The organism is Streptomyces hundungensis, assembly GCF_003627815.1.
GTDB lineage: Bacteria > Actinomycetota > Actinomycetes > Streptomycetales > Streptomycetaceae > Streptomyces > Streptomyces hundungensis_A.
Genome location: NZ_CP032698.1, coordinates 860,068 through 973,975, shown reverse-complemented (window position 1 = coordinate 973,975; position 113,908 = coordinate 860,068). Strand labels below are relative to the sequence as shown.

The following is a 113,908-nucleotide window of genomic DNA, read 5'->3' as shown; positions in this document are numbered from 1 at the left end:
GCCGTTTGACAACAGTGACGGGAGGCCGCACTCTGGACCCGGCTCACGGTCGGACGTGCGCATCAGCCGGTGTGGAGGACTGACGACTGTGATGTGTTGTTGCCCCCGCCTGCGGGAGGTCGGCCTCAGGCCGTGTCCGCCACCGTGCCGCGCACCGAAGCGGCATCGCCCGCGCCGCGCAGCACCGCCGACCGGAAGAAGGCCAGCCCCCGCGCGAAAGCGGCCTGTTCCTCGGGCGCCATAGTGGCGACCACCTCGGCCAGCGCCGCCTCCCGGCGCGTCCTGAGATCGCTGAGGTAGCGGGTGCCCGCGCCCGTCAGGCGCAGTTCGACTTCCCGCCTGCTGGCCGAGCTGGGGGTCCTCTCGACGAAGCCGATCGCGTGAAGACGGTCGCACATACGGCTCACCGACGAGGGAGTCGAACCCAGTTCGTTACCCAGGGCGCGCAGGTTGATCCCGTCGTTGTCCGCGAGGATGTACAGAACCCTCAGCTGAGAGGTCGACACTGGAGCGATGGGTGCCAAATCTCCACCCTTGCTCCACAGGATCTCAAGCACTTCGATAGCCTCGCGGGCCGCTAGCGCGGCGGCTCTCCGGCCGTCGGTGGCAGCACCGTCGGAGTGCCCGCTTTCAACAGTCACGGTGTTCAACCGCCTTGGCAGTCGCTGCGGCACAAAAAGCCCCTCCCGCGCCTCTTTGTCTTCATCTTCCCGAACAGGCGGTAACCGAACAGTGGACAGATTCACGGCGGCAGAACGCGCACTGCGCCAGGCGGCGCCGCACGCTCTGCTGCAAGCGGTGCAGGACGCTCTGACCCAGCACTACGGGGCCGTCTCCGTTGACCTGCTCATGGCCGACTACGCGATGACCATACTGCAACCGGTCAGCGCGCTCCCCTACACCGGCGAACCGATTTCTGTCTACCAGAGCTCTCCGGGGCGAGCCTTCGGTGCGCAGCAACCCTACGTCGAGAACGACGATCGCACAGGACAGCTGACGGCCCACCTGCCCATCAGCGTGCGGGGAGACCGCATCGGCGTCCTCACCGTGACCCTGCCCCAAGACCTCTACGACGCCCGGGCGCAGCAAGAACTCCAGGATGTCGCCGAAGTGCTCGGACACGAGATCGTCGTGGGCGAACGCGACACCGATGTGTACCTCCAGGCCCGGCGCGCCAACCGTCTGACGCTCGCCGCCGAAATGCAGTGGCAGCTCCTGCCCGGCCGGTCCTGCTCCCGCCCCGAGTACGAGATCGGGGCCCAGCTGGAGCCCGCGTACGCGATCTACGGCGACAACTTCGACTGGTCGGCCTCCGCCAGCCACCTCACCCTCGTCGTCACCAACGGCATGGGCGAGGGGATCGAAGCCGCTCTCCTCACCAACCTGGCCGTCAACGCCCTGCGCAACGCCCGCCGCGCCGGCCTGTCCCTCGCCGACCAGGCCTGCCTCGCCGACCAGGCCGTATACGGCCACTACCACGGCCAGGCCTACCTCTCCACGCTGCTGCTGCGCTTCGACGTCGCCACCGGTGAGACGCAGATCGTCGACGCCGGCTCGCCCCGCATGTGGCGCCTCAGGCAGGGCAAGGCCGAGCAGATCCAGCTGGAAGCCCAGCTTCCGCTCGGCATGTTCGAGGACACCCTCTACACGGCCGAGCCCTTCCAGGTCGAACCGGGCGACCGCCTGGTCTTCGTCAGTGACGGCGTCTACAACGTGGCCTCTCCCGCGGGCGAGCCCTACAGCGAGAAGGCACTGATGCGCGCCCTCACCAGCACACGACTGCTGCCGGCCTCCCAGGTCCCCCGCGCGGTCCTCCAGGAGCTGGCCGGACACCGCGGCCCGATCGACGCCGACGACGACGCGATGGTCGTCTGTCTCGACTGGCGGGGCCGTCAGGACACGGACTGACCCGGGCCGGGCGGGTTCGGCCCGGACGAAAGTGGACTGTTCTCCCACGGGGAGAGAGATGAGAGTACGGTCGGCAGAGGCCGGCGGGGGCTGGAGCCGCCGCTCATCCAAGGTCGCCGCCCGAGGTGGTGCGGAAAGAAGGCCATGAACAAGGATTCGTCAACCTGGCTGGGTGTGGCCGAGAGCGCCCTGAGGGCGGCGCCGCCGACGGCGCTCGTCTCCACGGCCAGCGCGCTGCTCGCCAAGCACGCCCAGGCCGCCCAGGTGCACCTCCTGTTGGCGGATTACGGGCTCACCGTGCTCCAGCCGGTGACGCACCTGCCCTGCACCGGTGACGCGACGGACGTGCGCGACGGAGGAGCCGCAGGCCGCGCCTTCACCGCCGAGGCACCCGTCATCGAGGTCACCGGTGACCCCGGGATGGTCGTCGTCCACCTGCCCGTCAGCGTGCGGGGGGACCGGCTCGGCATCCTCTCGGTCCACCTGCCGGAGCACGCCACCCGGGGCGCGTCGGGCGTGCTGGAACTCGCGGCCTTCGCCACCGCGCTGGGCCATGAACTGCTCGTCGCCGAGCGCGACACCGACCTGTACCTCCAGGCCCGGCGCCGCAAGAGACTCACGCTCGCCGCGGAGATGCAGTGGCAGCTCCTGCCCGGCCGAGGCTTCAGCCGCGAGGAATTCACCCTCGGCGCCCATCTGGAACCCGCTTACGCCGTGGGCGGTGACAACTTCGACTGGACCGTCACTGACGACTCGCTGACCATCACCGTCACCGACGGACAGGGCCACGGCATCCAGGCCGCCCTCTTGACCAACCTCACCGTGAACGCGCTGCGCAACGCGCGCAGGGCGGGCATCTCCCTGGAAGACCAGGCATGCCTCGCCGACCAGGCGGTCTACGGGGAGTACGGCGGCAAACTGTCCGCCCCGACGCTGCTGCTGAGCATCGACCTGGCGTCCGGCCTCACGCACGTCGTGGACGCCGGTTCTCCCCAGCTCTTCCGCCTTCGCGACAGCACGGCCCAGCAGGTCCCGCTCGACGCCCAGCTGCCCCTGGGCATGTTCGAGGAGACCGAGTACCGGGCGGAACAGTTCGCTCTCGAACCGGGCGACCGGCTCGTCATCGTGAGCAGCGGCGTTCACGCCGCTCAGCGGGCCGACACCAGCGCCTTCGGCGAACGAGCCCTTCGCGAGACCATCGCCGCCACCCGTAGCGCGTCCACGCACGAAACGGCGCGCTCTCTCGTCGACGGGCTGGTGCAGTACCACGGCGGGGGAGACCTGCCCTCCGATGCGGCCGTCGTCTGCTTGCACTGGCGAGGCCGTCCCTAGCTTCCGTCAGGCGACCGTGCCGCCCGCGCCGCGGATCAGCTGCTGGAGCACCTTAAGCGTGGTGACGTAGGGGCGCGGCGGGGGTGCCTCAGAGGCTGGGGCCGCCGTCGTTCAACGGTTCCGCGGCTTCGGAGAAGGCCCGCAGGCCCGCGAGGAGCGCTTCACGCTGGGCGGCCGGGACCTGCTGGAGCACTCGGCGGACAGCCAGGAAACGGCGCTCGGCCAGGGCGGCCAGTATGTCGTGCCCCTGGGCGGTCAGGGTGAGCCCGATTTCCCGGCGACTGGTCGTGGCACGCCGGCGGACCAGGAGCCCCGCCGCCTCCAGCCGGTCGCAGAGCCTGCTGACCGTGGGAGGCGCGGCCCCCACCCGTTCCGCCATCCCGGTGAGATTGATCCCCGGCGTCCGATAGGTGATCAACAGGGCTTGGAGCTGCAAACCGGACAGGCGGGGCACTGCTGTCCGCTCGACCTCGTTCCACGCCGCCACCAGGGCTTCTGCCTGTTCAGACACCTGCCGGGCAAAGGCATCGAGGGAATCGTCACCGGATTCCGTACGGTCCATGTGGCCGTCACTCCCATTGAACGGGTGCACATCCCCCTAGAGGCTGGCGTCACCCCGGGCCGCCGCGTCCTGGACGGTCACCATGCAATGTGCCCTGTCTGACGAAGTTATGCCTGTTGACGACATCTTTCGGTTACGAATGTTTCCTCCGGGCTCCCAGGTGCGCGGGAGCCCGGGGTGCCGGGGGCCCCGGGGGGCTACTCGTCACGCCGTCCGCCGAAGAACCCCGCGAGGGAGGACGCCAGCGCTTCCGGGGCCTCCTTCGCCACGTGGTGCCCGGCGTCGATCCCGTGGCCGCGTACGTCCGGTGCCCAGGCGCGCCATATCTTCAGCGGGTCCCCGTACAGGTCTTCGAGGTCGTCCCGGAGCGACCAGAGGATCTGGGTCGGGCACTGGATCCCTGTTCCGGCGGCGCGATCCTCCTCCTCGTGCCGTCGGTCGATGGTGAGGCCGGCCCTGTAGTCCTCCAGCATCGCCCGCACCACATCGGGACGCAGCGCGACACAGCCCCCGCGGTCGTGCCCGACGAGCGCGAAGCGGGTGTGGCCGAGGGAGCGCATCACCTCCACCACGTCTCCGGCGACGGCCCGCTTGGAGTGTCCGGAGTGGTCCGCGGTGGGCGCCGGACTGGTGGACCGGCCGTACCCCCGCAGGTCGGGACAGACCACGGTGAATCCGCGTCCGACCAGGAGCGGGGCGACGCGGTGCCAGGTCGCGGAGGTCCGGGGGTGGCCGTGCAGCAGCACCACGGGCGGCCCCTCTCCGCCATGACGAACGAAGATCGACGCCTCTTCGACCTGGACCCGCCTGGTCTCAAAGCCCTCGAACACGGCTCACCTTCCGTCCTCGGCGTCGTCGGCCCGACGGGCTCCGAACCGGCTGTACGGTCATGCGTGCTCCTGCCCCCGACCCGAACGTCACACACAACTGCCTTGATCCGCAAAGGCGTTACGCGACGGTAGGAGCCAGGAGCCAGGAGCCAGGAGCCAGGAGCCAGGAGCCGGGACCGGGAGCCGGGAGCCGGAGGGCTGTGCGACGTGGGCTTGCCTGAGGCGTCCCGCTACTTCTCCACCGTGTAGCGCAGCTGCGCGAAGCCGCCGCCGACATCGGCGACCGAGTCCAGGCGCAGCGGGACGTCCTGGAGCAGCTCGCCGAAGAGCCGGTGGCCGGCGCCGATCAGGACCGGGGCGACGCTGATGATGAACCGGTCCACGCGTCCGGCGCGGACGAAGCTCTGGATGAGGCGTCCGCCATCGGGATAGACGTGCTTCGTCCCGCGTTCGTCCAGGTCCGCGAGAAGGCTGTCCATGTCGCGGTAAACAGTGACGCGCGGGTCGACGTCCTCGGGGAGCGTGGTGCTGAGGACGCCGATGTGGCGGTCTCCGTAGGGCCAGCTCTCCGTGCCGAAGCCGACGACCTTCTCGTAGGTGTTGCGTCCCATGATGACGGCGTCCACGGAGTCGAGGAACGCGGAGAAGCCCATCTCGCCGGCCTGTTCGCCGCGCGAGGTCAGCCATTCGATGTCGTCGTCGGGACGGGCGATGAAGCCGTCGAGGCTGGTGCCGATGAACACGGTCGCGGTGAAGGTCATGGGGTCCTCCCGAGCAGGTGGTCGAGGTCGTCATGGAGGAGGGCGGCGGGATCGCCGTCGCCGGTGAGCGCCCAGCGCAGAAGGGAGCCGTCGGTGGTGATCTGGACCGCGCGGGCCAGGCGCGGCACGTCCGTGCCCGGGGGGAGTTCACCGTGCGCGACGGCGTCGGTGAGCAGCTCCCTCAGGGCCTCGTTGACGGCGCGGATGTGTGCGGCGGCATGGGCGCGGAACTCGACGTCGCACAGGTCGAGTTGGAGCATGCCGAGGTGGTTGGCCATCTCCTCGGGGGTGGACATGACGCCGGCGAACGCGTCGGCGACGGCGTGCAGGGCCGCCAGCGGTGAGTCATGTGCGGCCCGCGCCCTGCGGTAGGGCTCGGCGGCCCTGTCGGCGGCGTCCGCGGCGAACGCAAGCAGCAGCCCCCGCTTCGACCCGAACCGCTGGGACAACGTCGCCGGCGATACGCCCGCCTCCGCGGCGACGTGCGCCAGGGTGAGCGTGCCGGGGCCGTGGGCGCCGATGGCGCGCGCGGCGGCGGCGAGGATCTCGGTGTCACTGGTGACGCGTGGTCGTGGCATCAGTGCCTCCCTTCGACACCGGACCCTACACGTTAATAAATGGCGGCTCAATTATTAATGAGCTCCACGACGGCAGGAACAGGAAGGGGTAGGAGGCGCCAACAAGATCCGCCGTCCTCGACATGGAGGGCGTGAAGGTCGCGGATCGTCCGATCAGTACCGAGGGCGCCCGACGGGAACGTCAGGCGCCGAGGTGCACCACGGACGCCCAGGTGCTGGGCCGGTACGGCGATGCGTTCCGCATGTCGCGTACGGCCCGATGGAGGGCGGGCGCCGTGTCACGCGCGTCGAGGGGCTCGTGCTGGAAGAGGTCGCTGTACATCCGCTCCGTCAGGTCACTCGCCGCGTCGTCGTCGATCGCCCACATCGTGCCGATGACATGGCGGAATCCGGCGTACTGGAAGGCCGCCGCGGGTGTCAGGACCTCATCCGGGACGGCGGCTCCTCCGGAAGCCGACTTGCAGGCGGCGAGGAACGCCAGCACGCTGTCCGGGTGCCGGGCCCGTACGAGATCCGCCACGGTGAGCCTGCCGTCGTGCAGGATCAGTCCGCCGGTGGACGGGTCCGTGATGCTCTGGTCGCCGTGGCAGCTGAAGTGCACCCAAGTGTGGTGCGCCAAGGCTTCTTTGACGGCCTGAACGGTCGCTTGTGACCCGTGGAGACTCGTCAGGCGGGCCCCGGACACCCACGTGGACAGGGCTCGCGCCTCGCGCCCGGTAGCGCGCGCTGGTCCGGAGGCTCTGGTGCGACGGAGAGCAGGCGTGGTTCGGTGTGCCGCACGGGTGTCGTGAGCGCCGTCGCGAGCGCTCGAAGGGTCGGTGTGTACGAGGAGACGACACGGTCCATGACACTGTCGCGGGCCGGTTCGTCGGATGCGCCGTGGGCCGCACCGAGGGATTCGTGCTCGCCCGCCGCGTGCAGGGGAAGGTGGGTCAGCATGCTCGTGGGACACCACCACACACGCGGCCAGGGCTGCCCCTGAGCCGGTGGGCCGGTGTGGCCGAGGGCGTCGAGCACCGGTCGTGCGATGTGTTCCCAGAGCCAGGCGAGTGTCTCGGTGAGGGAATGTTCGCGGACGAGGGCTGCCGCCGGCGCGGTGGCTTTGAACGACGTCTCGTACGCGTGCTGGGACTGCATGACGAGATGGCTCACGGCGACGTCGGCGATCTCGCGCGCCGATACCCGGAGCGGCACGACGCGCACGTCGTGGTCGGTGATCAGCAGGGCGTCGCACCTGTACCGGCTGACGTTGACGATGACCGCCGCGCTGCTCTCCGGCAGTTCGAGAACGGGGGAGGGCCGGTCGCGCAGAAAGGCGGCGAGGCCGGGAAGCCGGCGTGCCGCATCCACCGCCTCGTCCCATCGGCGTCCCAGCGCCATCCTGGCGTCGGCGTTCGCGCCGGCTCCGCGCACGGCGTCCAGCAGCCTGCTGGCGGACTCGTCGACCAACTGGCCGCCGAGCTGTTCGCGGATGTCGGTGAGTTGGTCCGCGAGATCCGGGGCGATCGCTCGGAGGGCCGCCACGTCGGCTGTCCACTGCCATTCGCCGGTGAAGAGAACGGCGCGGGCCTGTTCGAGGACCTCGACCGCCCGGTCCGGGCGTCCGGCGAAGAGGGCACTCGCGGCGGCGTCGGAGGCGAGACCACTCGCCTTCGCCAGAAGGCGTTGCTGGTCGGTCCGCCCGAGGCCGATCCAGGCCAGCTGTGGGAGGAGCCCGACCGCCGTGGTGTAGGCGTCGAGGGCTTGCTCCCAGTTGTCCCGGGCGGCCGCCTCGGCACCCCAGTCCAGTGCCACCCGCAGGCGCATGGTCGGGTGCGCCGTGAGCGAAGCGGCCCGACGCCAGACCTCCATCGCCTCGTCCGGAGCCGCCGACGAACGCCCGTCCCGAAAACCGAGGAGCGTGGCCAGGTTGTGGAGCAAGCGAGGAAAGTCGGAGTGGTGTTCCGGGGTGGCGTCGATCGCCGTGCGCAGACAGTCGATGGCTTCGTGGAGGTCACCCGCCGCGGGGCGCACCGCATGGCGCTCGGCGAGAGCACCGGCCAGATGGGACAGGAAGGTGGACCGGTCGGGGGCGGACGGGCCCACGAGGGCCAGTGCTTGGCGGGCCGTCGCGACCGCTTCGTCGAGATCCGCGATGTCGTGGTGCAAACGGTGGCGGGTGAGCAGCGCGGCGGCGTGATTCGAGTGATATCCGGCTCTGCGCGGCCCGGGCAGACGTTCGTTTCGTATGACGCCACGGCCCACCTCGATCGCCTCGGCGAGGTCCTCGGCCCGGTGCGTCTCGTCGTACCGCATCGCGAGGTGAAGGGCGAGGCTCCCCTGGACAGCGGGTGAATCCGCGATGGCGCTCTCGGCGTCGGTGGTGCGGCACAGGGCGATGGCTTCGTCCAGGTCGGCCAGATTCCCATGGAGGCGGAAGCGTTCGCTGAGCGCCTTGGCGAGGTTGACGATCGCGGCTGGATCGGGTTCGAGGGACAGGGCGACGGCCTTCCGCCCGTAGGCGACGGCCGCGTGCACATCGTCGAGCGAGCCCGTTGCGTACGCCCTGTCGGCCAGCAGGTTGCACAGATTGGAGGCGACCGTGGCGCCGTCGGGGTGGTCGGGCGGAAAGGCGTCCAGGGTCCATTCCGCGAGCGTCACCGCGCGGTCCAACCGGGCCTGTTCTCCGGTGAGTTGATACAGCTCCCACTCGCAGGTGCTGAGCGCGGAGGCGTGTTCGGGGAAGTCCTCGGCCTGGTGGCCGATCACGGCGATCAGACGCTCGATCTCGGCGGCGGCCTCCTCCCAGCCGGCGGCGCTACCGCTCCGCGAGGCCCGGTTCGTGAGCAGGAGTCCCAACAGGATCCGGTCGTCGGGGTTCGATACGGCATCGGAGCCGTCGCCCACCTTCTTCCGTTGCCGTGTGAGCGCCGATTCCACGTCGTCCAGCGTGCCGCGGCTCAACTGGACGCGTACAAGGCGCTCTTCCAGCCGTGGGCGGTCGGCTTGATCCGCGGGCAGGTGGGCGAGGGCGGAGCGCAGGGCCGCTTCGGCCGCCGCGCCATCGGCGTCGTCGTCGGTGGCGGCATACCGATCCTGGTACACCACGCCGAGGTTGGAGTGGAGCGTCCCCCAAGCGGGATGACCGGGGCCGATGTGTTCCAGGCCGTACTGGAGCCAGTCGATCGCCTCGTCGAGTAGGGGGACCAAGCGACTGTGGCGATGGCAGGCCCGTAGTGAGGCGGTCAGATAGGGAAGTTGCTCGATGAGGAGGTCGGGTGTGGCAGCGGCGAGGTCGACATTCAGTCGGGCAGAGATCGCCAGTTCCGACGCGTCCTCGAGGTCGTCCGTCAATGAGAGGCGCGACATCAGGGCGGATTCCATCCTTCGCAGGACGGCCAAGTGGTCGGCGCTGCCCCGCTGGCAGACCTCGGCTGCGTTGAGGAGTAGGGCGAGAGCGTGGTCGAGAACAACCAGGTCACCGGTGGTGCTCGCATGGCGCAGGGCTTCGCCGGCCGGCTGAGCCCACTGCCAACCAGGTGGACGCGCCTGGGCGACAGCCTCCCACTCCGTCGGCGTCATGTGCTCGCGTACGGAGATCAACAGCGGGTCAGCCGCCCCCTTCCAGTGCAGCAGGAGCGCGCAGGCAAGAACGAACTCATCCCCCAAGTGGGGCGGGACGGCGCGCTGAACGGAGGGCTGGCGGGAGGGCTGCCCGGAGAGCCGACCCAGTGGTTCCAGGGCCACCGACTCCAACTGACGGGCGTCGCGCCATCGAAGCACCGCCTCGCTGAGATCCTCCAGGGCGCCCCGGAGAGAGAACCGCAGTCGGAGCGCTGTCCCGAGGTTGACCAGGCACGCCGCGCGGGTACGCTCGTCGTCCTGCTGTGGATCTTCGAGGGGAGACCTCATGCGGTCGATGGCCTCGTCCAGGTCGGTCGCAACGCCGGTCATGCGAAAGCGGCGCATGAGCGCGGTGCCGACGCGCGCGGCGACGATCGACGCCATCGCATGGCCCGGCCCCAGCATCAGCACCGCGATGCAGTAGAGACGTATCGCTTCGTCGACCTCGCGCAGGTCCGGTGGTACGCCGTCGACGCCTTGCAGGAGTGCCGTCGCCCGGTCGTTCCAGATGTGGGCGGCCGAGTTGCGCGCACGGCGCGGCAGCGCGTCCGCCCTGTCCGGGATGTGGCTGAAAATCTCAAGGGTGAGCAAGGCGTCGTCCGTGCGCGTTTCGGGGTTCGTCTCGCACCGATGGAAGAGGAAGACACCTAGGACGCAAGCCACTTCGGGCGTAAGGCCGTTGGCGGACATCGCTTCAAGCACGGCATCCACATCTGCCTGGGCGTCCTGTGTGCGCAGGACGGAGGCGTCGCCTTCCGCTGTGTAGCGGGCGGTACGTTCTTCCAACCGGCGGACGGCTTCTTCGAGCATGGCCCCCCCTGTGATGGGCTGTTCGGCGAGTTGGTCCGGTCGTCGTGCCGATGTCGGTGCCGGGTCGGCTCAGGGTCCGGGTCCGGGCCCCGGCCCGGCCGGAGGGTGCACATAGATCTGGCCCAGGTCTCGGCCCTGCCTCCAGAAGTCGCACAACTGCGCATTGACCGCGCGCTCTTCGTCCCGGGTCGCGGGGAGTTCGACGCGCAGCGCTCCGTACAGCTCGAACCGGTGGAGATCGAACGCCGCCCTCAGCGACTCGCCGTACGCGATGGCGGCCGCGACCGCCGTGCCGTACGCGAGGCGGGCGATGACCAGGGGCGCGGCCGACAGCAGGACCCACCAGCCGGTCGGAGCCAGCAGCAGCACGGAGGCCAGCCCACAGAGCAGACCGGTCACGGACAGCCGTACGGTCGCGTCGAGGACGTCGCGGCGGTTGTCCACCATGGCGCGCACCGGATCACCCAGCAAGGGGTACAGCCGAGGCCATGCGACCGGGGCGTCCCAGCCGTAGGAGCGGCCCGCTCGGTCCTCGGCCGCGGCCAAGGCGTTGCCCAGACGGGTCGGCCGTGTGAGAGCGACCTCGGAGGGAAACGTTTGGCGCAACGCGACCAGTGCCAGACCGGCCCGACGGACTTCGTCCGGCGTCGGCGCGGTCCCCCCTGCGAGGGCGGTGTTCGCGGACACCCGCGCCCGGTGGCGGTTCTGTCGCCGCACACCGTACGCCGTGATGGCCGAGACGCGGACGGGCCAATAGCCCTCAAGCAGCCTGACGAGGGGCAGTTGTAGGGGATGGAGCAGGATGGCCACGACCAACATCAGCAGAAACAGCGCGAGGATCTCTCCGGCCCCCAGTGTGTTGGCGGTATGCCAAGCGCGGTGAAATGCCAGTGGTGTATGAGGTGCCCCTGCCCATAGCAGGGTGAGGAGATAGAGAGCCCCGGCACATGTGGGCACATACCCGACCAGCAGAAACCGGCCAGAGATCAGCGACGCGGGCGAGCCTGCCAGAGCGTCGAGTTTCATGCTCCGTCCGCCATGGGGCCGTGCCCCTCCGGGCACACCGGAGGCGGCTCGTCACCGGCCACCCGGAAGACGATCTGGGGGCAGCTGCCGCAGGTCAACCTGATGAGGGTGAAGCAGGTCGGGGCCCCGGGCAGGGTCGCACCGTCTCCCGCGCCGATCTCGACACCTCGGTGCGCCCCATGCGACGTATCGGTGATCGCCTCGAAGCGAGCCCGGCCCACCACGCCCAACCGTTCACCACCGACACACAGGGCGATGTCTCCGGTGTGTGGGTCTGCTTGAAAGATGGCCAGGAGAAACGTGGTCACCTGTGAGAGGTCCGCCGTCTCCTCGATGTCCAAACTGGTGACGGCATGCGACGTGGCGAGTCTGCTGTCGAACAACGGGCTGAAAGGCGACTTCATGAACGTATCCCCCCCCGCTTATCCCCCTGTTGCCGTCCCCGAACGACGCGGATCAGCCTACCCACATGCCCTCCTGCGGGCACCCGAATCCGCTATCGGGACTGTGCACCACGCCCTGGTGTACGGGGTGGTGAAGTTGGAGGTGGCGGAGCGGCGGCTCGGTGGGCTCAGATCGCTCTGAGGGCCGCGAGGAAGTCGAGTCTGGTCTCCAGTCGGGACAGATCCCTGCCCGTGATCTGCTCGATACGGGCGACGCGCTGGCGCAACGAGTTGACGTGCAGGCGAAGTTGGGCGGCACACATCGTCCAGGACGCGTCGCAGTCGAGGAAGGCCTCCAGTGTGGGCAGGAGCTCCGTCCGGTGACGGCTGTCGTGATCGCGCAGGGGGCCGAGGAGACGGGTGGCGAAGGCGTGCCTGGTGCGGGCGGGGATGAGGGGGAGCAGCGTCAGGATGTGGGAGGTGAGGTCGTCGGGTCCGCGCACCCGCACCTTTCCCGGGCTGCCCGCGGCGACCCGCATCGCCGTGCGGGCGTCGTCGAGTGCTCGCGGCGCGTTCTCCGGCCCTGCCACGGGCGAGCTGATGCCGACCGAGACGCTGTCACCCGGGCCGAGCCAGCGCGCGAGTACCGTGCCGAGCCGCTGCTCCAAGGCGGCGCAGTCCAGGACGAGTTGGGGTGGGCCGTCCGTGGGCTCGGGGACCAGTACGAACAGGACGGCCTGCCCGTTGTCGACGGTGGCCGCGATGTGTTCCGCCGGGACCGGCCCCGGCCCTTCCGCGTCGACCAGGGCCTCCTCCAGGAGTTCGCGCAGCGCGACGGCCGGGATGGGCCCGGCGCCGTGCAACTGCCCCTGCGCGACCACGACTTGGCAGAGCAACCAGTCCTCGGTCCCGGTGAGGACGCCGTACGCGGTCCCGCGGAGCCGGACGGGTATCTCGTCGAACGGGACGCGGCTGCGCAGCAGGTCCAGAATCCAGCGGGCCAGGTCATTGCGCACGGCCTTGCCCCGGTCGTGTTCGGCTCGCGCGTCCGCCGCCAACTCGGCTATACGGTCCAGGAGTTCGTGGTCCGTCGCGGGCCACGACGACGTGTCGGCCTCCACGACGAGTAGCCAGTCGCCGAGCTCAGCGCCGTGTCCCGCCGTATCCGGCAGGGGTGTTGGGGGAGCGTCGGCATTGCGTACCGGCAGGAGCGAGTAGGGCCGATTCCCGAGGGTGACCCGGTGGGGAGCCGCCTCTTGGGCGCGGCGCGCGGCGAGATACCTGGCCGCCAGTGCCACCGCCGTCCGGGCGCGCGGGGGAGGTTGGGCGCCGGCGATCTGGCGTCCGGTCGAGGACAGGACGCGTACGTCCAGGCCGAGGCTGTGCTGCAAGAGCTCCAGTACGGGGTCGGAGTCGGACTGGTCGTCGGACAGGAGACGCCGATGGCGTTCGACCATGGCGGCGAGTCCGCTCCCGTCCCTGCGGTGCAGACGGTGCAGGACGTGTTCGGTGATCGCGGCGAACGACGTTTCCGGTCGCACGGCGAAGAGCGGCAGGCCGTGCCGCCGGCAGGCGCGTACGAGGTCGTCCGGGACGTGTCCGTGTTCCACCTCCCCGGCGGCGAGCGCCGCGACCCCGCCCCGGTCGAGGATGCGTACGAAAGAGTCCGCGTCTCCGTCCCGCTGCCACCAGGCGAGCCCCGTGAGGACGAGTTCGCCGCCCGTCAGGAAGCGGCCGGGATCGGCGCGGTCGATGGTCGGGACAGCGCGGACGGCGCGATCGAGTGCGGTGCCGTCGGGGTCGCCCACGAGCAGACGCAGTCCCAGCTTGTCGATGTCGAGGAGTTCCCGGAGCAGCACGATCGTCACTCTCTCATGCGATCGGTAGCTGGGGCAGGGGGGTTGTCCCAGTTCAGCGCGGTGAGGCCGGGTGAACGCACGGTCGTCCACAAGGGACGGCGGGGCCGGTTCTGAGCGATCGGTGACTGCCCCGTCGCCTGGGTCGCCCTGTCTACTTCACGGCGTACGGCCGACGGCGATTTCGAGCCCCTGACGCGAAACGACTGACCGCGACGACGGACCCCGCCACGACGGAACCCGCGAGGACTGATCCGCAACGACTGCCTCGGGCGAGCGCCTCGGACGAACGAACTCAGGAATGTCAGGAACATCGGGAAGAGGCGACCAGATCATGGCAGGCACCACCACGGGCATCCCCGCCAACGTCACCCAGAACCACACCAAGGGCGGCATCGGGGAGTCCACCCTCCGCCCGGACGGCACCCTCAAGGTGACCGGTGAGTTCGCGTACTCCTCGGACATGTGGCACGAAGACATGTTGTGGGGCCACACCCTGCGCAGTACGGTCGCGCACGCCGAGATCGTGTCCATCGACACCTCCGAGGCGCTCGCCATGGACGGCGTTTTCGCCGTCATGACGCACGAGGACCTGCCGGCCGCGAAGAATTACGGCATGGAGTTCCAGGACACACCGGTACTCGCCTACGGCAAGGTCCGGCACCACGGTGAGCCCGTGGCCCTGGTGGCCGCCGACCACCCGGAGACCGCGCGCCGCGCCGCCGCGAAGATCAGGATCGAGTACCGGGAGCTGCCCCTCATCACGGACGAGGCCTCGGCGACCGCGCCGGACGCGATCCTCGTCCACGAGAACCGCGAGGACCACCACGCGGGTCACGTCCCGCACCCCAACATCGTGCACCGCCAGCCGATCATCCGCGGCAACGTGGAGGAGGCCCGCAAGCGCGCCGACGTGATCGTCAAGGGCGAGTACACCTTCGGCATGCAGGACCAGGCCTTCCTCGGCCCGGAGTCCGGTCTCGCCGTGCCGTGTGAGGACGGCGGCGTCGATCTGTACGTCGCCACGCAGTGGCTGCACTCCGACCTCCAGCAGATCGCGCCGTGTCTCGGCCTGCCGCCGGAGATGGTGCGCATGACGATGGCCGGTGTCGGCGGCGCGTTCGGCGGGCGCGAGGACATCTCGATGCAGATCCTGGCCAGCGTGCTCGCGCTGCGCACGGGCAAGCCGGTGAAGATGGTCTACAACCGGTACGAGTCCTTCTTCGGGCACGTGCACCGCCACCCCGCGAAGCTGTCCTACGAGCACGGCGCCACCAAGGACGGCAAGCTCACCCACATGAAGTGCAAGATCGTGCTCGACGGCGGCGCCTACGCGTCGTCCACCGCATCGGTCGTGGGCAACGCCTCGTCCCTGTCGGCCGGGCCGTACGTCATCAACGACGTCGACATCGAGGCGATCGGGCTCTACACCAACAACCCGCCGTGTGGCGCGATGCGCGGCTTCGGCGCGGTCCAGGCCTGCTTCGCCTACGAGGCCCAGATGGACAAGCTCGCGGCCCAACTAGGCTTGGATCCGGTGGAGTTCCGCCAGCTCAACGCCATGGAGCAGGGCACCATCATGCCCACGGGGCAGCCGGTCGACTCGCCCGCACCGGTCGCCGAACTGCTGCGCCTGGTCAAGGAGCGTCCGCTGCCGCCCGAGCGCCAGTGGGAGACCGCCGACGGCGAGTCCGACGTCCGTGCGCTGCCGGGCGGCCTGTCCAACACCACGCACGGCGAGGGTGTCGTACGCGGTGTCGGTTACGCGGTCGGCATCAAGAACGTCGGCTTCTCCGAGGGCTTCGACGACTACTCGACCGCCCGGGTGCGTCTCGAGGTCATCAACGGCGAGGCCGTCGCGATGGTCCACACCGCCATGGCGGAGGTCGGCCAGGGCGGCGTCACCATCCATGCCCAGATCGCCCGGACCGAACTCGGCGTCCGGCAGGTCACCATCCACCCCGCCAACACCCAGGTGGGATCGGCCGGTTCGACCTCCGCGGGGCGTCAGACGTACATGACCGGCGGCTCCATCAAGAACTCCTGTGGACTGGTCCGCGAGAAGGTCATGGAGATCGGCCGGCGCAAGTTCGGCTCGTCCCATCCGGCGTGGACGAGCGCCCAACTCCGCCTGGAGGGCGGCAAGGTCGTCACCGAGGACGGCGAGACCCTCCGCGCCCTCGTGGACGTCCTGGAGGAGGAGGTCGTGGAGGTCGAGGCGGAGTGGCGACACCGCCCTACCGAGCCCTTCGACCTGAAGACCGGCCAGGGCAACGGCCACGTCCAGTACTCCTTCGCGGCGCACCGCGCGGTGGTGGAGGTCGACACGGAGCTCGGCCTGGTCAAGGTCGTCGAGCTGGCCTGTGCCCAGGACGTGGGCAAGGCGCTCAACCCGCTCTCCGTCGTCGGCCAGATCCAGGGCGGCACCGTCCAGGGTCTGGGCGTCGCGGTGATGGAGGAGATCATCGTGGACCCGAAGACCGCGAAGGTGCGCAACCCCTCCTTCACGGACTATCTCCTGCCGACGATCCTCGACACCCCCACGATCCCCGTCGACTACCTCGAACTGGCGGACCCGAACGCGCCGTACGGTGTGCGCGGCATCGGCGAGGCCCCGACCCTGTCGTCCACCCCGGCGGTCCTCGCGGCGATCCGGGCGGCGACCGGTCTGGAACTCACCAAGACGCCGGTCCGCCCGGAGCACCTCACCGGCGTCTGACCGGCGTCTGATCGGCCTTGCTCTGCGGCCTCGCCCCGGGCGGCGCGTGGTGCCGAGACGCCGGACCGCCGCCCGGGTGCGCGGGCCGTGCGCGAGCCCCTCGTGTCCGGCCCGGGCTTGTCGTGGCTCGTCAGTGTCGAAGCCCCGCTCGCCGGAGCGTCAGGGTCGACAATTCGGCGATGACGTCAGGGTCCCCGCGCCGCCAGGCGTCGGCCAGACCGCCCGGCGGAGTCGGGATCGCGGCCAACTGCCGCTGCGGCCCGGTGAGCGCCCGCAGGGCGAGGAGGTCGGCGCCGCCGGGGGAGTCGAGGAGGCGCCGGGTGGTGGCGGTGCGCCGGATCCACCGCATCCGCGGAATGAGCCACACCACGAGGATGAACACGGTCGGCAGGAGGATCAGGACGACCGCGGTCAGGGTGGCGACGTGGCCCACGGTGTCCTGGAGCGACCGTCCGGCCTCGGAGAGGCCGGTCCCGGCGTCGGCGGCGGACTGGAGCGGCTTCTTCAATGAGTCGCCCACGAAGGGGACTTTGGAGGCCGCGTTGCCGGCGTCGTGCAGACCGGACGCCAGGCTGTCGCCCGCGCTCTGGGCCTTGCGTCCCGGCTCGGCCAGCGTCAGGATCGCGTCACGGACGACCAGGGCGAACTTCACCGCGATCGCGATCAGGAGCAGCGCGACGAGGTCCGCGAAGAGCTGACGACTCCGGCGCGCCGGGGTCTGGGCGTAGAGACGCATGAACGTGCTCCTGTTCCGACGATGACACCGATGAAAACTGCCGGGGCGCCCTTTGACAGGCCCACCCAGGACTCAACGGGGTTGCTCTGCTTGCGAGTTGCCCGATCATTGACGCAAAAACGCGACGGTGACGGCGAGTTGGTCCGGCGCGGCTTTCAGGTGCGGCACGCCCGGTGGGCCGCGCGCGCGGGTCACGCCGGCGACGGGGCCGCCGCCGGATAGCGCACGAACAGGACAGCCTCGACGTCTTCCGAGGGCGCTCCGTACACATGGGGGACGTCGGCGGCCCAGTGTGCCTGCTCGCCCGGGCGGACCAGTTGAGGCGAATCGGCGGGGCCCACCTGAGCCGTTCCCGTCAGGACGACGATGCGTTCCTCGGTGCCGGGGGCGTGGGCGGCCGACCGCTGGTGCGCATGGGCCCGGATCCGTATGCGGAACACCTCGGTGACCGCCTCGGCGTTCTCGAACTTCTCGGTGAGATACGCGTCCACGGCCTCGCCCGACACCCTGACCGGCTCGTCGACGTTCAAAACGCTGCTGAGGGGAACGTCCAGGGCGCGGGTGAGCGCGTACAGGGTTTCCAAGGTCGGGTTGCGCCGGCCGGTCTCCAGCTCCGAAAGGGTGCCCTTGCCGATCGCGGAGCGCCGCGCCAACTCGGACAGGGAGAGCCCCCGGCCGGTTCGGAGCTCCTTCAAACGGCTCCCCACCTGGTCCGCCAGTCCCACGACTCTTCTCCGTTCATCTGTCGGGCGCTTCATCTGTCGGGCGTTGACTGCGACGACGCCCTCGGCCTAACGTTTCGCGAGCATGGCGTTCTGTATATGGAACGCAGGATACGTCTAGGAGCAGTATGTCCTCCCCCCAGCATGATGCCCTTCCCACCCGGAGCCGACAGGTGGCCGCCTGCCTCGCCGAGGCGGGCGTACCGGGACAGGTGCGCGAGCTCGCCGAGTCCACCCGCACCGCCGCCGAGGCCGCCGCCGCGCTCGGCTGCGACGTCGGCGCGATCGCCAACAGCCTGGTGTTCCTCTCCGACAACGAGCCCGTCCTGGTGCTGACCAGCGGCCGCCACAAGGTCGACACGGACGCGCTCGCGGCGCGCTGGGGGCGCGGCCGGCTTCGGCGCGCCTCGGCGGAACAGGTCCGCGAGGCCACCGGGCAGGCCATCGGGGGAGTCGCCCCGGTCGGCCACCCCGGGCAGCTGCCGACGGTCGTCGACGAGGCGCTCACCGACTATCCCCAGATCTGGGCCGCCGCCGGCACACCGCGCACCGTCTTCCCGACGACCGCGTCGGAACTCCTGCGACTGACCAACGGAACACTGCTCGCGGTCACTTCGTGAGGGCGCGCGCAACGCCCGGGCCGCCGAGCGGCAGGGCGGCCGACAGCACGCCGCGACGCGATCGGATCGTGCACGGCGACCTTCCCGAGGAACAGCGCCCAAGAGAGTGGGAGTGGTGAGCGTGACCGAGCGAAAGATACGCCGCGTCGCGCCGGCGTCCGCCGTCACGGCGGGTCTCATCGCGGTACTGGTCGGAGTCACCAGCTCCGCCGCGATCGTCTTCACCGCCGCCCAGGCCGCCGGCGCCGGGCCCGGAGAACTCACCTCCTGGATGCTGGCGCTCGGCGTCGGCATGGGGACCACCTGCATCGGGCTCTCCCTGCGCTACCGAGCGCCGGTCGTGACGGCCTGGTCCACCCCGGGCGCCGCGCTCCTGGTATCGGGGCTCGGCGGCGTGACGATGGCCCAGGCGATCGGCGCCTTCCTCGTCTCGGCCGCGCTGATCGTGCTCAGCGGTCTGACGGGCTGGTTCGAGCGGGTCATGAGCCGGATCCCGGTCCCCATCGCGGCGGGGCTGCTGGCCGGGGTGCTCGTGCAGTTCGGCACCGGCCTGTTCGCCCGTATGCACGGCCATTTCGCGCTCGTCTTCTCGATGTTCGCGGTCTACCTCGTGGGGCGGCGGCTCGCGCCCCGATTCGCCATCATCGGAGCGCTCGCGGTGGGTGTGGCGGTCGCCGCCGCGCAGGGCTCGCTGCGACCGGCCGGTGTGCGCTTCGACATCGCCCAACCGGTGTTCACCGCACCGGAGTTCTCCTTGCAGGTGATCATCAGCGTCGCGCTGCCGCTGTACGTCGTGACGATGGCCTCGCAGAACCTGCCGGGCGTCGCGGTGCTGCGCGGCGCAGGGTACGAGCGTGTGCCGATATCGCCGTTGATCAGCTGGACCGGTGCGGTCAACCTGCTCCTCGCGCCCTTCGGTTGCTTCGGTCTGAACCTCGCGGCCATCACGGCCGCCATCTGCACCGGGCGCGAGGCACACGAGGATCCCGACCGGCGCTATCTGGCCGGGGTGTGGGCCGGTGTGTTCTACCTCTTCGTCGGAGTGTTCGGCGGCGCCGTGGGTGCGCTCCTCACCGCGCTGCCCAGCGCCCTCGTCCTCGGCATCGCAGGGCTCGGACTGCTCGGCACCATCGGCAACTCGCTGGCCTCGGCGCTGGCCGACGACGGTTCACGGGAGGCCGCCGTCATCACCTTCCTGGCGACCGCCTCCGGTGTGACGCTGCTCGGGATCGGATCGGCGTTCTGGGGTCTGCTGGCGGGGGCGCTGACGCTGGTGGTGATGCGCGTCCGTCTGCCGCGCCGTCCACCACCGCCGGGCAAGGACCCCACTGTTCCTGCCGCCCGCACTCCCGCCCCGGCGGTCGGTCCGGTCCGCTCAACCACCGGCACCCGTACGGAAGATGACGCCTAAACGCGTCCGCCACCACACCCTCCGGCGGGGGGTGGGGCACCTTTGGGGCGCGGTGAGGCTGCTGCGGGCCGCCTCTCGCGATGCCAACTGCCCTACGCGGCGAGGGTTCGGCCCGTATGGGTGCGTTGCCAACTGCCGTATGCGCGGCGAGGGTTCGGCCCGTCTCGGCGCGTTGCCCACTGCCGTATGCGCGGCGAGGGTTCGGCCCGTCTCGGCGCGTTGCCCACTGCCGTACGCACGCCGAGGGTTCGGCCCGCCTCCGCGCGGTGCCAACTGCCCGGCGTGCGCCGAGAGTTCGGCGCGCCGTGAACACCTGCCCGCCAGCCCGGCGGGTGATCATGGTCACACCGCGGCGGCGCCCGCCCGCGCCTTCGCCATGGGTCCGGGCGCCGCGCCGTAAGACGTCCACTCCTTGGACACCCCTGACGCCTTGTCATAACCGCCCTGACCTGCGCAGATGACCTTTTCAACTCCTGTGTGGGAATTAGAACTTGATCTCTACGGCGGGGGATGCGAATGTGATTGAGCGGCCTGGATCGAAGCCACAAACCTCGTTCCGGTCCGCGGATTGCTGCGGCTTACCCGGCCCAAAGGCGAAGGTGCGGAACCCCGCGCTGATGTTGAGCACGGCTTGTTCACCGGGGGATGCTGATGCGGGACACCGACGTATTAACACCAGGTAGCACCCACCTTTTCCTTTCGGGTACCCGAACGACGCGTTTCGGGCACCGTCACAGCGCCGCCGTACACCCTGTTTCAAGAAGGCGGGTACGCGCGTTCACCTCGAACTCGGACGCCCCATCCGAGGCCATGGGCAGGCGCCCGTGCGCCGATCGCCGGGCATGTCCGCGCGGCCCGAGAGTATGCCCATCGCCCGGCAGAGCTGGGCCACCCCCGTCCGATTGACGGCCGGCTGGCTGACGACCGGCTGAGGGCCGCGTGATGTCCGGCTGACGGCCGACTCCAGGACGGCGTCCGGCGGTGTGCCCCCGGCTTCACACTCGTGCGCGCCTGTGCGCCGCCCCATCGTCACCTCCCCCTCACCCGCGCATATCCCTCATCGCGAACCGAGGCTTGCGTTCTCGTATCACGTGTAACCGCGATGCGTCGGACCCGGTCTGCGCCCCCGCCCGGAAGCCGTGGTGGCAGACCGCTGCCGCCGTTCCTCACGCGGACAGAAGGACCGGCAAGAGAGCCAGGATTCTTATTGACCTCGGCGAAATCGACGTGATGGACTCGCTTTCACCGGGTGAATGTTCCCCGCGGGCTCATTTGAGCCTTTTGCGTCAGGCGGAGTGGCTCGACGAGTTGTTTTCCTGCGACTCCGGCCAGATTCCCCATGCGTGCTCCTGCTTGCCTGCCTGCTTGCGCATGGCCCCCCACACAAGAAAGTGGAGATATGAACCAGATAACCGATACCAAGAAGTTCTCCCTCAGCGCGGAGGAGCTCGAGAAGTTCCAGCGCGACGGATACATCGGTCCTTTCGACCTGTACGAGAAGGACGAGATGGAGGCCAACTTGCAGGCCCTCCGTCCGAAGCTGCTGAATACCAAGAAGGCCATTTACGGCGGCGGCCGCGCGGTGTCCGGCAACACCAACCTCGCGAATTACGACCGGCATCTGGACATCGACTTCCTCGCGGACCACATCACGCGGCCCGAGATCGTCGACCGGGTCTCCAGCATCCTGGGCCCGGACACCCTGTGCTGGCGCTCGGAGTTCTTCCCCAAGTACCCGGGTGACGAAGGCACCGACTGGCACCAGGCCGACAACTTCTCCAACGTCGCCGGGTCCAAGCACCCCCAGATCGTCTGGCCCGAGGACGCCGACTTCGGCGGCACCATCACCGTCTGGACCGCGTTCACGGACGCCAGCGTCGAGAACGGTTGCCTCCAGTTCATCCCGGGGTCCCACAAGACGATGAACTACGACGAGTCCAAGACGATGGACTACAACCCGGACGCCATCAACGCCACCGAGAAGAACGGCATCCGCCGCGGCTTCTTCGGTCACGACTACCGCCAGCTCCAGAAGGACCCCAACTGGAGCCCGGACGAGTCCAAGGCCGTCTCCCAGGTCATGCGCCAGGGCCAGTTCATCGTCTTCTGGTCGACGCTGATGCACGCGTCCCACCCGCACAGCGGCCTCACCGACCAGATGCGCCTGGGCTTCGCGGGCCGCTACCTGCCGACGTCGGTGAAGGTGTACCCGTACTCCACCGAGCTGGAGGAGTTCGGCGGCCAGGCCAGCCTCGACCGGTTCGGCAACGTCCTCACCTCGGGCACCGACACCTACGGCCACAACCGCTTCGTCGACAGCACGGTCAACGGTCACCCGTTCCGGACCAACCAGTAAACGAAAGGATCACCACGGTGTCGAACAGCGTGCAGACCCAGACTTCCACTCAGGAAGAACTGGAGCAGTGGGTCCTCACCACCTGCCGAGACCTCGGTCTCACGGTGGAGACCGCTGCCGACGACTTCTTCGAGGCGGGCGGCACCTCGCTCACCGCCATCCGGCTGATCGCCCAGGCCGAGGAGACCTACGGCGAGGACGCCCTGACCCCGGACGACCTGTTCGCCCGGAGCGCCGTGCGGGACATCGCCGCCTCCATTCTCCAGAACGACCGGGACTGAGGAGGACGGCCGTGCGGTCCGACAGCGATCGATGGGCGCCGGTCCTGCGGCGCGCGGCGGGCCCCCGCCGCATCCGGCTGATCTGCTTCCCCTACGCGGGAGGCGGCCCCGACCTCTTCAGGAGCTGGGCCGAGGGCCTGGACGCCGGGGTCGAACTGGTCGCTGTCAGGCTGCCCGGCCGGGGCCCCCGGCTGCGCGAGACGATGTACGAGAACTGGGACTCCTTGCTCGCGGAGACCTTCGACGCGCTCTCCGCGGCCGGGTTGCTCGACTCGCCCCACGCCTTCTACGGACACAGCTTCGGCGCCCGACTGGCTTACGAAATGGCTCACTTGGCCGCGTCGGCACACCCCGGCGCCACCCGGCGCCTGTTCGTGTCCGGCAGCCGCAGCCCCAACGCGCCGCAGGCCCGCCCGTACCTCCACGAACTGCCGGGGGACCGCTACCTCGACGCGGTGCGCGCCATGGGCGGCACACCCGCCGAGATCCTGGACAGCCCGATGATGATGCGGCTGTTCCTGCCGACGATGCGCGCCGACATGAGGCTCGCCGAGCTGTGGGACGACCGCCACGGCGCGCCGGGTGTTGACGTTCCCCTCACCGCCCTCTACGGGCGCGAGGACCCGGTCGACGGGTACGCCGCCATGCGCGACTGGAAGCTCTACACCAGCGGCGACTGTGAGGTGGTGGAGCTGCCCGGAGGCCACTTCTTCCTCGACACCCACCGGGACCGACTGCTGGAAACGATCAACGCGCGGCTGGAGGGATCCCGATGACCGCACCGCACCACCCGACGCCGACACCCACGGCACTGGCAGCCCACCGGGCGCTCAACCACGGTACGGCCACCGCCTTTCCGGAGCTCGGCGTCAAGGAACTGTTCGAGCAACAGGCGGCCCGCCGACCCGCGGCCACCGCGCTCGTTCACCCCGGCGGCCGGCTCGACTACCGCACCCTGGACGGACTGGCCAACGACCTCGCGACACGTATGCGGGAGGCAGGCGTCCGCCCCGGCGACACCGTCACCGTGCTCATCACCCGCTCCGCGGAGCTCATCATCGCCCTGCTGGCCACCGTCAAATGCGGAGCCGCCTACCTCCCCGCCGACGCGTCCTGGCCCGACGGACGGCTGCGCGCCCTGCTGGAGCGCACCGACGGCCGCCATGTCCTGACCCGGGCCTCCGAGGCCGACAGGATCGCCGTCCGGCTGCCGGGACGACACATGATCCCGGTCGACCTGACATCGCTGACAATCCGTCAAGAAACGCCCCCGTACCGCGGATCCCCGGACGACATCGCCTACATCAACTTCACCTCCGGCTCCACCGGCGCTCCCAAAGGCGTACCGATCAGACACCGGAGCATCGTCCGGCTCGTCCACGGCGCCCGCTACGCGCGACTGGACCACGACACCGTCCTGCTCCAGCTGGCACCCGCCTCGTTCGACGCGGCCACCTTCGAGATCTGGGGCGCCCTGTTGAACGGCGGCACCTGTGTGCTGTACCCGGAGCACTTCGTCCGCCTCAGCCGGCTGGGCAAGGTGCTGGCCGAGCACCGGGTGAACGTCCTCTTCCTCACCACCGCCCTGTTCAACACGGTCGTGGACGAGGCCCCGGACATCCTGGCCGGCGTCACCACGGTCCTGACCGGCGGCGAGGCACACTCCCTGACCCATATGGCCGCCGCCCTGCGACGGTACGGACCCGACCGGATCGTCAGCGTCTACGGACCCACCGAGTGCACCACCTTCGCCACCTACCACCCCGTCCGCACGCTCCCCCCGGACGAGACCAGCCTCCCCATCGGCCGACCCATCCAGAACACCCGCGCCTATGTGGTCCACGACGGGCGCCTGTGCGAGCCCGGCGAGACCGGCGAGGTCCTGCTCGCCGGACCCGGCCTCACCCCCGGCTACCTCGGGGCGTCCGAGACCAGCGCCCGCCACTTCACCGAACTCGACCTCGACGGCGAACCGCGGCGCCTGTACCGCACCGGCGACCGCGCGTTCCTGTCCGAGCGGGGCCACCTGGTGTTCCAGGGCCGCCTCGACGACCAGGTCAAGGTCCACGGCTACCGCATCGAACTGGGCGAGATCTCCTACCACTTGGACGCCCACCACGCCGTACGCCAGAGCTTCGTGACCACCCGGCCCAACGCACAGGGCGGCCAGGAACTCATCGCCTTCGTCGTGCCGGACACGGACGAGCGCGAACCCGAAGCATTTCGGGCGCACTTGAGGGCTCTCCTGCCTCCCTACATGGTCCCGGCCGATCTGCGGCTGTGCGCGCAACTCCCGCTGACCGCCACCGGCAAGGTCGACCGGCACGCCCTGCTCGCCACCCTGGACAACCGTCCCGTCGCCGCGGGAGCGGCGTCATGAGCACCTCCCTTCCCGACCGGGACCTGGCGAGTGAATTCCCCTTCCTCACCGCCGAACACGACGCCTTCCGCCTCCAGGTGCGGGAGCGGCTCGCCGAGTGCGTGCTGCCCCACGCCGACGCGTGGGAGGAGCGGCGCCGGGTGGGAGCCGAGGGCTGGAAGGCGCTCGGCGCGGCAGGTCTGCTGGAGATCGGGCACACGGGCGAGGACTTCCTGCGCAGCGCCGTCCTCCTGGAAGAGCTGGGAGGGAGCGGCTACGCGGGTATTCGGGCCGCCGTAGGAGTCCATGCCTACATGGCGCTCTCCTACCTCCTCATGTTCGGCTCGGCCGAGCAGCGAGCGGCCCATCTGCCGCCCGCCTACCGGGGCGAGCGCGTGACCGCGCTGGCCATCAGCGAACCCGACGCGGGCTCCGACCTCCGTGACCTGCGCACCTACGCCGCCCCCAGGGGCGACGGCGAGAACGCGGGGTTCTTACTCGACGGCCACAAGAGCTATGTCGCCAACGGCACCGGCGCCGGCCTGCTCGTCGTGCTCGCCCGCACCCGTCTGCCCGCCCCCGGCTCCGGCCCCGAACGAGGGCTGACCGGAGCGAGCATGCTGCTCGTCGACGCCGAAAGCCCGGGCATCACCCGGCGCCCCCAGCCGATGCTCGGCTGGCGCTCCGCCGACCTGGCCACGATCACCTTCGAGGGCGTCGAACTGCCCGCGGACGCGGTCCTCGGCCGACGCGACCGGGCCCTCACCCAGCTGATGCGCGCCCTCGACTTCGAACGTCTGGTGGCGGGCCTGCTGGCGGTCGGCGGCGCGCGCCACACCCTGCGCCTGGTCGACGCCCATGTCCGCTCCCGCCGCATCAAGGGCGTGCCCCTGGGGACACACCAGTCCGTGCGGCACCGACTGGGCGAGCTGTACGGCGAGTTCGACATGGTGCGCCGCTACGCCTACCACGCGGCATGGCTGCACACCCGGGGGCGGCTCGACACGCGTACGGCGTCGGTGCTGAAACTGCGCGCCACCGAACTGGCCCTCTCCGCGGCCCAGGCCTGCTCCCAACTCCACGGCGCGCAGGGCTACTTGGAGGATTCAGCGGCGGCGCGCGTGCACCGCGACGCGACGGCGGGAACGATCGCGGCCGGAGCCAGCGAGCTGATGCGCGACATGATCTACGAGGCGCACTGACATGGCCCACGAACCCACCACCGCCCCGCTGTCGTCCGCGCCCCCGGGATCCGACCTCGGCCATGGCCGCAACGACCGCCGAGGCGAAGTGGCCCCCGCGTCGACGCCCAGGCATCGCCAGGGGACGGCGATCACCGTGACCGCCGTCCTGCCGCTCCTCCTCATCGCCGGCAGCGCCCTGGCCATGCCCGGCACGGACGTGGCCGCCGCTGCCGCCTCGGGGCCGAAGCTCGGCGCGGCCGGGCACTCCCTGCTCGCCGTCGCCGTCGTGCTGACCGCCGCCCACCTCGGGGGCGCGCTCGCCCGCCGCCTCGGCCAGCCCCCGGTGGTAGGCGAGATCTGCGCGGGCCTAGCCCTCGGGCCCTCCCTCCTGGGCAACCTGGCACCCGGCGCCATGGGCTGGCTCTTCCCGCGCGGCACGCTCGGACCCCTCGACGGACTGGCCCAACTCGGCCTGATCCTCTTCATGTTCGGGGTGGGCCAGGAGCTCGCCGGAATGCGGCTGCGCGGCGCGGCGACCCGGGCCCTCCTGGTCAGCCAGTCCTCCGTCCTCGTCCCGTTCGCCCTCGGAGCGCTCGTCGCCGTGCCCCTGGCGGCGCGTTACGCGGGTCCCCGCGGGCACGGCGTCGCCTTCGTCCTGTTCGTCGGCTGCGCACTGAGCATCACCGCGTTCCCCGTCCTCGCCCGGCTCCTGTCCGACCTCGGCATCTCCCGTACCGAACCGGGACGCCTGAGTCTGTTCGCGGCGGCGATCGGTGACGGGGCGGGGTGGCTGGTCCTCGCGGGGATCCTGGCCACCGCCCACGGCTCCGACCCCACCATGGTGCTGGTCAACGCCGCCGCCACGATGGCGGTGGTGGCCCTGTTCCTCGGACCGGTCAAGCGGCTGCTGGCCCGGTGGGCCTCCCGGAAGGGGGGCGGGGCCGACTCGGGCATCGTCCTTGTGGTCGGGGTCGCCTCGGCGGCGGCGCTCACGGCCGTGCTCGGCGTGCACCAGCTGATCGGGGCGCTCCTGGTCGGGCTCGTCTGGCCGAAGAACCGGACCGGGCCCGTCGTGGAAGGCCTGACCGGCACCGCGAAGACAGTGCTGCTGCCGTTCTTCTTCTTCGGCTTCGGCCTCACCGCCGACCTCAGCGCCCTGACCTGGGACGGCACGACGGTCCTGGTCTTCCTCGGGCTGCTGGCCCTGGCCACGGTCGGCAAGGTCGCGGGCCCCGGCCTGTGCGCATGGCTCACCGGTATGCCGCGGCGCCCGGCGCTGGTCCTCGGCGTCCTGCTCAACGCCCGCGGCCTGACCGAACTCATCGTCATCCAGATCGGTTACGACGCCGGGATCATCGACGCCCGGATGCTCGCCATCCTCACCCTCGTCGCCCTCGGCACCACCATCATGACCAGCCCGCTCCTGCGCCTGCTCAAAGCCGCGGGCACCGGGGAGCGGGGCGCTGCTTCGCCGCTCGCCACGGCAGAAGCACGGCCCAAGGAGTACGCGTCCCGAGATTGACGCCCCCCGGGCCGCCGCCGTCACGTGGGCCGTGCCGACCGAACGGCTCTCCCCGAAGACGTCGAAACGGGCCGGAGAAGAACGGGCCAGTTTTCACCCGCACTTGACCGTTTCGATTTCAAAACAGCGGCTAAACGGACCTCATGTCGGAAACAGCGAAGAAGAACGAGGCGACGGAAAGCACTGCGGCCAAGAACACGGCGCGCTCTGCGAGGAGCGGAGTTCGGTCGGCCACGACCAAGGCCGCGTCGGCTGCGAGCGACACCAAGTCGGCGGCGTCCGAGGCCAAGGACACGACGGGCAGCAAGGTGCTGGCGTTGCGTTCCAAGGCCAAGTCCGGCGGCGAGATGCTGGCCACGGTGCCCGGAAAGTCGGTTCACATGGCATCGACCGCATGGACGGTGGTGCGGAACCGCAAGCAGATCGCGGCCGGTGTGGGAGGAGGCGTACTGGCGGCCCTGGCGGGCGCCTACAGTCTCGGCCGAGTATCCGTACGACGCGGACACGGCCCCCTCACTCGTGCCACGGGCGGTCGCTTCTGACGAAGCGGTAGAAGGATGGGGGATGTGAGGGGCACAGACGCCGCTCACATCCCCCACCCGCGTGTGCGCCCCGACGGACGAGGCCGCTCACGCACCACACGAAGGGCCCTCGACTCTTCGGCCGGTACTGTCTTCGCCGGCCCGGATGGCGTGGCACGCGCCACGGCGGGTACGCACACTTCGCCCGACACCACATGAAGAGAGAGCCCCGTGCCCGACCCCTCCCCGCGCCCCAGCACAAGACGCGCCCGCGCCACCGCCATGGTGAAGCGACTCCGTGGTGAGCTGCGTGCGACAGGGGTGGCGCTGTGGGACGACAACGTGTCCGACTTCGCAGCCGCACTGACCTACTACGCCGTCCTGGCCCTGGTTCCCGCCCTCCTGGTCACGGTCTCAATCATCGGGCTGGCCGCCCCGCGGGCGACGGACCGTCTGATCGACGAGCTCACGTCGTACGCCCCCGCGCAGTCCGCGAGCGCCCTGCGCGGCGCGCTGCGCGAGATGACCACCGCGCAATCCGGGGTGTGGGTGCTGGTGGTGACCGGGACGGCGAGCGCCCTGTGGTCGGCGGCGAGCTACCTGGCGGTCTTCCGCCGGGCGCTGCACGCCATGCATCGCCTCCCGGACAGCAGGCCGGCCCTGCGCACCGCACACACCATCGTGGCCACCGCACTCCTCCTGCTCGCCCTCCTCCTCACCGGCTCGGCCGCGATCGTGCTGTCGGGACCGCTCGACCACCGGGCGGCAGCCCTGCTCGGTCTGGACAGCCTGGGAACGTGGTCCATGCTGCGCTGGCCGATCGTGCTGGGGGTCGTCACGGTCCTGCTCCTCGTGCTGTTCCGCACAGGCCCGCGCGAGGCACGCGGCATACGCCGAGGACTGCCGGGAGGCGTCGTCGCGGTAGTGCTGTGGTGCGCGGCATCCGCCGGATTCACGCTCTACGCCGACCACTTCGCCTCGTACACCCGCCTGTACGGTTCACTGGCCGGCATCGTGGTGTTCCTCATCTGGCTGTGGTTCACCAACCTGTCGCTGCTCGCGGGAGCCCAGTTCAACGCCGTACGCTGCCGCGATCGCACGTGTTGAGGTGGGGGACGGGCACACATGCCCCAGCCACCGCGGCCGTGGACATGGGGCGGGCGCACATGTCCCGGAAGCCGCTGTCGCCGCCATGGGGTGGTCGCACATGTGTGGGCAACCAAGAGTGACCCGCACGCGTCGGACACCACATGGAACGCGAATGGCTCTTCTTGCTCATACCCGTGCTGATCGGCGTGAGCTTTCTCTGCGTCGGTGTGTACGGACTGCGCCGCGCCGGCTCGCTCCGTCGTACGGGCATCACCACGGTGGGGCACATAGTGCGGCACGACACCCGGCGGGACGACGAGGGGTCCCGGTACCACCACCCGGTCGTGTGCTGGACGACCCGCGACGGGCGCGCGTGCACGCACCCCTCCCTGTTCGGCCGGAGCACGGTCACTCGGGGCTTCGGCGTCGGTGCCTCCGTCACGGTCGTCTATGACGAGCGGAACCCCGGCCGATTCGCGCTGCCCGGCTGGGACTCGAAGTCGTTCTTCGTGATGTTCACCGCGGTGGGAGCGGCGCTCACCGCAGGCGCGTCGGTGGCCTTCCTCATCCTGCTGATGACTCAATGAGCGCGGCTCGGCAACTGACGCCATATGCGGCCGAGTTGCGGAGGCTGGGCGAACGCGCGCGGGAAGAACTGGCGCCGACGCGTCGTTGTCACGGAACATGACACCATTCGGCGGCTTCGACTCCGTCACCACCAGCCTGCTCGACGACAAGAACTTCGCCACCCTCGCCACGGTCAACCCCGATGGCGGGCCGCAGACTTCGGTGGTCTGGTACGTACGCGAAGGTGACACGGTACTCATCTCCGTGACCGCCAACCGCAAGAAGGCCCGGAACATCGAGCGCGACCCACGCGTGAGCCTCGCCGTCTTCGACCTGAGCAACCCGTACCGCTCGGCCGAGATCCGGGGCACCGCGGAGCTGTTGCCCGACCCGGACAAGGTGTTGCCGAAGCGGCTCTCGCAGCGCTACCTGGGCGAGGACCCGCCGCCGGAGACCGCGAGCCGGCTGATCGTCCGCATCACCCCGGAACGCGTCAACGGCTTCACGGTCTAGCTCCGGCCTCCTCTTACGAGCTCGTGCGCACCTGCGCTACCGGGTGGCAGGCTGAGGGCCCGGTGGCGGTCTTCGCCTGCCATCCGTCAGGAGCAGGTCGCGCCGTTCAGGGTGAAGTGCGTCGGCGTCGCGTTCGTACCCGAGTACCCGGCCTGGAACCCCAGGCTCGTGCTGCCGCCGGGCGCCAGCGTGCCGTTCCATCCGGCGTCCCTGGCCGTCACGGCGGCGCCGGACTGGGTCACCGTGGCGTTCCAGGCGCTGCTGATCCGCTGGTCGCCCGCGAAGCTCCAGCCCAGGGCCCAGCCCGAGATCGCCGAGGTCCCGGTGTTCTTCACGGTCACCGTCGCGGTGAAGCCGTCGTTCCACGCGCTGTCGATCCGGTACGCCACGGAACAGGCCGCCCCTGATGTCGCGTCGTCGTCCGCTTCCGTCGCCGTGAACGTCGCCGCCCGCACCGCCGGCCCGCCCGCCATGAAGGTGGCGCTGCCCGACACCGCGTCCGCGTCCTGCGCGGCAGACAGCGAAACCTGTTGCGGCACAGCCCAGTTGGCGGGAGTGAAGGTCAGGCTCGCCCCCGCCGCCACCGTCAGGTCCTGGTCACCGGAGCTTCGGGCGACCGTCACGGTGACGTTCTGCGCGGGCGCCGCCGAGAGCCGTACGCCCACCGTCGCCGTCCCGCCCTCCGGGACGACGGCCGTCGCCGGTGTCACCTGCACCGCGGGCAGCGCCGGGGCTCCGTGCCGCTCCGCCGCGAACGCCGCCAGCCAGGCCAGCGAGGCGTTCCAGTTGATCGCCACTTCGTTGGTGGAGTACGAGCCGATGTCGTCCACATAGCATGCCGCCGGCGCGCAGCCCTGGAGCTTGGCCTTGGCCACGGGGTCGTCCAGGCCCGCGTCGGGGCCGCCGGCGAAGGAGCCGTTGGGCGGGTGCGGCAGCGAGGCGTCGTTCTGGTGCGCCCAGAAACGGTGGTGCTGGTTCTCGGAGAAGCGCTCGCCGTAGCCGGTCACGTAGGAGAGGTCGAGCGCATTGCGGCCGAGCAGATAGTCCAGGGACTCCAACGCGCCCGCGCGATACCGCTGTTGTCCGGTCAGCTCGTACGCGACGGCCAGCATCATCGCGTTGTTGGTGACGGCGCTGTTGGAGCCCCACACATAACCGGTGGCGGGCAGCGGCACCCGGTAGCCCTGTCCGGACATGGTGGACAGGTGCGCGTCGGCGGCCGTGGTCAGTACCCCGCGCAGCCGGGCCGTGTCATCGGCGGGCAGGGCCACACCGGGGACGGTGGCGAGAGTGATCCGGCCGAGTGTCGCGGTGCCGCCCCACCAGAAGTCATCGGCCGGCTTGGTGTGGTGCGGCGAGGAGGTGACGCTGTCCCGGAACTGCGACTCGCCGGTGGTGGCGAGGAGTTCGGCCGCCGCCCAGTAGAACTCGTCGGAGACATCGGCGTCCTCGTACGCGCCGCCACCCGTGTTGTCGGTCGCCGGGGCGAGGACATCGGGGTGGGCCTTGGCGGCCGCCCAGGCGCGGCGGGCCGCGTCCAGACAGCGGGCGGCGAACGCGGCGTCATAGGGCGCGTACACCCGGGCACACTGCGCTGCCGTGGCGGCCAGGTTCAACGTGGCGGCCGTCGACGGAGCGTGCAACTCGCGCTGTACGTCGTCCAGTTCGGGCCGCGTGGGCAGCGCGGTCCACTGGGCGTCATGCACCTTGTGGAAGGCCATCCCGGCCATCGGCTTACCCGCGGGAACCTGCATCCGCAGCAGGAACTCCAGCTCCCAGCGGGCCTCGTCCAGCACGTCCGGGATGCCGTTGCCGCGCTCCGGAACGCGCAGCGTCCCATCGCCGAGTGCCGCCTCGCCCCCCGAACGCTTGGCCCGTTCAAAGGAGTTGACCAACTCCCAAGTGGCGATGGAGCCGTTCACGACGTACTTGCCCTGGTCACCGGCGTCGTACCAGCCGCCGCGTACGTCACGTTGGTAGTCACACACGCCGGCCTGGCAGGGAACGCTGGTGTCGCCCTTGTTCGGGGCGACGCCCAGGTGTCCGGCGGGGCGGGCGTAGGCGCTGCCGGCGAGGGCCGCGTCGATCGCGATGCCGCTGCGCTGCTGGTGGAAGAACGACATGCTGTCGGCGCGCAGCCCGTCGTACAGCGACGCGGAGATGTCGAACGGGTGGCTGGACCGGTCACCGACGACCAGCGTGAAGCCGGTACCGCCCCCGGTGTACGCGCCGAAGTCCACCAAGTGCGTGGACTGGCCCGACGCCTGGTCGGCGCCGTGCACCACGGTCGCGCCCGAGGCGACCACCGCGCCGGAGGCGTCACGCAGTTGCCAGGTCAGTGGCCCGCTCGCGGCACTGACCACGACGGCCCGCTTGGGCCCGTCGGGCAGGTAGCCGAGTTGGTTGACTCGTACGGGGGAGTCGGCGGGCAGGGCGGTGGCGACCGCGTCGGCCGAGTGCGCCGGAAGCGCGGTGGCGGTCAGGCCGCCGACGGCCAGGGCGAACCCGGCGAGTACGGTGGCCGCACGACGTGACGCGCCGCGCGCGAAGGGGGCAGGAGGCACGGGAAGGGGCCTTCCTCGGGGGAGTGGGGGACGGAGAATGGTGCGTGGGAGCGCTCCCAGTTCATGAAGTCAGGTTGGCGGTGGCACGTCAAGGTGCGTGTAGGCAAAGGGAATTGACGGAACGTCATGAGAACCCAATGCCGTCCGGACATGACCGTGCCGGTCACAGTCCTCGATGCGAGGCTGTGACCGGCACGGTCACGCTTTCAGCACACGTTCCGCTACGGCCGGCGGACCGCGGCCAACCGCTAGCGGCTGAGCGACGTGAGCGCCGCCGCGTCGTACGGCTTCAGCTCGTCGAAGCGGTTGGCGAGGACCTTCGCCGCCCACTGCGGGTCCTGGAGCAGCGCCCGCCCGATGGCGACCATGTCGAACTCGTCGCGCTCCATGCGGTCCAGGAGGTTGTCGATGTCGCCCAGCGCGGCCCCCTCGCCGGCGAACGAGCGGAGGAAGTCGCCGTCGAGGCCGACCGAGCCGACGGTGATGGTCGGACGGCCGGTGAGCTTCTTGGTCCAGCCCGCCAGGTTGAGGTCCGAACCCTCGAACTCCGGGACCCAGTAGCGCCGGGTGGAGGCGTGGAAGGCGTCGACGCCGGCCGCCGCCAGCGGGGCCAGGATCGCCTCCAGCTCCTGCGGGGTCTGGGCGAGCCGGGCGTCGTAGGCCTCCTGCTTCCACTGCGAGTAGCGGAAGATCACCGGGAAGTCGGCCGGAACGCGCTCGCGGACGGCCGCCACGATCTCCGCGGCGAACTTGGTACGGGCCACCGCGTCGCCGCCGTACTCGTCGGTGCGGCGGTTGGTGCGCTCCCACAGGAACTGGTCGAGCAAGTAGCCGTGGGCGCCGTGCAGTTCGACGCCGTCGAAGCCGATGCGCGCGGCCTCCGCGGCGGCGTCGGCGAACGCGCCGATGACGTCGTCGAGGTCGGCGCGGGTCATCGCGTTGCCCGTGCCCTCGGTGCCGTCGACACGGATGCCGGAGGGGCCGACGGCGGGGGCGTCGGGGTACGGCGCCTCGCCCTGCTTGCGGACCATGCCTATGTGCCACAGCTGGGGCACGATCGTGCCGCCCGCCTCGTGCACGGCCGCCGCGACCTTCGACCATCCCGCGAGCTGGTCCTCGCCGTGGAACCGCGGCACGCGGTCGCTCTGTCCGGCGGAGTCGTGACCGACATAGGTGCCCTCGGTGACGATGAGACCCACACCCGCGGCGGCCCGGCTCGCGTAGTACTCCTGCACGTCCTCGCCGGGCACGCCGCCCGGGGAGAACATCCGCGTCATCGGAGCCATAGCGATGCGGTTGGGGACGGTCAGCCCGTTCAGCGTGACGGGCCGGGAGAGGATCTCGGCCGCGCGGGATGCGGTGGGCGTGGTGTCGGACATGCGGATCCTCCGGGTTGAGGCGGTACCTCATCGGGATGACAACAGAAGTGCATAGTACACATCTTATGTATCATGCATATTGCGGTCCCTGGGCATCCTGGCGAGCCGTACCCGGGCCCCTCGAGGGGCTCGCCGGTCGAGGGGCCCGCGATAATGGGGCGCCGGGAGGGGCAGAGCGGAAGGAGCGGGAGGCGCGGTGCTGGAGAAACTGGAGCGGGAGCTCATGCTGCTGTCGCGGCACCAGGTGCTGGCCCGCCGCGAGCGCGACCCCGAACGTCTCGACCGGTCGGCGTATCTGCTGCTCTGCCGGATCGACACCCAAGGTCCCATGTCCATCGGGCAGTTGGCGGATGCCTTCGGGCTCGACACCTCCACCGTGAACCGTCAGACGGCCGCGCTGCTGCGCTGCGGACTGGCCGAGCGCGTCATGGATCCGGACGGCGGCACGGCCCGCAAGCTGCGCATCACCGACGAGGGCGGGCGCCGGCTGAGAGCCGATCGTGAGATCAATCGGTCCTGCCTGGCCGAGGTGGTGGCCGACTGGTCCCCCGAGGAGGTGCGTCAGCTGGAGGACGCCTTGGCCCGCCTCAACCGCAGCGCCGAAGCGGTCGAAGGGCGGCACTGGCCGCGCACGGAGGAAGAGGGCGCGTGCGGAAGCCAAGGCGGCTCGCACCCTGGGCAGCGCTCTGAGTGAAGAGTCTTCAGGGGCCGAAGGCTCTGAGGGTCACATCGACGAGCGAGTCGGCGTATGCGGTGGTCAAGGGCCCGCTGCGGTGCAGCCAGCGTTGGAAGAGCGGGGCGTAGAGCACTTCGAGGACCAGATCGAGGTCGGCTTCGGCGTCGAGCCGGCCGGCCCTTTGGGCGCTGCGCAAGCGTGCCTTCTTCGCCGCGGCCATCGGCTCGGCCAGCTTCTCGCGGTACTCGGCCGCCAGCGCGGCATCCTGGGCGATCTCGGTGGTGAGGGCCCGGATCAGCCGGTCGAAGGCCGGGTCGGCGAACTCCTTCACCGAGGCGCGCATGACGAGCTTGAGGTCCGCCTCGAGGTCCCCCGTGTCGGGCAGCGTGATCGACTGCCCGTCCGCATCCTCACTCAGGTCCAGGAGTGCGGCGAAGACGACCGCGCTCTTCGACGGCCAGCGCCGATAGATCGTCTGCTTGCCGACGCCCGCACGGGCGGCGATGGCCTCGACCGTGACCTTCTCGTACGCCTCCTCCGCGACGAGCGCGCGGGTCGCCGCGAGGATCGCCTGCCGGGACCGTTCCTTGCGCCGGGAGTGGCCCGGCCCCATCTCGTCGGACATGTGGGCAGCGTACCCCCATGATGAAACGAGACGGTTCGTATTGCCTCTTGAGGGGGGATGCCCTAGCCTCACACCATGAGCCGAAACGAACCGAGACGGCTCGTCTCTTTTACTTGGGGTGAGGTGCTATGACGCAGCATGCGCGAGTCTGGTTGATAACCGGTGCGTCCCGTGGTCTGGGCAGGGCTTTCGCCGAGGCGGCCCTGGCGGCCGGGGACCGGGTGGTGGCGGCCGCCCGAAACACCGCTCCCTTGGCCGAGTTGGCGGAGAAGTACCCCGACCACCTGGTCCCGCTCTCGTTGGACGTCGCCGATCGACAGGCCGTGTTCGACGGGGTCGGGCGGGCGGTGTCCGCGTTCGGCAGGTTGGACGTGGTCGTGAACAACGCCGGCGGAATGCTCTACGGCATGGTGGAGGAAGCCACGGAGGAGCAGATCCGGGCCCATATGGACGTGAACTTCTTCGGCGCTCTGTGGGTGACCCAGGCGGTCCTCCCTCACTTGCGTGCCCAAGGAGGAGGACGACTCCTTCAGGTCACCTCCATGGGGACCGGCGGCGGTATGGCGACCGTCGGCTTCTACGGAGCGGGCAAGTCCGCGCTGGATTCGGTCAGCGAGGCGCTGGCGAGGGAGGTCGAGGGCTTCGGCATCAAGGTCACCGTCGTGCAGATGGGCGGCTACAACACCGGCCTGTTCACCGCCGGCACCACGGCCACCGAGCCCCTGTCGCAGTATCAGCCCGTGCGTACCGAAATGGAGGCGATGTGGGGTGACGCCGTCTCACCGGAGCCGGAAACCGCCGCCCCGGTCATCATGGAGCTGGCCGCACTGCCGGACCCGCCGCGACGGCTGATCGTCGGCAGCCAGTCCTTCGACCACGTCATGGAGATGGGCCGGGCCCGAACGGAGCTGTACCGATCCTGGGAGAGCCTCAGCCGCCTCGCCCCGGGCTGAGCGGGGCCCGGCGGCCTGCGGTCCGTGTCCGGCGGTCCGTGTCCCGCGGTCCATGTCTGGCGGTCCGTGTCTCGCGGTGCGCGGCGTCCGGCGGGCGTACTGTCGAAGCCCGCCATCAGGGAGGACCGCCGTGCGCCGCGTCACCTATTCGATGAGCGTCTCGCTCGACGGCTACATCGTCGGGCCGGACGGACGTTTCGACTGGACGGCTCCCGACGAGGAGGTCTTCCGGCTGGCGACCGACGAGGTGCGAGAGCTCGGCGCCCATCTGCTGGGACGACGGCTGTACGAGACGATGCTGTACTGGGAGACCGCCGACCAGAACCCGTCCCTCGACTTCTCGACGCGCGAGTTCGCCGCGCTCTGGAAGCGGCTCCCCAAGGTGGTGTTCTCCACCACGCTGTCGGCGGTGGAGGGGAACGCGCGCCTGGCCTCCGGCACCCTGTCCGAGGAGGTCGAACGGTTGCGAGCCGAGCCGGGGGAGGGCGACATCGCCATCGGCGGCGCCGCCCTCGCCGCCGAGGCGGCCGCGTCGGATCTGATCGACGAATACCGGCCCCGGGTCTACCCCGTGTTGCTCGGCGGTGGCGTTCCGTTCTTCCCCCAGCGCGAGCGCCGGGTGGACCTCGAACTCGTCGAGAGCCGCACGCTCAGCTCAGGCGTCGTCTACCTCCGCCACCGCGTGGCGCGCTGAGGGACTCATGCTCGTCGAGACGGGCCCCACGGCTCCGGAGAGCCACACCAACACCCCATGGCCTACGCCCCTTTGAGCCCCGCGTCGATGATGTGCTCGGCGAGTTCGCGGGAGGCGGCGGGCGCGAGGTCGGAGCGGGTCGCGCCGGCGGCGAGCAGGCCGTCGACGAGGAGCAGCAGTTGCTGCGCGGCGAACTCCGGGCGGCTGTGCCCGAGGGCGACGAACTCGTCCGCGAACAGCCCCTGAAGGGTGCGCCGATAGGCCCGGGTGACCTCGTGCCCGGGGTGCTCCGGCTGCGTCAGGGCGAGGTCGGCGGCGAGATAGCGGCAGCCGTGGAAGTCGGGTGCGGCGGCGATGAGGTTGAGCCGGTCGACGACGGCGAGCAACCGGGCGCGGGGGTCGTCTCCGGCCTTTTCCATGGTGGACCGGTACTGATCGAGATCCTCGGCGGAGCTGCGGCGCAGTACCTCCGCGACGAGACCGTCCTTGCCCCCGAAGTGCTCGTACAGCGAACGCCGGGCTACCCCGGCCGCCTTGAGCAGAGCGTCCACGCCCACTCCGACGCCCTGGGTGTAGGTCAACTCCTGGGCGGCGGACAGGAGTCGCTCGCGGGGGCCCGGCTTGGCGGAAGTGCTCATCGCGTGATTGTGCCAGCCCTTGACACGGTAGATCAACCGGTCTATCTCTTAGGTCGTAGACCGAATGGTCTACTCGGCCCGGGTCGTCCGGAACGGGATCAGCCAGCAGCAACTACCCAGCACGTGCTGGGCACTTGAGGAGATGTCATGCCCGTACGCAGCACCGTCGAGGTCATCGATCGCTTCAACCGCGCCTTCACCGACCGGGAAGCGGACCTCCTGCTGGACCTGATCGCCGAGGACTGCGTCATGGAGAGCGTCCAGCCCGCGCCGAGAGGTGAGCGGGTCGTGGGTCGCGAGGCATGCACCCGGTGGTGGGCGACGCTCGTCGACGACCGGTCCACGCAGTTCACCCCGCAGGAGGTGATCGTGGCCGACGACCGCGCGACGATCGTGTGGAGCTACCGCTTCGGGGCGGGGCCCGAGGAGTGGGTGAGCGGTGTCAACGTCATGCGTGTGGCCAACGGCCAGATCGTGGAGGCGCTCGGTTTCAGCAAGACGGCGGGCGAGGTCCCGCTGGCTACCGAGTCCGTAACCGGGTCCGAGGACGCTTAGGCGTCACACCGATCAAGGGTTGTCGCACGACGCGCCTCGACCAGCGCGGCGGCTCGCTGGACGGCATGCTCACCGATTTCGCCCTGGTCGACGCGGCCTCGCTCGTGGCGATACCCGAGCACCTGACGTACGCGGAGGCGGCGACGCTGCCCCGGCGTGCGTCGGCCGCCGCCGGGAACGGAAGCCGGGCCTCGCGTGTACGCGGGGCCCGGTTGCGTTGCCGAGGAGGACCTAGTTGGGGCTGGGCACGTACGTCCAGCAGTAGTTGCGGTAGCCGCCGGCGTTGTCGAGGATGCTCTTGCCGGTCTGCGGGCCGACCTTGCCGTCGTTGTTGAGACCGGACGCCACCTGGAACTTGACGACCCAGGCCTTGGTCCCGGCGCCGAACACGCCGTCCTCCCCGAGGGGGCGACCGTGTCCGGTGCGCTCCGCCCAGTTGTTGACGGCCTTCTGCACACACCAGACGCCGTGGGTGCTCTTGGAACCGACCGAGATCGTCGGCACGCCCGGCGCGGCGCTCGCGGGCGCAGCCAAGGCCCCGCCGAGGGTGGCGGCGGCGAGCGTGGCGACGGCTGCGGCCTTGAGAGCCGTGGGGTTGAAGCGCATGGCTGTTCTCCGATTCTTGAGGGGACTTCGGGGTGAGAGGGGTCAGAGGGTGAGAGGGGGGAGTCGTGGTGGCGGCGCCGTATCGGGTGCCTGTGCCAGGACGCGGCTCAGGCGCTGGCGGCCGCGGTGCAGGACGTGTTGCCACCGCAGTACGTGATGTCCCAGTGCGAGCCTTCGTTGGCGTAGACGTTGCCCGCCGAGGAGCGCCAGCGGGTGGCGCCGTCACCGCGCGTGGAGATGTGGGTGAAGCTGCGGGTGACATAGCCGTCGATGCAGGAGTTGCGGGCGGTGTCGGCCTTGTAGCCGTTGTAGTGGCTGTACGTCCCCGACGCGTGGCCGACCTCGGTGCCGCCGGTGACGTTGATGGCGCATCCACTCGCCGACTTGAGGGTTTTGAGGCCGTCCACGGTGGCCTTGTTGATCTGGTCGTAGGAGGTGCAGTGGGCGTTGGAGCGCGTGGTGCAGCCACCTGAGGAGCTGTGGGTCACGCCGGCCGCGGCGAGCTGGGAGGCGGCGACGGACTGACTGAGCTTCGCGACGGCGGCGTCCGCGGTGCCCGACAAGGCGAGGGTCGCGGATGCGGCGAGCATCCCGGACAGGAGGAGAGGGCGGCGTCGGATGTACACGAGGGTCCCTTCGAAGTGGGTGGGTGGGAGTGTGGATGGGTGGGTGGTCGGTGGAGGCGGATGCGGATCAGTACCAGTGCGGCGAGCGTGACTGCCAGGCGCTCAAGGCGCCGCAGGGTGTGTGGTAGCGGCCGTCGATGTACGTCAGACCCCACTTGATCTGGGTTGCGGGGTTGTTCTGCCAGTCGGAGCCGGCGGTGGCCATCTTGGAGCCGGGCAGGGCCTGGGGTATGCCGTAGGCGCCGCTGGAGGGATTGGTGGCGTACACCTTCCAGTTGCTCTCGCCGTCCCACAGGCGCTGGAGGCAGGAGAACTGGGCGGAGACACTCCAGCCGTGGGCGGCGAACATGCGCTGGGCGGTCAGCTCGACCGTACGCCCGAGGGCGAGCGCGTTCATCGTCGCCGGACCGGCGGTACCGTCCGCCGACAGGCCGTGGTTCCTCTGCCAGTTGGCCACGGCGGAGCGGGTCCCGGCGCCGTACTGTCCGTCGGCAGCCGCCCCCACCTTGCTCTGGACGGCTTGCACTTGACGGTGCAGAGCCAGTTCGCTGCGGGCGCCGTACACACCGTCCTCGTCCAGGCCGTTGTCGCGTTGAAAGGCCTTGAGGGCGGCATGAGTTCGTGGTCCGTCGGCCCCGTCGATCTCCCCGGAGGCCAGGTACCCCAGGCCCGCGAGGTTGGTCTGCCGCCAGGTGACCGTGTCGGCGGCCAGGGCGCGAGTGCTGGTGAACGCGCCCTGGGCCGTACCCACCAGGAGGACCAGCACGGTGAACAGGACTGCACGCAGGACAGGTTGAGATCGCAAGCGAGGACTCCAATGGGACGGGCCAGGCATCGGACGTGTCCGGCAGAACAACCCCTGTACGGCGCCTACTTGAGGCGCTGGTGCTTCGGCAGTGCTCCGAAAGTGCTTCGGCAGCGCTTCGGGTGGGGCGATGTGACCGACCTTAGGAGGGGCGACGAGCCGCGTCAGTAAACCCCTGTCCGAACTTCTCACCCCGCCTGCAACCGCGGTTGTACTCCGGGCGTATGCCTCAGGTTGATCGCGGGGGCCGCACTCGGTGCCCTACGATGCGCCGATGCATGGGACCACGTACCGGACCCCGCCCTTGGTCGACGTCGCCCTTGCCGTGGCGCTGGCCGTCAGCGCCTGCCTGGCCGGGAGGTACTACCACCCGGCGCCGTGGCCGGAGTTCGATGCCCGGGCCCATGTGTTGAGCGTGGCGACCGCGTTGCCGCTGGCCGCCCGTCGGTTGTACCCGTTGGGCGCGCTGGCCGCCTGCTGTGGCGGGCTGTGCACCTATCTCGCGTGCGGCTACCAGCCGTCGTTGAACTACTGGGTGCCGGTGCTGGCGCTGATCAGCCTGGCGGGGAGGCGCCCCTCCCGAGCCACCGTAATCCCGGCGCTCCTGGTGGCGGGCGCTATTGCTTACAGTGGCATTGCCGCCGTTCTGCATCCGGTCGTCACCGTCGTGCAATCCCTCATCACACCCGCGGCGGCCCTGGCAATCGGCTTCGCGCATCGACGAGTTGCCGCGCAGAACGCCGAACTGCTGCGCCTGACAACGCTGTTGGCGCGATACGAAAAGGAAGAGGCTCGGCGCGCTGTCACCGACGAACGCCTGCGCATCGCCCGCGAGCTCCACGACGCCATCTCCCAGCACATGACCGCCGTCACGGTGCAGTCGGGCCTCGCCGAGTTCGTGTTCACCAGTGACCCGCAAACGGCCCGTGAAGCCCTGAAAGCCACCGCCGGAGCGGGCAGGGAGGCCATGGAAGAACTGCGCCGGCTCTTGACGGTGCTACGAGTCGCGGACTCCGGGGACGGAACAACCTGCGACGACGACACGTCATTTGCGACCATCGGCAGGATCCCGGAGGTGGCCGAACGGATCACTGCCGCTGGCCTCCCTGTCGCCGTCCATCTGGAAGGCCGGATACGTCCCCTCAACGGCGGCCTGGAACTCTGCGTCTACCGAGTCGTCCAAGAGGCGCTGACCAACGCCCTCAAGCACTCGGGCGCCGCCGACGCGCAGGTAACCGTCACCTACGGCGCGACGGAACTGCACGTTCTCGTGGAGGACGACGGGCGGGGGACGGGGGCGATATCCGGCCCGGGTTCCGGACTCGGGTTGATAGGGATGGCCGAGCGCGCCAAAATCTGGTCCGGCTCACTGACCACGGGCCATCGTCCAGGGGGAGGCTACGCAGTGCGGCTCGTCCTGCCCATTCCCCGCGGCCGACCACCCTGGGCGGCACCACAGCCATGATCAGCGACACGGGGGGACAACCATGTCAGGTGTTCTGGTAGTCGACGACCAGCACCTCATACGTACCGGCATCGCCACACTCCTTGGCACCCGGCAGGACGAACTCGGCCCCATTCACGAGGCGGCCGACGGGCAGGCGGCGATCGCCGCGGTGACCGCGGAGCAGCCCGGCCTCGTCCTGATGGACATCCGCATGCCCGGCCTCAACGGGATAGACGCCGCCAGAACCATTCTGCGGCTTCCCGTGGCCGAGCCTCCGCGCGTGGTCATTCTGACCACCTACGACCAGGACGCCTTGCTCTACGCCGCCTTACGCGCGGGATGCAGCGGATTCCTCCTCAAGGACATGCCGCCGGGGCAACTGCTGAGCGCCGTCATCGCCCTGTCCCAGTCCGACGTGCTCGTCGCACCCGCTCGGCTGCGCACGCTTGTTGAGTACCACGCCGTTCCCGAGGCCCCTTCAGTGCCGGGGCCGCTGTCGCAGCCGCAGCCGCAGCCGCCCGAGCGGCTTCCCGCCCAGCTCACGCAGAGGGAACTACAGGTTCTCCAGTTCGTCGCTCAGGGATTGGACAACGAGGACATCGCCCAGCGCATCTGCGTCTCGGTGGGAACCGTGAAATCCCATGTACACCGCATGATGACCAAGCTGGAATTGCGCAGCCGCGCGCAGGCCGTGGTGTTCGCCTACGAGCACGGAATCGCCACCGCCCGTGCCTCAGGCACCTCAGGAATGCGCCCGGCAACGGCCTTCTGAGGCAACGGTTGCAATCCGCGGCCCTACGCGCCGTGCGTACGGCGGTGCGGTGGCGGCGGGGTGGTGGCTGCGCCGGTCATGTGGCGTGAGCCGGTGCTGCCATGAACGCACCTACTGCGCGGCAGGTCGTCCGCCCGGTGAGTGGAGGTGGGCGAACTCCTCAGCGAGCAAGCCCATGATGACGAGATCGTGGTGCCGGCCACCGGAGAAGACTTGGTCGCGGAGGCGACCTTCTTCAATGAACCCGAGCCGGCGCTGAAGTGCCGCGCGGTCGACGGCAAGTCTTGGACCGGGCGCATGCGCACCGCGGCGCTCCGGCGGGGCTGGTCCGGCCTGCCGAGTTCTCCACGTGGGTCGGTGCTCGCCGGTATCACGAGCGGCACGGCCGGTACCGCCGAGTGCTCGAGAAACTGCGGGCCTCGATCCCCAAGGACGGGATCCGGGAACCGCTCCTGCTGGGCGTCCGCGCAGCCGACCGGCTCGTCTACGTCTTCGAGGGACACCACCGGGCTGCCACCGCCCTCGAACTGGGCGTGCAATCCTTCCCCTTCCGGTGGTTCTGGGACCCGGACGTCCAGGCCGTCGAGCACGAGCCGTACTCGCACCACACGCTGGGGCCGGACGGGCAGGCGTGGCTGTGCCACCAGGAGGCGCGCTCATGACCGCCCGAGTCCGCAGATACGGACACGGCAGCGGACCGATGAACCCCGGCGACAAGAAGGCCGTCGCGCCGGCTCCTCACCCACGCCTTCGCGGGGCGGGACTGGCCGCCCGACACCAGCATGAGTGCCTGACACCTCAGAGGTCCCCGCCGCCGCGGATCCGGTCCGGGCGACGGGGACCTTTCTGTGTTTCAGCGCTCATGCATAAAGGTGTTGCAGGGCCTCATAGGGCGGGGTGAGGCCTGTGCATCACGTCGCCACGAAGGCCCTCATCCCGGCTCCCGGTCCGGCGACTGATGCCTGAGCGGAAGGACATACGGATCCAGACTCATTCTTACTTCCGCGTCCGACACGTCTCGATTCCCCCCTACGCCTCTCCACCCCTCGAGCTGCCTGATCGCCGAGATCGGAACGCTCAGGCCGTGAAAGAAGCAGCTGACGAAAGCGAAGAAGGTGGCCCCACTTCCGAGCTCCTCCTTTACCCACAGTGCAATATTCAGCGTGTCATCGCCGCGTACTGCTCGTTCGCGGAGGCCAATCGCGACCAGCTTCGGATCTTTCATCGGTGAAACACCACCTCAACCTTGGTGTACTCCCCAGGAGTACCTTCGAGTTTGATGAATTCGACTCTCCCGTTGAATCCATATTTCGAAGCCATCTTACCTGTGAAAGTCCGTCGCGCTGCTTCCTCAGGGGTCAACATGAGGCTCTGAATGCCAGCATTGAAGCTGTCCAAATTATCCTTCATCTCGCCGCCGCCCAGCCAGGTTCCGCCCATTCCTTCTGCTCCGCTGTAGTCGATTTTCCCCATGAGTTCATCGATCATCGCGGCGCCGCCCGGCGTCTTCCCCTCTTCGGCGAGAACGATGAGATCGATGACACCCTTTCCGTTGATGTTACCCATGATTCCATGGGACCCGGTTCCGTAATCGTTTGCGTATTCCGTGCACGGGGAGTCACCGGCCTGGGCGATCTTCGCGCTCGTCCGGAGGAGGCCTTTAGCGGTGGGCACCTTCCCCTTCGTGCAGAACTCTCGCAAATTCTTGAAAGATTTGCTCGTAAGTCCGGCCAGGGCCTCTTCGGACAGCGGGAGAGATCGAAGGGCCCGCCATGCGTCCGTGAAACCTATGCCGGTCTTGATGGATGCGTCGACGGCCGTAATGGCACGGGCAAGCGGGGCGAGAGCGCCATCAAGGGGGACCCATATGGCGATGCTCAGAGCGCACGCTTTCGCACTGCCGTGCCAGCAGTCCATCAAGTCTTCGGCGAAGAAAGAGAAGAGGACCGCTCCGGGTACGTCCCCAAAGATGTTCTGCCATCCGGCACGGACGATGTCCTTGCCGGAGAAGTGGTGTGTCCAGCCGTCGATCCTGACGTTCTCAAGTGTCGCTCGCTGGATGAACTCCCACGCAGTTTTCGGGCACCCACTGGGCGTGGCTTGGGCCTGAGCATCGGTGCACACATAGACGTCGGCCTGATAGGTGACGACCAGGTCATACGTCGCATCGCAGCCCTGGAATGCCGCTTCCGGCATGCCTGGACACTTACCGATCTGCCTGGAGCTGACGATTTTCACCGTCGACTCATCCGGGACAGCGAACACGCCTGGGATTCCAGTTCCAGATCCCTGGGCTACTTCCTTATTGGCGTTCGTCTGGGAAGTATGGTCGGCGGCGTCCTGGGCTTCCTTGGCGAACTTGTCGGCATCCTTCGCCGCCTGTTCGGCTTGGGTTGCCGCGGTGTTGGCGCGGTCGGCTGCGGCGCGTGCGTCCTTGGCGTCCTGGGTGGCCTTGTCCGCTGCCGCATGGGCGGCAGTGGCGTCGAGTGCGGCTTGATCGGCTGCGGTGCGGGCTTCCTTGGCATAGCTCTCGGCGGTGCCAGCAGCGGTGTTGGCGGCTGCCGCGTCTTCCGTCGCCTGGCGGTCGTATTCGACGGTGCGGGCCAGTGAGTTGGCAGCTTTGGACGCCGCGGTCGCGGCGTCGGAGGCGTAGCCGAGGGCTTCGGTGGCGTAGCCGCGGGCGTCGGCGGCGTAGCGGGCGGCGTTGGCAGCGTGCTGGTAGGCCTCCTTGGTGTCGGCCTGGGCCTGGTCGGCGAGGGCTTGAGCCGCGGCGGCCTCTTCCTTGGCGTTTTTGGCGTGGGCGTCGGCGACGGCCTTTTGCTGCTCGGCGATCGTCTTGGACGCCTGACCGGTGAGGACCACAAGGCCGGCTGCCGAGTCGGTGGTCACGTAGGGAGAGCCGAGCTGGATGGCGTCGTTGGCGGGCTTGGCAACCTGAGCAGCCGCGTTGCCGGCGTCCTCGGCGGCCTGCGCGGTGACGTGGGCGAAGCCGGCTGCTTTGGCTGCCGCCTCGACAGCCTTGGGGACTTCCTTGCTCGCTGCGTCGGCTTCCGACTTAGCGGTCTTCGCCTTCTCTTCGGCGTCATCGGCGAGAGCGACTGCCGCGCTGGCCTCGGCGGAAGCGTGTTGCGACGCTGCGACGGCATCGGCCTCGGCGCTGGTCGCGGTAGTCACAGCGGCATCGGCTACGAGCTTGGCGGCCTGGGCGCCATCCGCGTCGGAGCGGGCACGCTTGGCTGCTGCCTCGGCACGAGTGGCTGCCGCATCGGCGTCCGCTGCCGCCTGGCTTGCTGCGTCCGCTTCCGACCTGGCGTTGCTTGCGGCGGTTTCGGCGGCATCTGCTTGCCTGGCCGCTTCATCTGCCGCAGCTCTGGACGCCTTGGCCTGGTCATCGGATTCGTGCGCGTGGGCGTACGCATCCTTCGCGTCTGCCTTGGCTCGGGCCGCGTCGGACTTCTGTTGGGCGTCCCAGGCGTCGTCTCGCTTGGCCTTGGCATTGTCGCGTGCGGTGACGGCGCTGTTCTTCTTCTCGACTGCGGTGGATTCGGCGGCTTCTGCCTTGTCCTTGGCGTCCTTGGCCTTGCCCGCCTCGGTCTGGGCGTTCTGCCGGTGCTGGGCGGCATCGGCTTGCTTGGCGATGGCTGTTTCCTTCTCCGCCTTCGCTGTCGCCGACTCGGCCTCGGCGGCCAGCCGCTTCGCGTGCGCGTCGGCGGCGGCCGCCTTGGCCTTGGCCTCCGCTTTCACCGTGTCGGCGAGCTTTGCCTCCGCCGTCTCTTTGTCCTTCTTGGCGTTGTCGCGGTGGATCTTCGCCGCATCCGCTGCGGCCTTGGCCTGCAACTCGGCCGTCTCCGCGGCCTTCTTGCGGAACTCGGTCTGCACCTGCGCAGCCTGCGCCAGCGCGCGCTGCGCAATGGTCTGACTGTCCCCCGCAGACGCCCGGGTGGCGGCCTCGGCCGTTTCACCGGCCTTCACCATCGCCTGGAGAGCGGCCAGCGTGCCCTTGGTGACCTGATCCTTCTGCTGACCCACCAACAGACCACGGCCACGCGGAGCACCTGAGGCATCCGCAATGGTGTAGGAAGTCTGCATCGCCGCGTCCGAGGACGCGGCAGCCTTCTGCGCTACGGCGAGCTGCCCCCTAAGGATGTCGAGCTGCTGCTTCGCCCCCGTCTGGGCAGTCGCGGTGAGCTTCTTGGCTGTGTCGAAGTCGGCCTTGACTGGCTGGTCACGGAAGTCCAGCTGGGTAGCCTTGACGTCGAACTGCTGTGACGCGGTGCCGTTGCACCGCCACAGCCACGAGTCCTTGCCGTTGTCGAAGGTGTTCAGGTCCAGGCACTTGCCCGAGCCGACATTCTTCAGCGGCGTGGTGGCCCGCAGGTTCATCTCCCATTTCTGGGCGGGCGTGCCGTTACACGTATAGAGCTGGATTGCTGTGCGGTCGTCCGTCTTGCCACCCGCCACATCAAGGCACTTGGCCGCGAGATTGGTGCCGGGGCCGCTGGCATTGCGCAGCTCGAGCTGTGAGCCGTCGGCGGTGATCCTCCAGTTCTGAGCGGAGGATCCGTTGCACGGCCAGAGTTGGACGGAAGCTCCGTTGGCCGAACTGCCCCCTTCGACGTCCAGGCACTTGCCTTGCGCCGCGTGCACCTGGATCACGGTGGTGGAGTCCTTGAGCCACCCCGCACCGCCCGGCGCCCAGTAGTCCTGCCAACGGGCCATGTGGTCGGCGACCTCGGAATGGCCGAGCAGCGTCCCCAACGCCTTGGAGCCGGAGATCAGTGCCGTGCTTGCGTCCTTGCTCGCGTTCAGGATCTGGTTGCGCTGCGGGGCCTCGGCAGCGATCTCCTGCTGCCACTCCGAAGCGGCTGTACCCGTGATGCCGGTGAGTACCTGATTCGGATCCAGCGGGTTCCGCCACGCGCATGATGCGAAACGGGACTTCACGTCCTCAACAGCTATGCGGTACTCCGGGCTACCCGGCTGGGGCGCCGTGCGCGGGAATCCTCCCGAGGCAAGGAAGATCCGCCCGTCGTCCGCTCCGAAATCGCCGTTGAACTTCGAGACCGAACCCATCCAGTAAAACGCTTTGCGCTCGTCGTAGTTCCCGTCACCATCCGTGCTCCACATCGTGTACCGCGGCCCGCCCAGAGCCTCGACAGCCTGACGTGTCGGCACATCCATCGTGGGGGTGGGGTCGTTGTAAAAGTCGAACTCACTCCTCCACCACTGGTCGTTGATCCACTTCGTCAGACCGAGCTGGTCATAGAAGCTCAGGTGGTCGTCACCGATGTCGTGGGTTCCGGGTGGGTTCAGGAGCCCGCCGAAGTGGAACTGCTGCTCTGCGGTGTGGAGATCCTTTAGTTGCTGGTCCCCTGCCTCACGGTCCTTCTGATACGCAGTTGCGAGGGGTGTCTGCTGCCAGAACTGTCGGTCGGCGAGGACGTGCAGCTTGTCGGCCGGCAGGTTGAGACCGTCCTGGGCGGTCTGAGCCATCGCCGGGCCGCCCAACCGCAGCACATCCGCCATCAGGCACTGGTCCATCCGAAGCTGTCCAGCGCTGCCGCTGTCTGCCCATGGATCGGCGTCGACGACGGGTTTGGTCTTCGCGCCGAGGTCCAGGGCCTGCGGCAGAATCGCCAACCCGGCTGCAACTGCCAGCGCGGTAACCGAGGTTACGACCGAGGTCAGAGCAGGGGATCTTCGCGTTCCAGGCATACGGAACCAAGGACTGGAGTGCTTCAAGGCATCCTTCTTCGTCGTCGTTCACACGGGTGGGACAGACGACCGGGAACCGACCAAGGCTTCTGGATCGACGCCTTGACCGCGCATCACAGACGCGCCACGCGAACGGGATCGTAGAAAAAGACGCGGCACGTGGACGGTGACACGGCACTCCCCCATGGGTGGGCCCCCGGCCACCGAGTACACGGACACGGTTGGGTGAAGAACCTGTGTGCGCGAGGTGTCCACCTTAGACATAAGAATGCTGTAAGTGGCAAGGGTCTTCCGGGGACTGTCTGGGACAAGCCAAGGCGGATACCGCACCCGGAGGCGACTGCTGCATACGCCACCTCGAAAGCCCGTGGTGTGAGCATGGAGAGAACAGGGGAGGGGGCGAATCACCGGCGCGCCAAAATGGCTCGATCGCGAGCGCCCGGCCACGTGGAGCGCGCGCACCCAGGCCCGGTAACGACCACGGCCCGGACGTGATCACCGTGGCCCTGGTCCACCCCGTCAGCCCGCACGCGGGCGCCTACTACCTCCACGGCCGCCAAATCGGCTACACCGACCCGCGGCTGGCTGCGCTGCGAGACCACCGCGATCCTCGGCTTCTGGCAGCCCGGCTACACGATGCTCACCCACGCCGCCGCCAGCCTGCCCCTGCCGACGACGTCGGCATGGAACTCGCGCACTACTCCCTCTACATCGAGGCCCGCCACTGTAAAGATGGCATCCTCGACGGCGGCTACACCCTGCTGCGCCTCGGCCCGTACACCCAGACCCGGCACGCCCAGTGCGACTACGATCGGCTCACCGCCGCGCTGGACGGACACGAGACCACCCTCGTGCCCGGCCACCGCGTCTGCGTGCGGTTCGGGCCGTTCGACGTGAGCGACCACCAGCTGTTCACGGACCCGTACGAGGCCGACGCCGTCGCGCTCCTGGACGCCGCCGTCGCGAGGTGAGCGCATGACCACTCCGGCCCTGTACGAGATCGAGACCAGCGAGAGCGACGAGACGGCACATGCACCCCGCCGAACAGCTCTGGACGCCCTGTGCCGAAGGTATTGCCGACCACGTGTTCACCGCCCACCAGTGCCTGTACGTCACCGGAATCAACGACGCCACCGACGATCACCTCTATCCGGTCGCGTTCGTCGTCCTCGGACACCGAGGTCACCAGATGAGGACACCGCCATCTACGCTCTGCGCGCGGCGCGCGGCGTCCTCGATGTTCGCCAACCGGCAAGAGACTACGTGCCGGTGTTCCTCCAGGGTCCGTGTCCGCACGGTGCTAGTGACGACGGTCTCCAGGTGTTCTCGGAGCAGAGCACACTCCTGGAGAAATGCAGGCACCTCGCCGGGCTCAACCTTCAGATCGTCGTCGGCCAGCACGGGGAAGAATCGTGCGCCCAGTGAACGGACGACGTCCGAGCCCCACACCGCCGTACGCCAACGCTCGAAGCCAGCTAGGTCGCAGGACCCTTCCGGGACGTCCAGGACGTGCAACTCGCCATCCGTTTCGACCACGAAGACATCTACCGCCAGACTCATGGGCGCAGTGGAACACGACTGCCAACCAGCGGTCCACGCGCGCCTCCATCCTCTGTCACGTATCCCGTCGGTCGGGCGGCTGACTTCCGCAGTGTGCGGCGCAACGTCGGTCAAGGGCGGGACGGTACGGAGAAGCGCGTCTACGCCGACAATCGAGGTAACCGCGGCTTCGGACGCATAGCCTTTTCGCCGGTGCACAGCGCCCATCGTGACGCCGTACTCGAACCAACCAGCACGGGGATCAGCGTCGTGCGATCCGACAGCGCCGACTACGGCGGAACGTGGCGGATTCAGCAGGTCGCCCAAGCCCTCCTCGTCCTCGGCGAAGCGCCTGAACGCGCTCCAGTCGTCGGGTTCGATGGCGCGCAGGCGGACCCGTTTGCCGGTCCAGAACGATGTCATCCCCAACTTGATCACGTAGCAGCGCACGAGGTCCAGGCATTGAGGAACCCATCGGCGCACGCTCATGGCGTCGCGAACAAGGGGGTGACGGGACGGGTGGTGGGGGAGAGTCAGCCGGCCTCGGGCTGCTGTCGCGTCGAGCGAGGCTTGAGCAGATCCCGGACGAGGGTGTCCGCCAACTCTCGGGGCAGGGGTGCCCCCGTCAGGGCGCGATAGACGATCGGGCCGACGAGGGCGTCCATCGCGGTGTCGGGGTCGAGGGCGGGGGACACCTCGCCGGCGCTGACGGCGCGGGCGAGCAACTCGCGTTCCTGGGCGCGGCGCGGGTCGAGATAGCGCTTGTGGAGACGTTCCGCGGTATCGGCGTGGTGCTGGGCCTCGGCGATCAGCGCGAGCAGGATCTTGCCCGCGGGGTCGGTGGCGAGGAAGTTCGCGAAGGCGTACAGGTAGTCACGGATGCTCGCGGCCGTGGGCTCCGCCGTCGGTACCGGGAACCGTTTGTCGCTGTCCTCGACGAGTGCGTCGAGCAGGATCTCGACCTTCGAGGGCCACCAACGGTAGATCGTCTGCTTGGCGACGCCGGCACGACGCGCGATGGCTTCGATGGTCAGTCCGCCGAAGCCGTGCTCGGCGAGCAGATCGTCCGCGGCGTGCAGCACCGCCAGGCGCGCAGCCTCGTCGCGCCGGTTGCCGGAGCGCTGCCGACGGGGTTGAGAGCTGGTAGCGGGCATGCCAGACACCATACCGGCCGACAGGACGCCCTCCGTTGTCTAGACGCCACGTTGCGTCTAACGTGAGTTCCACGCTGAGAATGGAGTGAAGGTGTCATCAACTACCCACCGCCAGGCCCTTGTTGTCGGAGCGTCTCGGGGGTTAGGTCTCGTGCTCACCCGCGAGCTCACGCGACGCGGCTGGCGGGTCATCGCCACGGCACGGCAAGAAGACGGCGAACTGCGAGCGATGCAGAGCGCCTCGACCGGACAGCTGGAGATCGAGTCATTGGAGATGACCGATCTCGATCAACTGGGCGGCCTGCGCGAGCGCTTGGAAGAGCGGTGGCTCGTCGCAGGCCAAGGGCTCGATCTGCTCTTCGTCAACGCCGCGATCGACCGCGGCGAAGTGCCCATCGACCAAGTCCCGACCGACATGTTCACGGAGGTGATGGTCACCAACGCGTTGAGTCCGCTGCGCGTCCTGGAGGTACTGCGCACACTCGTCGCGCCGGGCGGAACCGTCGCGGTGATGTCATCCGAGCAGGGCAGCATCACGCGCAACATGGAGGACGGGTATGACCTCTACAAGGCCAGCAAGGCAGCGCTCAACCAACTGATGCGCAGCTACGCCACCCGGCATGCCGATGACGGACACACCAAGCTGCTCATGGACCCCGGCCACAACCGAACCCGCCTCGGCGGACCGGACGCCCCCCTTAGCCCGGAAGACAGCATCCCGGAGGTCGCCGACGTCCTCGAGAAGCAGGCCGGGGCGCGTGGCCTGCAATTCCTGGATCGCCATGGTGAGACCGTCCCTTGGTGAGGCCGCGAGCCGGTCGGCGCGCCAACCATACGTCCGGTATGGGATGGGTCGGTCTGTGGAGTGAGCTGCCCGGTTCCTGTCGACGTCGAGCCGGTCGAGCCGGTGCAGGCGGTCGACGCGCTCGCCCCGTGCGGCCGTCGGCGCATGGGGCTGCCCGGGATGGCTCGGTCGCGCGGTGTCTTAGCCGAAAGCGGCGATGTTGCGGGCGACCCAGTCGGTGAAGGGGTGGGGGGTGCGGCCGAGCACTCGTTCCACATCGGGGCTGATCCGCAGTTCGGCGGGGTTCGGGGCGGCGATGATGTCCAGGGTGTCGTCGGCGAGCTCCGCCGGGACGAACCGGGTCATCGTGGCCCTGGCCTCATCGCGGGTGAGTTCGTGGAACCGTACCGGTGAGCCGAGCGCGGCGGCGATGGCCGCCGTCTGCTGACGCGGGGTGATCACCTGCGGCCCGGTCAGTTCGAAGACCCCGCCGCTGTGCCGGTCGTCCAGCAGGCAGGCGGCCGCGACCTCGGCGATGTCCTGCGGGTCGACGATCGGTACCCCGACGTCACCGAAGGGCGCGGCGACCGTCCCTTGCGTACGGACGGACTCCGCCCAGGCCAGGGCGTTGGAGGCGAAGCCGCCCGGGCGCAGGGTCGCCCAGTCCAGGCCGGACCCTCGCAACGCGTCCTCCACCGCGCGCATCGCGACCCGTGAAGGGCCGAGCGGCCTGGTCGCCACGCCCTGCGAAGACAGCAGGACGACCCGGCGGACCCCGCTGGACGCGGCCAGGTCGATGATGTCGACCGGCCGCGCGTCGGCGGCGTGGAAGTCGCCGGAGAGCAGGAGGAAGAGCGCCTTCGCTCCGTCCAACACGAGCTTGAGGGAGGCCGGTTCGGCCAAATCGGCCGCCACATGGCGGACTCCGTCCGGCATCCCCGCCGCGCGCCTCGACACCGCCGTCACCTGCTCGCCCGCCTCGGCCAGCGCCTGCGTCAAAGGTCGGCCCACGTTTCCGGTGGCCCCGGTCACCACGATCATGTTCAGCTCCTGGTTCGTTGTGCGACAAGGGAGTTGACGCTAGGAGCCAGGCCTTACTTTCCGTAAGGACATACCCAGAGGTAAGCTCCGGACATGGGGGAAGGCGCGCAGCTCACACAGGCCGAGTCGGGCGCGGAGTATGAGGTGTTTCACACCGACTGCCCCGCGCGTGACGTGGTCGACCATGTGACCAGCAAGTGGGGTGTCTGGGTCCTGATCTCCTTGCGGAGCAACGACCTTCGGTTTCACGCGCTGCGCGACAGCATCCAGGGCATCAGCGAGAAGATGCTCGCCCAGACGCTGCGCGCGCTGGTCCAGGACGGCCTGGTCTGGCGGGAGGTCGAGCCGACCACTCCGCCCCAAGTGACCTATGGGCTCAGCGAGTTCGGGCAGGACGTCGCCGAGCCACTGACGGACTTGTTCGACCGGATAACGCGGCGGCTACCGGCGCGCAGCGCCGTGTAGACCCACCGTGGCCCGGCCTCCCGGCCCGCTGCCATCCCTGCCGCTTCTGTCGCACCCCGCCGGCCCCCGGGCCACATGGCCGGGGGCCGAGCCGCGCGGGTTCACGCCTACCCATCAGCGGTGGGCGAGGCCCGGTTCGTAAACGTCCACCGGCTGTCGATCAGCGGGCGTGACGGCGAATGGTGCGCTGGCCCGGGACGTGGGACAAGCGCCGGTGAGCCGGGCGGCGGCCGGGGCGGGGTGACGGGTTGCGCCTGGCGGGCGCCGAGGGCGCGACCGCGAGCAGGAGCACAAGAGCGAGAACCGCGACGAGGATGAACACCGTAGCGAGCGTCATGTTGCTTCCTTCCGTCGGTTGATGACGGCCTGTCACTACAGCTTGTAGCCGGAAAGCGGGATGTCAAACACGGTGCGTGTCCGGTCGCCCCGGAAGCGGGCCCCCGCACGCCGCCACGAAGGCCACGAGTTCGGCCCGGGGTGTGCGTGTGCACAGGCGTGGGGCCCTGCCGTCACCACCGCACACGAAATCACTCGCTCCGGGTGTCGCCCACGGTCACAATGGCCTCCATGGTGACCACGGGGGACGACGAAGAAGAGCCGCGTCGCGCGGCCGAAACGACGGCGGTCGAAACGACGGCGGCCGACGGCCCGCTGGCCTGGTGTCTGGTGGCCAATGTGGCCCGGGAGACCAGCCATGGCGTAGGCGGTCTGGAGATCCGGTCCGGGCTGCGCCACTTCAGCCCCGGCGCGCTGGTCTGGCTGACGCCGCCGCTCTGGGGCGACGGCGGCGAGAGGATGCGGGTGACGGGACGCCGGCGCAACAATCGGTGGCATTACGTCTCGGTCGTCATCCGCACCTGGCACCTGGAGAACTACCGGGTCAAGGGCATCTACGCCCCGTCGCTGCTCAGTGCCGTGCTGGGGGCCGACAGTCGGCGGCCCGACGTCGACGAACACCCGCTGTGGGCCTCGCGTGAGCAGGCACAGCAGTGGGCCGACCGCGCCAACAGGGGTCCCTGCCGGTGCACTTCAGGGATGTGGACTACGAGACGTACGGTTTCGTCCACCGCCCCCCGGTCAACGACCCCCCTCCGCTGGAGGTGGGGGTGAAGGGGCGAGTTTTCCACCTCGCGCACTTCAACGCCCGGCGTGCGGTGTACAGCCCGCTTCCGCCGCCCGTGGAGCCGGCGCTGGGGCGGGAGTCGGACTGAGCGGGCTCGGGGGCTCGGGGGCTCGGGGGTACGGGGGCTCGGGGGTACGGGGGTACGGGGGCTCGGCCGGAGCCGCCGGGCCGCCGGAGCCGCCAGGACCGCCGGAACCGCCGACACCGGGACCGCCGGAGCCGCCGGACCGCCGGAGCCGCCGGGATCGCCGGAACCGCCGGAACCGCCAGCACCGGGGGTCCACCGGGTCGGTTCACCGGGTCAGGTCGGCCACCCTGCCGCCGCGGCGACCATGCCGAGCGCGGCCGCCACGAGCAGGGTGCTCACTACGCCGCGTCGCGGGGCGACGAGCCACATCGCGGCCCCGCCCAGCACCGCGAACTGCCAGGCGTGCTGGAGGGCGAGCGCCAGTGGGATCGCCGAGCCCGCGATGGCGCCGATCACCGCAGGGCCGGCGCCCCTGAAGAAGCCCTGTACCCGGTCGTTCGCGCGGATCTTGTCGAAGTGCGGTCCGCCGAAGATCACGAACAGGAACGAGGGGGCGAACGCGACGGCTGCGGCCACTAGGCCACCGGGGATCCCGCCGGCGGCATAGCCGACGACGGCGACCGTTTGGACCACAGGGCCCGGGGTGATCTGGCCGAGGGCGACCGCGTTGAGGAACTGGCCGTCGGTCATCCAGTGATGCTGGTCCACGGCATCGGCCTGCATGAGCGGGATGATGACGAAACCGCCCCCGTAGGACAGGGCCCCGACCTTGAACGCGACCCAGGCCAACGCGAGCAGACCCCCGGCGGCGGCCGGGCCGGTGGCCAGGACGAGTGGCAGTGGCCAGGCCCTCACCGTGGCGCCGTCCGGCTCGGCCGCGGAACGAGTACGGATGGCGCTCTCGACGCACCCCGCGGCGATCAGTGCGAGCACCAGCCACGGCCCGGCGAGTGCGGCCACGGCCCCGCCGCAGACGTAGACGAGCCAGCGGGCCCGGGCCGAGGCCACACCGGCGCGCTGCCAACTGGCGGGGACCAGCGCGACGGCGGCCCGCACGGCGACCGCGGCCACCGCCGCTCCGGCTCCGGCGGCGGCGCCGCGCACCCACAACGGCGGGCTGCCGGCGAGGAAGAGCGCCGCCAGGACGAGGATGAGGACGAGGCCGGGGACGATGAAGCAGAACCCGCCCACCAAGGCGCCGACCGGGCCACGCAACCGCCGGGCCGTGAAGATCGCCAACTGCGTCGAAGCCGGGCCGGGCAGCAGGTTGGTGACGGCGACGGCATCCTCGAACTCGGCGGCGGCTATCCAGCCGCGCCGCTCGACACACAGCTGTCGTAGCAGAGCAATGTGAGTGGGCGGGCCGCCGAAGCCGACGCATCCGATCCTGCCCCACTCGCGGGCGATCGTGACCAGCCCGACCTTCACCGTCAGCCGGTGCTGCTCCTGCTCCTGTTGCTCCTGCCTCTGCTCCTGTCCCTGCTGCTCCGGCCCGTCACCCATTTAAGGCTTCCCCCTCTGCCCGTCCCACAGCCACAGCCGTAGAGCCGTGGCCGCAGCGGGTGAGAGTAGCGGCAGTGTGTGAACGCGCGATGGCCAAGGGGCGGGATGGGGGAGGCGGGACAGCCCTTCCGTACGGGATCCACGCCAGTCGACATCAGTTCGACAAGGGCACCTGATCAGGGGGTCACGGACTTACCGGGTGAGGTGGGCGAATCCCGGGGAATGAGAGGCGACAGGTGATGGGAGGTTGCCATGGGTGGTAGAGATCTGGAACTCGGCGAGCTTCTGGCGGCTGCGGAGTCCGCGCCGCCCGGGGAGTCGGTCGGAGTCGTCGCCCACGACCTGCGCAAGCGCTTCGGCGCGGAATGCGTGTCTTTCCTGTTCGTGGATCTCGTGGGGCGACGGCTGCTGCGCCTGCGTGCGCCCGCCGAGGGGGAGTGGGCGGACGCGGCGGAGCAACTCGACTTGCAGGGAAGCGTCTACGAGACCGTCCTGCGTCGTCAGCGCCAGCACGTGGAACCGGACGGGCAGGGCGGACGGCGCGTGATCTCGCCCGTGACCAACCGCGGCGACTGCATCGGTGTGCTGGAGGTGACCTTGCAGTACGCCGACGACACCGTGCTGGGGCAGATCAGCGAGGCGGCGCACGCGCTGGCGTACATCATCGTGACGGACCGTCGATTCACCGACCTCTATCACGTGGGCCGGCGCACCACCCGGACCAGTCTGGCCGCCGAGATCCAGCATCAGCTGCTCCCGTCGGCCTCCTGCTGCGAAGCCCCGCAGTTCACTCTGGCCGCGGGGCTGGTCCCGGCCGACGACATCGGTGGCGACACGTACGACTACACGCTCGACCGGGACACGCTGCACCTGTCCATCACCGATGCCATGGGGCACGACACGGACTCCGCCCTCCTGGCCACGCTGGTCACAGCCGCGTTGCGCGGATCCCGCCGGACCGGCTGCGATGCCCTGCATCAGGCGCAGCGCGCCCATGAGGCGCTGCTGGCCAGTGGGAAGGGCCTGGCCACCGGACAACTCCTCTGTGTCCGTCTCCACACGGGCGTGTGTGAACTGGTCAACGCGGGACACCCCTGGCCCCTGCGCATGAGGGCCGGTGCTTCCGAGGTCGAGGAGGTCGAGCTCGCCGTCAACCTGCCGTTCGGCGTCGCGGCGCCCACCTCGTACCGGCTCCAGGAGCTCCAACTGCGCCCGGGCGACCGTCTGGTGCTGCTCACCGACGGCATGCAGGAGCGCGGCGCCGCGGCCGTCGATCTCGCCTCCCTGGTCCGCGACACCCGGTCCGCGCACCCGCGGGAGGCCGTGCGTGTCCTGACGACAGCGGTACTGGAGGCCTGCCGGGGCAACCTCAAGGACGACGCCACGGTGGTCCTCCTTGACTGGCACGGCAGCGGCGGGCGCACGGATGGCTGGGCCCGCCGGGGGCGCACGGATGGCTAGGTCCGCTGGGGGCGGGCGCCGAATGGCTAGGTCCGCTGGGGTCGGCCGAAGAGGAGGTCGTACCCGGCGGGCAGTTGGAGCAGGATCTGCTGCATGAGCGCATCGCCCGCCGCGTCCGCGGCCGTGCTGAGCACGGCGCTGACGTCCCACGCGGCGGTCGCTTCGGTGGCCCCCTCGATCCAGGCGGCGGTGGCCCGTACGAAGCGCTCGGGCGAGAGCGGTTCGGCGCTCTGGAGCGGGTTGAGGAGGATCAGGGAGAAGGCTTCCGGCAGACGCGCCGCCAGCTCCGCACGCACACCGCCGACCAGGTGGGCACCGAGCAGGGCGAGCACGACACGGGCCGCGCGGTCCGCCTCCTGGACGTCCTTGTAGTCGCCGCGCTCCTTGACCTGGTCGAGGAACGCCTCCCGTCGCAGGGTCATAGCGGCCACCGCCTCTCTGGGCCCGAGACTCTCTTGGTCTGAAGGGTGCGGGACGGGCTGGGTGGCGATCAGGTGTCCGTCCCGAGCCCTCATGTGGCCCCGGCGTTCTCCGGCGCTCTCCTGGGGGCGCCGGCGCCGGGCTCAGCCGGAGATTTCCTTGCGGGCGGACTGCGCGTCGATGGAGATCTTGCGCGGCTTGGCACGCTCGGCGATCGGGATGCGTAGGGTGAGGACGCCCGCGTCGTAGTCGGCCTTGATCCGCTCCGTGTCCAGCGTGTCGGCGAGCACGAGCTGCCGGGAGAACACGCCCAGGGGCCGTTCGGTGAGCTCCATCTGGGCGTCGTCGGCCTTCGTCACGGGGCGGCGTTCGGCCTTGACGGTCAGCATGTTCCGCTCGACGTCGATGTCGATCGCGTCCGCGCTGACACCGGGGAGGTCGAAAGCCACGATGTACTCGTCGCCCGCGCGGTAGGCGTCCATCGCCATTACCGAGGGCCGTGTCCAGGTGCCCGTGCCGGCCAACTGCTGGGCGAGACGGTCGAGTTCACGGAAGGGGTCGGTGCGCATCAGCATCGCGAAACACCTCCAGAGGGCTTGGGTTGGACCCGCTCCTGCGCTTCACTGCGACCGTTGTAGCACGTCATCTAATGGATGACAAACCCCTTTGTCGTCCAAACGATGACGTTCGGCCAGAGGGGGGCCGGAGGCCGGCCATGCGCGGGCAGCGCGAGCACACGGGTCGGGCGCGGGGTGGGCGCGGGTTGGGCGTGCGTGTGGCGGGGCAGACGTGCAAGGTGCGGCGGGACGCCGCGTCCTCGGCTGCGGGCCGTGGTTGCTTCTCGCGCAGTTCCCCGCGCCCCCAGCGGGGTCGGCGCCGGCCAGCACAGGCATACCCATGCCGCCGATGACTTCACGACGTGCTGAAGCTCAAGGGCGGTCGGCACACAGGTGGGCTCCCCGCCCATACCGCTCCGGCGGGGAGCCCACATGTGTACGTGTCCGGTGTCTACCAGCGATACCAGCGTGCATTGCCTGACTTCGGGCGGGCGATGAACCCGACCAGCCAGACGACGAGCACGATGACGGCGATCCACCACAGTGCCTTCAGCGCGAAGCCCGCGCCGAAGAGGATCAGTGCCAGAAGAAGAACGAGAAGCAGGGGAACCATAGTTATCAACCTCCGAGGCACCGAATGCCCCGCCGCGCCCTGCCCACACAGCTACGACCTGCCTGTTTACGAAAATCTTGTCGGGGCATGTGGTGGGGCCCCACATTGCGAGGACTCACCGGTGTGGCCCCATATGGTCAAGGCCCATGGGTGTTTCATGTGCACCGCGCGGGGAGCTCATAGCGGCTGAACCCCGAGGTCCGCCATTGCCGGCCGTCGGGCAGGAGGGCGAAGGCCTCGTAGCCGGGCAGGGACTCCAGCCAGTCCCGCGCGCCGTGGCCTCGGGCGAAGGCGGCCGTGGCGTAGGTGTCGGTCATCGTCAGGCGCGGGCCGACGACGGTGAGGGAGGCGAACGCGGTGGCGGGGATGCCGCGGTGCGGATCGAGTATGTGCGCGCCGCGCTCGGCCGTGCCGGAGGTGGCGATGGCCAGGTCGTCGTGGGCGGTGATCACGGTGGCGAGCCGCCCGGGACGGACGGGGTCGGTGATGCCGATGCGCCACGGGGTGGACTCGCTTGCCCCGCCCCGGAGTTGGAGGTCGCCGCCGCCGTTCACGCAGGTGTGGCGGGCACCGGCCTCATGGAGGAGTTGGGACGCGGCCTCGGTGGCCCAGCCTTTGACGAGTCCGGAGGGGTCGAGGGTGCCGGAAGGGGTCGCGCTGAAGTAGCCGTCGCTGTCGCGGGCCGCTCCTGCGCACAGGGTGAGGACCTCATGGACTTCGGGCGGGCAGTCGTCCAGGCGGATCTCCCCGCGGCCGAGCCGGCTGATGGGGCTGTCCGGCCGGTAGGTGGAGAAGACGGCGTCGACCCTGTGGAGGTGGCGCACGGCCCGGGCGAGGGCGCGGTGGATGGCGGGGGTGGGCTTGTCGCGTATGTCGAAGGAGAAGACGGTGCCCATGACGTGTTCGGTGTGGCGCAGCCCCATGGTCTGGCCCGCGGCAGGGGGCTGCCGAGTCGCGTCGACCGGTTCACGCACCGGCTCTGTCCAAGGCGCTCTGCAAGGACTGGATGTAGCCCTCGCTGGTGTAGCTCGCGCCCGACACGGCGTCGATCTCGGCGTTCTGGGCGCCGAGCGCCTCCTCGGTCAGGCGGGGCACTGCCCGTGCGGCGATCTCCTGGTCTCGCCCGCTCTCGGAGGGGACCTGGAGGACGTGGACGGCGGTGAGACGCCCCTTGTCGAGGGTCACCGACACCTGCACCGGCCCAAAACGTGTGTCGATGACATCACCGGTGAAGTCGCCCGTACGCGCCCCGGCGGCCGCCTGACCGGGCGAGGAGGCGGCGGGCCTGGGCGCGGAGACGGCGGGTGGGTGGCTCTGGTGGGGTTTGAGGGAGAGCAGCAGGACCACACCTGCGGCGGTCGACAGTGTGGTGACGGCGACTCGGCGCACGGCGGGTCTCCTCTGGCTTCGGGTCGCGCTCAGAACGCGAAGGACTCGTGGTGAATGCGGTGGCGGGGTACGCCCGCGTCGCGCAGGGCTCCCCGCGCCGCGTCGGTCATGCCGGGCGGCCCGCACAGGTACACGTCCCGCTCCCGCAGGTCGGGCACGTACCGGAGCAGCGCCGCGGCCGTCAGCGGCATGTGGTGCGCGGCCGGTTCGTCGACCGAGTAGAGGATCCGGGCGCCACGGGCCGCCGCGATGGTGTCGAGTTCGCCGCGCAGCGCCAGGTCCTCGGGGCGGCGGGCCCGGTAAAGGAGGGTGATGTCGCCGGGCAGGGTCTCCAGCAGGGCACGCAGCGGGGTGATGCCGACGCCGCCCCCCAGGAGCAGGGTCTTGGTCGTGGTGCGGCGTGCCGCGGTGAAGCCGCCGTAGGGGCCTTCCGCCCACACACGGGTGCCGGGAGTCAGTCCGGCCAGGGCGGCGCTGTGCGCGCCGACGGCCTTCACGGTGATGCGCAGGAAGCGGGGGTGGGCGGGGGCGGAGAGCGAGTACGGGTTGGCCGCCCACCACAGGCCGGGAGTCAGGAAGCGCCAGCGGAAGAACTGCCCTGATTCGGCGCCGAGTTCATCCAGGTGCTCGCCCGTGACGTACACGGACACGACACCGGGCGATTCGCCGCGGACCTCGGCCACCCGAAGACGGTGGCGCAGTCCGCGCCGGAGGGGCACGACGAACCGGAACCACACGAGCAGCGCGGCCACACCGAGGTACATGGCGTACCAGGCGAGCTGCGCGGAACGGTTGCCGACGAAATCGGCGCCGTTGGAGAGCTGGTGCCCGAAGACCAGGAAGACCGCCACATACGTGGCGAAATGGAGGTAGTGCCAGGTCTCGTAGCGGAGCCTGCGCCGGGCGGCGCGCGCGGAGACGAGGGCGGTTCCCATTAGGAGCAGGAATCCGGCGGTGCCCTTCAGTAGGTCCGGGTAGTGGAGTACGAGGGTGGTGGTCTGGTCCACCACGTTCGCATGCGAGGTGAGGGCGTAGCCCCAGATGATCAGCAGAGTGTGGGCGAGGGCGAGTGAGAGGGTGTAGCGGCCGCCCATGGCGTGCCAGCGAGCCAGCCGGTCGCTGCCCACACTCCGGTCGAGTACGGGGATGCGCGCCATGAGGGCGAGCAGCACCGCGCACGCGTACCCGGCCAGGAGGCCGGTGATCCGGCCGCCGTCGGTCAGCCAGCCCTCCATACCGACGACCGAAGTGGTGTCGCTCCACCACAGGCCGATCACCCCGACGGCTCCGCTCCCTATGAGGATCTGGGCTGCGACGGGTATCCAGGCGGTGCGCCGGGGGGCGGTGTGGGGGACGCGCGTCACGGAACGGCTGTCGTAGGTGCCGGCGGCCATGTGGTCCCTCTCCATGTGGTGGGTTCATACGTGCGCCGCCACCATGTGGGGGCGGACGGGGGACAGCCTCACACCCGTACCTCTGAGTTCCCTATGAAAGAGGGGGGCGGGGGGCGGATCCACAGGCGATTCAGAGGAAACTCAGAGCTCCGCCGAACCTCCTGAGCGACTGGTCCGGGGGATGCTGGATCCATCATGGAGAACCCCCCACCTGCCGCGCTCCGCAGGCCCGACGGCAGCCCCGTCCGGATCCTCGTCGTCGACGACGAGCCCGATCTGACCGAGGTGCTGTCCGGCGCCCTGCGCTCCGAGGGCTGGGACGTGCGCTCGGCCGACGACGGTACGAGCGCACTCGACATGGCGTCCGCGTTCCAGCCCGACGCCGTGATCCTGGACTGGATGCTGCCCGACCTGGACGGGCTCGCCGTCCTGCGCCGGATGCGGGCCGACCTGCCGCACGTCTGCGTCCTGTTCCTCACCGCCCGCGACTCCGTCGAGGACCGCATCGCCGGCATCACCGCGGGCGGCGACGACTACGTCACCAAGCCCTTCAGCCTGGAGGAGGTACTGGCCCGGCTGCGCGGTCTGCTGCGCCGGGCGGGCATGGCACGCGAGCCGGGCGGGAACCGGCTGGTCGTCGGAGATCTGGTGATGGACGAGGACGCGATGGAGGTCAGCCGGGCCGGCCACCTCGTGGATCTGTCGCGGACCGAGTTCGAGCTTCTGCGTTTCCTCATGCGCAATCCGCGCCGGGTGCTGTCCAAGGACCAGATCCTGGACCGGGTCTGGTCGTACGACTTCGGTGGCCGGGCGCACATCGTCGAGCTGTACATCAGCTATCTGCGCAAGAAGATCGACGCGGACCGCGCGCCGCTGATCCACACGGTGCGCGGCGCCGGCTACGTCCTCAAGCCCGACCCGTCATGAGGCGGTCGGGCTTGTTCCGTGCGCTGCGCACCCGCCTGAAAGCCGGCCCCGCCGTCAAGAGGCTCGGCCTGCCCCGCACCTTGCGCACCCGCCTCACCGCCGGTCTCGTCCTCCTGCTGGCCCTGGCGTGTCTCGCGGTCGGTGTGAGCACCGTGCTGGCGCTCCAAGGGTTCCTCGTCAACCGCCTGGACCAGCAACTCGGCGCTTCCGGCGGCCGGTTCGCGGCCAGCCTCGAACACGACGAGAAGCCCGACGCCGACAACCGGCCCGACACCCGCGGCCAGGCGAACGGCACGTTCGGCGCCCGGCTGCTGCACGGCGAGACGACGCAGGCGGCAGTGGTCCACGCCCAGGCCGACGCCGCCGTCCCCCTCACCGCCCGCGACCGCACGGCCCTGGCCGCGGTGCCGGTGGATGGGCGGGGCCACGACATCCGCCTTTCCACGTTGCGCCGGTACCGGGTCGTGGCCGTCGCGGGTGACGACGGCGACGTACTGATCACGGGACTGCCTCTTGAGCCGGTCGAAGAGACCCTGCACCGGCTGGAGTTGGTCGAGGCGATCGTGTTCGGCGCGACCCTCGCGGCCACCGGAATCGCCGGGGCTCTGTGGGTCCGTCTCTCGCTGCGTCCGCTGCAACGGGTGGCGGCCACGGCGACCGAGGTGACTCAACTCCCGCTGGCCAGCGGGGAGATCGCGATGCCGGGCCCCGTCCCCGACACGGATCCGCGTACCGAGGTCGGTCAAGTGGGCGCCGCGCTGAACCACATGCTGCACCACGTCGGGGACGCCCTCGCCCGGCGGCAGGAAGGGGAGGAGAGGCTACGGCACTTCGCCGCCGACGCCAGTCATGAACTGCGCACGCCGGTCGCCACGGTGCGCGCCCACGCCGAACTGGCCCTGCGCCACGGCGGACCCGTGCCTGCGGAGGTGCGCCACTCACTGGAGCGGATCCAGTCCGAGACCCGGCGGATGACGGGCCTGGTCGACGACCTGCTGCTGCTCGCCCGGCTGGACGCGGGCCGACCCCTCGCCCGTGAACCGGTCGACCTGACCCGGCTGGCGCTAGACGCGATCAGCGACGCCCAGGCCGCGGCTCCCGGCCACCGGTGGCTCCTCGACCTGCCGGAGGAACCCGTCGTGGTGACCGGCGACGAACACCGCCTCCACCAGGTCATCGCGAACCTGCTCGCCAACGCCCGTACCCACACCCCGTCCGGCACCGAAGTCACCCTCAGCATTGATGAAATGCCCTGCGGGACAAGGGAGTTGAGCGTGACCGACTCCGGCCCCGGCATCCCCGAGGATCTCGTGCCCGAGGTATTCCAGCGCTTCACCCGCGCCGATCACCACCGCTCGCGGGCGGCGGGCGGGACCGGGCTTGGCCTCGCCATCGTCCTGGCGGTGGTGCAGGCCCACGGAGGAGACGTCGAGGTCACCAGCGGCCCCGGCCGCACGTCGTTCCACGTCACCCTGCCGGAGTGAGCCGGAGTGAGTGTGACGGGGGGCCGCCCCGGGCGCGCGTTGATCGCTGATGCGGCCGCTCACTAGGTTGGCGGGCATGACGCACTCCAGAGCACTCCCCTGGCCACCTGCCCCGATCGCGACAGAACGCCTGATACTTCGCGCGTCCGAGGCCCGGGACCGTGCGGCGGTCATCGAGCTCAACTCCTCGCCGGAGGTGGGCACTTACCTCGGTGGCCCTCGACCACGCGCCGAACTCGACCGCACGGTGCCCGAGGTGCCGGGGAGGCGCCCCGGCTTCTTCGTGGTCGAGCGCGACGGATCGGCCATCGGCACGATCCAGCTCGACCCGCAGGACCGCGAGCGTCCCAAGCACCGTCTGGAAGCAGGGGAGACCGAGCTCGGCTATCTGTTCCTACCGGCGACATGGGGACGCGGTTACGCCGGAGAAGCATGCGCCGCGGCACTCGACTGGTTCGCCCGTGCGCTTCCCGCCGAGCCGGTGGTGCTCTACACCCAGACCGCCAACATCCGCTCGATGCGCCTCGCGGCGAGACTCGGGTTCACCGAGGTGGAGCGATTCGAGGCGTATGGCGCCGAGCAGTGGTTCGGCGTGCTCGCCCCCGTTCGCTCTCGCGGGTCGAGGCTCACGGGGCGAGCCGCTCCGTCCTCGTGAAGCGGCATGTGCGGAGGGGACGGAACTCCCCCGGGAGGTGAGCTCAGAGCCAGGCGGTCGGCTCACACCTGAGCTGTCCCGTCGCCGTCGACCTCGCTCGTGCTCCTTGTCGTAGGGAGCCGCAAGGAGCACGATGGAAACGGAGGCAGGACATCCGCATGAGGCGGACGTGACTGCCGTATCGCCGTATCGCCATGGGAGCCGGGCGCGGCCACGGCTCTCCCCACCGAGCCCACCCTCGCCCATTTCAGGGATGATCCTGCTGGGCGGCGGCGGGGGCGGTTTCCCTCCCGCTGGGCACGCTGTCGGCGGACGACGGAGCCAGTGATGGAGAACAAGGTCCGCCATACGACATCCGTCGGCGCCGGTGTGCGTCCACCCCTCGTGTGAGGGGCGGCCGCTTGCCTTAGCGAGGCCTCGGCCGGGCTCGCGGGGCCGCGATGCGCCGGCCGACCAATGAGCGGAGGACTCGATGTCCCTCACCGTCATCATCATCATTGTCGCCGTCGCGGTGGTGCTCATCGCATGCGCGGTGGCAGCGCGCGGGGCGATGATGCGCCGCCGCAGATTGCAGGAGCGGTTCGGCCCCGAGTACGAGCGCACCGTAGAGGCGCAGGACAGCCGTCGGGCCGGCGAGCACGAGCTGCGCGAGCGCCAGGAGCGGCACGACGCACTGGACATCAGGCCCCTGCCCGCCGCCGTCCGCGACCGCTACTCCCTTGACTGGGCCCGTGTGCAGGAACAGTTCGTCGACCGGCCGGACGACGCCGTCCATGACGCGGACCGGCTCGTCACGACCCTCATGAGCGAGCGGGGCTACCCGACCGAAGGGTACGAGCAGCAGCTCAAGGACCTGTCGGTCGAGCACGGCCGGACGCTGGAGCACTACCGGGCCGCCCACGACGTCAACGAGCGCAGCAGCAGTCATCAAGCGACCACGGAGGAGCTCCGCGGCGCGATGGTGCACTATCGCGCGCTCTTCGAGGAGCTGCTCCACAACGGCGACCAGCCGGGCAGAAGCGCGGCATGAGCTCGCCGACGACGGCAGCGGCATGTGTGTGCGGCGGGGGACATGCGGTGGACAGCGGGGGGCGGCGGTGGACACCGACCGTGACGCCTGGCCGAGTACATGGCGGCCCGCTGCGGGACCGACAGACATACGGATGGATGTGGAGAGATGCGCAACGCCGAGACACCTCGACCCGATGACGGCGGCCCTCTGTCGACGGAGGACCTGGCCGGTGGCGGGCGACAGGACATCGACAGCGAACCGTCGGAATTCGCCGACACCCCACCGGCCTACCCCGGCGAGGCCACCAGCGGCGCGGAAGAACGAGAGGACGGTGCCCGGCAGGAACCGGCCGACGAGCCCGGCGCAAGCGAAGCGGCTTACGACCCGGGCGGCAGGGGAGTGGCCGACGAGTACGGGGACAGGGAAGCGGCTGACGACTCCGGCGGCATGGAAGCGGGCGACGACCCCGGCGGCACGCACACGGCCGGCGACAACGAACCGTTGCTGGGCGCGGAGCAAGAAGAGTTCCGGGCCAGGTGGCAGCAGATCCAGAGCCGATTCGTCGACGACCCGAAGGATTCCGTCAACGCGGCCGACCAATTGGTCGCCGAGACCATGCAGGCCCTGGCCACGACGTTCTCGTCCCACAAGCGGGATCTCGAAGGCCAATGGCACCGGGGCGAGAAGGTCCCCACCGAGGATCTTCGCCTCGCACTCCAGCAGTACCGCTCGTTCTTCAACCGGCTGCTCAGCACCTGAGCGCCGCTCCGGGCGCAGGCCCGGCCCTTCACGCTTCAGGTCTTTCCGACGGCCCGGAGTGCGCTGCGGGCCGGCCGGAGGAACAAGGCGGCCCACGGTCGGGTGGGCCGCCGGCCTTGGAGGCCGATGGACATCGCGGCGACGGCCGAGGCCAGACCGCCGACCGCCAGCCCGGCACGCGGGTGCACGGCGGTGGAGATCCAGCCGATCAGCGGGGCCGTGAGCGGTGTGGTGCCGAGTGAGGCGAGGGTGTACAGGCTCATGATGCGGCCGCGTATGGCGTCGTGTGTGCCGAGCTGAAGCGCGGACTTCGCGGCCGTCATGAACAGGATCAGTACGACGCCGGTGGGCACCAGCATGACCAGAAAGGCCGCGTGGCTGGGCATCGTGCTCGTGATGAGCTCCAGGACACCGAAGCCGAGCGCGGTGCTCACGAGGTAACCCGGAGCGCACGTGCCCCGGCGCGCCGCCAGTACGGAGCCGGTGACCGCGCCGACCGCGAACGCGGTGGATCCGAGGCCGAAAGCGGCGGGCGACGTGTGGAAGACGTCGCTCGCCATCAGGGCGGTGGTGATCTGGAAGTTCATTCCGAACCCGGCCACCACCCCCACCAGAACAAGAGGTGCCCCCAGGTCGGCCCGCCCCCGCACATAGCGCAGCAACTCGCGTACCTGGCCCTTGGGGCGCCGGGTGGCGACGGAGGTCGGGGCGGGATCCTGCTGCCTCGGGCGCATCCTGAGGAGGGCGGCGACCACGACCAGGTAGGAAAGGGAGTTGAGGAAGAACGCGGGCGCGACGCCGAAGAGCCCGATCACCGGGCCGGTCAGGGCGGGGCCTGCGATCCGGGCGAGATTGAAGACCGCGGTGTCCAGGGCCAGCGCGTTGGGAAGGTCGGCGGTCGGCACGGTCTGGGCGATGAACGATTGCAGCGCGGGCTTCTCGGCGACCAGTGTCAGCCCCATCGCCAGCGCCAGGGAGTAGACGGCGGCCAGACTCACCGAGCGGGTGAGGGTCAGAATTCCCGGCAGCAGGGAGATCAGACACAACAACGACTGCGTGATGAGCAGGATCCGCCGCAGCGAACACCGGTCCGCGAGGACCCCGCCCCAAGGACCGAAGAGCAGCAGCGGCAGGAACTGGAGCGCCGTGGTGATGCCGAGTGCCGTGCCGTCACCGTGGGACAGGTCGAGCACCAGCCATGCCTGCGCCACCTTCTGTATCCACGTCCCGGTGTGGGAGGCGAGTTGGCCGACGGTGAGCAGCCTGAACTCGCGGTGCCGCAGCGATTTGAGCATCCGCCGGTTGGTGCCGCCGTCCGCCGGGGCGCGTCGGCCGGGGCTCTCGACGGTGGGGGTCACGCGCCGGCGCGCAGCCGCGCATCGCAGGCTTCGGCGATGGCCGGCACGATCTGGTGCAGGTGTTCGCGCCATCCGACGTTGGCGTTCACCTCGCAGATCGTGAAGCTGCCGTCCGGCTCGAAGAGCAGGTCCACCCCGGCGACTCCGAGCCCCAGTACCTTTGCCGCCGCGACGGCCAGTGCCTCCCCGGCCGGGTGCAGTCCGGTGCAGGGCGTGGAGGTTCCGCCCAGGGCGAGGTTCGACTTGAGCCCGCCGTCGGACGCCACCCGGACCTGTGCCGCGACGGCCCGACCGTCGACGACGACGACCCGCAGGTCCCGCCCATGGGAATAGCGCACGTACTCCTGGAACAGGTAGGGCGCGTCATTGTTGAGGCTTCCCTGGATGTCATGCAGCATCGCCGTGTCGCGGGCCAGAAAGACGCGACTTCCACGATGGCCTCGTACGGACTTCACGACACAGGGCTCCGGCACCCCCGCCCGCAGTACGTCCGTCATGGACGCGTCGACGTAGCTGCGGGTGTCGGGGACCGGGAGTCCGGCGACCGCGAGCTGTTGTAGATGCCAGAACTTGTTGACGCAGGCGAGCACGGCATCGATCGGGTTGAGCAGGACCGTGCCCATGGCCTCCAGGTGCCGCAGCAAAGTGATCTCGCGGTCGGTGGAGAGCCGGGGAGTGGACAGGCGCGCATAGGCGAGTTCCGGAGCAGCCAGTGGCGTTCCCCGCAGGTCATGCAGTGTCAGACGTCCGTCGGATACGCCCAGTACGAGCTCACTGGTATGGACCACCGCACTGCGGTCGCCCAGAACACGCTCGAAGCCGTCCACGAGTTCGGCGGTGATCCGGTCCTGATCGAGCCCGCCCCCCAGGAGCAGCCAGGAAGGGGCGGCGGCTCGACACTCGGGAAAGTCCTTGGCAAGGGCTTCGGTTACGGTCATCAAGGCGCTCCTCAAGACATCGTTGACCCGCCTTGTCCGGGTGGCCCTTGGGGGTACCGCGTCGCGCGGCACCCGCAACAGGCCGCCGGACATCTGTCGTCGACAGGTGGACCACAGTGCCATCCGGTAATCGGAAAACCTGCCAATTCGCCCAAATGTGGCCGTGTTTCCGTGACCGTGTCCCGCGCCGCGATGGGCGGGCAGCGGGGGTGCCACCCTCGTTCACAGGCTCCGGGCGATGATGTCGCCGTAAGAGGTGGTCGCGTGGACGTGCAACTCGGCGGCTGCGCCCACGGTGTTGCTGAGGGCGTTGTCGACCCGGCCGTAGGTGGTGCCGGCGTTCAGGGTGGCGGAGGCCCCGCGGGCGGCGCCGACCGAGATGGTGCCGGCCTCCGTGCGCAGGGTGACGTTGCCGTGCACGGCCTCGGCGATGCGGATGTCGCCCTTGGCGACGGTGATCTCGCTGTCCCCGGCCAGTCGACAGACCGAGACGTCTCCGGCGTGGACGTTCAGGCGCAGACGCGCCACCTCGTCGACTTCGACCGTGCCGTGCGCGCCGTCGAAGGTGACGTCGCCGAGGGGCCCGATGGCGTGGAACTCGGCGGCGCCCGACTTCGCCTCGATACGGGATCCCGCGGGCAGCTGAACCGTCACATCGAGGGAGCCGGAGGAGCCGAAGTACTGGTTCTTCATCGGGGTCTCGATCCGCAGGACGCCGTCGCCGTGGACGACCGTGGTCTGCTTCGCGGCCCGCACATCGCGGCTCTTGGCGGCGTCCATGGGCTGGACGTCGACCGTGATGGCCGCTTCGTCGGCGGCGACGATCCGAACGCGTCCGGCGGGGATGGTGAGGACGGTGGTGATCGGGGCGGTGGTGTCGAACTTCTGCATGGTGTGCTCCCGCGACTGGTGGTCTCTGCCTCTTGTGCGGCTGGTCGTCGCCGCGTTGGTGGACAGAGAATGCGCGGGGTGGGTTTCAGCGGGGCATCAACCGGGTTTCAACGCGCTTCAGCGGCCGGCCCCGCTCACCAGTCCTTGGGCACACCCAGATCAGTGGCCGCCCCTCGGCGGTTCGCAGCCGGTGCCGTCGGGGTAGCCGGCGAAGGCCTCCGCCGTGGTCGAGGCGCTGGTCATGGTGCCCTCCACACACCAGGGGGAGGCACCGATGTCGATGAGGAAGCCCACCGCGCTGGGTCCGGCCTCGTGCGTCTGGACACGACCGGAGGCGTAGCCGAGGCGCGTGAGCGCGTCACGGGCGCTCTCGGGGGTGAAGTCGCCGTGGCGGCGCAGCGGTTCGAGTGCGGCCCGGGCGCGTCCGGCGGCGCTGAGCCCGTCGCAGCGGCTCTGGCCGTGGAGCGGGATGGCCACTCTGAAGCCGTGGTTCTCGGCGTAATGGTCGGTCGGCGGCACCGTCGAGCTGGGAGAGGCGGCAGGCGCGGGCGCCTTCGACTTCGGGCTCTCCCCGGGGCAGGGGAAGTCCGTCGGCGTCTTGGGCGTCGTCACGCCGGACGGCGTGGGATGCGAAGGCCCGGGCGAGCCGGCGGCGTCCCCCGCCCGTTGCGTACCGCATCCGGCCACCGCCAACGCGACGGCCACCAGCAAGGGCAGCGTTATGAGCGTGGTTCGCGTGTTACCCATGGTCGTCATCCTCCGGATCCTTCCCCACGGCGCGGCGGGTCGGCATGAGTGCCGCTACTCATCTTCGCCCAAGCCGCTGACAGCCCCTGGTCAGCTTCGTCGCCGCCCCATCCGGGCGAGCTCCCCGGTGACCGGACCGATGCCCGGCGGGAGTTCAGCGCCCATCGCGACGGTGGGCAGCGGCAGTTCGTCGAGAGGCCCGTGCCCCGACCCAGGGCACGCACTCCGCCCCTGAGCCGGTACGGGTGCCTCGGCCCGTACGGCACGAAGGGTTGAGCAACTCCCGTCCGTACAGCGGAAGTTGAGGTTCCGCAACCACAACCACGGGACGGACCCCGCCGCCTCACGCCATGTCCGCGCCGCGCAGCAGTAGCAGCGCCACGGCGATCGTGCTTCCGATGATCGCCGCGCGGAACGGCCATCGGCTCCCGCTCGCCGTGGGCAGTGCCGTGCCCAAGACCGTGACGGCCGTCGCTGCCGCGCCCAGCACCCAGTCGGCGAGCCGCACTCCACCGGGCGGCCCCGCGATCAGCACGCCCAGCGCCGCGAGCGTGACGATCGGGGCCAGCACGCGGCAGGCCGGGCGGCCAAGGCGTTGGGGGAGGCCGCGTACCCCGGACGCGAGGTCGTCATCGATGTCGGGCAGGACGTTGGCCAGGTGGGCCGCCACCCCCAGGAGGGCCCCCGCGGCCATCGCCCACCAGGCCGGCCACACCGAGGGGTGCAGGCCCAGCGTCACGAAGGCCGGCAGCGAACCGAAGCCCACGGCGTACGGGATCGGCGAGAGCACCGTGCGCTTGAGCAGCAGGTTGTAGGCCCAACCGGCCGCCACCCCCATCCCATGAATTCCTCCCGCGGTGGCGCCGCTCAGCAGCGACAGCGGAACGCACAGCGCCAGAGCCCCCCGGTGGCCACGGGCTTGTCGCGGCGACCGCAGGCCGTGTCCCGGTGGGCGTCGACCGCGTCGTTGCACCAGCCCACCGACAGCTGGCCGGTGAGCACGGCCGCGGCCACGGCCACCGAGCCCGCCAACCCGCGGCCGGCCATCACCGCCAGCGCGGTCACGAGCACGGTCACGGCGACCGCCGGTTCCGGATGGCAGGCGCGCAGGAGGAGCGGGAGATGGCGTGGCGCGGGCGAGAGGGCACCGAGCGGGTGGAGAGACACGAAGGGACGTTAATGGAGCATGCGGTACGAGGAAGGCATGTCGACATGCGTGTCCCTGTGGTCGTCAACGAGATTCCCGCCCCCTCCACCGCGCCGTGCCATCCCGCTCCACCGGGCACGACGACGATCGCCGCGGTCCGCACGGCCCTGCCTGCCCACCGGTACGCCCAGGACGACCTCACCGAGCCGATCGGTGACCTGTGCCTCGCACCGGGTGCCGAGCGTGCCGTACTGCGCCGTCTGCACGCGTCGGCCGGAGTGCGTACGCGCCATCTGGCGCTGCCGATCGAGCGGTACGCCGACCTGGGCGACTTCGGGCGCAGCAATGACGCCTGGGTGGCCGTGGGTCTCGACCTCGGTGAGGAAGCCGTCACCGGCGCGCTGCGGGAGGCCGGGCTCCAGCTGGCCGACGTAGATCTGCTGGTGTGCACCTCCATCACCGGCATCGCCGCCCCCTCGCTCGACGCCCGGCTGGCCGGACGGCTGGGACTACGGCCCGACGTCAAGCGGCTGCCCGTGTTCGGTCTGGGGTGTGTGGCGGGCGCGGCCGGGCTCGCCCGGGTGCACGACTATCTGCGCGGGCATCCCGACGACACGGCCGTACTGCTCAGCGTCGAACTGTGCTCGCTGACGCTCCAGCAGCGCGACGGCTCCCGCGCCAACCTGGTGGCCGGCGCCCTGTTCGGTGACGGCGCGGCGGCGCTGGTCGCACGCGGCAGTGGCAGTGGCGGCACCGCGGGCGCGGCCGGACCGACGGTGGTCGCCACCCGCAGCCATCTGTACCCGGGCACCGAGCGGCTCCTGGGGTGGGACATCGGCTCCAGCGGGTTCCGCGTGGTGATCGACGCCGGTGTACCGGCGATCGTGCGGGACCACTTCGGCCGACATGTGCGGGCCTTCCTCGCCGAACACGGGCTCAGCCCCGACGACATCGGGACTTGGCTGTGCCACCCGGGAGGACCCAAGGTGCTGTCCGCCGTCGCCGACTCCCTCGGCCTGCCCGGCGACGCCCTGGACGCCTCCCGCCACTCCCTCGCCACGGTGGGGAACATGTCCTCCGCGTCCGTCCTGCACATCCTTCAGTCGACGTGGGAGGACCACCAACCGCCGCCCGGCACCTGGGGGTTGCTCGCCGCGATGGGCCCCGGGTTCTGTTCCGAACTCGTTCTGCTGCGGTGGTGAGGGACCACATGCTCTGGTACGCCTTGCTCGTTCTCGCCGTCGCCGCCGAACGCGTCGCCGAGCTGGTCGTCGCACGCCGCAACGCGACCTGGACGCTCGCCCGCGCCGGTGTGGAACACGGCCGGGGCCACTACCCGGTCATGGTCGTCCTGCACACGGGTCTGCTCGTCTGCTGTCTCGCCGAACCCGCCCTCGCCGACCGGCCGTTCGTGCCCGCCCTGGGATGGCCCATGCTGGCCCTTGCCCTCCTCGCGCAGGCCCTGCGCTGGTGGTGCATCACCACGCTCGGCCCGTACTGGAACACCCGGGTCATCGTCATCCCGGACACCCGCCTGGTCGCCACCGGCCCGTACCGCTTCCTGCGCCACCCCAACTACGTCGCCGTCGTCGTGGAGATCTTCGCCCTGCCGCTCGTCCACACCGCCTGGCTGACCGCGGCGACGTTCACCGCCGCCAACGCCCTGCTGCTCGCGGTACGCATCCGGTGTGAGAACAGCGCCCTGTCCGCGGCCGTGCCGGCGTGAACCGCTGCCACGACCTGCTCATCGCCGGAGGCGGCCCGGCCGGACTCGCGACCGCGCTGTACGCGGCCCGCGCCGGGCTCGACGTCGTGGTGGCCGAACCCCGCCCCGCACCCGTCGACAAGGCGTGCGGAGAGGGCCTGATGCCCGGCGCCGTACGCGCACTCGACGCCCTGGGCCTGAAGGTGCCGGGCCTGCCGATCACCGGAATCCGCTATGTACAAGGGCGACTTCGGGCCCAGGCGGAATTCCGGCAGGGGCCCGGCCTCGGCGCTCGCCGCACCGGACTGCACGGCGCCCTGCACCAGGCCGTCGTGGACGCCGGGGTCCCCGTACTGCCCCTGCGCATCGGGGAGGTGGAGCAGGACGGCATGAGCGTTGCCGTGCCCGGCACCGGGCTGCGCGCCAAGTGGCTGGTCGCCGCGGACGGACTTCACTCGCCGCTCCGGCGTTCGCTCGACCTGAACGTCAAGAGCGCCGCCGCGCCCCGCTACGGGCTGCGCCGCCATTACGCGGTGGCGCCCTGGTCCTCGTACGTCGAGGTGCACTGGGGGCCGCAGGGGGAGGCCTACGTCACCCCGCTCGGCCCGCAGCTCGTCGGCGTGGCACTGCTGACGTCCCGGCGGGCCCCCTACGCTGCCCAGCTCGCCGCCTTCCCCGAGCTGACGGCCCGTCTTCCCGAATCGGCGGCGGTCACCTCGGTACGCGGGGCGGGCCCGTTGCGCCAGCGGTCCCGCACCCGCTGCCACGGGCGGGTGCTGCTCGTCGGCGACGCCGCGGGGTATGTCGACGCGCTGACCGGCGAAGGCGTCTCCCTTGCCCTCGGCGCCGCCGAAGCCCTGGTCCGCAACGTCCACCGAGGCACCCCCGGCCGGTACGAGGACGACTGGAGCCGTGTCACCCGCCGCCACCGCCTCCTGACGGAACTACTGGTCAGGACCCGCCACCACGCCACCCTCGCCCCGCTCATCGTGCCCGCCGCCACCCGGCTGCCCCGCGTCTTCGCGGCAGCGGTGAACGCGCTGGCGTGAGGCCCGGTCACCTTCGCCCCGACAACGGCGGGTGCGGCGCGCCGAGTCGTGCGGGTCGCGGCCGGGGCGCTGGAAGGTGTCCCCCTATGATCGGCGACCGTGGCGCACACCTTCGAGGAACTCGTCCAGATGCAACGTACGGTCGATGCCGCGCACGCCCAGGCGGAGAGCCTGCGGGAGCAGTACGGGCCACCGGGAACCCGTCCGTGGTCGGCGCGTCAGTCACAGACGTACGAGACGGCGTGGCGGGCCTGGCGGGATCTCGCCCGGGACGTGCAGGCAGCCGTCACCACCTATGCGACCGACCACGGTGAGGGACGGCAGGACGTCGAAGCCCGCGTGAAGAGGGCGGCAGGCCAGACGGAGTAGGGGCCCGGGGGACTGCCTGCTTGCGCCGACGCGTAATCCCGCAGGGCCAGGGACTCTTTACGCGGCGAGACTCGCTCGGTCCCTGGCCACGGCCGCGGGGCTCTGGCAGCTGCTCGCCGCGAGGAGAAGGTCGGCCGCGGCGATGGCCTCCTCCACGCAGGCCGTCGAGGTCGCCGCGCACAGCGCGTGGACGACGTCGTCGATTTCCTTGGACGCGGCCACTGATTTGGTGTGCGCATGGGTGATGCGGGCCTCGGCGTAGCGCGCAAGGAGAATCCGTAGAGTCTTCGGATGGGGTTCAAGCACCGCGGCACGCCCTCTCGTCACAACTGTTGATTACCGGATTCCCACTCGCTCGGTCTGTATGCATGAGAAGGCCGCCGGTGACGGCCCCTCGGATCGACGGCAGCGCGGCGTCGACGACCGGAGCGTCGAGCGGCACAGCCGGACGTCACACGTCGTGTGGTGCGCGTACGCGTGTGGCGAGCCTGGTGAGCTCGGGGAGGTAGCCGTGCTCCTGGCCGTCGGGGGTGGGGTGATAGGACTCGCTCACCGGGAAAGTGATGGAGTGGATCCACGGGGTGGTGGAGCAGACCCCGTGGTCCGCGAAGCGCTGGGTGACGTCGCCGAAAGTGAAGCCGTGCTTGACGGCCCGCTGGGACATCACACGGTTGATCACATCGACGGCGGCGTTGAGCGTGGCCCGCTTCGGCTCGCTCAGGCCGCGTGCGCAAGGGCGTCGCGGGGCGAAGAGGTGCGGGTAGCCGAGGACGACGACACGGGCGTTGGGCGACTTCTTCCTGATGGCGCCATACGTCGTGTCCAGCGCGGCGGGCAGCGTGTGCTCGATGTACGTACGGGCCTGGGCCACCCTGTTCTGACAGGCGTCGTCGCTGTTCAGGAAGCAGACCGTCATCACATCCGTGAAACCGGCGTCGGTGGCCCCGGCGGTGATGCTGACGAGGTCGGTCCCCGCGTTCAACGGCGCCAGCTGGCCGTTGAGGACATCCCGGGTCGTCGCTCCGGAACAGGCCGTGAAGTCGAACCGCGTCGCGGGATGGGCGGCGGCCCACAGCTGGGCGTAGGAGCGGGCACTGCGCCGGCAGGACCCGCCGTCCCGGTACTCCCCGGCGCCCAGACCGGAGGAGTAGGAGTCGCCGAGAGCGACGTAGCCGCCCTGGGAGGGTGCCTCGGCCTGCGCGGCCGTTACGCCGCTTCCGGTGAACAGCAGCGCCGACAGGAGCACGGTGAGCCGCAGCGAGCGGCGGGGGATACGCGTCATGGTCCGCACAACGAGGCGGAGGCGGCGTGGGATGCGCGGCCTCGCCCATTCCGGTGCACCGGGCCGGGGACAGGGCGATGGCCGCGGTGCCCCGGGCGTCAGGCCGGAAAGGGCAGATGGGGAAAGGCCGGCTCCAGTTCGTCGAACCATCGGGCGGTGGGCGACCAGGCGGCGAAGAACGGGCGTCCCACCTGCTCCGGGTCACGAGCCTGGAGGAAGGAGCAGACGAACACCTTTTTGCCGCCGACGTCGCTCTCCCCGTGCAGGACGACCTTGCCCGGCGTGGCGGACATGACAGGGCCTCGCGCCGTCCTGGCCGAGTATCCGACGGGCGGTCGGACCGCCCACGGGTTTAGCCGCCGTTCGAGTGACCGGCGCGGGGGTGCGCCTCGTCCTGTCGCGAGGACGGACCCGAGCCGCCGAGCCACCCTGCGGGCCGGTGGTTGGGGGCGCGGGGAGCTTCGCGACCAGCCACGCACGGCCCGCGGCCGAACGTTCAGCGCGAGGCACCCCCGAGGCACACGACATCCCCTGTACGGCCGCGCGCCCCGAGGGTTACATCGAAGCGCCTGGTCAATCAGCCGGTGACGGACATGCGCCACTGGCCACGCCACCGCGCTTCCCCGTGCGGCCGCGGCCGTGGGCGATCACGCCTGACCAGCCGAAGGCGCGTCACGACCGGACACCGCCGGGTTTCCCCCGGACGCCCCTGATGCCTCCCCGGCATGCCACCGGAGCCCATGACGCGCTGCCCCGCTCCGACCGAGAGGCATCCCATGCTCGACAGACTCGCCGCGCTGGTGACGGCCCGGCGCACACTCGTGCTCGTACTGAGCCTGCTCTTCTGCGTCATGGCAGGCGGCCTCGGCGCCACCCTCACGACAAGGCTCTCCGCGGGAGGCTTCGACGTGCCGGACGCCGAATCCACGCGCGCGACCCGCGCCCTCAGCACCCACTTCGACAGCGGAGAACCCAACCTGGTGCTGCGCGTCGAAGCGGTGGGAGGAGTCGACGGCGCTGAAGCCGTACGCGAGGGCGAGGCACTCACCCGACGCCTCGCCGCCGAGCCCGGCGTCCAGCAGGCGGTCTCCTACTGGACCCTCGCCAAGGACCCCGCACTGCGGAGCCGAAGCGCGGACTCCGCCCTGGTCCTCGCCCACCTCGAAGGCGACGAGGACCAGGTCGGCAGATACCTCGACACGCTCAGGCCACGCTACGAAAACCCCGGGCACGGCCTCACGGTGGAGTTCGGTGGCCGCGCCGAAGTCGACCGGGAACTCAACGAGCAGATACAGAAGGACCTCATGCTCGCGGAGGCACTGGTCCTGCCCCTCACCCTCATCCTCCTCGTGTTCGTCTTCCGGGGGGTGATCGCGGCTCTCCTGCCCCTGGCCCTCGGCGTCGTGGCCATCCTGGGCGCCTTCGCGGCGCTCCGGCTGCTGACGGAGGTCACGGACGTCTCGGTGTTCGCGATCAACCTGACCACCGGCCTCGGCCTCGGCCTCGGAATCGACTACAGCCTGTTCATCGTCAACCGGTACCGGGAGGAGCTCGCCGCCGGAGCAACGGTGGGTGACGCCATCGCCACCAGCGTCCGCACCGCCGGGCGCACGGTCCTGTACTCGGCCGTCACGGTCGCCCTGTCCCTGTCGGCGCTCCTGCTGTTCCCGATGTACTTCCTGCGCTCGTTCGCCTACGCGGGCATCGCCGTCGTCGCCTTCGCCGCGCTCTCCGCCCTAGTGCTGCTGCCCGCCCTGCTCGCCGTCCTGGGAACCCGCGTCAACACATGGTCCTGGACCAAGCGCGCGAAAAAGCCCCCCGCACGCGGCTTCTGGTCCCGGCTCGCCGGTCTCGTCGTACGCCGACCGGTGCCCTTGGCCACGGCCGCGATCGTCGTCCTGCTGCTGCTCGGGTCCCCGTTCCTGGGCGTCACACTCAACCTCGCCGACGAGCGGTCGCTGCCGCCGGGCGCCGAAGCGCACCGGGTCGGCACCGCCCTGCTCCACGACTATCCGGCGCGCGAGACGGACCCCGTCCTGGTCGTCGCAGACGACTCCGGACCACCGGCCGGCCGCTCCGGGGACATCGACGCGTACGCCAAGCGCCTCTCCGCGCTCGACCACGTCTCGCGGGTGGACGGCTGGACGGGCACCTACGCCGGAGGCCGTCGGATCGCCCCGCCCACCGAAGCCGGCGGGCGCTACGCGGCGGCGAACGGGACGTGGCTGTCGGTGGTGAGTTCGGTCGATCCCTACGGCGACGCCGGGCAGAAGCTGGTGCGTGACATCCGGACGGCGAAGGCTCCGTTCGACGTCACCACCGCGGGGACCGCCTCGGCCTTCCGTGACACGATGGACGCCCTGACCGGCCGCATGCCCTACTGCCTGCTGCTCATCGCGGTCACCACGTTCATCCTGCTCTTCCTCCTGACCGGCAGCGTGGTCATGCCCATCAAGGCGATCGCGCTCAATCTGCTGAGCCTGAGTGCCACCTTCGGCGCGCTGGTGTGGGTGTTCCAGGAGGGCCATCTGCGCTGGCTCATCGGCGACTTCACCGTGACCGGGGGCATTGTCGCCACCACCCCGATCATGGTGTTCTGCCTGGCGTTCGGGCTCTCGATGGACTACGAGGTCTTCCTGCTCTCCCGCATCAAGGAGGAGTACGACGCCACGGGTGACACCGTCACGTCCGTGGTGCGGGGCCTGGAGCGGACCGGCGGGATCGTCACTGCCGCGGCCGCGCTCGTCGCCCTGGTCTTCCTGTCCTTCCTGACGTCCGGCATCACGTACATGAAGATGCTCGGGCTCGGGCTCGCCCTGGCGGTGGTCATGGACGCCACCGTGGTGCGCGGGGTGTTGGTGCCCGCCTTCATGCGACTGGCCGGGCGCTTCAACTGGTGGGCGCCCGCCCCGCTCGCCCGGCTCCACCGTCGCATCGGTCTCGACGAACGCGCCGGGGAGACCGACCGCTGAGGAACCTCCTCGAAACCCAACGCCCCCGGGCACCGAACGCCAAAGGACCGCCGCCGATGAACTCGGCGGCGGCCCTTTGGGGTTGGGGGCTCAGGGCGCTGAAGGCGTCTCCTTCAGGGGCTCCTGGTCGAGCGCGTCCGTGTCGCTCGGCCCTCCCGGGCACGTACGAGCCGGGCACGCACGGCAGGTGGCGCGGTGGCCGGCGGTGCGGCGCGGACGGCTGCGGGCCCAGTGCCGCATCATCGGCCGCTCCACGCCGATGTGGAGCAGCCACGCCAGCAGCAGCGCCACAGTGAACAGCGGGGCCAGCACGACGACTTGGTCCACCAGCGAGATTCCGCTGAAGTGGGGGATGCCGAGCGTCTTCATGCCGTAGTCGATGACCGGCTTGTGCACGAGATACAGCGCGAACGAGATCTCACCGAGCCGGACCAGGTACGGGTGGCGCAGCGGGGAAGGGCGCCCCTCGGCGTCCGCGACCGCACCCGCGCAGATCAGCATGCTGATGGGGATGATGGTGCCCGCGGTGCACGCGTAGAGGCCGGTGCCCATCGACAGCCAGTAGGCCAGTACGAACAGGACCGTGGCCGGAACCAGGCCGAGCTGCACCCACTTCCCCGCGGCGACGATGCGGGCGAGGACCATGCCGAGGGCGAACTCGAAGAGCCTGGCCAGGGGGAAAATCGACACGAACCAGGCGTCGTTGTCCAAGTAGGGGAGCAGCGGGGACATCGGCTTCCCGTTGGGGATGAAGTGCTCGGCGATGACCGGCAGAGTGAAGATCACCACGACCAGCACCGCGGCCGCCCACCACAGATAGCGCGCGGGGATGCGGCGGAGCTGCCTCAGGAGCAGGGGGAAGGTGAGATAGAAGAACACCTCGCAGGACAGGGTCCAGCTCACGGGGCTGACGGCCGTCGTCAGGTCGAAACCCGGGATCCACGACTGGGTCAGGGTCGCGGTCGGCAGCAGCTGGGTGGCGACGATCGCCTTGCCGGTCAGCAGCATGAGGGCGCCGTGGGCCATGACGACGGCGAGATGGTTGGGGAAGACCTTCGCGGCTCGCGCGCGCCAGACGGCCCGCGCTCGGGTCCCTGGTTTGGCGGACCACGTGAGGACGAAGCCGCTGAGGACGAAGAAGAACGAGACGCCCACCTGGCCGAGGTCGCGCCAGAAGTCCGGGTTGCCTCGGATGAAGAGGGAGAAGTGGCACAGCACCACGGCGGCCGCGGCTACGAAGCGCATTCCCGTGAGGCTGGGAAGCCGGTGACGGGCGCCCTGGTCGGCGGTTGGGCCGGTGGTGGTCGGGAGCGTCTCTTGGGTGAGCGACATGAGGGGTTCCCTTTCTGGGGGGGGAGGGGGGAGCTTCTTCGGGCGGTTCCTTCGGACGGTTTGTCCGGACGGTTTGTCCGGACGGTTTGTCCGGGCGGTTCGTTCGGGCGGTTCCTTAGGACGTTTGCTCGGACGGTTTCTTCGGGTGGTGCTCGCACCGGCCCCAGGCCGCCTCGGTGTGCGGCAGGGGGCCGGGACGTCAGAGGAGGGCCGGTCGTCGCCAGGCCCTGCCGCGTCGGCGGGGAGCCTCGGCCCACCGCCTGTTCTGCTCGGCTACCGCTTCCCGCACGGAGGCGGCGAGAGCGGCGGCGGTTGGCGCCAACTCGGCGTCGCCGACGTGCCGTTGGAGCGTGCGGCGCAGCTCCGGTGTGGGATCGCGCGAGGTGCCCGCGGGGCGGGCCGGCAGACGCAGCTCGGCTCCGACGGCCGCGACAAGCCCGGGCGCGTCCTCGCACACCACGTATTGGACGGATGCGAGACCCACACCCTGGGAGTGCAGCCCGGTCAGGAGGCGGGACCAGGCGGCGCCGTCGTCGGTGCCCGCCACGTCGAAGCCGATGACCTCGCGACGCCCCCGCGCCGCGACCCTGGTGGCGGTCAGGATCTGTACCGCCTGGAAGCCGCGGCTTCCCCGGACGACGGCGGGCAGGATGTCCAGCCGAAGCACCGCCGCACGGCGGGGCGGCCGGGGCCGTCGCCCCCGTGAGGGGGTGAGCGTCGCGGCGGCGAGTGCGGCGATGACCAGCACGCCCGAGGTCAGCAGAGACGTCGCATGCAGGGCGGAGGCGTAGTCGATGACACCGGCCACCCCGCTCCGGTGCCCCGTAGCGGCCAACTGAACTTTCCCTGCTGCGATGTGATGACCAGTCAGCGCTCCGACCGTGGCACCTCCGAGGATGCCGCCGACCTGGCGACTGGTGTTGAGCACACCGGACGCCGGGCCCGCGTGACGGCTGTCGACCGCGTCCATCGCGAGCTTGGTGAGCGGCGCCAGCGCGGACCCGATGCCGAGATCGGCCAGGAGCATCGCCGGAAGCAGCGCCCACGGGTTCATCCCCGGCCGGGCCTGCGAACCCAGCAGGGCGAGGCCATAGGCGTACGTCAAGAGACCGCCGATGACCAGTGGCTTGCCGCCGAAGCGGTCGGCGAGGCGCCCGGCGACATGGGCGGCCGCCGCGGCGGCGAGCGGGGTGGGGGCCGTCAAGAACGCGGAGCGCATCGCGGTGAGGTGCAGTTGCTGTTGCAGAAGCAGCGCGATCGGGGCGGCACTGCCGATGACCGCGAAGTGGACGGCCGCGCCGATCCCGTTGGCCACGGCGAAGTCCCGCCGGGCGAACAGCGCCCGCGGCAGCAGGGGGGAGCGGGTGCTGCCGCGTTGCTGGACGAGGAACAGGACCAGGCACGCCACTCCCGCGCAGAGCGCCGGCCCGCGGTAGGGCTCCGCGGCGCCGAGGAGCGCGAAGGTGAGAGCGGTGAGCCCGAGCGTCACCAGGGCCACCCCGAGCAGGTCCGTGCCGCGCCGGCCATCCGGTGCGGGCTTCGGCAGCAGGGTCGCCGACAGCAGGAGCACCACGATACCGACGGGCACATTGACCATGAAGATCCACTGCCAGCCGACGCGCGTGACCAGGACGCCGCCGATCAGGGGGCCCGCGACGATCGACAGACCCATGACGCTGGTGAGCGCGCCGAACGCGGCGCCCCGTCGACGGGCCGGGAACAGCACGGCGATGAACGCGCCGATCTGGGGAGTCACCAGCGCCGCCCCCAGCCCCTGGAGCGCCCGCCAGCCGAGGAGTTCGCCCACGCCGCCGGCGCAGCCGCACAGGGCGGAGGCGATGGTGAACAGGGCGAGCCCCGCCAGGTGGATCCGGCGGGGGCCGTAGCGGGCGCCGAGGCGGCCGGCCGGGATCATGAAGACCGCGTAGCCGATCAGATAGGCGTTCACGACCCAGAGGACCTGGTTCAGGTCCGCGGCCATCGCGCGCATCATCGCGGGGATGGCCACGTGCACGATCGTGGTGTCCAGCACGATCATGAAGAAGCCCGTACACAGGACGCTCAGCGCGACCCAGGGCGCCCTGCCGGGGTGCTGCTCCATCACGACTCCCTACGGGACGGGTCACAGGGCGGTGAAGCCGCCGTCGACGACGAGTTCGGTACCGGTGACGAAGGACGCGGTGCCGCACGCCAAGAACCGCACCGCGGCCGCCACTTCGTCGGGGTGCGCGGCCCGGCGCAAGGGAGTGCGCGCGATGACCTCGCTCATGAACTCCTGGGGCACCGCGGCCGTCATGGCAGTCGAGACCATGCCGGGGGAGACGGCGTTGACCCGGATGCCGGCGGGCGCCAGCTCGACGGCCGCCGCCCGGGTCATGGCGCGCACCGCGCCCTTGGCGGCGTGGTAGGCGAAGGCGGCTCCCGAGCCGACCAGGCCGTAGATGGAACTCACGTTGACGATGGAGCCGCCCCCGGCCGACCGCATGCACGGCGTGACGGCCCGCATCCCCAGCCAGGTCCCGCGCTGGCAGGTGTCCACCACCCGGTCCCACTCCTGGGGAGTGCAGCTCTCCAGGCCGTGGATGCCGAGCGTTCCGGCGTTGTTGACGAGGACGTCGAGATGGCCGAAGCGACGGCGGGCGAAGCGGGTCACCCGCTGCCAGGAGTCGGGGTCGGTCACATCGAGGGGGTGGCCGACCGCCGTGCCCGTGGTGGAGCCGTGCTTGAATCCCTCGGCGGCGGCCCGGCACGCGTCGCCGTCGAGGTCCGTGACCACCACGCCCAGGCCCTGATCGAGCAGGGCCCGGGTGACGGCCCCGCCGATGCCGCCGAGCGCCCCGGTCACCAGCGCCACCCGTGTGCGGGGCCCCGATGCGGCCGTCATCACTCGGCGCCGGGCGGGAACCAGGCGACGGCCGCCGCGTATCCGCGAGCATGCGTCAGCGAGATCCGCGGCGTCGCCAGGCCTCTCTCGCCCATCCAGCGGGCGAGATCGTCGCGCACCCGCAGAACGGGAGCCTCTTCCGTGCGCCGCCAGACCTCCATGTCCTGCCAGGGCGGCGTCCCCGGCCAGCCCAGGAGATGCGCGGCCGCCTCCTTGGCCGCCTTGCGGGCGGACAGGTGCTCCTCGGCGCGGGCCAGCGAGTACGCGTAACGCCGTTCGATGTCGGTCAGCCAGTCGGTCCAGCGGGGATCGTCCCGGTCCGGGCAGTGCTGGGGCGGGGTGATCCTGACGACCGGCCCCGGGGTGCTGTCGTGGTTCATGACGCCTCCTCGGTCACGGTCCGCTGCCACGGGGCCAGGACCAGGGAGACGTAGGTCCCTCCCCAGTTGGCGGCGGTCAGCACACACGCCTTGCCCGCCGTTTCGGGAGCGGAGTCGAGATAGGGACCCATCCCGTCGAGCGGCTGGGCCAGGCCCGGGACCCGGGGGCTCCAGCCGGTGCGCAGGGTCTCGGTGGCGCAGACCGCCGACATCAGCGCCGATGTGCTGGGAACGTGCCCGGTGTACGCGCTGAGGTTGCTCAGACGGATCGTGCCGGGCTGCCACACCCGGGCGACCGCGGCCGCTTCGGCGCGGTCGATCGCGGCGGTGCCACGGGCGTCGCCGAAGACCGTGCCCACCTCCTGGGGTGACACACCGCCGTCGGCCAGGGCCCTGGTGAAGCTCTCCGCCCACGCCTCGCCCGAGGGGTCGTTGCCCGCGACGCGGTAACCGTCGCTGGTGGTGGCGTGCCCCTTGACCTCCGCGAGGATGGTCGCCCCGCGCGCCAGGGCGTGCTCGAGGGACTCGACGACCAGGGCCGTGCTGCCCGCGCCGAGGACGGCGCCGGTGGGGGTGGCGCTGTAGGGGCGGGGGCTGTCCTCGGCGAGCAGACCGACCCGGTCGAACCCGAAGTGCAGCAGGGGGGTGAGCTCGTCGGCGCTCACGGCGAGCATCACATCCACCTCGCCGCGGTGGATCAGGTCGGCCGCGTATCCCAGACCGCTCAGCCCCGAGGCACAACCGGTGGCCAGGGTGGACAGCGGGCCGCGGATCTGAAGGGCGAGACAGGCGTGTCCGGCCGCGGCGTTCATCACCGAGTTGGGGAAGAGACGGGGGTTGACGCGGTGCGGTCCCTGGGTGCCGATGGTCTCGCTGAGTTGCTCCACCGTCTCGACGGGCCCGCTGAACGTGCCGAACACCATGCCGATCCGGGCCGCTTCGGCCTTGGTGACGCGCAGCCCCGCGTCGTCGAGGGCCAGACGGCTCGCGGCGAGGGTGAGCAGGCCGATCTGGTCCAGTCGGCGCGCGTAGGCGCGGTCGACGTGGCGGCGGCAGTCGGCGGTGTCGACCTCGGCGGCGAGATCGGTACGGGACCGGCTGAAGTCGCCCAGCCGCGCCGGGCCCACGCCGGTGCGTCCCTCCCTCAGGGCGTCGAGGAACGTCTGGCGGCCGCTGCCCAGCGCGGTCACCGGTCCCGCGCCGGTGATGACGACGCGCCGGGAGGTGGGGGTGCGTGGCGCGGCGGGCCGACTCCCCAGCACCAGGGCGCAGTTGTTGCCCCCGAACGCGAAGGAGTTGGAGACCACCACGTTCAGTTCCCGCGGCCGGGACCGGTTGGGCACGATGTCCCGGGGCAGTTCGAGGGTCTCGTCCACATTGACCGTGGGCGGCAGCACGCCGTCGCGCAGCGCCATCACACAGGTGGCCGCCTCCATCGCCCCGGCGGCGCCGAGCATGTGGCCCACCTGCGACTTGGTGCTGCTCATCGGGGCGGCGGTACGTCCCTGGAACAGGGCGTCCACGGCTTTGGTCTCGGCGCTGTCGTTGGTGGGTGTGCCGGTGCCGTGCCCGTTGACGTAGTCGATGTGCTCGGGGCCGAGCGCGGCCTGGGCGAGTCCTGCGCGCATGGCGCGGTTGGCGCCGTCGCCCGCCGGGTCGGGGGCGGTTGCGTGATAGGCGTCGCTGGTGAGGGCGTAGCCGAGGACGTAGCTGAGGATGTCCGCGCCTCGCTCGCGGGCGTACGACTCCGATTCCAGGACCAGGAAGGCCGCGCCCTCACCGAGGTTGAGGCCGGTGCTGCGGGAGTAGGGGGCGCACGGCTCGGAGTCCAGCGCGTTGAGGCTGTCGAACCCCGCGAGGGAGAGGATGTCGAGCACGTCCACCCCGCCCGCGATCATCACGTCGGCGCGGCCCTCGCGGATCGCGTCGGCCGCGAACCCGATCGAATTGGACCCGGCGGCACAGGCGTTGGAGATGACTACCTTGGGGCCCTTGAAGCGGAACGCGATACTGAGGGCGTCGGCCGAGGTGTACAGCGGGTAGTTGAAGAGGAGGTCGCGGTGGGTCGCGTCGGGGCCTTCGCGGAGCAGTTCCCAGTGGAACTGTTCGCCGCGGTCGAGGCCGCCCACGGAGGTCCCCACCGCGATCCCCCTGCGGTACGGATCCTGCCCGTCCTGGGCAAGTCCCGCGCTGTCGACGGCCTCTTGCGCGGCGGTCAGGGCCAGCGCGGTGGCCCGGTCGACCCGGCCGCGCAGACGGGGGTGGGCGGCGGGGAGGGTGGAGGCCTCTCCCGAGTACTGGCAGCTGAGCGTCGACACGTCGAGGCGCCGGGTCTTCGCGATGCCGCTGTCGCCTGCGCGGATACCGCGCCAGACGTGCTGTGCGCCGCTGCCGAGCGCACAGCTCAGGCCTATTCCGGTGATGGCCACACCTTCGAGGCGGTGGTTGCTGAGGCTCATGACTTCTCCTTGCGTGCCGAAGGCGGCGTGTCGAAGGTGGTGTGTCGAAGGCGGTGTGTCGAAGGCGGTGTGCCGGAGGTGGTGTATCGGGGGCTCGGCGTGCCTGTGAGCGGGGCGCCGGGGAGGGCGGGGCGGGCGGGTGCCCGCCCCGCGTGCCGTGTCAGTCCAGCGGGACGTCGAGGCTGGTGGCGGTGAGGAAGGGTGCGGAGATGGTGCGCAGGGCGCTGCCGCTCTCGCCGAGGGCGAACTCCTGGCCGGAGGCGGCCACGGCCGTGTCGACCTGAGCGGTGCCGATCACCCGGCCGAGGCGGGGCGACCAGACCGCGTGGGTGACCACACCCACCTCGGCGTCGCTCACGGTCAGGGCGGTGCCGCGCTCGGGGCGCTGGGTCAACTCCTCGGCCCCGACCCAGCACACGGGCCGGCGCACGTGGTCCGCGGCGCCTGCGGGCTCCTTGCCGGGTTCGATCATCCACTGGAGGCCGAGGTCGAAGGCGGTGGCGTCGCCGTCCGCCGCCTCGTGCTCCACGCTGGCGAACCGGACCTCCATCCGGCACACGTCGACGGCGTCCTTGCCGCACTCCACGGCGCCGAGCGCGATGAACTCGGCCCGCAGCGCCGCACCGGACCCGGCCTGGGCGAAGAACTTGTAGCCGTACTCGCCGGTCACTCCCGTGCGGGAGATGGTCAGCGGCCGGCCGTCGTGATCGGTCGTCACGAAGCTGCGGTAGCCCATGGAAGCCACGGGGAAGGGAAGGTAGCGCTGCGCGACGCGGAAGGAGGCCGGTCCCTCGACGGCGAGCACGTCGTACTCGGCGCTCACGTCCTGCACCGTGGCGTCGGGCGCGAAGGCGGCGCCGGCCAGCAGGTGTTCGGTGGCCTCGGCCGCCTGGGCGGGCCAGATCTCCACCAGGTAGTGGCCGGTGTGGCAGTGGATGAGCACCTCGGACAGGAGGGTGCCGTCCTCGCGCAGGAGCAGCGCGGTCATGCTCTGGCCTTCGAGCAGGAACTCCACGCCACGGGTGGCCACGTGGCCGAGGAAGCCGATGGCTCCCGGCCCGGACACCCGCACCAGGCCGATGCCGGTGTAGTCGAGGAGCCCGCACGAGGCACGCAGGACGGCGTACTCGTCAGGGGTGTTGGTGTATGCGCTCTTCATGGGTTCTCCTGAGGGAGTCGTGAATCAGGTGCGGGGCAAGGGAGTTCATGCGTCGCGTTCGGTGACGGCCAGCCGGACGGTGAGTACGGGATCGCTGCCGACGGAGGCCTGGCCGGTGACCGAGATGAGCCCGCCGACGCGCGCGCCGCTCTGAAGGCGGAAGACCACCTGGTCGCCGGGGACGACGGGCTTGAGGAACTTCGCCTGGCGGATCTCGGCGAGGTAGCCGACGCGGTCGGCCACGTCGCCCACGATCTCCCCGGTGGCGCGCAGGGCGCCGGCGGTCCCGTAGACGACTGCGGCGAGCTGGGCCACGCACTCCACGAGCAGGACGCCGGGGTAGATCATGCGGCCGGGGAAGTGCCCGGCCAGCACGGCGTCGGACGAGGTGATGTTCTTGATCGCTTCGGCGCTCGTCCCCGGTTCCAGGGCCGTGACCCGGTCCAGCAGGAAGAACGGATGGCGGTGGGGGAGCAGCCGGGCGATGTCGTCGGCGCTCAGGACGGCGCCGGCGGCCGCGGGGGAGTGGTCGCTCATGACTGCTCTGCCTGGATGTGGTCGAGCAGACGGTTGAGCGAGAGCAGGCTGTGGGTGTTGTCGTCGGTGAGGGTGACGCCGAAGGTGTCCTCGACGGCCATCGCGAGTTCGAGGGTGTCGATCGAGTCGAGTTCGAGTCCGCGCCCGAACAGTGGCTGGTCGTCACCGATGGACGCCGGGTCGACATCGAGCGCCAAGCGGTCCACCAGGAGGGTCTTGACCTCCAGGGCCAGCTGGTGCCGGCGCGTGGCGTGGGTGGTGGCTTCTTCCAGGGACATGACCATGAGGTGTCTCCGATTCCTAGGAGGGGTGGGTGTGCGGGGGGAAATCGTCGGCCGGTAAGTGGTGATGGGCGGTGGTCAGCTGATGAGTCCGCCGTCGACGACGAGTGAGGTGCCGGTGATGTACGAGGCGGTGTCGCCGAGCAGGAACCGCACGGCGGAGCCCACCTCCTCGGGTCGGCCGATGCGGCCCAGCGGGATGCCGTGGAGGCTCTCGGTGAGCCGGTCGGGCGGCATCTGGCGGGTCATCGCGGTGTCGACGAAGCCCGGGACCACGGCGTTGACCCGTACGCCGTAGGAGCCGAGTTCCTTGGCCATCGACTTGACCATGGCCAGAACCCCCGCCTTGGAGGCCGCGTAATTGGCCTGCCCGGCGGGCGGGTTGAAGGCGCTGGTGGAGCAGACGGTGACGATGGACCCGCTGCGTCGGCTCGCCATCATCCGGCCGGCCGCCCGGCAGCACAGGAAGGCGCCGGTGAGGTTGGTGTCGATCACCTGCCGCCACTTGGACTCGCCCATCATGATCGCGTAGCCGTCCTGGGTGATCCCGGCGTTGTTGACCAGGGCGTCGAGGCCGCCGTGCCGGCGGCGGATCTCGCGGTACATGCGGTCCACGTCGTCCGGCCGGGAAATGTCGGCCTGGACGAGTTCCGCGTCCGGCCGCACGTCCCGGACGGTACGCAGGGCCGCCTGCGCCTGGTCGGGGTTGCCGCGGTGGTTGAGGAGGACGGTGGCTCCGGCGCGGGCCAGATCGGTGGCCACGGCGAGACCGATTCCCTTGGTGGCCCCGGTGACGAGCGCGATGCGTCCTTCGAGTTCGGTCACGAGCTGTCCTTCGTTGTCGCGGTGGTCATGGGGGTGTCGGCGCCGGGCCGCGCTGGGGCGCCGGGCGTGGTGCGCAGGGCTTCCTGGACGCTCAGATGCACGGCTTCGCGGGCGATCTCGCGCCCGAGGCCGGCGAGCACCCGCCCGGGACCGGACTCCACGAAGACGCCGACGCCCCGGTGGCGCAGGGTGGTGACGGTGCGCCGCCACTGCACGGGGCGCAGCATCTGCCAGGCCAGTTCGTCGTGGTACTCCTCGATGTCCTCGACCACCCGGCCGGTGGTGCTGGAGACGAGGGGGGTACGGGGAGGGGTGAGCCGGGCCCCGGACAGCTCGGCGGCGAGCGGCGCGAGGGCCGACGCCATCAGGGGCGAGTGGTAGGCGCCGCCGACGGGGAGCTGTCGGGCCCGCAGCGCGCCGAGGGCCTGAGCCTGCTCGATGACGCGCCCGACCGCCGGTGTACTGCCCGAAATGACCGTCTGGCGGCGGGAGTTGATGTTGGCGACCGTCGCCAGGGCCGTGCCCTCGCCCGCCTCGCGGCAGAGCCGGCGGACCAGGTCCAGGGGCAGTCCCACAATGGCGGCCATGGACCCCGGGGAGACCCGGGCCGCGACGCGCATGGCCCGGCCCCGACAGGAGACGAGCCGCAGCGCGGTGTCCAGGTCCAGGCACCCGGCGGCGTACAGGGCGGTGAACTCGCCGAGGCTGTGTCCGGCGACATAATCCGGCCGCCAGCCGTCGGCGCGCAGCCGGGTCAGCGCCGCGGCCGACCAGACGAAGACCAGCACCTGGGCGATCTCCGGGTCGGCGAGGCTGCGGGCGTCGGCCGTGGACATCAGGTGGCTGACCGGGAGGCCCGTCACTTCCTCGGCACGGGCGACGACGCCGAGGGCCGGGGACCCGAGCCGCTCGACCTCCCGTCCCATGCCGGGGAACTGGCTGCCCTGTCCGGGGAAGAGGAAGGCGGTGGAGGCGGCGCCGCTCATGACGTCGTGCCTTCGTGTGCGTTCGGCGTGCGGGCGGCGGCCCAGGCGGCGGCCATGTCGTCACCGAGGTCATGGGCGCCGCCCACGACCTCGACGTCGTGGTCGGCGGCCCAGCGCCCCAGTTCGCCGTGGAGGCGCACCGGCCAGGCCGTCTCACCTGGTGCGACCTCGACCTCGATGTCCTTGAAGGCGGCGCCGAACGGCAGGCCTCCGACGGCCTTCACGACGCCTTCCTTGACGCCGAACGCCTTGCCGAGGAGCCGTTCGCGCGGTGTGTCCGCGTCGGCACCGTCCTCGGCGGCCCGGCGCTCGGCGAGGGTGAAGACGCGTTGCAGCAGCTCGCCCTTGGTGCGGGCGACCGCCAGGTCCCACCGGCACAGGTCGACGAGGTCGATGCCCGCCGAGTGGACGTCCTGAGGCATCGAGGCGCGAAGAATTTCTGACATTTCCATCGTCGACTCCTGTCGCTGCGCGAGGCGTAAGAATTGAGGAATGGGCCGCGAGAATTCAGGCCGGTGAATGGCTTTCCGCTGGTATCCGGCGGCCCTCTTCGCTATCGAAGCTAGATTCGCTCACGCATTCATGTCAACCGATCTGCCGGGATTGCCCTTTTCTCTTACTCGATCTGAAAGGCCTCTTTTCCGGGCCTGTAAGACATGACAGAAAGGCGTAAGATTTCGCAGCTCAGGGTGGTGATGAAAAGCGCTGCGTGATGTTTTCAGGGCCTCATTGACGGCCCTGTCTGCATCTGCGTAGCCTGCTGATGTCGATGCGGCTGCATTCCGCATTGCGGCGCCCGTCGAGGAATTGTTCATTCCTCCGGGACTCCTATTTCTGAAACCCCTGTGAGAGAGAGGCGTCATGCCGCGCTGGGTTGAAACGGTTTCCGCCGTCGAGGGCTGGAACCACATCGATACGACCGCCCGTGTCCGGTGGGGCGAGTGCGATGTGCAGGGCCATGCCTACTACGCCAGTTACGTCCCCTGGTTCGACCTGGGGCGCGAGGCGTTCGCTCTGGCCGTGGGCGTCGACTTCTGGAACTACACGATCACCACGACGAACTTCCGGGCCCGCTTCCACGAGCCGGCCAAATACCTCGACGACCTGACCATCCGCACCTGGGCGGTCACCCCGCGGCGCCACTTGGAGTGCCACTACGAGATCTACCGCACCAACGGTGGACGCCTGTTGGCGGAAGCCCATTCGGTGCACTCGCTCGTCGACCCCGCCACCGGCAAGTTGATGCGCGCCACCGATGAACTCCACGACAAGTTCGAGGAGTTCATGGAGCGCCGCCGTACCGCGGCGGCCGCCGCCCACCGCTGACCCACCCCGGGCGGGCAGCCGTGTTCGCCCGCCTCACCCCCAGCCGAACGGCCCCAGGAGGCAAGGCATGAATTCCCCGGCCCTTGAGCAGTTGCGTGCCGCGCTGCGAGGACAGTTGGTCACTCCGGCCGACGCGGAGTACGACACGGTGCGCCGCGTCTTCAACGCGATGATCGACCGCCGGCCCGCGCTCATCGTGCGGTGTCTCAACACCGCCGACGTCCTCGCGGCCCTCGCCCATGCCCGCGAGGAGGGGCTGCCCGTCGCCGTGCGCGGCGGCGGACACAGCATCGCCGGCCACGGCACCTGCGACGGGGGGCTCCTGATCGACATGTCGCTGATGCGGGCGGTGCACGTCGATCCCGCGCGCCGCACTGTGCGGGCGCAGGCGGGGGCCACCCTGGGCGATGTGGACCGCGAGTCCCAGGTGCACGGCCTCGCGGTGCCCAGCGGCCAGGTCTCCGAGACCGGCATCGCGGGCCTCACCCTCAGCGGCGGTATGGGCATGCTGCAACGAAAGTACGGCCTGACCTGCGACAACCTGCTCTCCGTGGACATGGTGACGGTGAACGGAGAGCTCGTGACGGCCAATGCCGAGCAGAACACCGAGCTGTTCTGGGCCGTGCGCGGCGGCGGCGGGAACTTCGGCGTCGTCACGTCCTTCGAATACCGCGCCCACCCCGTGGGACCGATGATGCTGGCCGGCATCGTCGCCCACCCGGTCGAAGAGGCCGCCGCGGTACTGGAGTTCCTGCACGAGCAGATCGCGGACACCCCCGACGAACTCAGCACCGATGTCGTCTTCCTGCGGGTGCCGCGGCTGGAGTTCTTCCCCGAGGAGCACCAGGGCCGGCCCGTGGTCGCCTTCTTCCTGCGCTACGCCGGTGACGTCGAGGACGGCTGGGAAGTGGTGCGGCGCTTCCGCGAGTTCGGCGAGCCCCTCATCGACGCCATCGCCCCGATGCCCCTCGTCCACGTCCAGTCGATGCTGGACCCCGCCAACCCGCGCGACCATCAGCAGTACTGGACCAGCGAGTTCCTGCCGCGCTTCGGTCCGGCCGAGCGGGAGACGGTGGCGCGCATCGGTGCGGACCTGCCCTCCCCCGAGACGGTGATGCAGGTCATTCCGTTCGACGCCGAGCCCACCCGGATCCCCGCCGACGCCACCGCCTTCGCCCACCGCGAGGAGAGCTGGCTCATCCACATCGTCGGCCAGTGGGCGAACCCGGCGGAGAACGACCGGTGCCGGAGCTGGGTGCGGGACGCGGGCGCCCAGCTGCGCGCCTTCGGGACCGGCGCCGCCTACCTCAACCTGCTCAGCGGCGACGAGGCGGACATGCGGGTCAACGCGTTCTGGAGCGACGACCGCCTGCGGCGCCTCGCCGAGGTCAAGGCCCAGTACGACCCCGACAACCTGCTCCGCTTCAACCACAACATCCCGCCGGCCCCGGCCCCGGCCAAGGACGAGCGGTGAGCCGCCGCCCGGGCGGCCGGCGCGTGCGGGTCGCCGTCGTCGGCGCCGGCTTCGGGGGCTGGGCGTGGCCATGGCTCTCAAGCGCTCCGGACACGACGACTTCGTCGTCCTCGACAAGGCGACCGGGATCGGCGGCGTCTGGCGGGACAACACCTATCCCGGCGCGGCCTGCGACGTCCCCGCCTCGCTCTACTCGTACTCCTTCGGACCCCGCTACCCCTGGTCCAGGCGGTACGCCCCGCAGGCCGAGATCCTCGACTATCTGCGCCGGTGCGTCGCCACCCACGGCCTGGCCCCCCATCTGCGGCTGGGACGGGACGTCACCGAGGCGGTCTTCGACGAGGACCGGCTGCTGTGGCGCCTGCGCACGGCGAGCGGGGAGACCATCGAGGCGGAGGTGCTCGTCGCGGCCTGCGGCCAGCTCAACCGACCGGTCGTGCCCCGCATCCCGGGCGCCGAGCGCTTCACGGGCCACACCTTCCACACGGCGCGGTGGGACCACGACCACGCGTTGCGAGGCCGACGGGTGGCCGTGGTCGGGACCGGCGCGAGCGCCCTCCAGGTGATTCCCGCCATCGCCGAGGAAGTCGAGCACCTCACCGTCTTCCAGCGGTCCGCGCCCTATGTCGTCCCCAAGTGGGACCGTCCACTGGACCCGTCGGGCGGCCTGCCGCGCCCGGTCCGCGACGTACGGCACAAGGCCGCGCGGCTGGGCTGGTGGCTCTTCAACGAGTCGCTGGTGAGCGGCCTGACCCGTCGCTGGCCCACCGTGGGCCTCACCCGGCGCGGCAGCCAGGCCCAGCTGAGCAAGCAGCTCTCCGATCCGGCGCTGCGGGCGCGGCTCACCCCCACGACCGAGATCGGCTGCAAGCGCGTCGGCATCTCCAGCTCCTACTATCCGACGCTGCAACGGCCCGACGTGACGCTGGTGACCGAGCCGATCACGGAGCTGACCGCAACGGCGCTCCTCACCGCGGACGGCGGTCGGCACGAGGTCGACACCATCGTGTACGCGACCGGGTTCGCCGCCACCGACTTCCTCGGCCCGCTGCGCGTACGCGGGCGGCGCGGCACGGACCTGTCGGACCTGTGGCGTGAGGGGGCCCGCGCGCATCTGGGCATGACGGTGCCCGGGTTCCCCAACTTCTTCCTCGTCTACGGACCCAACACCAACATCGGCGCCGGCTCGGCCCTCTACATGATCGAGAGCCAGGTCCGCTACATCAAGGCCGCCGTCCTCGAACTGACCAAGGGCGCCCGGGCCTTCCTCGAAGTGCGCCCCGAGGTCGCCGACGCCTTCGACGCCGAGATGACCCGGCGGACCCGGCGTTCGGTCTGGGCGACCTGCACCAGCTGGTACCGCCATCCCTCGGGCCGGGTGACCAACAACTGGCCCGGCCAGACGGTGGAGTACCGCCGCAGGACCGCGCGCCTCAACCCGGCCGACTTCCAGCCGGCACTGCCGCGGCAGCGCCGGCCGTGACCTCGGCCCTCTCCTCACGGCAAGGAACGCCATGACGATGCACCGGGAAACACCCCCCGAATCCCCGTCGCAGTCGGAGTCGGAAGCCATCCTGAACATCCTGCGCGAGCAGGGGTTCCCTCCGCTGGACAGCGCCGACGTTCCCCAACTACGGCTCCTGATCGGCCAGTTGCGTCAGGCCCAGGGAGTCGCGGAGCCGGTCGCCCAGGTACGGCACACCTTCGTGCGGGGGCCGGCGGGACTGCTGCCGGTGCGGGTGTACCAGCCCCGGCCACGGCCCGGACCGCGCCCGCTCCTGGTGTTCTTCCACGGCGGCGGCTGGGCGGCAGGCGACGTGGACCTCGTCGACAGGCCGCTGCGCCGGCTGGCCAACGAGACGGGGGCCGTCGTCGCAAGCGCCGGCTACCGGCTCGCCCCCGAAACGCAGTTTCCCGGGCCCCTCCTCGACGCCCACGCGGCCCTGCGCGCACTCGCCGCACGCGCCGCCGAGTTCGGCGCCGACCCGGGACATCTGATCGTCGCGGGGGAGAGCGCCGGGGCCAACCTCGCCGCCGCCACGTGCCGCAGGGCCCTCCAGGAGGGGGGCCCGCGCCCGGCGCTCCAGATCCTCATCTGCCCCCCGCTGGCGCCCGCGCGCCACACCCCCTTCGCGTCCTACCGCGAGAAGGCCGACGGTTACGTCAACACCCGTGCCGCGATGGAACGGTTCTGGGATCTGTATGTGCCCGACGCGGACACGGCCCGGAGCCCGCTGGCCGCCCCGCTCCTTGCCGACGACTTCTCGGGGCTGCCCCCGGCCCTCGTGCTCACCGCCGAGCACGACCCGCTGCGGGACGAGGCGGAGGAGTACGCCCGACGCCTCGATCTGGACCGGGTGCCCGCCACGGTGAGCCGGATCCCCGGAGCCCTGCACATCTTCTTCCTCCTCCCGCACCTCACCGCCTTCCGTACGGCACTGCTCGACATCGGGCGCGCCATCCGGGCCCACCCGCCCAACGGCCCAGCAAGCCACCCCGGCTCCCGGCACGACGCGACGGCGTCATGACCACCTCCACCCCGCCCTCAGGAAGGGGCAACGGCATGCACCACCGCCACATCTACCTCGACGGCACCTGGACCCCTCCCACATCGACGGAGGTCATCGACGTCATCGAGGCGGCCACCGAAACGGTCATCGGATCGGTACCGGACGGCACGCCCCAGGACGTGGACGCCGCGGTAGGCGCCGCACGGCGGGCCTTCCCGGGCTGGGCCGACACCCCCGCACCCCGCAGGGCCGCGCAGCTGCGTGAGGTGGCCGACGCCCTGGAGCGCCGCGGGCCCCACCTCGCCGAGCTGATCACCCGCGAGGTGGGGACGCCGATCGGCTTCGCCCACATGGCCCAGGTCGGGCTCGCCGTGCTGGCCTTCCGCATCGCGGCCGAGGTGGGCGAGAGCTACCCCTACGAGCGCGGACAGCCCCAATCCCTCGTGCTGCGCGAGCCGTTCGGGGTCGTGGCCGCGATCACGCCGTGGAACTATCCGCTGTTCCAGGTCGCCGCGAAGGCCGCCTACGCCCTGGCGGCGGGCAACACGCTGGTGCTCAAGCCCAGTGAGGTGGCGCCCCTCAGCGTCTACGCCCTGACCGAGATCATGGACGAAGTCGGGCTCCCGCCCGGCGTGTTCAACCTGGTGAGCGGGACCGGCCCGGTGGTCGGGCAGGCGCTGGCGGCCCATCCCGACGTCGACTTCGTCTCCTTCACCGGCTCCACCGACGTGGGCAGGACCGTCACCCGCACCGCCGCCGGCACGATCAAGCGGATCGCTCTCGAACTGGGCGGCAAGAGCCCCACGGTCGTGCTCCCGGACGCCGACCTCGCCGACGTAGTACCCCGGGCCGTCGCCTCCGCCTTCCTCAACAACGGCCAGACCTGCTGCGCCCTGACCCGGCTCGTGGTGCCCCGCGGCCGCAAGGACGAGGTCGAGCGGGCCGCCCGCGAGGCGGCGGAGGCGACGCGGGTCGGGGATCCGCTGCTGCCCACCACCCAACTCGGCCCGCTGGTCTCCGCCCAGCAGCGCGAACGGGTGCGGCGCCACATCCGCCGGGCGCAGGAGCAGGGCGCCACGCTGCTCACCGGCGGCGCCGAACCCCCCGAGGGCCTGCCGCACGGGTACTACGTCCGCCCCACCGTCCTGTCCGACGTCACCACCGCCATGGACGTGCAGCACGAGGAAGTCTTCGGCCCGGTGCTGGTCATCGAGTACTACGACGACGACCACGACGACGGCCACGAGGACGAGGCCGTCGCGCTGGCCAACGCCACGCCCTACGGGCTGGCCGCCGCGGTGTGGTCGGCCGACCGGGACCGTGCCGTGGGCGTGGCCCGCCGGATCCGTGCCGGGCAGGTCGAGGTGAACGGCGGGACCTTCAACCCCCGTGCCCCCTTCGGCGGTTACAAGCAGTCCGGGAACGGCCGCGAACACGGTGTCTTCGGGCTCGAGGAGTTTCTCGAAACCAAGTCGGTCCAGCTCTGAACCCCCACCGCCCCAACCCCCCACCCACAGACAGGAAACCGCTCCCATGCTCCGTACCATGTTCACCTCGAAGATCCACCGCGCCACCGTCACCCAGGCGGACCTCCACTACGTCGGCTCCCTCACCCTGTGCGCCGACCTGATGGACGCCGCCGGTCTGCTGCCGGGCGAGAAGGTGGACATCGTCGACATCAACAACGGCAATCGGCTCTCGACCTATCTCATCGAGGGCCCCCGCGGCTCCGGAGTGGTCGGCATCAACGGGGCCGCGGCCCGGCTCATCAGCCCCGGCGACCTGGTGATCATCATCGCGTACGGGATGATCGAGTCCTCCGAGGCCGCCAAGGTGGAGCCCCGGGTCGTCTTCGTCGACGCGAACAACCGCATCGTGCGGCTCGGCTCCGATCCGGCCGAGGCGACGCCCGACGGCACCACGCTCCGCGGCGACCACGTCTTCGTCGACTAGCCCTCTTCCCCGCAACCGCACCACCGGGCGGGCCGCGATCCGACGTCGGCCCGCCCCGGTGGTGCGCTCCACCACCACCCGGCACAACCACCCGGAGACACAAGATGTGCGGAATCACAGGATGGGTCTCGTACGACGGCGACCTCACCGGACAGCGGCACCTACTGGACCGGATGACGGCCACGATGACCGGCCGAGGGCCGGACGCGGGGGGCGCCTGGGCGGAGCGGCACGCGGCCCTCGGCCATCGCAGGCTGGCCGTCATCGACCTGGCCGGCGGCGCCCAGCCCATGACCGCCGCCACCGCGGACGGCACGGTGGCGCTGACCTACAGCGGCGAGGTCTACAACTTCCGCGAGCTGCGCGCCGAACTACGCGCCCGCGGCCACCGGTTCACCACCGCGAGCGACACCGAGGTGGTGCTGCGCGGCTACCTGGAGTGGGGCGACGCCCTCGTCGACCGCCTCACCGGCATGTACGCCTTCGGCCTGTGGGACGGGCGCGCCGAACGGCTGCTCCTGGTCCGTGACCGGCTGGGGATCAAGCCCCTGTACTACCACCCCACGCGCGACGGCGTGCTCTTCGGCTCCGAGCCCAAGGCCCTGCTGGCCCACCCCGATGTGCGGCCCGTCGTCGACGCGGAGGGGCTGCGGGAGATCATGTTCGGGGTGAAGACGCCCGGCCACGCCGTATGGCGGGGCATGCGCGAACTCCCTCCGGCCCATGTGGCCGTGCTCGACCGCTCCGGGTTGCGCGAACGGCCCTACTGGCGCCTGGAAGCCACCGAACACACCGAGGGGCGGGAAGCCACCGCGGGCCACCTGGCCGTGCTGCTCGAAGGATCCGTCCGGGAACAACTCGTCGCCGACGTGCCCCTGTGCACGCTGCTCTCCGGGGGCCTCGACTCCAGTGCCATCACCGGGCTCGCCGCGCGTCAACTCGCCCACGGCAGCGCGCCGTTGCGTACGTTCTCCGTCGACTTCGTCGGCCACCAGGAACACTTCGTCCCCGACGGGCACAACGTCAGCCCCGACACCGCCTACGCCCGGGCCGTGGCCGATCATGTGGGCGCCGACCACACCAACCTCGTCCTCGACCCCGCGTCGCTCGCCGACACCGAGGTGCGGCGCGCCTGTGTGGCCGCCCGTGACCTGCCTGTCGGGCGGGGCGACATGGACCATTCGCTCCTGCTGCTCTTCCGCGCGATACGCGCGCACTCGACCGTCGCGCTCTCCGGAGAGGGCGCGGACGAGATGTTCGGCGGGTACTGGTGGTTCCACGACCCGGCGATCACCGCGAGCGCGGGCTTTCCCTGGCTGACCGCCGCGACCGGCGCGGTGCGACAGGACCGCGCCTTCCTGCGGCCCGAGCTGCAACAGACCCTGAACATGGCCGAGTTCGCCGAGGACCGCTACCGCGAGGCAGTCGCCGCCACACCTGTGCTCGACGGCGACGACGCGGAGCGACGCCGAGTCAGGACAGCGCTCTATCTGCACCTCACCCGGAGCCTCGGCGGGATGCTCGACCGCAAGGACCGCCTCAGCATGGCCGCGGGACTCGAGGTCAGGGTGCCGTTCTGCGACCACCGGATCGTCGAGTACGCGTACAACATCCCGTGGTCCCTGCACGTCTTCGACGGGCGGGAGAAGAGCATCCTGCGCGAGGCCACCCGGGACGTGGTGCCCGACGTCGTCCGCCGGCGCACCAAGAGCCCTTACCCCATGACTCAGGACGTCCGCTATGTCGAGGCGTTGCAGCGCCAGGCCCGGGACGTTCTGAGCGAGCGGGACGCCGCCGTGTTCGCCCTGGTGGACCGCGACGCCGCGACGCGGGCCGCCACCACCTCCTGCGACGCACCGGGCCGACGGCTCCTGTTGGAGAAGCTGCTCGACCTGTACGTCTGGCTCGACCTGTACAAGCCCGAGCTGGCGGTGTCCTGAGACGCCGGGAGGCACCGCACACGACACTGCCCCGGTCCGGCGCTCAAGCCGAACCGGGGCGGTGTCGCCGTTTCCGGCCCCGCTACTCGTAGAGGGACTCGTACAGCGCGCGGAAGCGAGCGTGCACCACGGGGCGGGCGACCTTCATGGAAACCGTCAACTCACCATTTTCCAGGGTGAGTTCACGGTCGAGCACATGGAACGCCTTGGCGCGGAAGTACTCCTGGAGGCCGGCATTGGCGCTTTCGAGGGCCTTGTCCAGGGCTTCCAGGAGCAGCGGGTGGGTGGAGAGGGCACGCGGGTCGGTGGGCAGACCGCGTTCGGTGGCCCACTGCGCCGCGCGCCGCGCGTCGAGGGTCAGCAGGGCGACCAGATGCGGCTTGGTCTCGCCGTACAGGACGGCCTGCGAGATCAGGGGGTGGGCCCGCAGCTCCCGCTCCAGGGGGTGGGGGGTGACGGCCATGCCGTTGGAGAGCTGGATGAGCTCCTTCTTGCGGCCGGTCAGGCGCAGAAAGCCGTCCTGGTCCAGTTCGCCGAGGTCGCCGGTGTGCAGCCAGCCGTCGCGCACCGCGCCGAACTCGCCCTCGTCGTACCCCCAGTAGCCGCGAAAGACGTGGTCGCCCCTGATGAGGACCTCCCCGGTGTCGCTGATGGCCACCTCGACCCCGGGCAGGGGCCTGCCGACAGTGCCCAGGCGGTTGTCCTCAGGGGTGTTGGAGGTCGCGGCGGCCGCGGTCTCGGTCATTCCGTAGCACTCGACCAGGGGCACCCCGCAACCGACGAAGAAGGACAGGATGTCCGGGGAGACCGGCGCCCCCGCCACGGTCGCGCGGCGCAGATTGCCGCCGAACCGATCGCGTACGTCGGCGAAGACAGTCGCCTCCGCGTGGTCGAACCACTCCTGGAGCCGAGGCGGCACGATCTCGCCCGCGCTACGCATCCGGCGCACGCGCAGACCGGTGCGCGCGGACTCGATGAGTTCCGCGCGCTCGGAGGCGGGACGGTCGGCCAGGATCGAGCGGTAGATCATCTCCAGTGCGAGGGGAACCAGCGGGACGATGACGGGCGCCGCCGCGCGCAACTCGGCCGGCAGCGTCTCGGGGGAGCCGCCGCGGAAGCTGGAGAAGGTGTATCCCGACCACCAACTGAGCAACTGCATCAGAAGCGCGATGGTGTGCGGCCCGGTGACCACGAAGACGGTGCCGTTCGAAGCGTCCGCGTCGCCGAGGGCGCGGGACGGAGGCACGGGTTGGGCCCGGAGGACCGCCAGGTAGTTGCCGTGCGAGAGGGCACAGCCCTTCTTGGGGCCGGTGGTCCCCGAGGTGTAGATGATGACCAGCAGGTCGTCCGGTGTGACGCTGGCCCGGCGGCGGTCCAACGCCGCGGCGGGCACGGCGTGAAGCCCGGCGGTGCGCAGGTCGGCGAGTGTCATCGGCGGGTCGGTGACGCCGGGTTCCTCGTCGATCACGACGGTGTGGCGCAGACCCGGCAGCTCCGGGAGAGCGGCCCGTAGTTTGGCGAGCTGCTCGCCGTCCTCGCAGATCACGGCCTTGGCGCCGCAGTCGTTGACGACATGGACGATCTCTTCCGGCACCGTCGTGGGCAGCAGCGACACCAGGACCAGACCGCAGGAGGCGGCGGCCAGCAGCGTCAGGGTCCACTCGGGGCGCAGACCGCTCTGGATCGCGACCCGGTCGCCGCGGGCGAGGCCCAGCGCCATCAGACCTCGCGCGATCTCCTCGCCGGCCTCGTGGGCCTCGGCGAAGGTGAGGTGGTGCGGTGCCCCGCCGGGGTCGCGCCGGAGCAGGGCCGGGGCGCCGGGCCACCGTTCGGCGCCGTGCCGCGAGAGACCGGCCAGGGTGGCGGGCGTGGTCGGTGGGGGCATCGAGCTCACTCCCCGCCCGGAACGCGACGGTCGGCGGCCTGGGTGTCGGGCTGGACGTCGATCATGTAGCCCTTGCCCCACACCGTTTTGATCACCAGGCCGAGCGGGGCGAGGTGCCTGCGCAGCCGCAGGACACGTACGTCCAGGGCGTTGCGGCGGGGCGGCGCCTCACCCTGGGGCCACATCTGCCGCGTCAGGTCGTCGCGGCTGACGGTCGAGCGGTAGGAGGCGAGGAGCGCCCGGACGAGATCGGCCTCGCCCGGCCCCAGCGGCACCGCCTGGTCGGCGAAGTGGAGGATTCCGTACCGGTCGAGCACCGGGTCCCTGGGCGCCACCCGTACTTGCAGCGCGGCCTGCCGCGCCTGGAGGTCCTGGGGGTCGGCGGGGGTACGGATCCAGTCCTCGAGCTCGTCGACGCAGTGCGGGGGAGGCGCGGTCGGCGCGACGAGCAGCAGGCGGGGGATGCCCAGGGCCCGGCAGTGGTCGAGCTGCTGCGACTGCTCGGGCCAGCGCAGGATGCGCACGGGGCTGGATGCGCTGCCGGGGGCGGTGGGGCCGGGGGTGGGCAGACGGTGGGGGCGGGGCAGGGTGAGAGTCACGGCGGGCCTTCCTGGGGACGGGAGCGGGGAATCCGTGGGGAGGGAGGACGGTGTCCGGGTGATGGCGGTCAGATCGGACGGGGGCGCGCGAGCCGTGCGCGACCGGCCGCGGCGGGGCGGCGTCGGCCCTCACGGGTGCCCGGGCAGAGGGCAGTCGTCGGCTGGCCGGCTTCGGCGAACGCGTCGCGGATGAGGCAGTCGAGTTCGGTGACGGTCAACTCCCCGCCGGGCAAGGGGTGTTCCGCTCGCGCCATCAGCGTGTGGGCAGCATTGAGGGTGGCTTCCATGAGAGCGGGCAGGGGTGAGCCGGTGCGGGCGGGAACCCGCAGGTGCGGTCCGGCCGCGGCGAGGAGTCGGGGGGCGTTGGCCGGGGCGCCCTGGCCGATCTGCTGGGCAGCGAGCAACACCAGGACCCAGGGGGCGAGTTCGGCGTCGGGGACCAGGGCCGCGACCCTGAGCGCCGTCACATACGAGGCCTGAGCGTGAGCGAGGTCGCCCGCCGCCTGGGCGAGCCGGCCGCTGAGACACGCGGCACGAGCCGCCGTCGAGGCCAGCCGAGCACCCAACTCCGGCCCGTAGCCAGCCGTGTGCAGCAGGTCGGTGACCATGCGCAGCTCAGTGTCCGCAAGGACCCGGTGGGTGGCCGGCTCCTCGGTGCGGCACAGCCGGCGAAGCCGGAGGTGGCGGTCCTCCAGGGCGGCCACGGTGGCTTCCGACAGCGGCCTCCCCTCTTGTTCCAACGGCGCGGGGTGGGCCCGGCTCGCTTCCTGCCAGCGGGCGATCAGCTGGTCGACGGAGGTCGTGCAGCCGGGGAACAGGGCTTCGGCGGGGGCTGATGCGTCGCGTGAGCGGGACAGTGCCCGCAGGGAGCGGAGCGCCTCCTCGACGGTCCAGGGGGCACACAGCGGTACGGAGGGGCCGTCCGCCAGGTGGAGCCAGTGGGGCCAACCCAGGCGCAGCACCTCGGCTCGGGGGACTCCGTGGAGCTGGGCGATGGTGAACTGCGCGGTGAGCTCGGGGGTGACCTTTCCCGACTCCCAGCGGGCGACCTTCTCCCGGCGTGCGGCCATGCCGCCAAAGCCGAGTTCGGCGTGCTTGAGGGCGACGAGGCGGGCGTATCCGGAGTGAGAGAGGCCCTCCTTCCTGCGCAGCAGCGACAGCGGATGGGCGAGTGGGCTCTTGTGTGTGGGGCACATCGGCGACACATCTCGTGGGGAGGGAGGGGATCGAGCCGCTGAGCCTGAGGTGCGGGACCCGGTCGTTCGGTGCGGCTCGTGTCTTCGACCATGGCAGCGTCCGCAGGCCAAGTCCCTACGGTCACGACCACAGACATCAGGGGCAACGACGCCCACCCGAGGCTTCGGTACCTGAGCCGAGGGCTTCGGTACCGAAGGGAAAACCCTGCGGCCGAGGTCCCGCTTTCCGCGGTACGCAGCGCCGCGAGGCTGCTCGGCTTGGCGCCCGAGGCGACCGCGCCAGGGGAGTGCGAACACCGCGCCACCAGCGGGACGTCGCAACCCGGCGGTATGGGACGGGCGGACGAGGAGAATGACGCGACAAGGGCACCGCCGGTTCGGCGGTGCCCTTGTCATGCGGGGTTCCCCCGCGGAAACCCGGTCTGCTCCTCAGTGGCTGCCAGCCCCCGCCAACTCCCGTGTCTCGACCGCCACTTGGGGTCCGACGTTCGCCAACAGCACCGCTCCGAGCCCCTGCCGCTTGACCCCCAACTTGCGGTAAGCGCCGGAGAGGTGGAACTCCACATTGCGGACCGTGACGCAGAGGTCCTGGGCGATCTGCCGGTTCGTGGCACCCCGCGCCGCGGCGAGCGCGACCTGGTGCTCCTGGGGGGTGAGCCCGTACGGAGTCTCGGCCCGCCGCCCCCTGCGCCGCCCGCCGCACATCGAGGCGAGCAGCTCCTCGCCACGCCGCACCAGCGGCTCGGCCCCGCACTCGGACGCCAGGGCGACCGCCCGCTGCGCAGCCGCGCGGGCCTCGCCGACCGCGCCCTCGCCGTGCAGCAGCGCCGCCAGGTCGAGGAGCGCCGCGGCGTGACCCAGGCGGTACGGAGAGGCGGCCAAGGACGCGACCGCCTCCGTCAGCAGCGCCTTGCTCTCGGGTCCCCCCACCGCCATGGCCAGCGTGTGCTGGGCGACGCCGACGACACGGGCCGTCCCCCAGGCGCGGGCCGGCACCAGATCCTCCTCGGCGAGCTCACGGGCGCGCTCGCGCCGCCCGAGCGCGATGTGGGCCGCAGCGGCACGTGAACGCCAGGGCAGGATGGCCGGGTTGACCATCTGCCAGGCGGTCGCGCGCCGGCCGCACTCCTCCAGGTCGTCCACGGCGCCCTGCGCGTCGCCCTCGGCCAGGCGCAGCCGACCCCGTGCGTACAGCAGGAAGGTGTACTCCAAGGTCTCCGGCACGTCCTCGGCCACCCACGGGTAGTGGTCGAGGAGGGCGCGTGCCTGCTCCAGCCGACCGAGGGAGACGAGCACATCGGTGTACCAGACCGCGCAGGTGACGGCGCAGTGGTCGCCGCGCGCATCGATCCCGTACCCCTCGAAGGCCTCCAGGGCCGAGGCGAAACGACGGGCCGCCTCGGTCAGGTCCCCGCAGTGCAGTGCCTTGAGCCCGTGGGACATCGCCATGATGGCCATGGCCCGCGGCCATCCACTGCGCTCGGCGACGCGGTCGGCGGCGGCGAACACCTCGTCGATGGCGGCCGAGGCGTCGGTACGCGCGAGAGCGAACAGCGCATAGTACGACGGGGGCCGGAAGAAGTTCTGGTCGGCGCCGAGGACGGCCTCGCGAGCGCAGCGCACCACCTGTTCGCGCTGCTCCCCCCGCCAGCCCGCCATGGTGGCGAGCATCCCCTGCTGGGCACGCCGCAGGGCGAGGTCACCGAGCGCGGGGCGCTCCATGCGTTCCATGCGGTGCAGGGCGGTGGGGACTGTGGGCAGCCGCAGGAACTCCGACATCATGGCCGCCGCCTCCAGCCGCCACGCGAGATCCGGGTCCAGGTCGCCGAGGCGGGCGATGGCCGCGTCCGCCAACCGCGAGGCCTCCTCGTGCGCCGCGAGCATGCACAGCGCGGGCACCAGACGGAGCGTGGCCTGGGCCGCCTGGCGGGCGTCGGTGGCGATCGCGAGGGCCGCACGCAGATGGTCGATGCCGTCGTGCGGCGCGTACGACAACTCGGCGCTGCCCAGCTCACAGAGCATGGCGCTGCGCTCGCGGGCGGAGGAGGGCTGCTTCAGGGCGTGGCGCAGATAGGTCGCCGCGATGTCCGGTGCCCCGCGGCCCGCCGCGAGCGTGGCCGCGCGCCGCAGTTCCGCGCCCGCCCACGGCGTGACCGAGGACCCCGACCGCAGGAGATGGGCGGCGATCTGCTCGGACGGGGCCTGGGTTGCGCGCAGCAGCTGTGCGGCCCGGCCGTGCGCGGTCAGCCGCGCGCCGACCGGAACGCTGTCCAGAACGGCGTTGCGTACGAAGGAGTGCGTGAAGGCCAGCGGAAGGGAGTTGGGCACCACCGACATCGCCGCGAGCGTGTCCAGGGCGCGGGCCGCCTCGTCCGGTGTCAGGCCCGCGAGGTCGGCGGCGACGTCGAACTCGGCGCCGTCGCCGAGGACGGCGACGGCCTGGGCCAGGGCCTCGGAGTCGGGGCGGGCCCGCAGCCGGGCGCGCAGCCGCGTCGCCACGGCCGGGGATCCGAGCCGGCGCACCGTGGCGGCGCTGAGCTGGTCGCACGCGGTCCGTGACTGCCCCAGGACGCGCATCAACTCCGTGAGCAGGAAAGGGTTCCCCCGGGTCAGTTCGGCACACGCCCCGACCACGTCCGCACTCGTACGCCCCACCGACCGGTGCACGACCTCGGCCACGTCTTCGTCGCTCATGGGGGCAGGCCGCAGTTCGCGCGCCTGGCCGGTGAGGGCGAGCAGGGGCTCCTCGGCGTAGAGCCGCTCGCCGTCCGTGGTGGAGATCAGCAGGCTGATGGGGCGGTCGGCGAGCCGGCGGGCGGCATACGCGAGGAAGCGCATCGAGGGGGCGTCCGCGGCGTGGGCGTCGTCGACGGCGAGCAGCAGGGGTGAGCGCTCGGCGAGCTTGGCCACCAGCCGGAACAGCGCGTGATGCGTCGTGTACGTACTGGTGCGGGGCGCCTCGAAGGACGCCTCGTCCAGCACGAGCCGCGCCGCGGGGCCCGCCTGGTCCAGCAGCGCCTCGCGGACGGGCTCGTCGGTCGTGGCGAGGAGGTCGCCGAACAGTCGGCGGACCACGCCGAAGGAGAAGTCCCGCTCCAGCGGGGATCCGCACGCGGTGCTCACCAGGACCGGGAAGCCGAAGCACATACCGGTGAGTGCCTGGATCAGCGAGGTCTTCCCGATGCCCGACTCGCCCGCGAGGTGAATGAGCGCGGGCCGCCCGGAGACGGCGGCGAGGACGCTCTCCCGCAGGGTGCGCAGCTCCGTCGCGCGCCCTGGCAGCAACGACGTCTCGTGCGGGTGCTCAGTCATCGGACAACCAACGGTGTGCGGCATGGAGAGCTACCTTTCCTCGCCGTCCGGTCGGCGCGCGGTGGGTGCGCGATGCCTTCCGGGCGGTGGGTCCTCGGTCGACGGACGTCGCGCCCCTCGAAGGGGATGCGATGGCCGGGAGGGTCACAGGCCGCTTGCGCCGGGGGTGTGGCGGGCGGGCGCCTGGGTGAAGGCCGTCGGCCGGGGCTCTGCGGGGGGTGTGCCGGCACTGTGGGCCACGAGAACAACGATGGCCGACGCGTGGTGCTCGGCGTACCCGCCCGAGGGCGGCGCTCGCCCCCGCCACTCGGCGGGGGGCCGGGGCGGAGCAGCACCCGGAGAGCCCCGGGGCGGAGCGCGCGGAGGGGGTTCCTCGGCGACCCGGGCCGTGGTCACCTCGTAAACCAGTCACCTGAACGGCCGAAGCGCCCGTCCGATCGTCCTGCGCGCCGCCAAAGGACACGGACGCTAGAGCGTCCACTACGGGCCCGTTCCGCTGCACACCGCCCAGACCTGCGAGGTACGCCCGGACCCGCGAGGTACGCCCAGACCCGCGAAGGACCGCCTGGACCCGCGAGGGACCGCACGGACCCCGCGAAGGATCGCCCGGACCCTCCGAAGGACCGGCCGCGATACTCCGGCACCCAATCCGAGACGCCGCCGGACGGCAGGCATGCCGGGGGCGGTGTGAGCGGCCGCGACCTACAGTCGAACGCGTGGGATCGGAACGAGAAGACCGGGCGATCCGTGTGGTCGTCATCGACGACGAGCAGCTGGTCCGCTCGGGCCTTCGCATGATCTTGGGTGCGGCGCCGGACATCGAGGTGGTCGCGGACTGCGGCGGCGGTGACGCGGTGGAGACGGTCCTGGCTCAGCGGCCCGACGTGGTGATGCTGGACATCCGGATGCCGGACGTGGACGGGCTGACCGTCCTGAGCCGGCTCGGCTCGGCCCTGGGGGAGCGGCTGCCCGCCGTCACCATGCTCACCACGTTCGACACGGACGAGTACCTGGCCACGGCCCTGCGCTCGGGCGCCTCCGGGTTCCTCCTGAAGGACACCGAGCCCGAACAGCTCGCCCGGGCGGTCCGCGTACTGGCGGCGGGGGGAAGCACGCTGGACCCCGCCGTGGCCCGTACCGTCATCGGCGGATACGTGAGCGGTGCCGACGGCGCCGAACGCGCGAAGCTCGCCGTCGGCGGCCTCACCGCCCGGGAACGGGAGGTGCTCCGGCTGGTGGGCCAGGGGCTGTCCAACGCGGAGATCGCGGCCCGTCTGCACCTCGCTCACGGGACCGTGAAGGACCATGTGAGCGCGCTTCTCGGGAAACTGGGCGGCCTCAATCGCGTACAGGCCGCCGTCATCGCGGAACGCGCCGGCCTGGTGGACCGGAGCGTGGACGACCCCCGGCCCTCCGTATGAATCCGGCCCTGCCCAAGCGGCTCACATCGTCACAGTGGCGAGTGGTCTTCCTGCTCGGACCGGTGATCCTCGGCGTCGGCGACGCCTTCATCGCGCCCGCGAACGTGAGGATGTCCGCGGTGGAGTGGGCGCTCTCGGTGGGGGCGGGGCTCGCGTTGATCATCCGGCTGCGCATGCCGGTCCTCACGCTGCTCATCACCCTGCCGGGCCAGTTCATGGGTACGGCCTGGATGGCCGGGCTGATCGCCCTGTACACCCTCAGCCGTTTCCGACCGGGCCGCCGTCTCCTGCTGACCTGCACCCTGCTCGTGATCGTCGTGAAGGTTCTGCCCTACCCGCTGGAAGCGGCGGAGCTACGCACCAGGCTCGCGAATCTTGTGTGGCTGGAGGACGCTCTCGGTGCGCCCATCGCCGCGGTCGCGCTCGGCCGCGCCGTCGCTCTGCGCTGTGAGCTCGCGGAGCGGTTGAGGGAACTCACCGAGGGGCGCAGCAGGGAGGACCGCCTTCTTGCCGAGCAGGTCCTCGCCACGGAGCGCACCCAGCTCGCCCGCGAGATGCACGATGTGGTGGCCCACCAGGTCAGCCTCATCAGCGTGCAGGCCGGTGCACTGCGGGTGAGCGCCGGGGACTTCGCGGTACGGGAGGCGGCCGACACCATCCGCACCCTCTCCGTCAGGACCCTCGAAGAACTGCGCCACATGGTCGGCGTGCTGCGGGCCGCGGGCGGACGCACCCTGGACCCCCGGCCCCAGCCCCGCCTCTCCGACCTGCCCAGGCTCATCGCCGAGAGCGCGCTCGACGTGGATGCGGACATGGCGTACGAGGGGTGCGCCCCCTGTCCTGAAGGCGTGGAGCGAGCCGCGTTCCGCATCGTCCAGGAGGCCCTGACCAACGTCCGCAAACACGCTCCCGGGGCCAAGGTGTGGATCCAACTGCGGTGCACGGAGGGCGAGTTGCGGGTGGAGATCCGCAACGCGGCCGCCGCACCGGGCGCCGCCGCCCTCGACCTGCCGAGCGGCGGCCACGGCCTCGTCGGGCTGAGCGAACGCGTGCACCTGTTGGGGGGATTCTTCAGCGCGGGCCCGGGCGACGCCGGTGGGTTCCGTGTCAGCGCCACCATCCCGATCCCCTCCACCACACCGGAGGACGCACCCCGGGTCCCGGACGCGAGCCGGACGCCGGACACGGAACCGCCGAAGTGAGACGGCCTCGCTCCCTTTTCGGTGGAAGTCGGGCGGCTGTGGGTGCCCTTGGGGTCGGGCTGTCGCCGCCCCGGCCTCCCCCGGACCGGTGAGTCACACGGGCTTTGCGCTACCTTGACCAAGACTTGTGCAGGTGGGGATCACGGAAACCACACGGAACCGAACGCGCTGGCTAATCTGTGGTGCCCCTTCGGGGGCCGGTGAACGGGCAGGGCTTCCGGGCGGGACGTGGCGACGGTGACGGCGCACAGGTCACACGGCACGGCGGTGGTGACCGTGGCCGTAACCATGGATCGACAGCACACGTAGCAGCAAGGGGTGGGGACCACATGTCCGACAAGCCGCGCAAGCCCGCGCACCGACTCTCCAAGAGGAACCGGTACATCGCCTGGGGTGCGGCCGGTGTAGCGGTCGCCGCGACGGGCGGCATCATCGCGCAGAGCGCGTCGGCGACCACGGTGTGGCCCGCGCAGAAGACATTCACCGGGCTCGCCTTCGACACCTGCACCGCGCCCTCCGCTGCCGCGATGAACGCCTGGAAGGGCGGCTCGTACGGGGCGGCCGCCGTCTACGTCGGTGGCAAGAACCGGGGCTGCTCCCAGCCCAACCTCACCGCGCCCTGGGTCAAGACCGTCACCGCGCAGGGGTGGAAGCTCATCCCGCTGTACGTGGGCGCCCAGCCGTTCTGCCAGACCGGGTCGAGCCCGGAGAAGATGACGGCGTCCAACGCCTCGTCGCTCGGCGCCACCGACGGCGCGGACGCGGTGGCCAAGGCGTCCGCGCTCGGCATGAAGCAGGGCAGCGCGATCTACCTGGACATGGAGTCGTACGACACCAAGAACGTGTCGTGCAACAACGCGGTCCTCGCCTACGTCCGTTCCTTCACCAAGACCCTGCGCGCCAAGACATACCGAGCCGGTTACTACGGTTTCAGCACCTCCAGCGCCAACGCCGTCGCCACCGCCGCCGACCGCACCGACCTGCCGGGCAACCTCTGGTACGCGAAGTGGGACAACGTCAACACGACGACCACCGACTGGCCTTGGTCGAGCAAGCTGTACACCGACCACAGCCGTGCGCATCAGTACATGGTCAACAGCAAGGAAACGCACGGCGGTTACACCATCACCGTCGACCGCGACGCCTGGGACGGCCCGGTCGCCATCACCGGCTGAGCAGGGGCGGGGCAGGGCGGCTCAAGGGTCGCTGTCCTGGGACGGGGTTTCCCGGCCGGTGATCCGGCCGGCATCGTCCCCGGCGGCTCTTGAACCTCCCAAAGGCCGGCTCGTACGATCGTGTGTCAAGATCGCGGGATGCTGCGACTCACCGACTTCATCATCGACTGTCCGGACACCATGAAGCTGGCCGCCTTCTACTCCGAGGTGACGGGGCTCCCGGTCAAGAAGGACAGTAACGAGCACTGGGCCGGGATCCGGTTCGGCGAGATCGAGCTGGCCTTCATTCAGGTGGAGGACTACCGCGCCCCGCGATGGCCCGACAGCGATCACCCCAAGCAGTTCCACCTCGACTTCGAAGTCGATGACATCGAGGCCGAGGAGCGGCGCATCCTGGCCCTCGGCGCGACCCTGCACCGGGACTGCGTCGGCCCCGAAGGCTACGGATTCCGCGTCTACACCGACCCCATCGGCCACCCTTTCTGCCTCTGCCGCAACAAGGGTGTCGTCTGGACCGATCAGGGCCCCACCTGGCCCGAGCGCGACCAGTAGGCGCAGCCCGGCCACCGGGTCCGGCCGGCGGTGACTCAGGTTTGTTGTTCGTCCTCGGGCTCATGAGGGGCTCGCTTCTTGTAGAGCCCGCGCAGCCAGATGGCCGCCCCGGCGATCAGTGGCGGCCCGAGGACGACTGCCTTGGCCGCGGCCTTCGAAGCGAGCCAGGCCATGCCCCAGAAGTGCCATCCGAAGAAGTGCCAGATGGCCGCCCATATGAGTCCCGCGATGCCCACGGTCAGGACGACAGCCAGAACGGTTCGGCTGAGGGATCGTGCGGTCGCTGTTCCGGTGGAGTCATCGGTCATGGGGACAAGCATATGAAGCCCCAGCAAGGGGGCGAGCAAAGGGTCAAAACCCGTGACGCCCGCCCCTCGTACGGCACGGCTCGACGGGCAAACTCCGCGAACTCCCCACCGGGGACGGTCTGTTGCTGGTCGAGCAGAACCGTGTCCCGGGCGCGATACGGGCGAGCTTTCTCCAGCACGTGAGGGTCGTTTCGGCAACGCCCCGCGATCTCACGTCAGTTGACCGGGTCAGCAGCGTTGCAGGACCAGCGCCGCGTTCTGGCCCCCGAAGCCGAACGATGTGGTGATCATCGCTTCGACGCGGGTGGGGCGGGCCTGCTTCGTCACGATGTCCAGGTCGATGCCGTCGTCGATCCGGTCGAGGTTGGCGGTCGGATGGATCAGCTGGTGGCGCAGGGTGAGGGCGCCCACCACGGTTTCGATGGCTCCGGCGGCCCCCAGGGCGTGACCCAGGACGCTCTTGGTGGCCGTGACCGGCGGCGGTGTGCCGAAGACGGCGTGGAGCGCGTGCGCTTCGATGCGGTCGTTCAGGAGGGTCGCCGTGGCGTGCGCGTTGACGTGGTCGACGTCCTGGGGGGACAGACCGGCGTCCGCGAGGGCGGTGTGCATCGCGCGCTGCGCGCCGGCGCCCTCGGGGTGCGGTGAGGTGGCGTGGTGGGCGTCGCCGCTCGCCCCGTACCCGGTGAGCAGGGCGTAGGGGCGGGCCCGGCGGGCGCGGGCATCGGCGGCCCGTTCGAGGACGAGGACGCCCGCGCCCTCGCCGAGGACGAATCCGTCCCGGTCGGAGTCGAAGGGGCGGGACGCGCCGGCCGGATCGTGGGTGCGGGTGGAGAGAGCGCCCATGCGCCAGAAGGCACTTGAGGTGACGGGGCTGATGCTCTCGCTGCCGCCGGCGATGGCGATGTCGCACATGCCTGCCCGCAGGAGCAACGCGGCCGTGCCGATGGCGGTCGTTCCCGAGGCACAGGCCGTGCTGGTGCACAGGTTGGGCCCCTCGGCGCCCAGCGTCATGCCGACGTAACCCGCGGCCATGTTGGGGGCGCTGCGAGGGACGAGGGTGGGCGACATCGCCTGGAAGCGGCGTGCGGCCAGGGCGGCGCTCGCCTTCGGCGTCAAGTCGTGCGAAGCGCTGCCCACGCCGATGACGACGGCCACGCGGGGCGCGTCCCAGGCGCTCTGGTCCAGGCCCGCGTCGGCGACGGCCTCGCGGGCGGCGGCCACGGCGAACCGGATGAACGGGTCGGTACGCCAGGCGAGTCCGGGCGCCGCCGCTTTGAGCGGTGCCGCGGGAACGCGGCAGGCGAAGGGGACGGGCAGACCTTCGAGGTCGGGGTCGGGCGCGCAGGTCGGTACGCCCGCGCACAGCCGCTCCCAGGTGCCGGGGACGCCCACGCCGGCCGCCGTGACCAGCCCCAGGCCGGTGACGGCGATCCGCATGGCGTGCTTCACCCCGTGACCAGGTCGCCGGAGCCGACGACGGGTGCCTCCGCCACGGCCCGCGTGACGATGCGCGCGGCCTCGTGGTACGGCGTGTTGGGGGAGATCGGCAGGTCGAGGCTGGAGATCTCCTTGTGGGTCTGCGCTTCGATGGCCACCAGGAGTTCCAGAAGCCCCAGCGAATCGAGGCCGAGTTCCTCGAGGGTGGCGTCCTCGGTGAGTTGGGTGGCGGAAATCTCGAACTCCTCCACGACGATCGTCTTGAGCGACTCTTCGGTGAAGGCGACTTCTGAGGTGGTCAAGGCGGCCTTTCCGCTGGTACGGAGCGTGCGACGCCCCCGGTGACATGACGCCCCTGTGATATCGGCGTCCTGGTCGCATCACGGCCCGGGACACCCGTCCGCTCGCCAAAATCACTGCACTGGCGGACCACTTGGCGCCGCCTCGAGAACGGCGCGGCCCGGGAGCCGGAGCAGCGTGATGCAGAACGCCACCAGCGTCACGGCGGCCGCGGCGAGCGCCGCATGCGACATCCCGTGTACGAACGCGTCCGCCGCCGCCGCGCGCAGCCGCTCACGTGCTCCCGGCGGTAGCCGGTGGGCAATCGCCGCTGCCGACAGCACGTTGTCGGACGCGTTGACGACGTGAGGGGGAGCGGCGAGGCGGCGTGCGCGAACGTGTCGTCGAGGTGACTGGTGTACGCGCTGGACAGCAGTGAGCCCTGTACGGCGACGCCGAGCGCGGCACCGACCTGACGGGTGGCGTCGTTGACCGACGACCCGAGCCCGGCGTGCGACGGTGGAACGCCGTTCATGACACAGGCGGTTGTGGTCGCGGCGGTCAGTCCCGCACCGGCACCGCTCAGGACGAGGAAGACCAGCAGACGTCCGTAGCCGGATTCGGCGGACGTGTACGACAGGAAGCCGAACGCCCCCACCACGGTGATCAGCCCCAGTAGCACGCCTGTCTTCTCACCGCGGCAGGATGTGACCCACAGGGAGATCGCCGCGCCCGCCATGAGCCCGCCCGGCAGGGGCAGCACCCGCACCCCCGCCTGCCACGGCGTGTAACCCAACACCCCCTGGAGATACAGGGTGATGACGAAGAGCGCGCCGAACAGGGCGAACGACATCATGGCCAGCGCCACGGCCGCGGTGCTGACCCGCGCCGGTCGCACCAGCGTCAACGGCAGAACCGGGGCGGCGCTGCGGTGTTCCACGACGAGGAACCCGGCCAGCAGCAGCCCCGCCACCGCGTACGCGCCGAGCGTGAGCGGATCGGTCCAGCCACGGCCGGGACTCTCGATGACGGTCCACACCAGGACGAGCAGCCCGCTCGCCGAAAGGACGGCGCCCGGCACGTCGAAACGGGGTCGAGGGAGGGAGGAGCGGGGTGGGTCGGCGGGCACGAGTGCCAGCGCCAGGACGATGGCGAGGACGGCGATGGGGATGTTGATCCAGAAGGCGGCACGCCAGGACGTCGTCTCCACCAGCCGGCCGCCGACCACGGGGCCGCAGGCGCCGCCCAGACCGCCGACCGCCGCCCACAGGGCGATCGCGCTCCGGCGCGGCCCGGGATCGGGAAAGAGGTCGGTGATGACGCACAACGTCGCCGGCATCAGCAGAGCGGCGCCCACCCCCATGGCGGCGCGGGTGGCGATGATCTGTCCGAGGGAGTGGACGAGGCCGCCCGCGGCCGAGGAAAC

At 70.5% G+C, this 113,908-nt stretch carries 106 protein-coding genes (1 of these 106 cut by a window edge); 48 read left to right on the top strand and 58 right to left on the bottom strand.

The genetic code is table 11. The annotated features are described in order from the left end of the window. Positions 1–125 precede the first annotated feature (125 nt). Positions 126–641 (bottom strand): MarR family transcriptional regulator, encoded by a 516-nt coding sequence (locus DWB77_RS04385; RefSeq protein ID WP_342778029.1) that lies wholly within the window; start codon positions 639–641, stop codon positions 126–128. Positions 642–732: 91 nt separating this feature from the next. Here DWB77_RS04385 and DWB77_RS04380 point away from each other — a divergent pair, with 91 nt between their 5' ends. Both DWB77_RS04380 and DWB77_RS04375 read left to right on the top strand, forming a co-directional pair. Continuing rightward, positions 733–1,908, top strand: a complete 1,176-nt coding sequence (locus DWB77_RS04380) for a PP2C family protein-serine/threonine phosphatase (RefSeq protein ID WP_120719970.1) — start codon at positions 733–735, stop codon at positions 1,906–1,908. 144 nt (positions 1,909–2,052) lie between these two features. After that, a complete protein-coding gene (locus DWB77_RS04375; RefSeq protein ID WP_120719969.1) occupies positions 2,053–3,240 on the top strand; it encodes a PP2C family protein-serine/threonine phosphatase in 1,188 nt (395 codons plus the stop codon). 88 nt (positions 3,241–3,328) lie between these two features. Here DWB77_RS04375 and DWB77_RS04370 read toward each other — a convergent pair whose 3' ends face one another. The 8 genes from DWB77_RS04370 to DWB77_RS04335 form a co-directional block, all read right to left on the bottom strand. Then, positions 3,329–3,802 (bottom strand): MarR family winged helix-turn-helix transcriptional regulator, encoded by a 474-nt coding sequence (locus DWB77_RS04370; protein ID WP_120719968.1) that lies wholly within the window; start codon positions 3,800–3,802, stop codon positions 3,329–3,331. A gap of 197 nt (positions 3,803–3,999) precedes the next feature. Next, positions 4,000–4,632, bottom strand: coding sequence for an alpha/beta fold hydrolase (locus DWB77_RS04365; RefSeq protein ID WP_120719967.1), 633 nt, complete (start codon positions 4,630–4,632; stop codon positions 4,000–4,002). Positions 4,633–4,862: 230 nt separating this feature from the next. Beyond that, positions 4,863–5,393, bottom strand: coding sequence for a dihydrofolate reductase family protein (locus DWB77_RS04360; RefSeq protein ID WP_120719966.1), 531 nt, complete (start codon positions 5,391–5,393; stop codon positions 4,863–4,865). Further along, positions 5,390–5,971 carry a TetR/AcrR family transcriptional regulator gene (locus DWB77_RS04355; protein ID WP_120719965.1) on the bottom strand — a complete coding sequence of 194 codons (582 nt, stop codon included), beginning with the start codon at positions 5,969–5,971 and terminating at the stop codon, positions 5,390–5,392. Before DWB77_RS04355 ends, DWB77_RS04360 begins: the two co-directional genes overlap by 4 nt. 181 nt (positions 5,972–6,152) lie before the next feature. Further along, positions 6,153–7,334 carry a CHAT domain-containing protein gene (locus DWB77_RS37610; RefSeq protein ID WP_246033812.1) on the bottom strand — a complete coding sequence of 394 codons (1,182 nt, stop codon included), beginning with the start codon at positions 7,332–7,334 and terminating at the stop codon, positions 6,153–6,155. A gap of 3,119 nt (positions 7,335–10,453) precedes the next feature. Beyond that, entirely contained in the window at positions 10,454–11,194 is a 741-nt protein-coding gene (locus tag DWB77_RS04345) for a hypothetical protein (RefSeq protein WP_162952422.1), read from the bottom strand. A 212-nt stretch (positions 11,195–11,406) separates the two neighbouring features. Next, positions 11,407–11,814, bottom strand: a complete 408-nt coding sequence (locus DWB77_RS04340) for a hypothetical protein (RefSeq protein WP_120719963.1) — start codon at positions 11,812–11,814, stop codon at positions 11,407–11,409. 167 nt (positions 11,815–11,981) lie between these two features. Next, a complete protein-coding gene (locus DWB77_RS04335) occupies positions 11,982–13,661 on the bottom strand; it encodes a PucR family transcriptional regulator (RefSeq protein WP_246033401.1) in 1,680 nt (559 codons plus the stop codon). A 322-nt stretch (positions 13,662–13,983) separates the two neighbouring features. On the opposite strand from DWB77_RS04335, the gene DWB77_RS04330 reads away from it, so the two are divergent. Further along, complete coding sequence (locus DWB77_RS04330; RefSeq protein WP_120719962.1) at positions 13,984–16,368, top strand: xanthine dehydrogenase family protein molybdopterin-binding subunit; 2,385 nt, start codon at positions 13,984–13,986, stop codon at positions 16,366–16,368. Positions 16,369–16,498: 130 nt separating this feature from the next. Here the strand turns inward: DWB77_RS04330 and DWB77_RS04325 are convergent, their stop codons facing one another. Further along, positions 16,499–17,104 carry a hypothetical protein gene (locus DWB77_RS04325; RefSeq protein WP_120719961.1) on the bottom strand — a complete coding sequence of 202 codons (606 nt, stop codon included), beginning with the start codon at positions 17,102–17,104 and terminating at the stop codon, positions 16,499–16,501. A gap of 191 nt (positions 17,105–17,295) precedes the next feature. Then, entirely contained in the window at positions 17,296–17,829 is a 534-nt protein-coding gene (locus tag DWB77_RS04320; protein WP_120719960.1) for a helix-turn-helix domain-containing protein, read from the bottom strand. A 125-nt stretch (positions 17,830–17,954) separates the two neighbouring features. Between DWB77_RS04320 and DWB77_RS04315 the strand changes: the two genes are divergently transcribed. From DWB77_RS04315 to DWB77_RS04265, 12 genes are all read left to right on the top strand, one after another. Then, positions 17,955–18,446: a YbaK/EbsC family protein gene (locus DWB77_RS04315; protein WP_120719959.1), complete on the top strand. Its 492-nt coding sequence runs from the start codon at positions 17,955–17,957 to the stop codon at positions 18,444–18,446. A 121-nt stretch (positions 18,447–18,567) separates the two neighbouring features. Further along, the gene (locus tag DWB77_RS04310) at positions 18,568–19,857 is read left to right on the top strand and encodes a benzoate/H(+) symporter BenE family transporter (protein ID WP_281279977.1); all 1,290 of its coding nucleotides are present in this window, start codon (positions 18,568–18,570) and stop codon (positions 19,855–19,857) included. A 1,399-nt stretch (positions 19,858–21,256) separates the two neighbouring features. Next, positions 21,257–22,213, top strand: coding sequence for a chlorinating enzyme (locus DWB77_RS04305; protein WP_120719958.1), 957 nt, complete (start codon positions 21,257–21,259; stop codon positions 22,211–22,213). A 29-nt stretch (positions 22,214–22,242) separates the two neighbouring features. Continuing rightward, entirely contained in the window at positions 22,243–22,494 is a 252-nt protein-coding gene (locus tag DWB77_RS38385; RefSeq protein ID WP_216826827.1) for a phosphopantetheine-binding protein, read from the top strand. A gap of 11 nt (positions 22,495–22,505) precedes the next feature. Next, positions 22,506–23,270, top strand: coding sequence for a thioesterase II family protein (locus DWB77_RS04300; protein WP_216826826.1), 765 nt, complete (start codon positions 22,506–22,508; stop codon positions 23,268–23,270). Then, positions 23,267–24,874, top strand: a complete 1,608-nt coding sequence (locus tag DWB77_RS04295; RefSeq protein ID WP_120719957.1) for an amino acid adenylation domain-containing protein — start codon at positions 23,267–23,269, stop codon at positions 24,872–24,874. Before DWB77_RS04300 ends, DWB77_RS04295 begins: the two co-directional genes overlap by 4 nt. After that, positions 24,871–26,055: an acyl-CoA dehydrogenase family protein gene (locus DWB77_RS04290; protein ID WP_120719956.1), complete on the top strand. Its 1,185-nt coding sequence runs from the start codon at positions 24,871–24,873 to the stop codon at positions 26,053–26,055. Before DWB77_RS04295 ends, DWB77_RS04290 begins: the two co-directional genes overlap by 4 nt. A 1-nt stretch (position 26,056) precedes the next feature. Continuing rightward, the gene (locus DWB77_RS04285) at positions 26,057–27,559 is read left to right on the top strand and encodes a cation:proton antiporter (RefSeq protein WP_120719955.1); all 1,503 of its coding nucleotides are present in this window, start codon (positions 26,057–26,059) and stop codon (positions 27,557–27,559) included. Positions 27,560–27,702: 143 nt separating this feature from the next. Continuing rightward, on the top strand, positions 27,703–28,101 hold the full coding sequence (locus DWB77_RS04280) for a hypothetical protein (protein WP_162952421.1): 399 nt from the start codon (positions 27,703–27,705) through the stop codon (positions 28,099–28,101). Between the two features lie 261 nt (positions 28,102–28,362). Next, positions 28,363–29,187, top strand: a complete 825-nt coding sequence (locus DWB77_RS04275) for a YihY/virulence factor BrkB family protein (RefSeq protein ID WP_120719953.1) — start codon at positions 28,363–28,365, stop codon at positions 29,185–29,187. 143 nt (positions 29,188–29,330) lie between these two features. Continuing rightward, positions 29,331–29,756 (top strand): DUF3592 domain-containing protein, encoded by a 426-nt coding sequence (locus tag DWB77_RS04270; RefSeq protein ID WP_120719952.1) that lies wholly within the window; start codon positions 29,331–29,333, stop codon positions 29,754–29,756. Positions 29,757–29,853: 97 nt separating this feature from the next. After that, positions 29,854–30,249: a PPOX class F420-dependent oxidoreductase gene (locus DWB77_RS04265; protein ID WP_120719951.1), complete on the top strand. Its 396-nt coding sequence runs from the start codon at positions 29,854–29,856 to the stop codon at positions 30,247–30,249. Positions 30,250–30,335: 86 nt separating this feature from the next. On the opposite strand, the gene DWB77_RS04260 is transcribed toward DWB77_RS04265, so the two are convergent. Then, entirely contained in the window at positions 30,336–32,813 is a 2,478-nt protein-coding gene (locus tag DWB77_RS04260; protein WP_120719950.1) for a glycoside hydrolase family 9 protein, read from the bottom strand. Between the two features lie 248 nt (positions 32,814–33,061). Further along, positions 33,062–34,192, bottom strand: coding sequence for an NADH:flavin oxidoreductase (locus DWB77_RS04255; protein WP_120719949.1), 1,131 nt, complete (start codon positions 34,190–34,192; stop codon positions 33,062–33,064). Between the two features lie 223 nt (positions 34,193–34,415). Between DWB77_RS04255 and DWB77_RS04250 the strand changes: the two genes are divergently transcribed. After that, positions 34,416–34,886, top strand: a complete 471-nt coding sequence (locus tag DWB77_RS04250; protein WP_120727345.1) for a MarR family winged helix-turn-helix transcriptional regulator — start codon at positions 34,416–34,418, stop codon at positions 34,884–34,886. Positions 34,887–34,893: 7 nt separating this feature from the next. On the opposite strand, the gene DWB77_RS04245 is transcribed toward DWB77_RS04250, so the two are convergent. Continuing rightward, positions 34,894–35,493, bottom strand: coding sequence for a TetR/AcrR family transcriptional regulator (locus DWB77_RS04245; RefSeq protein ID WP_120719948.1), 600 nt, complete (start codon positions 35,491–35,493; stop codon positions 34,894–34,896). A 128-nt stretch (positions 35,494–35,621) separates the two neighbouring features. Here DWB77_RS04245 and DWB77_RS04240 point away from each other — a divergent pair, with 128 nt between their 5' ends. Together DWB77_RS04240 and DWB77_RS04235 are read left to right on the top strand one after the other, a co-directional pair. Beyond that, a complete protein-coding gene (locus DWB77_RS04240) occupies positions 35,622–36,446 on the top strand; it encodes an SDR family NAD(P)-dependent oxidoreductase (protein ID WP_120719947.1) in 825 nt (274 codons plus the stop codon). A gap of 130 nt (positions 36,447–36,576) precedes the next feature. Beyond that, positions 36,577–37,140, top strand: coding sequence for a dihydrofolate reductase family protein (locus tag DWB77_RS04235; protein ID WP_120719946.1), 564 nt, complete (start codon positions 36,577–36,579; stop codon positions 37,138–37,140). A gap of 62 nt (positions 37,141–37,202) precedes the next feature. Here DWB77_RS04235 and DWB77_RS04230 read toward each other — a convergent pair whose 3' ends face one another. Then, positions 37,203–37,778, bottom strand: a complete 576-nt coding sequence (locus DWB77_RS04230) for a TetR/AcrR family transcriptional regulator (protein ID WP_120727343.1) — start codon at positions 37,776–37,778, stop codon at positions 37,203–37,205. Between the two features lie 147 nt (positions 37,779–37,925). Here DWB77_RS04230 and DWB77_RS04225 point away from each other — a divergent pair, with 147 nt between their 5' ends. Further along, the gene (locus DWB77_RS04225) at positions 37,926–38,333 is read left to right on the top strand and encodes a nuclear transport factor 2 family protein (protein ID WP_120719945.1); all 408 of its coding nucleotides are present in this window, start codon (positions 37,926–37,928) and stop codon (positions 38,331–38,333) included. Between the two features lie 231 nt (positions 38,334–38,564). On the opposite strand, the gene DWB77_RS04215 is transcribed toward DWB77_RS04225, so the two are convergent. The 3 genes from DWB77_RS04215 to DWB77_RS04205 all read right to left on the bottom strand — a co-directional run bounded on the left by DWB77_RS04215 (position 38,565) and on the right by DWB77_RS04205 (position 40,370). Further along, complete coding sequence (locus tag DWB77_RS04215) at positions 38,565–38,939, bottom strand: peptidoglycan-binding domain-containing protein (protein WP_120719944.1); 375 nt, start codon at positions 38,937–38,939, stop codon at positions 38,565–38,567. Positions 38,940–39,046: 107 nt separating this feature from the next. Then, entirely contained in the window at positions 39,047–39,565 is a 519-nt protein-coding gene (locus DWB77_RS04210; RefSeq protein WP_246033400.1) for a hypothetical protein, read from the bottom strand. 67 nt (positions 39,566–39,632) lie between these two features. Further along, positions 39,633–40,370, bottom strand: coding sequence for a peptidoglycan-binding domain-containing protein (locus DWB77_RS04205; protein ID WP_162952420.1), 738 nt, complete (start codon positions 40,368–40,370; stop codon positions 39,633–39,635). Positions 40,371–40,644: 274 nt separating this feature from the next. Between DWB77_RS04205 and DWB77_RS04200 the strand changes: the two genes are divergently transcribed. From DWB77_RS04200 to DWB77_RS04185, 3 genes are all read left to right on the top strand, one after another. Beyond that, positions 40,645–41,835 (top strand): sensor histidine kinase, encoded by a 1,191-nt coding sequence (locus DWB77_RS04200; protein ID WP_162952419.1) that lies wholly within the window; start codon positions 40,645–40,647, stop codon positions 41,833–41,835. 22 nt (positions 41,836–41,857) lie between these two features. Beyond that, positions 41,858–42,589, top strand: a complete 732-nt coding sequence (locus DWB77_RS04195; protein WP_120719941.1) for a response regulator — start codon at positions 41,858–41,860, stop codon at positions 42,587–42,589. Positions 42,590–42,849: 260 nt separating this feature from the next. Further along, positions 42,850–43,251 (top strand): ParB N-terminal domain-containing protein, encoded by a 402-nt coding sequence (locus DWB77_RS04185; protein ID WP_120719940.1) that lies wholly within the window; start codon positions 42,850–42,852, stop codon positions 43,249–43,251. Positions 43,252–43,810: 559 nt separating this feature from the next. Here DWB77_RS04185 and DWB77_RS04180 read toward each other — a convergent pair. Beyond that, complete coding sequence (locus DWB77_RS04180; RefSeq protein ID WP_120719939.1) at positions 43,811–48,304, bottom strand: RICIN domain-containing protein; 4,494 nt, start codon at positions 48,302–48,304, stop codon at positions 43,811–43,813. A 491-nt stretch (positions 48,305–48,795) separates the two neighbouring features. Here DWB77_RS04180 and DWB77_RS04175 point away from each other — a divergent pair, with 491 nt between their 5' ends. Further along, positions 48,796–49,275: a hypothetical protein gene (locus tag DWB77_RS04175; RefSeq protein WP_246033399.1), complete on the top strand. Its 480-nt coding sequence runs from the start codon at positions 48,796–48,798 to the stop codon at positions 49,273–49,275. A 211-nt stretch (positions 49,276–49,486) separates the two neighbouring features. Here the strand turns inward: DWB77_RS04175 and DWB77_RS38745 are convergent, their stop codons facing one another. Both DWB77_RS38745 and DWB77_RS04165 read right to left on the bottom strand, forming a co-directional pair. Next, positions 49,487–50,332 carry a GNAT family N-acetyltransferase gene (locus tag DWB77_RS38745; protein ID WP_246033398.1) on the bottom strand — a complete coding sequence of 282 codons (846 nt, stop codon included), beginning with the start codon at positions 50,330–50,332 and terminating at the stop codon, positions 49,487–49,489. A gap of 44 nt (positions 50,333–50,376) precedes the next feature. Then, positions 50,377–50,997 carry a TetR/AcrR family transcriptional regulator gene (locus DWB77_RS04165; RefSeq protein WP_120719938.1) on the bottom strand — a complete coding sequence of 207 codons (621 nt, stop codon included), beginning with the start codon at positions 50,995–50,997 and terminating at the stop codon, positions 50,377–50,379. A gap of 91 nt (positions 50,998–51,088) precedes the next feature. Between DWB77_RS04165 and DWB77_RS04160 the strand changes: the two genes are divergently transcribed. Beyond that, a complete protein-coding gene (locus tag DWB77_RS04160) occupies positions 51,089–51,802 on the top strand; it encodes an SDR family NAD(P)-dependent oxidoreductase (RefSeq protein WP_120727337.1) in 714 nt (237 codons plus the stop codon). Positions 51,803–51,982: 180 nt separating this feature from the next. Here the strand turns inward: DWB77_RS04160 and DWB77_RS04155 are convergent, their stop codons facing one another. After that, on the bottom strand, positions 51,983–52,822 hold the full coding sequence (locus tag DWB77_RS04155; RefSeq protein ID WP_120719937.1) for an SDR family oxidoreductase: 840 nt from the start codon (positions 52,820–52,822) through the stop codon (positions 51,983–51,985). 93 nt (positions 52,823–52,915) lie between these two features. Between DWB77_RS04155 and DWB77_RS04150 the strand changes: the two genes are divergently transcribed. Beyond that, a complete protein-coding gene (locus DWB77_RS04150; RefSeq protein WP_120719936.1) occupies positions 52,916–53,287 on the top strand; it encodes a winged helix-turn-helix transcriptional regulator in 372 nt (123 codons plus the stop codon). Between the two features lie 160 nt (positions 53,288–53,447). Here the strand turns inward: DWB77_RS04150 and DWB77_RS37605 are convergent, their stop codons facing one another. Next, positions 53,448–53,624, bottom strand: coding sequence for a hypothetical protein (locus tag DWB77_RS37605; RefSeq protein WP_162952417.1), 177 nt, complete (start codon positions 53,622–53,624; stop codon positions 53,448–53,450). A 230-nt stretch (positions 53,625–53,854) separates the two neighbouring features. Here DWB77_RS37605 and DWB77_RS04145 point away from each other — a divergent pair, with 230 nt between their 5' ends. After that, positions 53,855–54,397, top strand: coding sequence for a hypothetical protein (locus DWB77_RS04145; protein WP_162952416.1), 543 nt, complete (start codon positions 53,855–53,857; stop codon positions 54,395–54,397). 314 nt (positions 54,398–54,711) lie between these two features. Here DWB77_RS04145 and chrA read toward each other — a convergent pair whose 3' ends face one another. Then, on the bottom strand, positions 54,712–55,941 hold the full coding sequence (chrA, locus tag DWB77_RS04140; RefSeq protein WP_120719934.1) for a chromate efflux transporter: 1,230 nt from the start codon (positions 55,939–55,941) through the stop codon (positions 54,712–54,714). A 252-nt stretch (positions 55,942–56,193) separates the two neighbouring features. On the opposite strand from chrA, the gene DWB77_RS04135 reads away from it, so the two are divergent. After that, positions 56,194–57,402, top strand: a complete 1,209-nt coding sequence (locus DWB77_RS04135; RefSeq protein WP_120719933.1) for a PP2C family protein-serine/threonine phosphatase — start codon at positions 56,194–56,196, stop codon at positions 57,400–57,402. 26 nt (positions 57,403–57,428) lie between these two features. Here DWB77_RS04135 and DWB77_RS04130 read toward each other — a convergent pair whose 3' ends face one another. The 6 genes from DWB77_RS04130 to DWB77_RS04105 all read right to left on the bottom strand — a co-directional run bounded on the left by DWB77_RS04130 (position 57,429) and on the right by DWB77_RS04105 (position 61,790). After that, positions 57,429–57,824, bottom strand: coding sequence for a DUF2267 domain-containing protein (locus tag DWB77_RS04130; protein WP_120719932.1), 396 nt, complete (start codon positions 57,822–57,824; stop codon positions 57,429–57,431). A 141-nt stretch (positions 57,825–57,965) separates the two neighbouring features. Continuing rightward, positions 57,966–58,397 (bottom strand): Hsp20/alpha crystallin family protein, encoded by a 432-nt coding sequence (locus DWB77_RS04125; protein WP_120719931.1) that lies wholly within the window; start codon positions 58,395–58,397, stop codon positions 57,966–57,968. Positions 58,398–58,830: 433 nt separating this feature from the next. Beyond that, entirely contained in the window at positions 58,831–58,992 is a 162-nt protein-coding gene (locus tag DWB77_RS04120) for a hydrophobic protein (protein WP_120719930.1), read from the bottom strand. 155 nt (positions 58,993–59,147) lie between these two features. Further along, positions 59,148–59,888, bottom strand: a complete 741-nt coding sequence (locus DWB77_RS04115; protein WP_120727335.1) for an FAD:protein FMN transferase — start codon at positions 59,886–59,888, stop codon at positions 59,148–59,150. 70 nt (positions 59,889–59,958) lie between these two features. Then, entirely contained in the window at positions 59,959–60,381 is a 423-nt protein-coding gene (locus tag DWB77_RS04110; protein WP_120719929.1) for an FMN-binding protein, read from the bottom strand. A gap of 29 nt (positions 60,382–60,410) precedes the next feature. Beyond that, positions 60,411–61,790 carry a ferredoxin reductase family protein gene (locus DWB77_RS04105; protein WP_428985098.1) on the bottom strand — a complete coding sequence of 460 codons (1,380 nt, stop codon included), beginning with the start codon at positions 61,788–61,790 and terminating at the stop codon, positions 60,411–60,413. 180 nt (positions 61,791–61,970) lie between these two features. Between DWB77_RS04105 and DWB77_RS04100 the strand changes: the two genes are divergently transcribed. The 5 genes from DWB77_RS04100 to DWB77_RS04080 all read left to right on the top strand — a co-directional run bounded on the left by DWB77_RS04100 (position 61,971) and on the right by DWB77_RS04080 (position 66,612). Beyond that, positions 61,971–62,702 carry a response regulator transcription factor gene (locus DWB77_RS04100; protein ID WP_120719927.1) on the top strand — a complete coding sequence of 244 codons (732 nt, stop codon included), beginning with the start codon at positions 61,971–61,973 and terminating at the stop codon, positions 62,700–62,702. Continuing rightward, positions 62,699–64,186: a sensor histidine kinase gene (locus tag DWB77_RS04095; RefSeq protein WP_120719926.1), complete on the top strand. Its 1,488-nt coding sequence runs from the start codon at positions 62,699–62,701 to the stop codon at positions 64,184–64,186. Before DWB77_RS04100 ends, DWB77_RS04095 begins: the two co-directional genes overlap by 4 nt. A gap of 76 nt (positions 64,187–64,262) precedes the next feature. Next, positions 64,263–64,841 (top strand): GNAT family N-acetyltransferase, encoded by a 579-nt coding sequence (locus DWB77_RS04090; protein WP_120719925.1) that lies wholly within the window; start codon positions 64,263–64,265, stop codon positions 64,839–64,841. Positions 64,842–65,313: 472 nt separating this feature from the next. Then, positions 65,314–65,871 (top strand): hypothetical protein, encoded by a 558-nt coding sequence (locus DWB77_RS04085; RefSeq protein ID WP_120719924.1) that lies wholly within the window; start codon positions 65,314–65,316, stop codon positions 65,869–65,871. A 147-nt stretch (positions 65,872–66,018) separates the two neighbouring features. Then, a complete protein-coding gene (locus tag DWB77_RS04080) occupies positions 66,019–66,612 on the top strand; it encodes a hypothetical protein (protein WP_120719923.1) in 594 nt (197 codons plus the stop codon). 35 nt (positions 66,613–66,647) lie between these two features. Here DWB77_RS04080 and DWB77_RS04075 read toward each other — a convergent pair whose 3' ends face one another. From DWB77_RS04075 to DWB77_RS37600, 6 genes are all read right to left on the bottom strand, one after another. Next, entirely contained in the window at positions 66,648–67,970 is a 1,323-nt protein-coding gene (locus DWB77_RS04075) for an MFS transporter (protein WP_162952415.1), read from the bottom strand. Beyond that, positions 67,967–68,908 (bottom strand): RimK family alpha-L-glutamate ligase, encoded by a 942-nt coding sequence (locus DWB77_RS04070; protein ID WP_162952414.1) that lies wholly within the window; start codon positions 68,906–68,908, stop codon positions 67,967–67,969. Before DWB77_RS04070 ends, DWB77_RS04075 begins: the two co-directional genes overlap by 4 nt. A 222-nt stretch (positions 68,909–69,130) precedes the next feature. Next, positions 69,131–69,799, bottom strand: coding sequence for a DUF4097 family beta strand repeat-containing protein (locus DWB77_RS04065; RefSeq protein ID WP_120719920.1), 669 nt, complete (start codon positions 69,797–69,799; stop codon positions 69,131–69,133). Positions 69,800–69,958: 159 nt separating this feature from the next. Beyond that, positions 69,959–70,546, bottom strand: coding sequence for a hypothetical protein (locus tag DWB77_RS38740; RefSeq protein WP_246033396.1), 588 nt, complete (start codon positions 70,544–70,546; stop codon positions 69,959–69,961). Between the two features lie 343 nt (positions 70,547–70,889). Continuing rightward, positions 70,890–71,519, bottom strand: a complete 630-nt coding sequence (locus DWB77_RS04055; protein ID WP_162952413.1) for a UbiA family prenyltransferase — start codon at positions 71,517–71,519, stop codon at positions 70,890–70,892. Continuing rightward, on the bottom strand, positions 71,414–71,713 hold the full coding sequence (locus DWB77_RS37600; RefSeq protein WP_162952412.1) for a hypothetical protein: 300 nt from the start codon (positions 71,711–71,713) through the stop codon (positions 71,414–71,416). Before DWB77_RS37600 ends, DWB77_RS04055 begins: the two co-directional genes overlap by 106 nt. Positions 71,714–71,758: 45 nt before the next feature. Between DWB77_RS37600 and DWB77_RS04050 the strand changes: the two genes are divergently transcribed. From DWB77_RS04050 to DWB77_RS04035, 4 genes are all read left to right on the top strand, one after another. After that, the gene (locus DWB77_RS04050; protein WP_120719918.1) at positions 71,759–72,895 is read left to right on the top strand and encodes a type III polyketide synthase; all 1,137 of its coding nucleotides are present in this window, start codon (positions 71,759–71,761) and stop codon (positions 72,893–72,895) included. Between the two features lie 8 nt (positions 72,896–72,903). Then, positions 72,904–73,419, top strand: a complete 516-nt coding sequence (locus tag DWB77_RS04045) for an isoprenylcysteine carboxyl methyltransferase family protein (protein ID WP_120719917.1) — start codon at positions 72,904–72,906, stop codon at positions 73,417–73,419. Further along, positions 73,416–74,447 (top strand): NAD(P)/FAD-dependent oxidoreductase, encoded by a 1,032-nt coding sequence (locus tag DWB77_RS04040; protein WP_120719916.1) that lies wholly within the window; start codon positions 73,416–73,418, stop codon positions 74,445–74,447. The genes DWB77_RS04045 and DWB77_RS04040 overlap by 4 nt, the downstream gene beginning before the upstream one ends. Before the next feature lie 99 nt (positions 74,448–74,546). Next, complete coding sequence (locus tag DWB77_RS04035) at positions 74,547–74,816, top strand: hypothetical protein (protein ID WP_120719915.1); 270 nt, start codon at positions 74,547–74,549, stop codon at positions 74,814–74,816. Between the two features lie 57 nt (positions 74,817–74,873). On the opposite strand, the gene DWB77_RS04030 is transcribed toward DWB77_RS04035, so the two are convergent. From DWB77_RS04030 to DWB77_RS04020, 3 genes are all read right to left on the bottom strand, one after another. Further along, the gene (locus DWB77_RS04030; protein WP_120719914.1) at positions 74,874–75,122 is read right to left on the bottom strand and encodes a DUF5133 domain-containing protein; all 249 of its coding nucleotides are present in this window, start codon (positions 75,120–75,122) and stop codon (positions 74,874–74,876) included. A gap of 145 nt (positions 75,123–75,267) precedes the next feature. Beyond that, complete coding sequence (locus tag DWB77_RS04025) at positions 75,268–76,098, bottom strand: SGNH/GDSL hydrolase family protein (protein ID WP_120719913.1); 831 nt, start codon at positions 76,096–76,098, stop codon at positions 75,268–75,270. 98 nt (positions 76,099–76,196) lie between these two features. Beyond that, a complete protein-coding gene (locus DWB77_RS04020; protein ID WP_120719912.1) occupies positions 76,197–76,391 on the bottom strand; it encodes a hypothetical protein in 195 nt (64 codons plus the stop codon). A 483-nt stretch (positions 76,392–76,874) separates the two neighbouring features. On the opposite strand from DWB77_RS04020, the gene DWB77_RS04015 reads away from it, so the two are divergent. Further along, a complete protein-coding gene (locus DWB77_RS04015; protein WP_120719911.1) occupies positions 76,875–79,070 on the top strand; it encodes an MMPL family transporter in 2,196 nt (731 codons plus the stop codon). Between the two features lie 90 nt (positions 79,071–79,160). Here DWB77_RS04015 and DWB77_RS04010 read toward each other — a convergent pair whose 3' ends face one another. The 11 genes from DWB77_RS04010 to DWB77_RS03960 form a co-directional block, all read right to left on the bottom strand. Then, the gene (locus DWB77_RS04010; protein WP_120719910.1) at positions 79,161–80,402 is read right to left on the bottom strand and encodes an acyltransferase family protein; all 1,242 of its coding nucleotides are present in this window, start codon (positions 80,400–80,402) and stop codon (positions 79,161–79,163) included. A gap of 199 nt (positions 80,403–80,601) precedes the next feature. Continuing rightward, positions 80,602–82,503, bottom strand: a complete 1,902-nt coding sequence (locus DWB77_RS04005) for an MFS transporter (RefSeq protein WP_120719909.1) — start codon at positions 82,501–82,503, stop codon at positions 80,602–80,604. Between the two features lie 21 nt (positions 82,504–82,524). Further along, positions 82,525–83,286 carry an SDR family NAD(P)-dependent oxidoreductase gene (locus DWB77_RS04000; RefSeq protein WP_120719908.1) on the bottom strand — a complete coding sequence of 254 codons (762 nt, stop codon included), beginning with the start codon at positions 83,284–83,286 and terminating at the stop codon, positions 82,525–82,527. Beyond that, complete coding sequence (locus tag DWB77_RS03995; RefSeq protein ID WP_120719907.1) at positions 83,286–83,666, bottom strand: hypothetical protein; 381 nt, start codon at positions 83,664–83,666, stop codon at positions 83,286–83,288. Before DWB77_RS03995 ends, DWB77_RS04000 begins: the two co-directional genes overlap by 1 nt. Then, positions 83,663–86,125, bottom strand: coding sequence for a beta-ketoacyl-[acyl-carrier-protein] synthase family protein (locus DWB77_RS03990; RefSeq protein ID WP_120719906.1), 2,463 nt, complete (start codon positions 86,123–86,125; stop codon positions 83,663–83,665). The genes DWB77_RS03995 and DWB77_RS03990 overlap by 4 nt, the downstream gene beginning before the upstream one ends. Positions 86,126–86,285: 160 nt before the next feature. Then, positions 86,286–87,284 (bottom strand): glycine cleavage T C-terminal barrel domain-containing protein, encoded by a 999-nt coding sequence (locus tag DWB77_RS03985; RefSeq protein ID WP_120719905.1) that lies wholly within the window; start codon positions 87,282–87,284, stop codon positions 86,286–86,288. A 45-nt stretch (positions 87,285–87,329) separates the two neighbouring features. Next, positions 87,330–87,821, bottom strand: a complete 492-nt coding sequence (gene fabZ / locus DWB77_RS03980; protein ID WP_120719904.1) for a 3-hydroxyacyl-ACP dehydratase FabZ — start codon at positions 87,819–87,821, stop codon at positions 87,330–87,332. Continuing rightward, the gene (locus DWB77_RS03975) at positions 87,818–88,099 is read right to left on the bottom strand and encodes a phosphopantetheine-binding protein (protein WP_216826825.1); all 282 of its coding nucleotides are present in this window, start codon (positions 88,097–88,099) and stop codon (positions 87,818–87,820) included. The genes fabZ and DWB77_RS03975 overlap by 4 nt, the downstream gene beginning before the upstream one ends. Before the next feature lie 81 nt (positions 88,100–88,180). Next, positions 88,181–88,927: an SDR family NAD(P)-dependent oxidoreductase gene (locus DWB77_RS03970; RefSeq protein ID WP_120719902.1), complete on the bottom strand. Its 747-nt coding sequence runs from the start codon at positions 88,925–88,927 to the stop codon at positions 88,181–88,183. Beyond that, the gene (locus DWB77_RS03965) at positions 88,924–89,913 is read right to left on the bottom strand and encodes an ACP S-malonyltransferase (RefSeq protein WP_120719901.1); all 990 of its coding nucleotides are present in this window, start codon (positions 89,911–89,913) and stop codon (positions 88,924–88,926) included. Before DWB77_RS03965 ends, DWB77_RS03970 begins: the two co-directional genes overlap by 4 nt. Then, entirely contained in the window at positions 89,910–90,365 is a 456-nt protein-coding gene (locus DWB77_RS03960) for a 4'-phosphopantetheinyl transferase superfamily protein (RefSeq protein WP_120719900.1), read from the bottom strand. The genes DWB77_RS03965 and DWB77_RS03960 overlap by 4 nt, the downstream gene beginning before the upstream one ends. A gap of 409 nt (positions 90,366–90,774) precedes the next feature. Here DWB77_RS03960 and DWB77_RS03955 point away from each other — a divergent pair, with 409 nt between their 5' ends. The 7 genes from DWB77_RS03955 (at position 90,775) to asnB (ending at position 99,116) form a co-directional block, all read left to right on the top strand. Further along, complete coding sequence (locus DWB77_RS03955; RefSeq protein WP_120719899.1) at positions 90,775–91,239, top strand: acyl-CoA thioesterase; 465 nt, start codon at positions 90,775–90,777, stop codon at positions 91,237–91,239. A gap of 67 nt (positions 91,240–91,306) precedes the next feature. Then, positions 91,307–92,713 (top strand): FAD-binding oxidoreductase, encoded by a 1,407-nt coding sequence (locus DWB77_RS03950; RefSeq protein ID WP_162952411.1) that lies wholly within the window; start codon positions 91,307–91,309, stop codon positions 92,711–92,713. A 64-nt stretch (positions 92,714–92,777) separates the two neighbouring features. After that, positions 92,778–94,196, top strand: coding sequence for a flavin-containing monooxygenase (locus DWB77_RS03945; RefSeq protein WP_216826824.1), 1,419 nt, complete (start codon positions 92,778–92,780; stop codon positions 94,194–94,196). Positions 94,197–94,227: 31 nt separating this feature from the next. Then, positions 94,228–95,241, top strand: a complete 1,014-nt coding sequence (locus tag DWB77_RS03940) for an alpha/beta hydrolase (RefSeq protein ID WP_120719897.1) — start codon at positions 94,228–94,230, stop codon at positions 95,239–95,241. 35 nt (positions 95,242–95,276) lie between these two features. Next, positions 95,277–96,710: an aldehyde dehydrogenase family protein gene (locus tag DWB77_RS03935; protein WP_120719896.1), complete on the top strand. Its 1,434-nt coding sequence runs from the start codon at positions 95,277–95,279 to the stop codon at positions 96,708–96,710. Positions 96,711–96,756: 46 nt separating this feature from the next. After that, on the top strand, positions 96,757–97,176 hold the full coding sequence (gene panD / locus DWB77_RS03930; protein WP_120719895.1) for an aspartate 1-decarboxylase: 420 nt from the start codon (positions 96,757–96,759) through the stop codon (positions 97,174–97,176). Positions 97,177–97,280: 104 nt separating this feature from the next. Further along, positions 97,281–99,116, top strand: a complete 1,836-nt coding sequence (asnB, locus tag DWB77_RS03925) for an asparagine synthase (glutamine-hydrolyzing) (protein ID WP_120719894.1) — start codon at positions 97,281–97,283, stop codon at positions 99,114–99,116. Between the two features lie 82 nt (positions 99,117–99,198). Here asnB and DWB77_RS03920 read toward each other — a convergent pair whose 3' ends face one another. The 4 genes from DWB77_RS03920 to DWB77_RS03905 all read right to left on the bottom strand — a co-directional run bounded on the left by DWB77_RS03920 (position 99,199) and on the right by DWB77_RS03905 (position 106,108). Beyond that, entirely contained in the window at positions 99,199–101,001 is a 1,803-nt protein-coding gene (locus DWB77_RS03920; RefSeq protein ID WP_120719893.1) for an AMP-dependent synthetase/ligase, read from the bottom strand. Between the two features lie 5 nt (positions 101,002–101,006). Next, complete coding sequence (locus tag DWB77_RS03915) at positions 101,007–101,600, bottom strand: winged helix-turn-helix domain-containing protein (protein ID WP_162952410.1); 594 nt, start codon at positions 101,598–101,600, stop codon at positions 101,007–101,009. A 68-nt stretch (positions 101,601–101,668) separates the two neighbouring features. Continuing rightward, on the bottom strand, positions 101,669–102,796 hold the full coding sequence (locus DWB77_RS03910) for a hypothetical protein (RefSeq protein ID WP_120719891.1): 1,128 nt from the start codon (positions 102,794–102,796) through the stop codon (positions 101,669–101,671). Between the two features lie 429 nt (positions 102,797–103,225). Next, positions 103,226–106,108, bottom strand: coding sequence for a helix-turn-helix transcriptional regulator (locus tag DWB77_RS03905; RefSeq protein WP_162952409.1), 2,883 nt, complete (start codon positions 106,106–106,108; stop codon positions 103,226–103,228). Between the two features lie 716 nt (positions 106,109–106,824). Here DWB77_RS03905 and DWB77_RS03900 point away from each other — a divergent pair. From DWB77_RS03900 to DWB77_RS03885, 4 genes are all read left to right on the top strand, one after another. Then, a complete protein-coding gene (locus DWB77_RS03900) occupies positions 106,825–107,529 on the top strand; it encodes a response regulator (protein ID WP_281279976.1) in 705 nt (234 codons plus the stop codon). Further along, positions 107,526–108,731 carry a sensor histidine kinase gene (locus DWB77_RS03895; RefSeq protein WP_120719889.1) on the top strand — a complete coding sequence of 402 codons (1,206 nt, stop codon included), beginning with the start codon at positions 107,526–107,528 and terminating at the stop codon, positions 108,729–108,731. The genes DWB77_RS03900 and DWB77_RS03895 overlap by 4 nt, the downstream gene beginning before the upstream one ends. A 329-nt stretch (positions 108,732–109,060) precedes the next feature. Beyond that, entirely contained in the window at positions 109,061–109,906 is an 846-nt protein-coding gene (locus DWB77_RS03890; RefSeq protein WP_120719888.1) for a glycoside hydrolase domain-containing protein, read from the top strand. Between the two features lie 138 nt (positions 109,907–110,044). After that, positions 110,045–110,458, top strand: coding sequence for a VOC family protein (locus DWB77_RS03885; RefSeq protein ID WP_120719887.1), 414 nt, complete (start codon positions 110,045–110,047; stop codon positions 110,456–110,458). A 35-nt stretch (positions 110,459–110,493) separates the two neighbouring features. Here the strand turns inward: DWB77_RS03885 and DWB77_RS03880 are convergent, their stop codons facing one another. The 4 genes from DWB77_RS03880 to DWB77_RS03865 form a co-directional block, all read right to left on the bottom strand. Next, positions 110,494–110,766: a hypothetical protein gene (locus tag DWB77_RS03880; RefSeq protein WP_162952408.1), complete on the bottom strand. Its 273-nt coding sequence runs from the start codon at positions 110,764–110,766 to the stop codon at positions 110,494–110,496. A 228-nt stretch (positions 110,767–110,994) separates the two neighbouring features. After that, positions 110,995–112,203, bottom strand: coding sequence for a beta-ketoacyl-[acyl-carrier-protein] synthase family protein (locus tag DWB77_RS03875; protein ID WP_120719885.1), 1,209 nt, complete (start codon positions 112,201–112,203; stop codon positions 110,995–110,997). Positions 112,204–112,211: 8 nt separating this feature from the next. Then, complete coding sequence (locus tag DWB77_RS03870; RefSeq protein ID WP_162952407.1) at positions 112,212–112,505, bottom strand: phosphopantetheine-binding protein; 294 nt, start codon at positions 112,503–112,505, stop codon at positions 112,212–112,214. Between the two features lie 197 nt (positions 112,506–112,702). Then, on the bottom strand, positions 112,703–113,908 hold the 3' portion of the coding sequence (locus tag DWB77_RS03865; protein WP_162952406.1) for an MFS transporter. 312 nt of this gene lie beyond the right edge of the window; the window shows 1,206 of its 1,518 coding nt (coding positions 313–1,518); its start codon lies off the right edge, out of view; its stop codon occupies positions 112,703–112,705.

Excerpts from the sequence above, each read along its gene's own strand:
- DWB77_RS04050 (WP_120719918.1), top strand. The coding sequence starts at position 71,759 with ATGCGTGTCCCTGTGGTCGTCAACGAGATTCCCGCCCCCTCCACCGCG.
- DWB77_RS03975 (WP_216826825.1), bottom strand. The coding sequence starts at position 88,099 with ATGTCCCTGGAAGAAGCCACCACCCACGCCACGCGCCGGCACCAGCTG.
- DWB77_RS03940 (WP_120719897.1), top strand. The coding sequence starts at position 94,228 with ATGACGATGCACCGGGAAACACCCCCCGAATCCCCGTCGCAGTCGGAG.
- DWB77_RS04295 (WP_120719957.1), top strand. The coding sequence starts at position 23,267 with ATGACCGCACCGCACCACCCGACGCCGACACCCACGGCACTGGCAGCC.
- DWB77_RS03920 (WP_120719893.1), bottom strand. The coding sequence starts at position 101,001 with ATGCCCCCACCGACCACGCCCGCCACCCTGGCCGGTCTCTCGCGGCAC.
- DWB77_RS04085 (WP_120719924.1), top strand. The coding sequence starts at position 65,314 with ATGTCCCTCACCGTCATCATCATCATTGTCGCCGTCGCGGTGGTGCTC.
- DWB77_RS04315 (WP_120719959.1), top strand. The coding sequence starts at position 17,955 with ATGTCCTCCCCCCAGCATGATGCCCTTCCCACCCGGAGCCGACAGGTG.
- DWB77_RS04375 (WP_120719969.1), top strand. The coding sequence starts at position 2,053 with ATGAACAAGGATTCGTCAACCTGGCTGGGTGTGGCCGAGAGCGCCCTG.
- DWB77_RS03875 (WP_120719885.1), bottom strand. The coding sequence starts at position 112,203 with ATGCGGATCGCCGTCACCGGCCTGGGGCTGGTCACGGCGGCCGGCGTG.
- fabZ (WP_120719904.1), bottom strand. The coding sequence starts at position 87,821 with ATGAGCGACCACTCCCCCGCGGCCGCCGGCGCCGTCCTGAGCGCCGAC.
- DWB77_RS38745 (WP_246033398.1), bottom strand. The coding sequence starts at position 50,332 with ATGAGCGTGCGCCGATGGGTTCCTCAATGCCTGGACCTCGTGCGCTGC.
- DWB77_RS04180 (WP_120719939.1), bottom strand. The coding sequence starts at position 48,304 with ATGCCTGGAACGCGAAGATCCCCTGCTCTGACCTCGGTCGTAACCTCG.
- DWB77_RS04130 (WP_120719932.1), bottom strand. The coding sequence starts at position 57,824 with ATGACCCTGCGACGGGAGGCGTTCCTCGACCAGGTCAAGGAGCGCGGC.
- DWB77_RS04015 (WP_120719911.1), top strand. The coding sequence starts at position 76,875 with ATGCTCGACAGACTCGCCGCGCTGGTGACGGCCCGGCGCACACTCGTG.
- DWB77_RS04025 (WP_120719913.1), bottom strand. The coding sequence starts at position 76,098 with ATGACGCGTATCCCCCGCCGCTCGCTGCGGCTCACCGTGCTCCTGTCG.
- DWB77_RS04005 (WP_120719909.1), bottom strand. The coding sequence starts at position 82,503 with ATGGAGCAGCACCCCGGCAGGGCGCCCTGGGTCGCGCTGAGCGTCCTG.
- DWB77_RS04285 (WP_120719955.1), top strand. The coding sequence starts at position 26,057 with ATGGCCCACGAACCCACCACCGCCCCGCTGTCGTCCGCGCCCCCGGGA.
- DWB77_RS03935 (WP_120719896.1), top strand. The coding sequence starts at position 95,277 with ATGCACCACCGCCACATCTACCTCGACGGCACCTGGACCCCTCCCACA.
- chrA (WP_120719934.1), bottom strand. The coding sequence starts at position 55,941 with ATGGGTGACGGGCCGGAGCAGCAGGGACAGGAGCAGAGGCAGGAGCAA.
- DWB77_RS04270 (WP_120719952.1), top strand. The coding sequence starts at position 29,331 with ATGGAACGCGAATGGCTCTTCTTGCTCATACCCGTGCTGATCGGCGTG.
- DWB77_RS04145 (WP_162952416.1), top strand. The coding sequence starts at position 53,855 with ATGGTGACCACGGGGGACGACGAAGAAGAGCCGCGTCGCGCGGCCGAA.
- DWB77_RS04240 (WP_120719947.1), top strand. The coding sequence starts at position 35,622 with ATGACGCAGCATGCGCGAGTCTGGTTGATAACCGGTGCGTCCCGTGGT.
- DWB77_RS04125 (WP_120719931.1), bottom strand. The coding sequence starts at position 58,397 with ATGCTGATGCGCACCGACCCCTTCCGTGAACTCGACCGTCTCGCCCAG.
- DWB77_RS04115 (WP_120727335.1), bottom strand. The coding sequence starts at position 59,888 with ATGGGCACCGTCTTCTCCTTCGACATACGCGACAAGCCCACCCCCGCC.
- DWB77_RS04200 (WP_162952419.1), top strand. The coding sequence starts at position 40,645 with ATGCATGGGACCACGTACCGGACCCCGCCCTTGGTCGACGTCGCCCTT.
- DWB77_RS04355 (WP_120719965.1), bottom strand. The coding sequence starts at position 5,971 with ATGCCACGACCACGCGTCACCAGTGACACCGAGATCCTCGCCGCCGCC.
- DWB77_RS04280 (WP_162952421.1), top strand. The coding sequence starts at position 27,703 with ATGTCGGAAACAGCGAAGAAGAACGAGGCGACGGAAAGCACTGCGGCC.
- DWB77_RS04290 (WP_120719956.1), top strand. The coding sequence starts at position 24,871 with ATGAGCACCTCCCTTCCCGACCGGGACCTGGCGAGTGAATTCCCCTTC.
- asnB (WP_120719894.1), top strand. The coding sequence starts at position 97,281 with ATGTGCGGAATCACAGGATGGGTCTCGTACGACGGCGACCTCACCGGA.
- DWB77_RS03955 (WP_120719899.1), top strand. The coding sequence starts at position 90,775 with ATGCCGCGCTGGGTTGAAACGGTTTCCGCCGTCGAGGGCTGGAACCAC.
- DWB77_RS04265 (WP_120719951.1), top strand. The coding sequence starts at position 29,854 with ATGACACCATTCGGCGGCTTCGACTCCGTCACCACCAGCCTGCTCGAC.
- DWB77_RS04165 (WP_120719938.1), bottom strand. The coding sequence starts at position 50,997 with ATGCCCGCTACCAGCTCTCAACCCCGTCGGCAGCGCTCCGGCAACCGG.
- panD (WP_120719895.1), top strand. The coding sequence starts at position 96,757 with ATGCTCCGTACCATGTTCACCTCGAAGATCCACCGCGCCACCGTCACC.
- DWB77_RS38740 (WP_246033396.1), bottom strand. The coding sequence starts at position 70,546 with ATGGGTAACACGCGAACCACGCTCATAACGCTGCCCTTGCTGGTGGCC.
- DWB77_RS03965 (WP_120719901.1), bottom strand. The coding sequence starts at position 89,913 with ATGAGCGGCGCCGCCTCCACCGCCTTCCTCTTCCCCGGACAGGGCAGC.
- DWB77_RS37605 (WP_162952417.1), bottom strand. The coding sequence starts at position 53,624 with ATGACGCTCGCTACGGTGTTCATCCTCGTCGCGGTTCTCGCTCTTGTG.
- DWB77_RS04095 (WP_120719926.1), top strand. The coding sequence starts at position 62,699 with ATGAGGCGGTCGGGCTTGTTCCGTGCGCTGCGCACCCGCCTGAAAGCC.
- DWB77_RS37610 (WP_246033812.1), bottom strand. The coding sequence starts at position 7,334 with ATGGGACGAGGCGGTGGATGCGGCACGCCGGCTTCCCGGCCTCGCCGC.
- DWB77_RS04255 (WP_120719949.1), bottom strand. The coding sequence starts at position 34,192 with ATGTCCGACACCACGCCCACCGCATCCCGCGCGGCCGAGATCCTCTCC.
- DWB77_RS03880 (WP_162952408.1), bottom strand. The coding sequence starts at position 110,766 with ATGACCGATGACTCCACCGGAACAGCGACCGCACGATCCCTCAGCCGA.
- DWB77_RS04275 (WP_120719953.1), top strand. The coding sequence starts at position 28,363 with ATGGTGAAGCGACTCCGTGGTGAGCTGCGTGCGACAGGGGTGGCGCTG.
- DWB77_RS04250 (WP_120727345.1), top strand. The coding sequence starts at position 34,416 with ATGCTGCTGTCGCGGCACCAGGTGCTGGCCCGCCGCGAGCGCGACCCC.
- DWB77_RS04215 (WP_120719944.1), bottom strand. The coding sequence starts at position 38,939 with ATGCGCTTCAACCCCACGGCTCTCAAGGCCGCAGCCGTCGCCACGCTC.
- DWB77_RS03950 (WP_162952411.1), top strand. The coding sequence starts at position 91,307 with ATGAATTCCCCGGCCCTTGAGCAGTTGCGTGCCGCGCTGCGAGGACAG.
- DWB77_RS04020 (WP_120719912.1), bottom strand. The coding sequence starts at position 76,391 with ATGTCCGCCACGCCGGGCAAGGTCGTCCTGCACGGGGAGAGCGACGTC.
- DWB77_RS03885 (WP_120719887.1), top strand. The coding sequence starts at position 110,045 with ATGCTGCGACTCACCGACTTCATCATCGACTGTCCGGACACCATGAAG.
- DWB77_RS03995 (WP_120719907.1), bottom strand. The coding sequence starts at position 83,666 with ATGAACCACGACAGCACCCCGGGGCCGGTCGTCAGGATCACCCCGCCC.
- DWB77_RS03960 (WP_120719900.1), bottom strand. The coding sequence starts at position 90,365 with ATGGAAATGTCAGAAATTCTTCGCGCCTCGATGCCTCAGGACGTCCAC.
- DWB77_RS04305 (WP_120719958.1), top strand. The coding sequence starts at position 21,257 with ATGAACCAGATAACCGATACCAAGAAGTTCTCCCTCAGCGCGGAGGAG.
- DWB77_RS04155 (WP_120719937.1), bottom strand. The coding sequence starts at position 52,822 with ATGATCGTGGTGACCGGGGCCACCGGAAACGTGGGCCGACCTTTGACG.
- DWB77_RS04070 (WP_162952414.1), bottom strand. The coding sequence starts at position 68,908 with ATGACCGTAACCGAAGCCCTTGCCAAGGACTTTCCCGAGTGTCGAGCC.
- DWB77_RS04330 (WP_120719962.1), top strand. The coding sequence starts at position 13,984 with ATGGCAGGCACCACCACGGGCATCCCCGCCAACGTCACCCAGAACCAC.
- DWB77_RS04065 (WP_120719920.1), bottom strand. The coding sequence starts at position 69,799 with ATGCAGAAGTTCGACACCACCGCCCCGATCACCACCGTCCTCACCATC.
- DWB77_RS04100 (WP_120719927.1), top strand. The coding sequence starts at position 61,971 with ATGGAGAACCCCCCACCTGCCGCGCTCCGCAGGCCCGACGGCAGCCCC.
- DWB77_RS04360 (WP_120719966.1), bottom strand. The coding sequence starts at position 5,393 with ATGACCTTCACCGCGACCGTGTTCATCGGCACCAGCCTCGACGGCTTC.
- DWB77_RS04090 (WP_120719925.1), top strand. The coding sequence starts at position 64,263 with ATGACGCACTCCAGAGCACTCCCCTGGCCACCTGCCCCGATCGCGACA.
- DWB77_RS04150 (WP_120719936.1), top strand. The coding sequence starts at position 52,916 with ATGGGGGAAGGCGCGCAGCTCACACAGGCCGAGTCGGGCGCGGAGTAT.
- DWB77_RS04325 (WP_120719961.1), bottom strand. The coding sequence starts at position 17,104 with ATGCGTCTCTACGCCCAGACCCCGGCGCGCCGGAGTCGTCAGCTCTTC.
- DWB77_RS04120 (WP_120719930.1), bottom strand. The coding sequence starts at position 58,992 with ATGGTTCCCCTGCTTCTCGTTCTTCTTCTGGCACTGATCCTCTTCGGC.
- DWB77_RS04010 (WP_120719910.1), bottom strand. The coding sequence starts at position 80,402 with ATGTCGCTCACCCAAGAGACGCTCCCGACCACCACCGGCCCAACCGCC.
- DWB77_RS04340 (WP_120719963.1), bottom strand. The coding sequence starts at position 11,814 with ATGAAGTCGCCTTTCAGCCCGTTGTTCGACAGCAGACTCGCCACGTCG.
- DWB77_RS04225 (WP_120719945.1), top strand. The coding sequence starts at position 37,926 with ATGCCCGTACGCAGCACCGTCGAGGTCATCGATCGCTTCAACCGCGCC.
- DWB77_RS04080 (WP_120719923.1), top strand. The coding sequence starts at position 66,019 with ATGCGCAACGCCGAGACACCTCGACCCGATGACGGCGGCCCTCTGTCG.
- DWB77_RS03890 (WP_120719888.1), top strand. The coding sequence starts at position 109,061 with ATGTCCGACAAGCCGCGCAAGCCCGCGCACCGACTCTCCAAGAGGAAC.
- DWB77_RS03990 (WP_120719906.1), bottom strand. The coding sequence starts at position 86,125 with ATGAGCCTCAGCAACCACCGCCTCGAAGGTGTGGCCATCACCGGAATA.
- DWB77_RS03910 (WP_120719891.1), bottom strand. The coding sequence starts at position 102,796 with ATGTGCCCCACACACAAGAGCCCACTCGCCCATCCGCTGTCGCTGCTG.
- DWB77_RS03985 (WP_120719905.1), bottom strand. The coding sequence starts at position 87,284 with ATGAAGAGCGCATACACCAACACCCCTGACGAGTACGCCGTCCTGCGT.
- DWB77_RS03895 (WP_120719889.1), top strand. The coding sequence starts at position 107,526 with ATGAATCCGGCCCTGCCCAAGCGGCTCACATCGTCACAGTGGCGAGTG.
- DWB77_RS04045 (WP_120719917.1), top strand. The coding sequence starts at position 72,904 with ATGCTCTGGTACGCCTTGCTCGTTCTCGCCGTCGCCGCCGAACGCGTC.
- DWB77_RS04370 (WP_120719968.1), bottom strand. The coding sequence starts at position 3,802 with ATGGACCGTACGGAATCCGGTGACGATTCCCTCGATGCCTTTGCCCGG.
- DWB77_RS04135 (WP_120719933.1), top strand. The coding sequence starts at position 56,194 with ATGGGTGGTAGAGATCTGGAACTCGGCGAGCTTCTGGCGGCTGCGGAG.
- DWB77_RS04195 (WP_120719941.1), top strand. The coding sequence starts at position 41,858 with ATGTCAGGTGTTCTGGTAGTCGACGACCAGCACCTCATACGTACCGGC.
- DWB77_RS03905 (WP_162952409.1), bottom strand. The coding sequence starts at position 106,108 with ATGACTGAGCACCCGCACGAGACGTCGTTGCTGCCAGGGCGCGCGACG.
- DWB77_RS04245 (WP_120719948.1), bottom strand. The coding sequence starts at position 35,493 with ATGTCCGACGAGATGGGGCCGGGCCACTCCCGGCGCAAGGAACGGTCC.
- DWB77_RS04230 (WP_120727343.1), bottom strand. The coding sequence starts at position 37,778 with ATGAGCACTTCCGCCAAGCCGGGCCCCCGCGAGCGACTCCTGTCCGCC.
- DWB77_RS04000 (WP_120719908.1), bottom strand. The coding sequence starts at position 83,286 with ATGACGGCCGCATCGGGGCCCCGCACACGGGTGGCGCTGGTGACCGGG.
- DWB77_RS04105 (WP_428985098.1), bottom strand. The coding sequence starts at position 61,790 with ATGGAGAGGGACCACATGGCCGCCGGCACCTACGACAGCCGTTCCGTG.